Genomic DNA, 106,294 nt, shown 5'->3' on the forward strand with positions numbered 1-106,294 from the left:
ACACCACGGTGCTGTATCTGGTCACGCGCGGTCGCGGCCTGCCGCAGTCGCTGCTGCCGGCGGTCCACCGCTTCGATCCGACGGCGCTGCTGCCGCAGGCCGTCCCCGGTCACGACGACAAGGAGGCCGGCGATGCGCAGTAATGGCTTGCTCAAGTGGCTGGTATTGCCGGTCGCCTTGCTGGTGCTGTTCTTCGGCATCCGGCTGTTCTCCGGTGGCGGCGACCAGCCTCGCCCCATGGCCGATGCCGATCCACAGCTCACCGCCGAGGAAATGCAGGCGCTCGGCATCGAGGGCGACACGCCCCGCGACACCGTCGCCACCCTGGTGGCCCAAGTGCGGCAGTTGCGCACCGAACTGCAGACGGCGACGGCGGACAACCGCACCCAGCGCGAAGAGAACCAGCGCCTGCGCCAGCGCGAAAGCGCGATCGACCAGCGTATCGACACGGCCCTGGAAGCCGAACGCACCGCCTTGCGCCGCGACCAGGAGCGGCTGGTCGGCGAGCGCCGGCAGACCGAAGGCCTGTTGCAGGATCTGCAGCGCCGGCTGGAGAACATCGGCAGCACAGACCACTCCGACCTGCCCGTCGGGCTGGGTCTGCGCGAGGGCGACGGCGATGGCTTTGCCGGTGAGGGCGGCATCCGTTGGGTGGAGCCGGACGACGCGAGGCAGACCGATGGGCGCGCAGGCACGAGCCTGAGCTTCCCCACCAGCTTCGGGCCGGCGCAAAAGACGCTGGAGGCCACCGTCGAACAGGTGGCCGATGCCGGCGCCAGGGCAGCCGGCGTCCAGACGGCCCGGGCGGTCTACACCGTGCCGACGAACTCCACCCTGATGGGCTCGGTCGCGATGACCGCGCTGATTGGCCGCGTGCCGGTCGATGGCACCGTGAACGATCCGTTCCCGTTCAAAGTCCTCGTCGGGGAGGACAACCTGACCGCGAATGGCATTGATATCCCCGACGTCGCCGGCGCAGTGTTCAGCGGCACGGCCAGTGGCGACTGGACCCTGTCGTGCGTCAGGGGGCAGGTCCGTTCGATCACGTTCGTCTTTCATGATGGCACCGTGCGCACGATCCCCGAGGACAGCGAGCGCAGCAGCCAGCAGAACAACCAGCAGGATGGCCTGGGCTGGATCAGCGACCCGTATGGGATTCCCTGCGTCAGTGGCGCACGGCGCAGCAACGCACAGCAATACCTGGGCACCCAGGCATTGATCACCGCTGCCGGCGCGGGCGTCGCTTCACTGATCGATTCCGACAGCGGCCAGATGTCGTATGTCGGCGCCGATGGGTCGATCGGCACGGTTGGCATCAGCACCAACGAAGCGGTCGGACGCATCCTCGCCGGCGGCGTGCAGGACATGTCGCAGTGGGTGAACCGTCTTTACGGGCAGGCCTTCGCCGCAGTGTATGTCCAGCCCGGCGCCCAGGTTGCCATCCATCTCGAAAAGCCCCTTCACATCGACTACGAGCCCGAAGGCCGCCGCGTCGACCATCGAGCAGGAGAAGCGCATGCACTCGATCTGGATTAGGCCGCTGCTGCTGGTGGCGGTCGCGACGGTGCTGGCCGGCTGCGCCACCAGCAAGGAGGAGCTGATGCCGCACGGTGGCCGCACCATGCAGGACATCTGGCACCAGCAGGCCGGCGACGGCGGCAGCGGCCAGGTCGCCCGCCGTCAGTTGCTGGATGCGCGCCAGAGCCTGCGCCGGCCGCTGACGGATGCGGATGTGCAGGCCGCGCCCGCTGAGCAGATGCGCTACACGCGCACGGCGGCCAACGAGATCCACCACCAGTTTCCACGGCTTCCCAACCCGGATCTGGTCATGTATGTCTTCCCGCACCTTGCCGGCACCGATCCCGTGCCGGTGCCCGGTTACAGCACGGTGTTCCCCCTGTACCAGAGGGTGCAGTACGCCATGCCCGGCGAACGCACGGAGGCGTACTGATGGCCTTGTCGTTGCCCTGGCGCCGGCGTGCCGCCGACGATGCCACACCGACCGACGATCGGCAGGACGACTGGACGCGCCATGTGCGCGCACTGCGCGAAGCCGGCATTTCCGAACCCGGCGCGGCGGTCGCGCACGAGCGTCCGGCCACGGCCGCCGACGAGCAGGCGCTGTATGACGTGGCGCCGTCATTCGTCGCGCTGCTGCCGTGGGTCGAGTATCTGCCGGACTCGCAGTGCATGCTGCTTGAGGACGGCGTCTCGGTTGCCGCCTTCTTCGAGCTGACGCCGCTGGGCACCGAAGGCCGCGAGGCCGCCTGGCTGGCGCAAGCACGCGACGCATTGGAAAACGCTCTGCAGGACAGCTTCGACGAGCTCGATGCCAACCCGTGGGTGCTCCAGCTCTATGCCCAGGACGAAGCCAACTTCGACCAGTACCTGGACACGCTGCGTGGCTACGTCCAGCCGCGCGCCGAGGGCAGCCGTTTCACCGAGTTCTACCTGGCCTCGTTCGCCCACCACCTGCGCGCCGTCTCCAAATCCGGCGGCCTATTCAAGGACAGCGTGGTCACCCGCCTGCCGTGGCGCGGCCAGAACCGGCGCGTGCGCATGGTGGTCTATCGCCGCGCCGCAGGCCAGACCGGCCGCCGCGGCCAGACGCCCGAGCAGGCGCTGAATGTTGTGTGCGACCGCCTGATCGGCGGCCTGGCCAATGCCGGCATCCAGACGCGCAGGATGGGAGCGCCGCAGATCCACGACTGGCTGCTGCGCTGGTTCAACCCCAGGCCCACCATGCTCGGGCCGACGGCACAGGATCGCGAACGCTTCTACCGGCTGGCAGCCTATCCGGAGGCGTCGGAGCCCGACGAGATCGAGTTGGCCAGTGGCAGGGACTTTTCGCAGCGGCTGTTCTTCGGCCAGCCACGCTCGGATGCCGAGTCTGGGCTGTGGTACTTCGACGGCGTACCACACCGGGTCATGGTCACCGACCGCCTGCGCACGCCACCTTCCACAGGCCATCTCACCGGCGAAACGCGCAAGGGCGACGCGATCAACACGCTGTTCGATCAGTTGCCCGAGGGCACCGTGATGTGCCTGACGCTGGTCGCCACACCGCAGGACGTGCTTGAAGCGCACCTCAATCACCTGGCGAAGAAGGCTGTGGGCGAGACCCTGGCTTCGGAACAGGCGCTGCAGGACGTGCAGGAAGCACGTTCGCTGATCGGCAGCGCCCACAAGCTCTATCGCGGCTCGCTCGCGTTCTATCTGTCCGGCGACAACGAGGACGAGCTGGACCGGCGTGGCCTACAGCTTGCGAACGTGATGCTCAACGCCGGGCTGCAACCGGTTCGCGAAGAGGACGAAGTCGCCCCGCTCAACACCTATCTGCGCTGGCTGCCTTGCGTCTACAACCCCGGTGCCGACCGCAAGCAGTGGTACACGCAACTGATGTTCGCGCAGCACGCGGCGAACCTGTCGCCAGCCTGGGGGCGCAGTCGGGGTACGGGCCGGCCCGGCATCACGCTGTTCAACCGCGGGGGCGGCGTCATCACGTTCGACCCGTTCAACAGGCTGGACAGGCAGATGAATGCCCATCTGTTTCTGTTTGGCCCCACCGGCAGCGGCAAGTCGGCCACGTTGAACAACATTCTCAACCAGGTCGCCGCGATCTATCGCCCGAGGATGTTCATCGTCGAGGCCGGGAACTCGTTTGGTCTGCTGGCAGATTTCGCCGCACGGCTGGGCCTGACGGTGAATCGGGTCAAGCTCGCACCCGGCTCGGGGGTGAGCCTTGCCCCGTTCGCCGATGCGCGTCGGCTGATCGAAACGCCCAGCGACGTACAGACCTTGGACGCCGATGCGCTGGACGAAGAACAGCCAGACGATCCCGCCAATACCGATACAGACGAACAGCGCGACGTGCTGGGCGAGCTGGAGATTACCGCGCGCCTGATGATCACCGGAGGCGAGGATAAAGAAGAGGCGCGGATGACCCGCGCCGACCGCAGTTTGATCCGGCAGTGCATTCTCGATGCCGCCCGCCAGTGCGTCGCGGCAGATCGCGATGTGCTCACGCGCGATGTGCGCGATGCGTTGCGCGAGCGCGGCCACGATACGACGCTGCCCGATACCCGGCGCACGCGCTTGCTGGAGATGGCCGACGCCATGGACATCTTCACGCAGGGCTCGGACGGCGAGATGTTCGACCGCCCCGGCACGCCCTGGCCGGAAGTGGACATCACGGTCGTCGACCTCGCCACCTATGCCAGGGAGGGCTACAACGCCCAGCTCTCGATCGCCTATATCTCGCTGATCAACACCGTCAACAACATTGCCGAACGCGACCAGTTTCTTGGCAGGCCAATCCTCAACGTGACCGATGAAGGCCACATCATCACGCGCAATCCCTTGCTGTCGCCGTATGTGGTGAAGGTGACGAAGATGTGGAGAAAATTGGGCGCTTGGTACTGGTTGGCGACACAGAACATCGACGATCTGCCCAAGGCCGCAGAGCCGATGCTCAACATGATCGAGTGGTGGCTGTGTTTGTCGATGCCCCCGGACGAGGTGGAAAAAATCGCCCGGTTCCGCGAACTCTCGCCCGCGCAGAAGGCGCTGATGCTGTCGGCCAGGAAGGAGGCCGGCAAGTTCACCGAGGGGGTGATTTTGTCGAAGTCGATGGAGGTGCTGTTCAGGGCCGTACCACCGAGCCTGTACCTGGCGTTGGCCCAGACCGAGCCTGAAGAGAAAGCCGAGCGATACCGCCTCATGCAGCAGTTTGGCGTCAACGAGCTGGAGGCCGCGCTCAAGGTGTCCGAGGACATCGACCGCGCACGCGGCATCGAGCCATTGCCTTATGCCGATCTGCTTTCCTGACGGCCGGAGCCCGCCATGCCTGTCCATCGCTCAACGACCCCACCACTGTCCGTCCGCCGTCGCCGCTGTCTGCGCCTGTTGGCCTGCGCCGTCGGCATGTTGGCGCTGCTGCTGTTCGCGCTGCTCACCGTGGTGCAGCGCGAGGTGTCAGACGCCACACCGGCCCCGACCACCGAGCAGCACCCGGCCGGCCCGCCGTGGCGCCACGGCCAGCCCGATGCCCGTTTCGTGCTGACCTTCTACGCCGACCTGGAATGTCCGTTCTGCAAGGACTACTACCCGGGCCTGAAGAGCTGGATCGGCCAGCAGGCCGACGTCAGCCTGCAATGGCATCACCTGCCTCTGGCGGCGCACGAGCCGGTCGCCTCAGCGCTGGCCAGCATGGCCGAGTGCGCGGGCGAAACCGGCGGGCATGGTGCGTTCTTCGATGCCATCGGCTGGCTGTACCAGCACACACGCAGCGGCGGCCAGGGGCTCCCCGAGGGGCGTCGCTTTCCGGGGCTGACGCCGGCGTTGCGAGACTGCCTGGACAGCGAGCGCCCGCAGGCCGTCGTGCGCACCCAGGCCGAACAGGGCACGCACGCCGGCATCACCGCCACCCCCAGCCTGCGCCTGGAGGATCGCCAGAGCGGCCGGTCGTTGCTGCTGCAGGGGCCGGTCGAGGGCGATGCGCTACTGTCCGCGATGGATCTGCTGATGGGTGATGCACCGGATACCGCTCCGGCGCACGCCGCAGGTTTGTCCGCCATCGAAGATGGCGACATGCCCAGGTAGCCGAGGTCTTCGAGGCTACGGCGCAGCACTGCTGCGCTGACCGTCGTTCGCAACGCATCCCGAAGCGAACGGCCAGCGTCCGCGCTGGTGGATGTGTGGTTTTTTCATTTCGTCACGCCCATGGAGGTTCCGCCTCCGTGGGGGGCCTCCGTTCATCTACTGGAGGTTCCCATGACCGACGTACTGACCCTCGAAGACTCCCATACCGAGTTGGAACACGATCCCGTTGTCGTCGATACGCACGAAGACCGGATCGTTCAACAGGCCATCGCGCTGCTGGAGCGACGCATGTTCAAGGCGGGTACCGCCTTGCGGAATCCGAGCGAGGTGTGCGACTACCTGCGTTTGATGCTCGTCGGCGAGCCCAACGAAATCTTCGCCGTCCTGCTTCTCGACACGCGCCACAAGGTGCTGGCGTACGAGCCGCTGTTCCGCGGCACGATCGATGGCGCATCAGTCTATCCCCGGGTGGTCGTCCAGCGTGCGCTGGCAGCCAATGCCGCCGCCGTCATCTTCGCGCACCAGCATCCCTCGGGGAACTCGGAGCCCAGTGCAGCCGATCGCGCGATCACCCGCCGACTCAAGGACGCTCTGGATCTGATCGACATCCGGGTGCTGGATCACTTCATCATCGGCGAGGGCCGACCGTACTCTTTTGCCGAGAATGGCTTGCTGTAGCGGCGTAGAATCGCGTCCGCCAAGCCGCATCCCACGCATGGGCCTGTCCCCAGGTCCATGCGCTTTTTCGTTTCCCTCGCATCACCGGAAAACAGGGATTGCCACAGTGCGCATTGTTCGTGGTGCGCATCTGCCTCATGGGTTCGACTACCGGGGTCGATTCACCCCGAGACACGAAGCCATGCACGCCTTTCTTGCACACCTTGGCCAGACGCTGGCCCTCCCCGCGCTACTGCTTGCCGGCAACGTCATGGCTGCGGAGATCTGGATCGTGACGGACGCCCGCAACCCGGTGGCAGGTGCCCAGGCGGCGGATCGCGTCATCCAACTCGACGCGGCGCAGGCCATCGAGGCGGATCTGTCGGCCGGGTTGCCGAACGACCCGCAGCGGGCCGCGGCGTTCGTGCAGCGACGTTTGAACGATGGCGGACAGGCGCTGCAACAGCGCATCCGTGATGCCTACCAGGGCGTGACCGATGCCTGGAGCCTCGGCATCACCAGCATTCCGGCGGTGATCGTCGATCAGCGCTACGTCGTCTACGGGGTGAGCGACCTCGGCCAGGCGCTGGCCCGCATCGAGCGTTACCGGGAGGAGCAGCCATGATTCCCCGTCGCCTGCGGCTTGGAGCCGCCGCCGTGCTGCTGTGCAGCGCCACGTCGAGCTTCGCCCTCAACACCGCCACCATCATCTCCTCAACCCTGTCGCCGGACTGCCTCGAATATCGCGTCACCGGGATCTGCTACTGGCTGTACTGCTCTCTGTCGGGCTGCTCGGTGCGCACCTCCATCAAGGTCAGGCACTACGTTCCCGACGCCGTGGTATCGAGCTACTCGAATACTGGGCAGAACCCGTGGATCGAAGTGCGGCCGATGAGCCCGCCCACCCCCTCGGCTCAGGCCGGCGGTGACGGCACCACCAACGAGGATCACGAGAACAACCTGGCGAAATTCAAGAACGCCGACGTCATTGGCCATCCGGGCGGTCAGGTGTTCAGCCAGTTCGCCTCGGCGTCCGGCTACATCTGCCAGGGTGCTGGCACTGCGTTCATGCCGTACCTGCTCAGCACCTTCGACACGCTGGCCTGGCGCTACAACATGCCCGAAGCCGTGTATCCCGAGTCGCTGATTCCCGGCATGCGCGAGATCGGCACCCGCACCCGGCTGAACCTGTGGGGCAACGTCTATCCCAGGGGCGGCTTCCTGCATCAGGCCGACGACTACAAGGCTGGCGCGGTCGTCGCCCAGCGCGCCGGCGACGTCGTAACCCGGCGCGGCCAACTGCATGTGTACCAGCCGCTGATGGCCAACGCGCGAGACGGCTACTGGCCGGCCGGCGCGTTGATCGAAAGCGATGCCAGCACCGGCAAGTGGCAGCGGCTGACGCCGCGCCTTTCCAACACCTGCACCGTGTTTCCCCATGCCGGGCACTTGCCACAGGCGCAACAGGGTGACTACGCGTGGGCGCTGTGGCGCCCGTACAGCTGCTGCCAGCGTCGCGGACAGGTGTTCCTCGGCAGCGTGGATTTCAATTGAGGGTTCCGCCATGAAGCATTCCGAGCTGACGACGCCGCACGACCGCCCCTCACGTCTCTGGCGGCCTGGCGCGCTGGCCTGCGCACTGGCCGTTGCCAGCGGGCTGGCGCTCGCCCAGAGCGGCGGCTTCCAGACCAGCGGCAGCGTGATCGGCGACGAGGTCATGTACTCGATCGGCGGTGGCAACGCCGTCTCGATGAGCGGTGCGGCCGGCATGCGCTCCCTCGGTGTCGGGGTTGGGTGGAACAGCAATCTGGTGTGCGGCGACATGAGCATCAGCACCACGATCCAGAACCAGCTCAACGGCCTGACGAATGGGTTTCAGAACATCATGAGCAACGTGATCCAGAGCGCGACCAGCGCCGTGGCGTCGCTCCCCGCGCTGATCATCCAGAGAGCGGACCCCGGCCTCTACAACCTGCTGACCAATGGTGTGCTCCAGGCAAGGCTGGATTTCGATCGCTCCAAGTTGACCTGCCGGTCGATGGCCGAACGCATGGCGGACATGGCCGGTGGCCAGTTGGGCTGGAGCCAGATGGCCGAAGGCATGGCGCTGCGTGATGCCGTGTCGAGCACGGATGCGGTGTCAGCCGTCGAGCAGGCCGAGACGCGCCGGGGCAATGACGGTGTGCCGTGGGTCGGCGGCAGTAACGCCGGCGGCGCCGGTCAGCCGTCGATCAAGGTGATGGGCGACGTGACGCGCGCGGGCTACAACCTTGTGAACGGGCGCAACGCGACCGATACGTCGGCCATCGATCCGGCGAGCTGCAACAGCCTGGCCTGCCAGACTTGGGCCTCACCGCAGCAAGCGGTCGAATGGGCCACGCGGGTGCTGGGCGAACAGGAGCAACGTACCTGCGACGCCTGCACAAAGACTGAGACGATTCCCGGCGTGGGCCTGCCCCCCCTCATTCAGGAGGAGTACGACGCCAAGCTGCAAACGCTGCAGGAGTTGATCAGCGGTGCGCGCAACACCACCTTCGAGAACCTTGCCGAGGCAGGCAGCGTGTCGTTGCCGATTACCCGCGGCGTCATCGAGGCGCTGCGCGATGAGCCGGATCAGCACGTGCTGGCGCAACGCCTGGCTTCGGAAGTGGCCCTGGCGTCGGTGCTGGAGAAGGCTCTGCTGCTGCAGCGCACCTTGCTGACCGGGCGCAAGGAGCCGAACGTCGCCGCCAACCAGTTGGCGACCGCCGCCGTCGACCAGGAAAGCGACTCGCTGGATCGGGAGATCTCCAACCTCAAGACCGAACTCGAACTGCGCCGCACGCTTGCCAACAACTCGCCGATGGCGATCATCCAGCGCCATGGAACCAGGGCCGCGGGCTCCCGGGGTATCTACGAAGGTGACCCCGTGCCGGATCGCCTCGACCAGTTGCAGCGGGCCAATCCGGGGAGCACGCCATGAACCTGACCTGGGGGCCGCGCTGGCTGCTCATCCGCAGGGTGGCGAAGGTGCTGCTGTGGGCGATGCTGCTGCTCGCGGCAGCCGTGCTCATCAACATCGTGGGCATCCACTTCCTCGGCAGCGTAGTCGGCTGGGAGCGCTGGCTCGTCGAGACCTCCGGTTTCTTCCTGCTGTGGCGGCTGTGCCTGTACGGGGCGACGGTCTGCGGCTGGGTCTGGATGCGTCGGCGTCTGCTGGCGCGTGAATCCGGCATGGAAGCCAGGCGTCGCCTCCTGCGCGCCGAAGTCGCCGGCGTGGTGGGAATCGTCGCGCTCGAGGCCAGCCTGCTGATGCAGGCGACGTAGCGGGAGGATGGCACATGACGCTGTTCACCACGGACTACCTGGAGTACTACCTGACCCTGCTGAGCTGGGTCATCCACAACGGAATTTGGGCGGTGCTCGTTTCCAGCGGTGTGTTCGCCATACCCTTCGTGGCGATCATCATCCAGGAATGGCTGCGCGCGCGAGCCGAAGGTGCGGACGAAGGAAATAAAGGCGCGCTGTCCTCGCTGCGCATCGAGAACCGTGTCTGGGTGGCGATCGTCGTGGTGATGTTCGCGGGCATCCCCTTCATCGACGTTGACCTCAACACCATCAAGTACGACCAGGCGCGCTCGGCGCAATGCCAGGTGAGCGTGCCCGAACCTGGAGAGACCGGCTGGTCGCAGTCGTTCAGCACGCTCAACAACCAGAGCGCACGCGTGCCGGTGTGGTGGGCGTTCATGCACGCGCTGTCGCGCGCGATCACCGGGGCCTCGGTTGCTGCCATCCCATGTGGAACCGACCTGCGGCAGATCCGTATGGAGATCAATGCCACACGCATCGACGACCCGGTTTTGGCGCAGGAAGTCGCCGATTTCACCCACGACTGCTACGGCCCGGCGCGCGCCAAGTTGTTTATGAACCGTCCGAATCTCGATGAAGCACAGATGCACGACGTCACCTGGATCGGCTCGCGGTTCTACCTCGACAACGCCGGCTACTACGACACCTACCGCGCAAGGGCGCCGCGCGATGGATGGGCCTACGACAGCAACCGGGATGCCGGCCTGGCGCAGGTGCCGAGCGGTGCCGGCTATCCGACCTGCCGCCAGTGGTGGAACGACAGCGGCAACGGCCTGCGCGCACGTCTGCTGGATCAGGTCGATCCCAGCCTGCTCAACCGTCTGGCCGGCTGGGCCGGTTTCCTGAGCCGCACCGAAGTGGATGACTCGGTGATCCGCACCATTGCCTCACCGCGCCAGCAGAAACTCAACCAGGGCAGCGTCTACACGGATTACGGCGGGCAAATCGACAAAACGCTGCCCAACGTCATCAACCGCGCCGCCAGCGATGTCGGGATGGCGGTTGGCGGGCTTGCCTATTTCCCGGCGATGGACGTCGTGCGCCAGGCCCTGCCGATGGTGCTGGCGTTCCTGAAAATGGCGCTGGTGATCTGCATCCCGATCGTCTTGCTGATCGGCACCTACGACCTGAAGACCGTTATCACGCTCACCGTCGTCCAGTTTGCATTGTTCTTCACCGACTTTTGGCTGCAACTGGCTCGATGGATCGACAGCACGATCCTCGATGCACTCTACGGTTGGGGGTTCGGATGGAACCGCCCGCATACCAACTTCGATCCCCTGATCGGATTGAACAACACATTCGGCGACATGCTGCTCAATTTCGTCATGGGAGCCATGTTCCTGGTACTGCCTGGATTCTGGATCGCGTCGCTGGGATGGGTCGGCTTTCGCGCAGGTCAGGCCATTCAAGGTATGACCGAAGGCACGAAGGGAGGTGCGCAGGCTGGCGGTAAAGGCGCCGGAGCCATGTCAGGTGGGAAGCTCAAGTAGAGCCGAACCTCAATCGTCCTTGTAATCGACGTGGGTGTGGTCGTTGTAGAGGTTCGGGTCGTACCCCGGCGTGTTGCGAAGCTCGTCCATATCGGTGAAAGGCCAGGCGTCTTCGTCCGGGGAGTTTGCCGCCGAGGCCCAGGCAGCCGCGGTGACGAACACCAGCAGCAGCGCAAGCCAGAAGGCCGCATAGAGCAGCACCCCCAGCACGGCGAGCTTGACGATCCACACCAGCGCGGTCGCGGCGCCGCTCGGCACGCCGACGGAGGCCAGCCACGCGACCGCCCGCCGTTCGCGACGCACGTAGCCCCGCCAGCCACGGCCGAGCCAGCGGCCGAAGCGTTCTGCGGTACTGCTACGGGGTCTAGTGTTCATGATCGTCACCTGCTTGTCTGCGTTACATGGTTGCTCCAGTGTGCGCCGGTGGCCACCACGGTGCGGCCAGCAATGCGGCATGTCTGCTGCGGGATTTCGGCCATCCGAGGCCATCCATGATTAGATTTATACACCAAATTCAATCATGAGGCTAATTTTCAAGCATTGTTCTGTTTCTGAGTGGTGATTGATTAGATTGTGACGTATATTTAGCCTATGAGTGTAAATACGCGGCATCAAGTAATCAAGCGGCTGCTGACGGAGCTTCCTCGTGGAGCCCCGTTCGACCTCGCCATGCTCGAATCCTACGGCGTGTCGCCCCAACTGGCCGCCCGCTACGCGGAAAGCGGCTGGTTGGTGCGTCTGGCGCATGGCGTCTATGCCTTCCCGAATGACGACTTCGACGTCAGCGGCGCCCTGCGGTTCCTGCAGGAGAGGGTCGCCGGCCTGCATGTGGGGGGCAAGAGCGCCTTGGCACTGCAGGGGGTACGGCACAACCTGGCTTCCCGGGAGACCTTGGTGCTCTGGGGTGACGCCCGCTTTGCGCTGCCAGCCTGGTTCACCCAGCGGTTCCCGGCGCGGTACGTCAACGCCAAGCTGTTCGACTGGCCCGACGATACGCTCCCCGGCAAGACCCTGCACACGCCGCCGGGGCAGGCAGCAGGCCTGCGGGTGGCGGTGCCGGAGCGCGCGGTTCTGGAGTTGCTCTACGAGACCGGCCCGCGGGAAAGCCTCGAAGAGGCCCGTAATCTGTTCGACGGCCTGCGATCGCCACGCAAGGATGTACTCGGACGCCTGCTGGCCTGCTGTACCAGCGTCAAGGCCGTGCGCCTGTTCCTGACCTGGGCTCGGGAAACTGGCGTCGTCGACGTCGATGCGCTGCTGGAGCAGTACCCGGTACGTACCGGCAGCAACAAGCGCTGGATGAGCCGCCTCGATGACGGCACCTTGCTGAGCCTGAACCCGCATGGATAAACACTACGCCGACACCGTTCGCCTGTTGCTGAACATCGCTCCCGACGTGTTCGACAACGACATCTTCGCCATGAAGGGCGGCACCGCCATCAACCTGTTCCTGCGGGACATGCCCCGCCTGTCCGTGGACATCGACGTGGTCTACCTGCCTTGGCAGACGCCGCGAGACGAGGCCTTGCAGGCCATCAACCAGGAGCTGGCCGCCATCGCGCAGCGCGTCGAACCCCTCGGCGTGCAGACACGCCTGATCCGCAGCAAGGATCTCGGGGATACCAAGCTGATCGCGGAGAACGAGAGCAGCCAGGTGAAGGTCGAGGTCAATGTGGTGTTTCGCGGCACCGTGCTACCCGCCACACGCAGTCCGCTGAGCGCTCGCACCAGCGATCTGTTCGGCGTCGAGTTCGATGTGCCGACCCTGGTTCCGGACGAGCTTTATGCCAGCAAGCTGGTCGCCGCCCTGGATCGCCAGCACCCTCGGGATCTGTTCGACGTCTGGCAGTTGTTCGAGAGCGGTGGCCTGACCGATGCGATGGTCGAGTGTTTCGTGGTCTATCTGGCGGGACACAACCGACCGACCCACGAAGTGCTGTTCGGCAACGACAAGGACATCACCGGCGAGTATGAGCGCGCCTTCGTCGGCATGACCGAGGTGGCTTGTCCGCTGGACGTCCTGCTCGATACCCGTGCCCGGCTCCGCCATGAGCTACCGAGACGACTCAGCGATGCCCACCGGCAGTTCCTGAGCGGGCTGACCCGCGCGCAACCCGACTGGTCACTGCTGCAATGCCCGCATGCCGACCAGTTGCCCGCACTGCGCTGGAAGTTCGCCAACCTGAGCACATTCCAGAAGCGCCGCCCGAAAGACTTCATCGCGCAGGCCGATGCTCTTGACGCCGGCCTGGCCGTAACCGCCTCCGGCGGCTGAGCCACCTCACCTGGCTCCACCTGGAAAAGGGGACTGCCCCAACATCCGTTTCTTTGTCGTCTGGCACCTGGTTACCGCCTATATGTAAAGGCTTTGAACAAGGGTCAAGGGCGGAAAGGGCAAGGGAATGGGGCGCAAGGGGAAAGGCCCTATCTGGAAAAGGAAAAGGCCCTGTCCCGCTCTCATTTCAGGTCACGGCGATGCTCGCTCTGTTCCAACGAAAACGGCCGCCATTGCCGGAGCCGGCACCGGCGACACCACCGAAAGGGCTGACGCGGCCGGAATCGGCCGCGTCCTTGCTGGCGACGCCGCGTCGGCGAAAGCTGATGGAGCACATCTGGCAGCGCACCTCGCTTTCGCGCAAGCAGTTCACCTCCCTGTACCGTGTGCCACTGGAGCGCTATGCCGAACTGGTGCAGATGTTCCCGGCGTCGGAAAGCCACCACCATGCTTACCTCGGCGGCATGCTCGACCATGGGCTGGAGATCGTCGCCTTCGCGCTCAAGCTGCGGCAATCGCATCTGCTGCCGGCTGGCGCAACACCGGAAGACCAGGCCGCCCAGGCCGAGGCCTGGACGGCGGCCACGGCCTATGCTGCGTTACTCCACGACATCGGCAAGATCGCGGTAGATCTCCACGTCGAGTACGAGGACGGCCGCGTCTGGCACCCCTGGCACGGGCCGCTGCTGCACCCCTATCGCTTCCGCTACAGGGACGACCGAGAGTATCGCCTGCATGGCGCAGCCACCGGCTTGCTCTACCATCAGTTACTCGATGCCGGCATCCTCGACTGGCTCAGCAGCTACCCAGCGCTATGGGCACCGCTGCTCTATGTGCTGGCCGGTCAGTATGAGCATGCGGGCGTGCTGGGCGAGCTCGTCGTTCAGGCGGATCGTGCATCCGTGGCTCAGGAGCTGGGGGGCGATCCCAGCCGCGCCATGGCCGCGCCCAAGCATGCCCTGCAGCGCAAGCTCATCGATGGACTTCGGTATTTGCTGAAGGAGGAGTTGAAGCTGAACCAGCCCCAGGCATCGGACGGCTGGCTGACACAGGATGCCTTGTGGCTGGTGAGCAAGACCGTCTCGGACAAGCTGCGCGCACATCTACTGTCACAAGGCATCGATGGCATCCCCTCGAACAACACGGCCGTCTTCAACGTGTTGCAGGATCACGGCATGCTGCAGCCGGCCCCGGACGGCAAGGCCATTTGGCGTGCCACGGTCAACAGCGAGGCTGGCTGGTCGCACAGTTTTACGCTGCTACGGATGTCACCAGCATTGATCTGGCAGCCGGATGAGCGTCCCGCTCCCTTCGCCGGAACGGTGACGGTGGAAGCGACTTCTGAAACGGGAACCGCCGAACAGCCCGCAGGCAGTTCGGATGAAGCCACCGGCAGCATCGAAACCTGTGCCGACAACATGGCTCTTGCTGCCGGACAGTCGCCTCCCACACCTGCGTCAGCCAACACGACTTTGCCCCAGCCGGAAGGGGAACCTCCTGCGGACGCGGTGGACGATCTGTTGTCCCTGTTCGGACAACCCGCTCAGGAGACCGGCGTAGAGCCCGAGCCCGCTGCTCAGCGCAACAGTGGCCCGCCGACAACTTCTGCCGAGCTGCCCACGAATACCGAAATCAGGCCACCAAAGAACTTGCCTGAAGCTCCTGACTGCGCGGTGCCATCCGGCGAGCACTTCATCGTCTGGCTCCGCCAAGGCATCCAGTCCCGTCGCCTCATCATCAACGATGCGAAAGCACTCGTGCATACCGTGGCGGATACGGTTTATCTGGTCAGCCCTGGCCTGTTTCAGCGCTACGCCCAGGAGCATCCCAGCATCTCGGCGCTCGCCAAGCAGGACAAGGTGCAGGACTGGCAATGGATACAGAAGCGCTTTGAAAAACTCGGACTTCACAGGAAACAGCCGTCGGGTTTGAATATCTGGACATGCGAAGTCATGGGGCCGCGAAAATCCCGTCGATTGCATGGCTACTTGCTCGAAGATCCGTCGCACATATTTGATACCGTTCCCCCGAACAATCCATACCTGTCGCTCAAATAGCAGCCTTCCGAGGAAGAGCCAGAGAGGTAGTTGAAGATGCTGATCGCCTGAGGTTTCTTCTCGTGATGTCAACGACGGGGGGGGGGCGAAAGCGCGGAGCGTTCTCGGCTGAAGAATGATCCACGGTCGTTCCGGCGTGTCCGCAACAGCGCTTACAGGGTCCGACCGGAGTCCGAGCCGGCGGCTCCGCCCGTGACCACGGTCGTCCTTCAGCGGCTCACTGAAGGCCAAGCGCCTTCATCAACCCCGGTTTCTGGCTCGCGAAGGTGCCATAGAAGACCTCGTTGCCGATGATCGTGATCGGGGCCACGCGCACGCCGGTTCGTGACTTGGCCTCCGCGGAAATCTTCGGGTCGGTCAGGTCGCGCTCTTCAAACGCGATGCCCTGCTGGGACAACCACTCCTTTAGCGCCCGGCAGTCCGGGCAAGTTGGAGTGCTATAGATGAGGATGCGCGGGGTGTTGGCTTGGTTCATGGTCGTGCCTTCACTTGCCCCGAGCGACAAGCCAACTCTTCATCATGGCGATCTCGCCTTCCTGCGCGGAGATGACCTCCTGAGCCAACTTGCGGACCTCCGGATCCTTGCCGTACTGCAACACCACCTTGGCCATGTCGATCGCGCCCTGGTGGTGCGGGATCATGCCGCGCATGAAGTCCACATCGGCATCGCCGCTGAAATCAATCATCATGTCCGCGTGCATGCGGTCGTTGCCGGCACGGTAGGCGGCCGTCGAGGCATCGCCCGAGCTGCCGGCCGCCGCCTGCTGGCCGTTTTCGCCCAGCCACTTGTTCATCATGGCGATCTCGCCTTCCTGCACGGTGATGACCTCCTGGGCCAGCTTGTGAACCTCCGGGTCCTTGCCGTACTGCAGCGCCACCTTGGCCATGTCGATCGCGCCCTGGTGGTGCGGGATCATGCCACGCATGAAATCGACGTCGGCGTTGCCAGTGAACTGCGCTCCCATCCCGGCGTGCATCTGGTCGTTCACGGCGCGATACGCGGTCGTGGAAGGACTGTCATTGGCCGAGGCGCTGGAGGGCATCGCGTGCCCTTGGTGACCTCCGCCCGCACTGGCCTGCATCGCTTCACCCGACGGGACGACCACCTTCTTCTGGACGGCCATCAGGCCGACGGCGACCACGACGGCGCCCGCAATGAACAACAGGCTGAACTTGTTGACTCTCATGAAAAGCTCCTTGAATGAGGTTGATGGAGTCACTGTAGGGCTTCCCATTGTTGGAAGGTCAAGCCCCTCATTTCGCCGTTGATGCCGATGAAGACCCTCGGCGCAAGATCCAGTCCTTCACTTCCACCGCCTACGACGACGCGCTGTCGAAGCTGCAGCGGTGGAAGCAGGTGATCTAGCGCCTGAGGCGGCCGCTAGACGGAACGCCTCTCGCATCGGCCCGATCAGCCCGGACTTGGTCGCACCGGCTCTCGCGCGGCCTGCCACAGCAGCGGCACCAAGATCAACGCCAGGGCCGGGAAGATCATCCAGTTGACCGCCTGCCAGCCCGAGCTGTGCAGGATCGAGCCCGCGAGGAACGACACGGCGGCTGTGGCAGCGAAAACGAAGAAGTCGTTCATGCCCTGCGCCTTGCTGCGCTCGGCCGGAGTGTGGCAGTCGGTGACCATCGCCGTCGCGCCGATGAAACTGAAATTCCAGCCGATGCCCAGCAGCGCCAGCGAGCCCCAGAAGTGGGGCAGGCCGAGCCCGCCCAGGGCCACCACCCCGGAGGCGGCGAGCAGTACCATGCCGACGGCGGTCACGCGCTCCTTGCCGTAGCGCACCATCAGTCGTCCGGTGAAGAAGCTCGGCCCGAACATCGCCAGCAGGTGCCACTGGATGCCCAGGGCGGCGTTGTCCACCGAATGTCCATGGTTGACCATCGCTACAGGTGCGGCCGTCATCACGAACGCCATCACCCCATAGGACACCACGCCCGCAGCCACCGCCAGCAGATAGCGCGGCATCGCCAAGAGCTGCAGCACCGTCCGACCGCTATCGGCGACTGCTTCGGCCTGGGTCTGGCGCGGCGTGCGCAACATCAGCAGGATCGGCAAGGCGATCAGCGGCAGCAGCGCCTGGCTGAGGAAGCTGCCGACGTAGGGCGTGCCCGCTACCGCGTCGCGTGTGAAGATCACCAACTGCGGCCCGATGATGGCGCCCGCGAGGCCGCCCACCATGACCCAGGAAATGGCCTTGGCCTTGAGCGTGTCCTCGGCGGTGTCGGCGGCTGCGAAGCGGTAGCTCTGCACATACGCGCCGTAGAAGCCGGCCAGGAAGGTGCCGGCGCAGAAGATCCAGAACGAAGCCAGCATGATGCCCAGCGCGGCGATCAGGCCCGAGGCTACGCCGAAGCCGACCCCGACCACGTACCCGTTACGGCGGCCATGGCGTCGCATGATGAACGCTGCGGGCAAGGTGCCGATGGCAAGACCCAGGCCAAACAGGCTCACGGGCAACGTGATCCAGGCCGAATCGTTGGCAAGCTGCTGGCCGACCAGCCCACCCAGCGACATCACGATGGGCGCGCTGGCGCCGCCGAGCGCCTGCGCGGCGGTGAGAACGCCGATGTTTCGGCGTGTGATGCTCTGGTCGGTCATGGCGTCTTTCTTATTCGTTTTCTGGCCGGAAATATTACACACATGAATATATATTCAGTTATACGACCATGCGATGCTCACGAGCCATCGAGAGCCGGTCCATCCTCGGAAGCCGCACCGTGCAAGGCCAATCCGAGCAGGTGCTCTTTCACCTGGATCAGTTGCTCCATGCGTTCCTCGACACAGGCGAGATGGCCTTGGACAGCCTGCCTTAGCAGTTCGGGTTCCAGGAACCCCTCATGTGCCCAACCCAGCAGACGGCGCACGTCATCCAAGCCGATGCCCGACGCACGGTAGTTGCGAATCAGGTGAAGCCGTTCGACATGCGCCGGGCCATAGCGCCGATAGTTGTTGCGTGACCGCTCCGGGGCTTGCAACAGGCCCTCCCGCTCGTAGAACCGAATGTTCTCCGGGGGGGTGCCCGTCAAGCGCGCAAGTTCGCCGATCCTCATCCCGGCGACTTGGTGGACTGCTTAACGCCGATACCCGACTGCACCGAGTGCTCAGTCCAGCCGCCGCCCAGCGCCTTGTAGAGGTTGATGAGGTTATTCAGCCGCGCCAGACGCGTGCGCACCAAAGTCTGCTGCGTGCCGTACAGCGTGCGCTGCGCGTCGAGCAAGGTGAGATTGTCATCCATGCCTTCCTTGAAGCGCTGTTCGGCCAATTCGTAGGCGCTCTGGCTGGCTGCCACCAATAGCTGCTCCGAGCGGATCTGATCATCGAGCGTGCGCTTGCCCGCCAGCCCATCGGCGACCTCGCTGAAGGCCACCTGGATGGCCTTTTCGTAGTTGGCGATCTCGATGCGCTTTTGCACCTGCGCCACGTCCAGATTGGCGCGCAACGCGCCGCCGCGGAAGATGGGCAGCGTGATCTGCGGCAGGAAGCTCCAGGCCCGCGAGCCCGAATCGAACAGGCCATCGAGCGAAGCGCTGGCCGTGCCTGCCGAACCCGTGAGGCTAATTGTCGGAAAGAAAGCGGCTCGCGCCGCGCCGATATTGGCGTTGGCACCAAGCAGCATCTGCTCGACGGCGCGGATATCCGGTCGGCGCACGAGCAACTCCGAAGGCAGTCCGCTCGGCAGGCTGGTTGGCACGATGCCATCAGGCAGCGTTGTGGCCGCATCCAGTTGCTGCGACAGTTCCGCCGTCAGCGGTTGGCCTAACAGCAATACCAGGGCATTGCGGTCGCTGGCTGCCTGTCGGGTATAAACCGCATGGTTGGCCTCGGCGGTACGCAGTGAAATCTCCGCGAGGCGCAGGTCGAGTTGCGTGGCGCTGCCTGCTTCCACCAATTGAGCCGTCAGTTCGTATGAGCGCTTCTGTGTGGCCAGGGTATCGCTGGTCAGAGTCAGTAGCGCCTGATCCGCGCGCAACGTGAGATAGGCGATGGCTACCTCGGATACCAGGCTCATCTGTGCGGCGACGCGGGTTTCATCGAGAGCCAGATAGGATGCCAAGGCTCGGTCGCTGAGGTTGCGGATGCGGCCCCATAGATCCAGTTCCCACGCTGTCGCCACCCCGGCCACGTCGTAGCGGCGGTTGATTTGGGTGGTTCCTGTGGGACTGATGTCAGCGGGCAGCCGTTCGGCCACACTGCCGCCGGCGGCGTCCAGGCTTGGCAGTAGATCGGCGCGCTGTATGCGATACATTGCGCGCGCCGCCTCCACGTTCAGGGCGGCCTTTTGCAGATCCCTGTTGCTCTCCAGCGAGAGCGCTATCAGCTGCTGCAACAGCGGGTCACGAAAGAAGTCGCGCCAGCCGATATCTGCCGCGAGCACCTGATCGGCGTCGGCTGGCGTGGCCTGTTCGTAGGCTGATCCCGTGGGATAGCTGGCAGCGATCGGCGCCTGGGGACGTTCGTACCTGGGCGACAGGGAGCAGCCTGCTAGGGCTACGGCCAGTGCAATGAGCGACAGTTTCTTCAATGCGCCTGGGACTTCAATAGATGTTTTCATAGTGTTCTCCAGACTTTCACGCATGCGTCTCGATCGCTGCTTGTTGCCCCTTGCGCTTCTCTTTGCGCAAAACGAGCTTGCGCACGACGACATAGAACACTGGCGTCAGCACCAAGCCAAATAGCGTCACCCCCAGCATGCCGGCGAACACGGCGACGCCCATGGCGTGACGCATTTCCGCACCGGCACCGGAGGCCAGCACCAGGGGAACCACGCCGGCGATAAAGGCGAGCGATGTCATCAGGATCGGACGCAGACGCAGGCGTGCAGCTTCGAGCACAGCCGCCAGCGGATCGACGCCGTCATCCTCCTTGGAGCGGGCGAACTCGACGATTAGGATGGCGTTCTTGGCGGCCAGCCCCACCAGCACCACGAATCCGATTTGCGTGAAGATGTTGTTGTCCCCCCCCGAGAGCCACACGCCCACGATGGCGGACAGCAATGCCATCGGTGCGATCAGCAGCACCGCGAACGGCAGCGACCAACTGTTGTACTGCGCAGCCAGGGCCAGGAAGGCCAGCAGCACAGCCAGCGGGAAGACGTACATTGCCGTGTTGCCCGCCGCCTTTTCCTGGTAGGTCAGGTCGGTCCATTCATAGGTCATGCCTGGCGGCAGCGTGTCGCGCACGATCTGCTCGATGGCGTCGGAGGCCTGACCCGATGAGTAGCCGGGTGCCGGGCCGCCGCTGATGTCAGCCGATGGAAAGCTGTTGTAGTGCATCACCCGATCCGGGCCAGAGTCGCGCTTGATCTGGATCAGAGTGCTCAACGGAATCATCTCCCCCGCTGCATTGCGCACCTGGAGCTGACCGATATCCTCTGCTTGCATACGAAACGGTGCATCGGCCTGCGCCATGACACGATAGGAACGCCCAAAGCGGTTGAAGTCGTTCACGTAAAGGGAGCCGAGGTTCACCTGTAGCGTCTCGAAGATGTCGGTGAGCGCTACGCCCTGTGTCTTGGCCTTCACACGGTCGATGTCTACCTGCAACTGAGGCGCATTGGTCTGAAAGCTGGCCAGCATATGGGCCAGCTCCGGCGTCTGCATCGCTTTGCCCATGATTTCGCCCTGAACTTGTGCCAGCATGTCGGAGCCCAGGTTGGCGCGATCCTGAATTTGCAGCTTGAAACCACCCATTGCCCCCAGGCCTGGTACGGGAGGAGGTGGGAAAACGCCCACGAAACCGTCTGGAATCTGGCTGAATTGACCCATCAGCCGACCCTGAACGGCGTACACCGACATGGACGAATCTTGGCGCTCCTCGAAAGGCTTGAGCATGACAAACATCAGCGCCGAGTTTGGTACGCTGACGGGGCCGTTCACCGACAAGCCAGGAAAGGCCACCACGGTCTCTACGCCAGGATCATCCATGGCAATCCGCGACATTTCCTTGACCACGGCCTCGGTACGATCCAGCGAGGCACCGGTGGGCAATTGGGCAATGCCGACAAGGTAGTATTTATCCTGTGCGGGAACAAAGCCGTTGGGAACTTGCGTGAATCCCACCCAAGTCAGGCCCACCAAGCCGACATAGAGCAGCAGGACAATGCCGCTAAAGCGTATGCTGCGTCGCACCATTCCAGTGTAGGCATCCGAGGATCTGTCGAAAAAGCGATTGAAGCCTCGGAACAGCCAGCCGAACATGCCGTCGATGACACGAGTCAGCCAGTCGCGGCGTGTTTTGTCATCATGAGGTTTGAGCAGCACGGCGGACAGCGCTGGCGACAACGTCAAAGCGTTGACCGTTGACAGGATGGACGAGATAGCAATCGTCAGCGCGAACTGCCGGTAGAACTCGCCTTGGAGTCCAGACAGGAAGACAGAGGGGATGAAGACCGCCGCCAGTACCGCAGTGGTGGCCAGGATCGGACTGGTCACTTCGTCCATTGCTGCGTGTGCTGCTGCCCTGGGTGATTTGCCCATGCGGATGTGCCGTTCGACGTTCTCCACGACAACGATGGCATCATCCACGACGATGCCTATTGACAGCACCAGGCCGAACAACGAGAGGGTGTTCAGCGAGAAGCCGAACAGGTGCATGAGCGCGAATGTTCCCACAATGGAGACTGGCACAGCCACCAGCGGAACGATCGATGCACGCCAGGTTTGCAGGAACAATACGACCACGAGTACCACCAGCAGGGTGGCCTCAAGCAGCGTCATCGTCACGGACTTGAGTGAGGCGCGCACGAAGACGGTGGGATCGTAAGCAATGCGGTACTCCAGCCCTTGTGGAAAGTCCGCTTGCAAGCGCTCCATGGTGGCACGCACCGCGTCGGAAGTGTCCAGGGCGTTGGCACCGGGGCTTGTTAGAATTTGCAGGCCCACCGCGTTGTCGCCGTCGAGCAGGCCACGCATAGCATAGTTGTCAGCGCCCATCTGCAGTCGTGCTACGTCACGCAGCTTTGTCACCGCGCCTTGCTCACTGACATTGACAACGATGTCGCCGAATTGCTCTTCGGTGGTCAAGCGCCCCATCGCACTGACGCTGACCTGAAAGGCCGACGACGCATCGGGCTGCTGGCCCACTGAGCCGGCGACCACCTCCACGTTCTGCTCGCGGATGGCCGCGACCACATCGCCTGCCGTCAAGCCGCGTGAGGCTACTTTGGTCGGATCGAGCCAGACGCGCATGGCATATTCGCCCTCACCGCCGATGATTACGTTGGCAACCCCGGACAGTCGTGCGAGTTCGTCGCGCACATGCAGCATTGAGTAGTTGGAGACATAGAGCGGATCGTACTGATTGCCGGGCGAGAGCATATGCACGACCATCAGAATATCTGGCGACGTTTTTTCGGTGACTACACCGATGCGCTGCACCTCCTCGGGAAGGCGCGGCAGTGCTCGTGATACGCGGTTCTGTACCTGAATCTGGGCAAAGTCGGGGTCGATACCTTGCTGGAACGAAATGGTCAGCACCATTTGGCCGTCAGTCGCGGTCTGAGAGGCCATGTAGATCATGCCTTCGACGCCATTGACGGCCTGCTCCAGAGGCGCGGCCACCGTATCAGCGATCACCTGCGGATTTGCACCCGGGTAGCTGGCAGTTACTTGTACTGTGGGTGGGGTAACCGAGGGGTACTCGCTCAAGGGGAGTTGGAACACTGCCATCGCACCGGCAATCAGCATTAGCACCGAGAGCACAACGGCGAAGATTGGCCGGTTGATGAAGAAATGAGGGAATTTCATGAGCGGGACTCCTCCTCACCAGGACGGGTATCAGCCGCCGGACTGTCAGAGTGTTCCGTATCAGCCGCTGCGTCGCTTGAGTCGGCAGCGCCAGTGGACTGCTGCATCGGCACGACATTCGGCGTGATGGGCATGCCGGGGCGCACCAGCCCCTTGAGGACGATCTGTTCACCTTCATTCAGTCCGCCCTCGACGACACGCAGCCCGTCGCGTATCGGCCCGAGTTGGATAGGCCGGTATTGCGCCGTGCTTTCAGCATCGACCACCAGTACATAGTTGCGGTCCTGGTCACTGCCGACGGCCTGATCGTCAATCAGAATGGTCTGGCGCTCAGTGCCAGTAGCAAGTCTGGCTCGCGCAAACATGCCGGGCGTCAGATAACCGTCTGGATTGGGCATGACAGCCCTGGCGCGGACAGTGCCCGTGCCCCGATCAACCTGGTTACCGACAAAATCTAGCGTGCCCTGGAACGGAAAATTGTTGTCCTTGCCCAGGCCGACCTGGACGAGCAAGGCGCTGTTTTCTGGCCTGGAGGCGTCAGGGCGTGCATTGCCTATATGGTTGAGATAGGTGCCTTCGTCAATGTCGAAATAAACGTACATCGGATCGACCGAAACAATGGTCGTGAGCAGCGTTGCCGCGCCCGCGCCACCACCGCTGACCAGATTGCCCTCGGTCACCAGCATGCGATCCACCCGGCCTGCGATCGGTGCGGTCACCCGTGCATAGGACAGGTCGAGCCGGGCGGCAGCCACGCGGCTTTTGCCGCTTGAACCTGCGCCTGTCGTGCATTGCGTGCGGAGACAGCATCGTCATAGGTCTTGCGCGATACCGCACCGGTGGATACCAGCCGCTCGGCACGCTCGAAATCGCTTTGCGCCTGAGCGGTCAGCACTTCGGCCTGGTGCAGTTGTGCCTGAGCGGTGTCGAGAGCGACCTGGAAGGGGCGCGGATCAATCTGAAACAGCAACTGGCCCTTGCTGACCAGACTGCCTTCAGGGACGCTGACCGCGTCGATGGCGCCCCCGACGCGCGAACGTAGCTCCACCGTTTCAGGTGCGGCGAGGTAGCCCGTGAACTCGACCGTCGGTGTCATGGTGCGCACGATTACCTCGGCCACCGGCACCCGAGGCGCCATTGCGCCGGGAGGCCCGCCTGCAGCCGGCCCTTCATTGTTGGATGCGTTGCGGCTGACAACGGCAATGCCCACGCCAGCGACGATTGCCACCGCCAGCAGAACTACTCCAATTTTCTTTTTCATGATGAAAATGACCCTTGCTGTGTGCTCCGCCTCAAGACCACTGTGCGGCGTTGGTGAGGACTCTAGAGGTTTCAATAGTTGGAAGGTCAAGCTCCCGCGAGGAAAAAACTTCCCGGCTTCCCTGACCTCCGCCGTTGACCTTGTGATGGCGAAAGCCGGAGGCATCGAATCTCAACGTCACGAGAATCGGCACCTCCGGCGCACCTGCGGCACACTGGCTTAGCAATGCAGACCTATGTCCAGCCGCTGCCGTCAGTGCGCAGCCTGGGGCTGAGGCGAGCGCGTCGGATGGCCGGTGTCGCGGTCGTCGTCCACACTTTGGGCACCCTTGAACCTCAGCAGGCGCAGCGCATTGAGCGTGACCAGCGCTGTAGCGCCGGTATCGGCCAGAACCGCGACCCACAGGCCCGTCATGCCGAACACGGTGGTGACCAGAAACAAGCCCTTGAGGCCAAGTGCAAACACCACGTTTTGATGGATGTTCGCCATGGTGGCGCGTGACAGTGCTACCAAGTGCGCCACGTCCGTCACGCGGCTCTTGAGCAGCGCCGCATCTGCGGTTTCCAAGGCCACGTCCGTACCGCCACCCATGGCGATACCCACGTCGGCAGTCGCCAGAGCCGGCGCGTCATTGATGCCGTCGCCGACCATGGCCACCTTGGCATCACGCTTCATGTTGTTGACCAGATCCAGCTTGTCCTGCGGCAACAGTTCGGCCTTCCAGTCGATTCCCAAGCTGTCGGCAATGGCTTGTGCGGTACGCTGGTTGTCGCCCGTGAGCATCACGGAGCGAACGCCCATGGCCTTGAGCTGAGCGACACCTTCGCTTGCATCGCGGCGCGGCTCATCGCGCAACGCAAGCAGTCCCAGAGTCTCCTTGCTACGCTCGTCGAACAGAACCGCAACAGTCTTGCCGCTGTTCTCCAGCGCTTCGATTTCCTTACGCTGCTGGGCCGACAGCGTAGCTACCTGACCCGCGTGAGATGGGGAACCCACTGCCAGCATTTTGCCGCCCACAGTGGCTCGCACCGCTTTGCCGGCAATCGCCGATGCCTCCGATGCTTTGGGAATGGCCGTATCCGTGCTTTCTGCATGGACGACGATAGCCTTGGCCAGTGGGTGGTTCGACCCGGACTCGACGGCGGCGGCCAGCGCCAGCACCTGCTTTTGTCTGAGCTGACCAAAAGGAACTACCTCGGTCACGCGCGGCTTGCCCTCGGTCAGCGTGCCGGTTTTGTCGAAGGCGATGGAGCGGACACGGCCAATGGTTTCCAGCGCGTTGCCGCCTTTGATCAGCAGCCCTCGACGCGTCGCAACCGCAAGACCCGAGGCAATCGCCGCCGGAGTGGAGAGCACCAGTGCGCAGGGGCAGGCAATCAACAGAAGAGCCAGGCCACGGTACAGCCAGGTACTCCAGTCCCCCCCCATGGCCAACGGCGGCACCACCACGATCAGCGCGGCGATGGCCATTACGGCCGGGGTGTAGTAGCGGCTGAACTTCTCGATGAAGCGGGCCGTGGGCGCCTTGGAGGATTGCGCCTGTTCAACCAGTTGGATGATGCGCGAGATGGTGTTGTCCGACGCGGCCTTTTCCACCCGGACTTCCAGCACACCGTCGACGTTGATCGAGCCGGCGAAAACAGTGTTGCCAGCAGCCTTTTGACGCGGCACGGATTCTCCCGTGATCGGCGACTCATCGAGGCTGGATTCGCCACGCAGGATCTCTCCATCGGCAGGTACTCGGTCGCCTGGCCTGACCAATACAGTGTCATTGACCTTCAGCGAGGCAGCCGGGACGGTACGCTGACCTCCATTGGGATCGAGCAGCACCGCTGTCTTGGGAACCAGTGATGCCAGTGCCTTGATGCCAGCTCTGGCACGACCGGCGGCTACGCTTTCCAACAGCTCACCGACCGAGAACAGGAAGACCACTGCTGCTGCCTCTTCAGCCTCACCGATGAACAGCGCACCAATCGCAGCGACTGACATCAGGGTTTCAATGGAGAAAGGCGAACCGGATCTCGCCAGCGCGAACGCTTTGCGCGCAAATGGCGTGACACCCGCAATCACGGCAGCAGCGAATATCCATTCGCCGTAGAGCGGCAGCAGCAGGGTCATGGCATAGGCCGAAGCCATCAGCACACCCAATCCGATCACATGCTTGCCTTTTTTCGTCTGCCACCAGCGGCGGTTCTGAATGCTAGTGGCCGGGACAGAGACTGCGCCGGTATCAGAGCCGTCATGGCGGCGTACATCGGAGACTCCGAAACCCAGGCTCTTGATAGTCTTCTCGATGTCGCCGAGCTGCGTGGGAACGCCGGATGCGAGCGTCAGCTCCAGTGTCTCGGCGGTGAAGTTGATGCGTGCGTCGGACACGCCGACCATGCGCGCGAGGGCCGTTTCAATCTTGCCGACGCAACTGGCACAGTCCATGCCTTCGACGCGCATGGAGACGTTGGGTGGCGTGCTGGGTGCAGTACGGATGGCAGGAGCAGCCGCCGCGTGGTCATGCCCGCTGCAGGCTCCGTGCTCGTGGCCGTGGCCATGCTTGTGATCGTGTCCGTGGTCATCACCGCATGCCTTTCCGTGTGCATGATTGTGCCCGTGGTCGTGAGCATGCCCATGGTCATGGTGACCGCCGCAGCCGGCATGGCCATGCGCGTGGGCCGCCTGGCGCGGTACGGGCACCGGGGACACTTCGGACGTGGGCAGTTCCTGCACGTCGAAGCCCAGGGATCGGATTTTCTTGGCGATATCCCGCGTAGTCGCACGGCTGTGCGGTTCACGCCTCAAGATGAGCGTCTCGCTCGCAAAATTGACCTGCACGTCCGACAGGCCGTCGAGGCGGCCAAGGGCCGTCTCGATCTTGCCGACGCAGCTCGCGCAGTCCATCCCTTCAACGCGAAAGCCGAGGTGTTCCCCAGCTTCTTCGCTACGGTCTATTTTTTCCAAAGACATATCGATCTCCAATTTCTCCGAATACCTCACACGGTGGAATGCGCCGCAGACCGATCTGACCGCCTTATCAATAACAAACACATGGACATACGTTCATATGTTTGTTATGAAAAAAAGACATGTTCGTCCTTTTGGCTGCGATCCCCGATGGTTATGGTGTGCGGCGCACGTTCTCTCAGTTCTGGCGCTGTTGCAGGTAGTTCTGGAAGGCGACACGGTATGCAGGGCTGGATGTGTCGGGGGTTTGATCCCCAGCCCAGAACCGATCCAGCCCGGCGCGTTTCCATGCAGCCAGATCGGCTTGAACCTCGGCTCGCGTCAGCCCCACCTCCTGCTGATACTGCTCGCCGTCGCGCAGGTGACGATAGGTGTCGTATGTCGCGCGGTATTGCGAGCTGAACGTGTCGGTGCCGCCGTCGCCGCGTTCGAGTTTGTCTAAGCCGGCACGCTTCCACAGCGCCAGGTCGGCACGCACCTGATCTCTCGTCAAAGCGGTGGACTCACGGTAGTCGGCTCCCAGACGAAGTTGCAGGTAGTTTTTGTAAGCTTGGCGGTATTCCGAGCTGAAAGTGTCAGGCCCGGCGTCTCCCCCGGAAAGCTTATCCAGTCCGGCCTGCTTCCACGCCGCCAGGTCAGCGTTGACTTCCGCGCGCGAAACACCTGCGTCGAAGGGTTGGGCGCCTGCACCAGCCGCAACGAAGGCGGAAAGCAGAACTGCGACGTGAAATTTTTTGGACATCATCAATACTCCTTGACGTTACAAACAATGGCGTGGTGCTCACGCCTCCTTCAGTTGATTCATAGTCGAATAATAACACACATGAAGATATGTTCAATTGTTTATTTGAAGGTACGGATAGGCCTTTTCTGTTCCGGGGCAAGACCTCTGGTTTCAGGCAAAGCGACGAAGGGCTCTGGCCTCCACTCTGATATTGACCACCCAAAAAAAACGGCACGCCCCTTGCCAGAGCGTGCCGCACACATTTGCACACTCAGTCAATCGTCGGATCTATCCTCGGAAATGTGGGAAGCCATGTCCTGAAGCACCTGGCTGACGTGCTGATCCGCGATACCGTAAAAGATGTGCTTTGACTGGCGTTCGCCGCGCACGAGACGCGCGCCACGCAACAGCCGGAGGTGGTGGCTGACCAAGGACTGCGACAGATCGAGCGAGTCGGCGATATCTCCCACAGCGACCGATCCGCGCATGCAATGGAGCAAAATCTTCAACCGCGATTGGTCGCCCAGCAGACGGAAGGTTTCGGCCAGAACAGCGACGTCACTTTGCGACAGTGCAAGAACATCAGTAGCCGCGCCGTGGCTGGAGGTCGAACATTGCGCAATATCGGAGCTGATGGTTTTGCGGAACGTCATGGCTTCAAACCCTCAAGTGAACTGCGAGCCGGCTTGCACGGCCTCAATGCTTGTGACCAGAAGCGGAGTGGTCATGGTTGTGCCCACTGTGGTCATGGCCGCTGTGGGCATGACGGTCCGTCCTGGGTTGCAGGCTGCAGACGTTCTCGTCGGCTTCCGAGTTCCAGTCGATCCCGACCGTGGCGTGTTCGATGCTGAATTGCTCTCGAAGCACCGCCTCGACGCGCTTGACCACGGCTCGCGCTTCCTCGTCCACATTGGGTCGCACGTGTAGCGTGGCCATGGTGCGACCGGAGGTGAGTTGCCACACGTGAACATGGCTGACAGCCGCTAGGCCGGGAACGGCGCTCATCAGGCCTTGTTCCACCTTCTCCGGCGAAGCGTCCTCCGGCGCGCCCTCCAGCAGGATATGGATAGACTTGGCCAGGAGCTTCCAGGCGCTGCGCAGGATCAGCGCCGCCACCAGAACCGACAGGATGGGATCAATGGGCGTCCACCCCGTGAGATAGATGATGACCGCAGCGAGGATTGCTCCCACCGAGCCCAACAGGTCGCCTATCACATGCAGGATGGCACCTTTCACGTTGACGTGCTCGGTATCGCCGCGTGTCATGATCCACAGCACGAGCAGGTTTATCAGCAATCCCAACACGGCGACGATCATCATGGGGCCAGCCAGGATCACCGGCGGCGCTTGCAGCCGCCCCCATGCTTCATAGACGATCCAGGCGACGATGGCGAAGAGCGTGACGGCGTTGATGAAGCCGGCAAGTACCTCGAAGCGTAGATAGCCAAAGGTGCGCTTGCTGTCTGCGGCGCGGCTGCCGAACCGGAACGCCATATAGGCCAAGGCCAGCGCCATCGCATCGGTCAGCATGTGGCCCGCATCGGCCAGCAGCGCCAGCGAGCCGGAAATCACGCCGCCCACCGCCTCCACGATCATGAAGGTGAAGATCAGCACGAAGGAAATGAGAATCTTGCGCTGGTTGGCGCTGGTCACAGTTGGCACATGGCTGTGGTCGTGACCATGGTCATGTGAGTGAGAGTGGGACATGGGAGCCTCGGGCAAGTTAAATTTTGACTACGCGAGGAAATATAACACATAAACACATGTTCATGTGAAGTGTTTTATTTAGCCATACCAGTGTTCGTGGCGGATGCGTTGCAACGCCGCGGCAAGACAGCCCTGTGTGCTGCCATTGCCGAGAAGAGGCCTATCCTCTCGGCCAGATCCGGTGCAGATCGTCCACGATCAGCGAATGATGGTGTCTGCCCTGATCTGCGTGCGTTCGCAAATGAGGGTGATCCGCCGGTAGGTTTGGATGGTCATGGGTCAGATCGGACGGGGCGCTGGCCGGCCACAGCCGAAGCGCCAGCGCCACGCCACTTCGATTTCGCCCAGGCCGAAGCGCGCCTTCACGAGGACCACCGTGTTCACGATCACCATCGAGCCCGCGGCCGAGACGGCCAGGCTGATCGCCAGCAGGCCCGCAGGCGCGGCCGAAACGAGGAAGCAGAGCATCGTTCCCACGAACAGGTTGTGAAAGCTGATGACGGTCAGCAGCGCGGCGGCCAGCATTGGGGAAATCACGCTTTCCAGGTCGTAGGCCTGCGGGACAGCGACAGCGTCTTCTAGTGAGAATGCCTGCAGCAGCGGCCACCCACTGCTGCGCGTAATGGTAGGTTTTGCGATCCGCTCGGCTACTCGTCGTTGTGGTCTTCAGCAATGTGGATGGCCATGTCCAGCAGCACCTGGCTCACGTGCTGGTCGGCCACCTCATAGAAAATCTGCTTGGCCTGGCGCGCACCCTTGACCAGCCGAGCTCCACGCAGCAGCCGCAGATGGTGGCTGACCAGTGATTGCGAGAGGTCGAGGGTCTCCGCGATGTCCCCCACCGAAGTAGACCCCTTCATGCAGCACAGCATGATTTTCAGCCGCGAAGGATCGCCCAGGAGGCGGAAGGTTTCGGCCAGGATGGTTACATCATTGTGCGACAAGGATGTCAGATCGGCGCTTGCGCCGTGAGGTGTGCTTGCTGGTTTGCGTGAAGTCATTTGTCAAAAATTCCTGCTCTCGAACGGCTGTTCATGCCCTTCAGGATCAACGAGGCTGCGGCAGAGCGATCATGCGCAGCTAGGGATCTGGGAAAGCTTGGCAACCAGAACCCGCCGCACCTCTGTCGCCAGCGCTTTCCCAAACCAGACAGTACACATAAAAAAATATGCTTGACCTTCCCACGATGGTAAACCCTAAGCTTCCCTCATGTCGAATCTCAACTACGGGAAATAAACCATGAGCATGCCAATAATGAGTGATGCTCGCGCCACAGCAGCTGCGATCAGCCTGCCCATCGAGGGCATGACCTGCGCGAGCTGCGTCGGCCGAGTCGAGGCCGCCCTGGCCAAGGTCGAGGGCGTGGACACTGTGTCCGTCAATCTGGCTACCGAGCGGGCGGACATCCGCCTGGCTGGTCCTGTTGATCGCATGGCGCTGATTCAGGCGGTGGAGAAAGTGGGCTACGAGGTGCCGGCCGGCGTCACTGAACTGGCGATCGAGGGCATGACCTGCGCATCCTGCGTAGGCCGCGTCGAGAAGGCGCTCAAAGCCATACCAAGCGTCACGGAGGCCACGGTGAATCTGGCGACCGAGCGCGCCACCGTGCGCGGCTTGGCTGCCGTGGAAGATCTGATCGCGGCCGTAGACAAGGTTGGCTACGAAGCCCGCCTGGTCGATACCGGCGCACAGGCCGAAGATGAAGCAGCAGAAAAGAAGGACGCCGAGCGGGCCGAACTCAAGCGTGACCTGACCCTGGCCGGTCTGCTGACATTGCCGGTATTCGTGCTCGAAATGGGCTCGCACATGATTCCCGGCATGCACGAGTGGGTCATGAACACCATCGGCATGCAGCAGAATTGGTATATCCAGTTCGTACTGACCCTGCTGGTGCTGGCCATTCCGGGCCGGCGCTTCTATGAGAAGGGCTTTCCGGCCCTCGTGCGCCTGGGCCCGGACATGAACTCGCTCGTCGCGGTCGGCACGATGGCCGCGTTCGGCTTTTCGATGGTCGCCACCTTCGCGCCCGGCCTGCTGCCAGCAGGCACGGTGAACGTCTATTACGAGGCGGCTGCCGTCATCGTGACGCTGATCCTGCTCGGTCGCTTCCTGGAGGCGCGCGCGAAGGGTCGTACCTCCGAGGCCATCCAGCGGCTGGTCAAGCTGCAGGCCAAGGAGGCCCATGTGTTGCGTGACGGCCGTATGGTGGATATTCCCATCAACGACGTAGCCCTTGGCGACATCGTGGAAGTGCGTCCCGGCGAGCGCGTGCCGGTCGATGGCGAAATCACCGAGGGCCGCAGCTTCGTCGATGAGTCGATGATCACCGGCGAACCGATCCCGGTCGAAAAGGCTGCTGGCAGCACGGTGGTCGGTGGCACCGTCAACCAGAAAGGCGCGCTGACGCTGCGCGCCACCGCCGTGGGCGGGCAGACCATGCTGGCGCAGATCATCCGCATGGTCGAGCAGGCCCAGGGCTCGAAGCTGCCGATTCAGGCCGTGGTGGACAAGGTGACGTTGTGGTTCGTTCCGGCAGTGATGCTGGTCGCCTTGCTGACCTTTCTGGTCTGGCTCGTGTTTGGCCCGTCGCCCGCCCTGACTTTCGCCTTGGTCAACGCCGTAGCCGTGCTCATCATCGCCTGCCCGTGCGCTATGGGCTTGGCGACGCCGACCTCGATCATGGTCGGCACCGGCCGCGGCGCCGAGATGGGCGTGCTGTTCCGCAAGGGCGAGGCCTTGCAACTGCTCAAGGATGCCAAGGTGGTGGCCGTGGACAAGACCGGCACCCTGACAGAGGGTCGCCCGGTGCTGACCGACCTGGAAATCGCTGAAGGCTTCAGCCGCGACCCAGTGCTGGCGAAGGTCGCTGCCGTAGAATCTCGCTCGGAGCACCCGATTGCGCGCGCGATCGTCGAATCTGCGACAGAAGGTGGCATCGCGCTGCCGACCATGACCGATTTTGATTCGGTCACGGGCATGGGCGTGCGCGCAACCGTGGACGGTTCCCGTGTCGAGGTTGGCGCCGACCGCTACATGCGTTCGCTGGGCCTGGACGTCGGTGTATTCGCAGGCACTGCCGAGCGTCTGGGCAACGAGGGCAAATCACCGTTGTACGCCGCGATCGATGGCCGCCTGGCCGCCATCATCGCCGTGGCCGATCCGATCAAGGCTAGCACGCCCGCCGCCATCGCCGCGCTGCATCAGCTTGGCCTGAAAGTGGCAATGATCACCGGCGACAACGCGCGTACCGCACAGGCGATTGCCAAGCAACTGGGCATCGACGAGGTGGTGGCCGAAGTCCTGCCTGAAGGCAAGGTGGATGCGGTGCGCCGGCTGAAAGCCAGCCACGGCCAGATTGCTTACGTGGGTGACGGCATCAACGACGCCCCGGCGCTGGCCGAGGCCGACGTGGGCCTGGCAATCGGCACCGGCACTGACGTGGCAGTCGAGTCAGCCGACGTGGTGTTGATGTCCGGCGACCTGCGAGGCGTGCCCAACGCCATCGCGCTGTCGAAGGCTACGCTGGGCAATATCCGCCAAAACCTATTCTGGGCGTTTGGCTACAACACCGCGCTGATTCCGGTGGCCGCCGGGGCGCTGTACCCAGCATATGGGGTGTTGCTCTCGCCGATCTTCGCCGCCGGCGCGATGGCACTCTCCAGCGTGTTCGTGCTGGGCAACGCGCTACGCCTGCGCGGCTTTCGGCCGCCGCTGGCGGCGGATACCACTCATTGAGAAAGGGGAGGAAGACCATGAACATCGGTGAAGCATCCAAAGCATCCAAGGTCTCGGCCAAGATGATCCGCTACTACGAGCAGATCGGCCTGATTCCGCCAGCGGATCGTACCGAATCTGGCTATCGCACCTACACCCAGGCCGATATCCACCGGCTGCATTTCATCCGCCGCGCGCGCGATCTCGGCTTCTCGGTGGCCGAGATCACGAATCTGCTGGGCCTGTGGAACGACAAGTCGCGCCAGAGTGCCGACGTCAAGCGCCTGGCCCAACAGCACATCGCCGAACTGGACCGACGCATCGAGAGCATGCTGCAGATGACAGAAACGCTCAAGGCGTTGATTCATTGTTGCGCGGGTGATGAACGACCAGACTGCCCGATCCTTCAGACGCTGGAGCAACCCGACACCAGTGAAGACGAACCTGAAGAGCGCACTGGTGCCGTACCGCGCCGCTCGCACGGCACCAGAACAGCGAAACGCTCGCGCTGACGACCAGGAGAGACATGCCCAAAATCACTGTTCTTCCCCACTCAGAACTGGCACCTGAAGGCGCGGTGCTGAACGTGCCAGCAGGCACCTCGATTTGTGAGGCCCTGCTGGACAATGGCATCGAGATCGAGCATGCCTGCGACATGAGTTGCGCATGCACCACCTGCCATTGCATCGTGCGCAAGGGGTTCGACTCTCTAAACGAAGTCGAGGAGTGCGAGGACGACCTGCTCGACAGGGCCTGGGGACTGGAGGCGCAGTCGCGCCTGAGCTGCCAGGCCATCGTGTCGACAGAGGATCTGACCGTCGAAATCCCCAAGTACACGATTAACCACGCCAAGGAGAACCACTAGGGCCTGGCGTGCCGCCGCAGACACGCCGGCCTGTGGCCGGATTGTCCTGGCAGGTGGAGAACAGCCTGACGACCTACCCATGAGCCAGGCGCCTACACACTCTTGCGCCAGGGCGGGTTAGGGTAGAGAGGTAGTCTGAAGTCTTTTGCTCACGGTCGGCTCCGCCGACCTCCCTTAAGGAAGACCCCACAGGAGAAGTCCAGCATGTCTGCGCTCAAGCACGCCAAGCTCTACCGCATGGTCATGCCCGACCATACCTGCCCCTATGGGCTGAAGTCGCTCGATCTGCTCAAACGCAAGGGCTACAAGGTCGAGGACAAGCACTTGGCGAGCCGCGAGCAGACGGATGCGTTCAAGCAGGAACATGGAGTCGAAACCACGCCGCAGACGTTCATCGATGGGCGGCGCATAGGGGGCTACGACGAATTGCGTAAATTCTTCGACATGCCCGTGAAGGACAAGAACGCTGTGACCTATACCCCCGTGGTCGCGCTGTTCCTCATGGCCGCCGCGCTGGCGCTCGGGGCGAGTTGGGCCGCCTTCGGCCAGCTACCGGGCATTCAGACCGCAGAGTGGTTCGTGGCCTTTGCCATGTGCTTGCTGGCGTTGCAGAAACTCAAGAACGTGGACAGTTTCGCGACGATGTTCCTCAACTATGACCTGTTGGCCAAGCGCTGGGTGCGGTATGGCTATCTCTACCCGTTCGCAGAGGGTACCGCTGGCGTGTTGATGGTCGCGGGAGTGGGTATGTGGCTGTCGATTCCGCTGGCACTGTTCATCGGCACCGTCGGGGCCGTGTCGGTCTTCAAGGCGGTTTATGTCGATCGCCGGGAACTCAAGTGCGCCTGCGTGGGCGGGGACAGCAATGTACCGCTGGGCTTCGTATCCCTGACAGAGAACCTGATGATGGTGGCGATGGCCCTTTGGATGTGGGTCAAGGTCGCCTATTTCGGGATGCACTGAGCAACAACATGGCGCGTGCGCCAGCATCGCGGCCAACCTGCGTTCAGGTCGACCGCGATCGGATGTTACTGCGCGCGCGGCGGGAAACCAGCCTCGCGCAGGGCTGCGACGATCTGCCCTTCGGATGCCGACGTTTGCACCTCGACCCGGCGGGATGGCGGATCAGTGACGACACTGGCGTTGGGGTCGATCATCTGAATCGTCTTCGTCACGGTGCGGGCGCATCCACCGCAGGTCATGTCATCGAGATGGAATTGCATGGAAAACTCCTTTCGGGTTGGGGTGCTTGGCAGTTTGGTCCTTGCCACGGTTGGAAGGTCAAGTGGTAGTTGCATCGACGGGACGCAGCGGCTGCCAAGTTCCCTCACGCTGTCACTGACGCGCAACCTTATTGATTCGCGCCGATGGCATTTGCAACGAAGCCAAGCAGCACACCGTCATCAAGCCGGCTCCGATCCCTTATCAAGCTCCAGATCAGAGGCAGGAGGTCTTTTTTGATAAAATATATGAACATATGTATTATTGTTCAATCGAATCAATGGCCTTTTGCCCTGCCCTGAAGGGGAGCACCTGCTACTTCATCCACTGAGCACACTTCGGCATCAATGCGCCGTGGCCAATTGAATTGACCAAGATTGCTGAAGGACGCAACCATGGAACTTCGTCACCTGCGCTGCTTTGTGGCGGTCGCCGAAGAACTGCACTTCACACGAGCTGCCGAGCGCTTGCATATCGAACAATCCCCCCTGTCTCGAACGATCAAAGAGCTTGAGGATGAGCTAGGGGTAATACTTTTTGACCGAAACCGTCGAGGCACTGTGCTGACCCCCGCTGGAGCCGTGTTCTTGCAGGACGTCCGCAGACTGTTCACTGTTTTGGAGCATGCACGGGAGAACGTCCAGGCGGTCGCGGCGGGTCTGCGAGGGAGCCTGCGCATCGCTGTCTCCGATGGTGCAATCGATCCCAGGTTATCGGCGTTTCTGGCTCGTTGTCGCGCAGAAGAGCCGGAGGTCGAGATACGCCTATCCGAAGTACCTCTGGCCGAGCAACTGCGTGGTTTGCGATCAGGCGACTTCATGGCCGGATTCGCGCACACTGCCAACGTCGGTTACGGCATCGTCGCCGAACCGATCTGGCAAGACCCGCTGGTTATCGCGCTCCCCGCCCGCCACGAACTACTCGCTCACAAGAAGGTTCCGCTCCATACCCTCGGGGGGCATCCGCTCATCATGTGCGATCCCCAGGCGTGCGAAGGTTGCTGCCTCGAACTGGCTCGACTTCTTCGGCAACTGGAGCATGAACCGAACATCGTTGAGCACGCGTCCTCACTAGACATGATGCTCACCTTGGTCGGTGCAGGCTACGGCATCGGCTTCACGACGACGACCAGGATTACTGCTTACCAGCGCTCTGACGTTGTAATCCGCCCTCTGGCAGTGGAATCAGCGGTCATCACCACCTACTTGCTGTGGCCCGAAAACACCCGTTTGTCGGTTCCACTGGAGCAGTTCATTGCTCGGCTACGCGACCGATTGAGCGACTAACGAAGCTGGCCAAAGAAGGCAAGGCTCAAGAGCCGTTGCCAGAACCAAGGTTGTCCTCTGTTGCAGTCATCAATTCAGCCGAACTTATCCTGAGCGCCACGGCAATTTTCAGTATCAGAGCCAACGTGGCCATGTGCTGCCCGCGCTCAATCTTGCCCATGTGAGAACGTTCGATCCCGGCCAGTGCAGCCAGTTCTTCCTGAGAGATTCCTTGCGCCTTGCGGGCGGCACGCACTGCCTCCCCGAAGGCCTGTGCTGGCTCGGCTTCAAATGTGGTTGTACCTGGGGGACGGCCTCGTTGAACTATACGCTTCTGCATTGACAGAAGCGTCGGGCAGCCATGAGAATTTAACCACGTTAAATTTAACTCATTGCTATCATATTGGGTTGCTTTTTTGCGGCCAGATAGCTTCGCGGGGCTCTCATGCACCACGCCACCAGCCGATCTTTCAAACTCGCTATAGCGCCCGGCGTACCATCCTCTCGGCTATCAACGCTTCTTGCCCTTCAGCGTGCAGAGGAACCGGATATCGCCATCACGTTCTTCGAGGTCGCAGGCGACGACCTAGCTGTCGGCCTTCAAGAAGGTCGCTACGACGCTGGGATGTCACTTCAAGATACGAGCGCCCCGAGCCTGAGCAGCCAGCCCTTATGGTGTGAAAACATGGCCGTTGCTGTACCGCCACGGTTCCCCTTACCGAACCAGGCGATGCTCACGGTTGCTGAGTTGTTGAGCTATCCCGTTTTTCGCTGGCAGGCAGAGGCCTGCCCCCTGCTGGATCAACGGCTGTCTTCCTTGGCGCCGCCGGTGGATCAGCAGAGCATTCAGCACGTCACTTCGTTCAAGCTGTTGGCCCTATGGGTCGCGGCTGGCTATGGTCTTGGCATCTCTGCGCAACCGCGCATCGAGCGCGCCCATGAGTGGAGGATTACGATGAGGCTGCCCTCGGATGGCCCCTACGAAATCGTGACCCACCTGCAGCGCCCCCACCGGCCAACCAATGCTGTTACGGAGCGGTTCGCGCGCAGAGCGCTGCAGGTTGCCAGGGCCGGCGCACGGTAATGACAACCTATGGCCGGGGCCACTTCCCGGCCATAGGTTGCAGCGTGCAGGTTAGGCTTCCTCAAGAACCACCGCACTATCCATCAGCCGACGAACGCTCTGCCGCACGTCCTCGGGGATCGGCTGTGGGATGACCGTCTCAGGGGCATCCGCATGCTCCTGACCGTTCGTGATGATCCGGATGATTTTGGCCAGATTGGTCGGCGTGACGGTATCGATGGCCGTCCGATCGCCCAATTCCGGATGCGGCCGGGTCAACATGCGGTACAGATCCCACGAATCCGCGTCCGGACACCGCTTCATGAGGGTTTGGGCCAGCTTTTGCTTGAGTGGCACCAATTGCCAATCGGGAACGCGTTGTCCCCGGTTGCCCAAACCGATGGACAGCAATTTGCCGGCTTTCAGTTCGCGGTTGATCTGGTCTTTGGACTTCCCGGCCAACTTGCCGAACAACTGAACCGGCATGTTGCACGGCAATTCGTAGATCTCGAGCATTTCCTCGCGCTCACGCTGGATCGCGGACACTTCCGGCTCCGGAACTGGCTCAGGGGGCGGCGGCACCTGTGACAGCCGCTGAAAGGTGCCTCCCGAGGCGTTTGCCGTCACGACGATGGGAGTTGCCGCTACCGGTGGGATGGTGCCAATAAAAGACGCTTCCTCGGCAGAAACGGTATTTTCCGCCTCTACCATCGTTGGCACCCCATCGATACGGATGGTGAGATGCACGCTGGCGGCCTCCACCTGGCCCTGCTCCAGCAGGTCGAGGCGATCGGCCCAATCCTGCATCATCCTGCGGCGCGGCTCCACGTGTTTGGCGTGGTTATAGGCTGAGCTCACCTTGTTCGGGTCCGAGTGCGAGAGTTGCGCGTCCACCCAAATCTTGGGGTAGCCGATTTCATTGAGCGCCGTCGAGAGGGTTCCACGAATACCGTGGCCGGTCAGTTGATCGTCGTAGCCCATGCGCTTCAAAGCCTGATTGAGCGTGTTCTCACTGATGCGCTTCTTGAGGTCGCTGCGATGCGTCAGCAGGTATCGCTGGGCTGGCCGCATTTCTCCCAAGAGGTGGCGTACGATCTCGACGGCCTGGATGGACAGCGGCACGATATAAGGCGGGATGTCTTGCGCACGCTTGCCAGCCTTGCGCATCTCGTCCAGAAGTTGCTTGACGCTCTCTGGCGGGATGATCCACAGACCCCGGTCGAGGTCGAACTGGTCCGGGGTCGCCAGCCGCAGCTCGCCAGTGCGCACTCCGGTCAAAAACAACAGCCGAATGCCGAGCTGGGTCTGCCAACCACGAGTGTTGTAATGCCTGAGCTTCTGGAGAAACGCGGGAAGCTGGGGCAGAAGCAGGTACGGGTTGTGGTTCACCGGAGGTTTAGGCTCGGCTACGACATCAAGATCCGAGGCCGGATTGATCTCCAGTCCCTCAACGATCACCAGAGCGTAGCGGAACATCTGCCGGAACCAGGTACGAATTTTTTCGGCGGTGGTGTAAGCCTTGCGTCCCTCAACCCTTGCCAGCACACCCAGCAGTTGGGGACGACGGATATCGTAGATCGACATCCTCCCGAGGGTGGGCAGCACATCGTTGTCGAAGATACGGAGTATCTGGGACATCGTGCTTTGCCGGCCTTCCTTGAGCTCCTTGCGGCGATGCTCGACCCAGGCGTCGAAAACCGCCTTGAAGGTGTATTCGGACGCCAGCTTGATCGCGTGCCGCTTCTGCTTACGGTCGGTGTGAGGATTGATGCCCTTGGCCAGGAGCGCCCGGGCCTCGTCACGCAATGCGCGTGCTTCGCGCAGGCCGATCTCAGGGTAGTTGCCCAGCGAGATGCGCTTTTGTTTGCCGAGCCAGTAGTAGCGCAGGTGCCACGACTTGCCGCCAGTGGGAGCGACGACCAGGCCGAGGCCATCGGTGTCGGGGAGGTTGTAGGCTTTGTCAGCGGCCTTGGCTTGCCGCACAGTCAGATCAGAGAGAGTCATCTTTGAGCTCCTAAGTTAAGAACTTAGACTCAATGCTCGTCACGACTCCCGCCCAACCCCAGCAACAATCCGGAACCGGCACCACCCGCATTCTTTGGCCTCAATTTTGGCCTCAAAAACGCTGGCTGTCAGTGGATTTCCATGGCTTTTGCTGGAATGAAAAAAGGGCCTTTCGGCCCTCTTTTCAACGACTTACAGACGTCAGTGGAAGTCTGTAGATCATAAATTGGAGCGGGAAACGAGATTCGAACTCGCGACCCCAACCTTGGCAAGGTTGTGCTCTACCAACTGAGCTATTCCCGCTAAGCGCTGTGAGGTTGTTGCCTCTCAACGACGGCGTATTCTACTGATAACTCCGGGGGCGTCAACACTTTTTTTCAAAAAAAGAAAACTTTCTTTCCGGCACTATTGGCCAAACCTGGGGCCGCCCTTTAGATAGTCCTCCTCTTCCGGCGTCGATGCCCGTTTCAACGCAGCGTTCCTGTGAGGAAAGCGGCCAAAGCGCCGCACAATATCACGGTGGTCTTCTGCCGACTTCAGAAAGCTGCGGAGAAAGCCCCCCAGCACACCATCACTCACAGCCACCAGTTGATGATAACAATCCACCGCCAGGTTCTGATCCTCCAGCCTCTCCGAGTGCTGTAGGGGCATATAAAGAAAAGCCCTCTGTATCGGCGGCAATTCCAGATCCTGCCCCCGATTCATTGCGCCCCGACACAGGCTCCGGGCAAGCCGGTCGTGCTCAAACGCCAATGCCCCGCCCCGGAATATATTTCGGGTGAACTGATCCAGCAACAGAATTTCGGCGAGAGCACCGCCGGGGCTGGCCCGCCATTGATCCAGCCCTTCCTCGGAGGCAAACACCACCAGAGACAGAAAACGCCGGCGAACTTCCCGATCGAATGCCCGGTCGCTCCGAAACCACTTGTCACGATGAGCCTTGTCGGGCAACCCCCGTTCATCCAATTCGCCAAACCAGAAATCCAGAAGCTCTTTCCAATCGAACATCTGATAACTCCCTGATACAGTTAGTTTGCAACCACACACAGGCCTGCCGCTAACAAGATTACGACGCTGGCCAGCAAAGCGACCAACCCGGAGACTCCATGAGCATCAAGCACCACATTATTCTATTGGCCCACGGCAGCAGCGACAGCCGCTGGTGTGACACGTTTGAAACCTTGGCCGAGCCCACAACAACTGCCATCGAAAACGCCAGCATTGCTTACATGGAGCTGGCCGAACCATCACTTGACGCCATCGTTGCCGAGCATACCGCAAAGGGCGTGGATACCTTTACCGTGGTGCCTTTGTTTCTGGCCGCAGGCAGACACCTGCGTAAAGATGTACCGGCGATGATTGACCGGCTGGAAGCCGAGCACAATGTTCGGATCAGCCTGTCGGATCCCATCGGCATGAACCCGAAACTGGGGCTCGCCATACGGGACGTGGTTCAGGAAGAGCTCGACAGGGCCTGACAGGCAGCGTGCGCGGCGCCGGTTCAGTATATTCAGGAGGCAGCAATGAACAATAAAATTCTCATTACCGGAGCCACCGGCTTTATTGGCCAGGTGCTGTGTGCCCGACTGATCGAAAAAGGCTATCAGCTTACCGTGCTCAGTCGGCAACCCAGCCATGCCGTTCGCGCCATCTGCGGCCGGGTGGACGCAATTTCCAAACTCGACGAGGTTCGTGGAGCACAGGGCTTTTCCGCAATCATCAACCTGGCCGGTGAAGGCATTGCAGACCGCCGCTGGTCTGACAGCCGCAAGCAGGCTCTCAGAGACAGCCGGATCGGCCTGACAGAATCGCTGGTTCAGGTGGTGCGTACTTGGGGCGAACTGCCAGACGTGCTGGTATCCGGCTCCGCTGTCGGGTTCTACGGCGATCAGGGCGAGCGAAAAGTGACGGAACGAACGCCGCCAAACGACGAATTCACCCATCAACTTTGTCGTGACTGGGAAAACGCCGCGATGGAACTGGCAAGCGACGGAGTTCGCGTTTGCCTGTCGCGCACGGGAATAGTGACCGGCCGCAACGGCGGGTTCCTGCAACGCATGCTACTGCCGTTCAAGCTGGGGCTGGGCGGAAAGCTCGGCAACGGCAGGCAATTTATGCCCTGGGTGCACAGGGAGGATGTGGTAGCCGGTTTGCTCTGGATGCTGGAAACTGACGCCGCCGAAGGCCCCTACAACATGGTCAGCCCCAACCCTGTATCCAACGCCGAGTTCACCAGAACACTGGCGAGGGTTCTTCACCGGCCAGCGGTACTGCCAGCCCCCGCGCCAGCATTGAAGCTCGCGCTCGGTGAAATGTCGCTGCTATTGCTGACAGGGCAGCGCGCCATTCCGGAAAAACTGCTTGAGCAGGGGTTCCACTTTCACTATGCAGGTTTGGACGAGGCACTCGAACAAAGTGTGGGATAATTTTTTTGAAAAAAAACGTTGACAGCCCCGAGACCCTTACTTAGTATACGCACCACCTCGACGAGGCAAGCTTTTGAAAACGTTGCGTCCCCTTCGTCTAGTGGCCTAGGACTCCGCCCTTTCACGGCGGCAACAGGGGTTCGAACCCCCTAGGGGACGCCAATTTTCAATCTCCGTCGATACTATCCACCATTACCTTTATGGTGGATTTTGCCTTTTCCCCCGTGGGCTTTCTGGTCTTTCATTACGAAAATACCAACGCCGACAAAGAAACCGATCATTAGTAATACCGTTGCAACACCTGCGATAACCACAGCATCCATATACATGGCTCTTCTCCTGTGCCAGTCATAATTGATTAAACTCAGGTTACCTGCACGCCTCTGGCATTGTATTGATCTGCATCAAGCCCCCTCCTTGATTATGACCATCTCCTCATTCTCGACTTATTTCCGTCGATTTTTCCTGAGTTTGCAGGGCATTTGAAATCGACTACTGCTATAGTCGTAGGCAACGGATCCAAAGTGCTGGTCTCACGGAGCGAGCCCTTAAAGTCTATGCAAAATACCTATGTTTCAGCACAGCAAGCCGAATCTATGACCGTCAACGCGACACGCCCGAAACGACTGCGCTCTGCATCGCCTCTGTCGCTCCGGCTTGTGGCCTGGATTCTTCTGTTCAGTTCAGCCTTCAGCCTGCTCGCCTCCGGCGCCCAGATCTACATCGATTACCAGGAAGATCTGGACAAAATCAGAGAGCGCATGCGGGTTATAGAATCCGGTTACCGCTCAAGTCTTGCCCAGAGCCTCTGGGCCCTCGACCAGAAGCACCTGCAAACCCAGATGGAGGGCATCCTAAGCCTTCCTTACATTGACCATCTGCGATTGCGTATCGAACCCGGCTCAGAAGTGGTGATGGGCACTCTCCCCCGCGGAGCAGACGTACTCACCCACCACTTTGACCTTGTCCATGTAGACGGCAACGAATTCCGGCTGGGCGAACTCACCGTGACGGCCAACCTGCAAGGCCTCTACAGCGACCTGCGCCGGCGGGTAGGCCTCATTCTTGCCACCCAATTCTTTATCGTCTTCTTCGTATCGATCCTGGTGTTCTGGATTTTTCGCCATCTTGTCACCCGGCACCTTGCGGCCATGGCCGACTATACTCGTGACCTCTCGCTGGAAACCCTGTCGCGCCCCCTGATACTCCACCGCCCAGACACCGCCGCTTACCGCTCTGACGAACTGGGCATGGTAACCGACGCCATCAACCAGATGCGTGAGCGTCTGAACAACGACGTTGCACGGCGCGAGCGCGATGAGGCAGAAATCCGGAAATTCTCCGAAGCGATCGAACAGAGCCCTTCTTCTGTGCTGATTTGCGATCGGCAGTGGCACATCGAGTATGCCAATCATAAATTCAGCCAACTGACCGGGCACAAGCCCGAAGAAATCATAGGCAAGCATCCGTCGGCCCTGATTGCTCCAAATGTCGACCAGGTGGAAGCCGGCCAACTCTGGCAAGGCATCCGCCTGCAGGTAAAGCGGGTTGGCGTATGGCAGGGCGAAGTCAACAGCGTGCGCCGCAATGGCGACCGCTACTGGGAACAGATCGTTGTAACACCGATCAAGGACAAAGCTGGCGAGTCCAGCGGTTACCTGATCCTTGGTGAAGACATCAGCATTCGTAAACGCTATGAACAGCAACTCTTGCGGCAGGCCAACTACGACGTACTGACTGGCCTGCCTAACCGGATGCTGGCTTTGGACCGGCTAAAACTGGCACTGGCGCAGGCTCGCCGGGACGAAAGCCAGGTCGGCGTGATGTTTCTGGATCTGGACAACTTCAAACACATCAACGACACCCTGGGGCACGATGCTGGCGACACCCTGCTGGTAGAGGCAGCACGCCGGATATCCAGCTGCCTGCGGGGCGCAAGCACGGTTGCCCGGCTTGGCGGCGATGAGTTCCTGGTTATACTTCCGGGCCTGGCCGGGCCCGGCGACTCCAACCAAGTGGCTGAACGTATCCTGAAAACCTTTACGCCGCCCTTTATCCTCAATGGCCAGGAAGTATTCGTCAGTACCAGTATCGGTATCGCCATCTTCCCGACAGATTCCGACAACAGCAGCAACCTCCTGCAGCATGCCGATGCAGCTATGTACCAGGCGAAGCACCAGGGCAAGAGCTCTTACGCGCGCTTTGCCCCGGAAATGACCGAAGTGTCCCACGAGCGCCTGCAAATGGAATCCCATATGCGCAAGGCCCTCGAACTGGGAGAGCTCGAACTTCACTTCCAGCCCATTGTGGAAACCCGAAGCGGCAACCTGGTTGGTGCGGAAGCTCTGCTACGCTGGAACAACCCGGCATTAGGAATTGTTATGCCGGATCGCTTCATTCCGCTGGCTGAAGAAACCGGCCTGATCATCCCGATTGGGGAGTGGGTGATCAACGAGGCCTGCAAGGCCGCCCAAAGCTGGCAAGCATTGACCGGCCGGGACATCAGCATTGCCGTAAATGTATCACCCCGCCAGTTCCGGGATCCCAAGTTCATCGACATCGTGATGCATGCCCTTTGGAGCAGTGAGCTACGCCCGGAACTGCTGGAGCTGGAAATCACTGAACGACTTATTCTCGACAACTCCATCGAAACCGCCGAGATTCTAAAGCAACTGGATGCCGGGGGTATCCGTTTGTCCGTTGACGACTTCGGCACCGGCTACTCGGCACTCAGCTACCTGAAAAGCTACCCCTTCGATTCACTGAAGATTGATAAGTCCTTTGTCCAGGACGTGCTCAAAGAGGCAGAGGATGCCTCGCTGGTGCGCGCCATTATCCAGATGGCTCACAGCCTTGGCCTGGATGTCATTGCTGAAGGCGTCGAAAGTGAAGATCAGACTCACTTTCTGAAAACAGAAAATTGCGATTACTCCCAGGGCTACTTCTACAGTCGGCCCATGACCGAACAGGATTTCATTCACTGGCTCGAAACCAATGAACGAGCCTTCTCGTAAGCAACACGGCTGAACAATGGAAGACACCATACTGGTTGTGAATTGCGGCAGTTCGTCGCTGAAACTCGCTTTATTTGACCAGAACTACAACAAGATTGCTTCGGCCCTTGCCGAGCGCCTGAACAATACTGATGCTTTCGCCCGGATCAAAAACGTTGACGATCCGGTCGTGCTGTCGGCAAACGCAGATCATAAACAGGCACTGGCGGCACTGGTAAATGCCTTTCGGGAGCGCCAGTTGATGACCCGCGATCCGATCGCTATCGGGCACCGGGTGGTACATGGCGGCGAAACCTTCCGCGAGGCCTCGCCGATCGATGACGCAACCATCGCAGCCATCGAGTCCTGCAGTTCACTGGCCCCCCTTCACAACCCGGTAAATCTGGCTGGCATTCAGGCCATGCAGGCGTTATTTCCAACCATTACCCAGGTGGCCGTGTTCGACACCGCTTACCATCAAACATTGCCCGAACGCGCATTCCGCTATGCCCTGCCGGATCACTACTATCGGGACTGGGGTGTCCGGCGCTATGGATTCCATGGCACCAGCCACTACTACATGGCTCACGAAGCATCCCTCCTGCTCGACAAAACACCGGCCACCACGTCCATTATCTCCGCACACCTGGGCAACGGCTGCAGCATCACCGCGATTAGAGATGGGCTCAGCGTCGATACCAGCATGGGCCTGACGCCATTGGAGGGCCTGGTAATGGGCACGCGAAGCGGCGATGTTGACCCGGGATTGTTTGATTTTTTGGCGGCCCGGGGAATCAGTGCCCGCGAAGCACATCGGGTGTTGAACAATGAAAGCGGCCTTCTCGGCCTCTCCGGCCAGACCAACGACATGCGCAGCCTGTGTGATCTTGCAGACCACGGCCACGAACCTTCACAGCTGGCCATTGAGGTTTTCTGTTTTCGGCTTGCCCGCTACATAGGTGCCATGACGGCATCTCTGAGCCGCCTGGATGCGCTGGTATTTACCGGCGGAATAGGAGAAAACAGCGCGCGCATTCGCCGGGAGACCGCGAAGCACCTTTGCTTGCTTGGCATAGAGCTGGACTCGGACCTGAACCGCGACCACGGTCGTTGGAGCGATGGCCGGATCAATGCCGCGGATTCCCGCTACCCGGTGCTGGTTATTCCCACCAATGAAGAACTGGTGATTGCTCGGGAAGCTGCCCGCCTGGCAACCAACTGATTTATTTATCTGCAACGCACTTTGGAATACACATGGCTAAAAGTCTTTTTCTGGCTCCCACTTCCCTTGACTCCGGCCTGACCTCGGTCTGTCTGGGTCTGTTCCGGGCACTGGAACGGGAAGGCGTCAGCGTTGGTTTCTACAAGCCCTTCCGGCAATCGGTTCATCGTGGCGAAGCCCTGCACAACGACAACCGGGATTCCTCGGTTGAATTCCTCAAGGCACGCAGCCATTTCACGCCACCGGACCCCATTCCGCTAAAGCAGGCTCAACAGCTACTCAATCATGGCAAAGCCGATCTGCTGATGGAGACCATCGTTGGTGAATACCAGCAGGTTGCCCGCGACGTGGATGTCGTCATCATCGAAGGGTTAGTTCCCGATAGAAGCGAGGCTTACATTGCCCGCCTGAATGTCGAAGTTGCCCGCAACCTCGGTTCGGAAGTCATTCTGGTAAGCACGCCACAGAATTGCAGCCCGGCAGAGCTGGACGGCGAACTGGACTTTTCGGGGCGCTTATTTGCAGCCCCGAGCGACCCGGATGTCATTGCCGTTATCCTGAATAAGGTGGGTGAGCCCGAGGCCTCCGGGCTTGGTCTGGATCAGAAACCGCCGGAGTGCGCCGAGGTGCCCGACTACCACTCTGGCTGTAAGGTGTTTTCCAGTGGCCGCTTCCAGCTGCTCGGACAAGTGCCCTGGCAACCCCAACTGCTGGCGCCAAGAGTATCGGACGTAGCCCGGGAACTGGCCGTACCGGTATTGCATGAAGGGCAGATGCTCAGTCGTCGCGTACAGAGGGTGTCCGTATGCGCGCGCAGTATTCGCAATATGACAGATACCCTGAAACCCGGCACACTGATGGTGACACCCGGCGACCGGGAAGACATTGTCGTTGCTACAGCCGTGGCCGCCCTGACTGGCGTGCCTCTGGCAGGCCTGATGCTGACCGGCGGCCTCATGCCCGACGAACGGGTAATCGACCTCTGCCGGCGCGCACTCGACACCGGGCTTCCGGTACTCAGTGCGGAAACCAATACCTACGAAACCGCCCAGCGGCTGGCTAATCTGTCGTCGGCAATTCCAATCGACGATCCGGAGCGAATCGAAGAGGCTATGGAAACCGTCGCCCGGCAGCTCGATACCCAGTGGCTTCAGGAGCACCTGAAAGTGCAGCGGCAACGCCGCCTGTCACCTCCCGCCTTCCGGTATCAGCTCTCGGAACGGGCCCGGGCTGCGGCCAAACGCATTGTCCTCCCGGAAGGCTGTGAGCCGCGCACGATTCAGGCTGCGATTATCTGCCACCAGCGTCGGCTGGCGCACTGCGTTCTCATTGGTGAGCCCCACGAAATCCACTCGGTGGCCGCGTCTCTGGGTGTAGAGGTTCCGGGCGATCTTGAAATTATCGATCCGGCCGAGGTTCGCCAGCGCTACGTTGCCCCCATGGTCGAGCTGCGCAAGCACAAGGGCCTGACGCCCGACATGGCCGAGGCCATGCTTGAAGACAACGTTGTTCTGGGCACCATGATGGTTGCCATGGATCAGGCCGATGGCCTGGTATCCGGCGCCATTCACACGACCGCCAACACGGTGCGCCCTGCCCTGCAGCTGATCAAGACCCACGATAACGCCAAGGTGGTTTCCTCGGTCTTCTTCATGCTGTTGCCTCAGCAGGTTCTGGTATACGGCGACTGTGCCATCAATCCCGACCCCAACGCCGAAGAACTGGCGGATATCGCTATCCAAAGCGCCCAGTCTGCAGAGGCCTTTGGTATAGAACCGGTCGTCGCCATGATCAGCTACAGCACCGGCGAGTCAGGCTCCGGCGAAGATGTCGACAAGGTACGGGAAGCGACCCGCATTGCCCGGGAACGGCGGCCGGATTTGCTGATCGATGGGCCGCTTCAGTACGATGCCGCGGCGATTGAAAGCGTCGGAAAATCGAAGGCTCCGGGCAGCAAGGTGGCAGGTAAGGCAACAGTGTTTGTCTTTCCCGACCTCAACACCGGCAACACCACCTACAAAGCCGTACAACGCAGCGCCAATGTGGTCAGTGTCGGCCCTATGCTTCAGGGTCTTAGAAAACCGGTAAATGACTTATCCAGAGGCGCGTTGGTGGAAGACATTGTCTTTACCATCGCGCTGACGGCGGTGCAGGCCAAACAGGTAGAGGATGCAGGAACCGCCTGAGCGGTTCCCTGAGCAAGAACCGACCGCCAGATCAGCGCTTAACGCTCTTCTGGCGCGTCTTCTTGATCCGGCGGCCTTTTTTCAGGTCGTTGTCTTTTTTAACTTTCTGTCTCGGTGTAAGCCGATCCACTTTATCCGCATAGGGGTTTTCGCCCGCACGGAACTCAAAACGAATGGGGGCACCCACCACCTTAAGCACCTTACGGAATATGTTCTCGAGATAGCGCTTGTACGCACCCGGCAGCGAATCTACCTGATTACCGTGTACCACAACCACTGGCGGATTGGATCCCCCCTGGTGAGCATAACGAAGCTTGATCCTCCGGCCATGCACCATCGGTGGTTGGTGCTGGGCAACCGCATCCTGCAGTATTGCGGTTAGCCGGTTGGTCGGCCACTTGGCCATGGCCGAATCGTAGCAATCTTGAACAGACTCATACATGGTGCCCACACCGGTGCCGTGTAATGCCGAAATATAGTACTTGTCGGCGTAATCCAGAAAATCCAGGCGACGGGCTACCTGCTCCTTCACCCGCTCGCGATCCTCAGGATCCATGCCGTCCCATTTGTTCACGGCAATCACGAGAGAACGCCCGGCATCAAGCACAAAGCCGATCAGGTGAAGATCCTGATCCACCAGCCCTTCACGGGCGTCGATAACCAGAATCACTACATGAGCATCATCAATGGCCTGTAAGGTTTTGATGATAGAAAACTTTTCTACTGCCTCACGTACATTCTTACGGCGGCGGACACCCGCTGTGTCAATCAGCGTGTACTGGTGGCCATGGCGCTCATAGGGAATGTAAACACTGTCGCGGGTCGTGCCCGGCATGTCGTAAACCACGACCCGGTCTTCACCCAGCATTCGGTTAACCAGTGTCGACTTGCCAACATTGGGCCGCCCGACAATTCCGATACGAATACCGGGATAACGATCCGCGCGATCCTGCTCTTCGGGGTTTTCCGGCTCCGGAAGCAACACCTCCAACATAGATCGGATACCCCGGTTATGGGATGCGGCAACCAGAAAGGGCGAGTCGAAGCCCAGACGATAAAAATCAGACGCTGCAACGTCCGGATCCTGTCCGTCGGTTTTGTTGACCACCAGGTGAGCCTGCTTACCGGAACGCCGCAAGAAGTCGGCAATCAGCTCATCTCCGGCGGTCAGCCCGGCCCGGCCATCCACCAGAAACAAAACGATGTCTGCCTCTTCCACCGCCTGCATGGACTGGCGAGCCATTTCAGCATCAATGCCAGCTTCATCACCGGTCAGACCACCGGTATCGATGACAATAAACTTCTGCCCCTCGTAATGCCCCTCTCCGTATTTTCTGTCTCGGGTCAGACCGGGAAAGTCTGCCACGAGTGCATCCCGCGAACGGGTCATCTGATTGAACAGGGTGGACTTTCCCACATTCGGGCGGCCCACCAGGGCAATTACTGGAGTCATAATTTCAGCTACTCAAGAAACCGGAAACCCGGCCTCGCAGGCATATGCCTGGGCCGGGCGTAAAAATTACGGGCTACTTAGTCTTCTTCGACCAGGCCCAAGCGTGCGAGCTTTCCGCTATTACCAAATACCAGCAGGTTACCATCTTCAATAACCTGAACCGGTACGCGGATACCGTCACTATCAAATTCCATCTGACCTTTCAGCATGCCATCGCCAAGCGCAAGCACGTGAAGGTAACCCTCAAAGTCGCCAACAACCAGATACTCACCGGCAATCGCAGGCCGGGTCAGCTGACGCCACGCCAATTTGTCCTGCACCCAAAGTTCACGACGGTCATTGCCCCGCATCGCCACGACATCACCGTTCGCCAGGGCCAGGAAAATGTTGCCATTAGCAAGCCCCGGCGACTGAAAACTCGAGGCCCGACGGCTCCAGATCTCCTGCCCGGTGCGAATATCGATGAGTGCGAGCTTGCCCTGATATCCCACCACCATAAGTGCCGAATCGAGAACCAGCGGCTGATCGCCGATATCCACCAGTCGCTCCAGTTCTGTGCGCCCCTGAGGTTGCCCGACTTCGTACTGCCACACAGGCTGCCCGTCTCCGGCCGTTAGCGCGATAACGCGACCATTGGAGAAGGCTGCAATTACGACATCTGCACCAACCAGAGGCGCAGCCGCAACGCGCACGGTGAGCACTGGCACCTGGGCTTCATATTGCCATAGTGCCTCGCCAGTCGAAGTATTGTAAGCCAGAACGCGGCCGTCGGTGGTCTGGACTACCACCAGGTTGCCATTGGACTGGGGCGCCGCAAGCACCTCTGTTGGCAGTGAGGCGCGCCACACTTCAGCGCCACCTTCGGCCTGGTAGGCCACCAGGTCCGCGTTTCTCGTCACCATGTAAACATGCCGGGCATCGGCACCGGGCCCGGCAAGGAAACGCTCCCTGAACTTGCGCTTCCACACAGTGCGCCCCTTCTCCGGCCCGATCGCTGCAAGCACCCCGTCTGCAGATGCGGCGTAGATCACCTTGCCAGCATATAGTGGTGCCAGTTGCAGAAACTCTTCATCGTGGCCTTCTCCAACAGAAGTAGACCAACGGGTTTTCAACGTTACCTGACTGTTGATTTCGGGCAGAGGCGCAGGCTGCTCAAATGTGTCGGTTGTGCTGCACCCGGCCACCAGAGCCGTGACCAGTAAAACCAGAGCGGCAAGGCAAGGTTTGCCGGAAAGCCCGAACCGCATCAGGCTTCCTCCCCGATACCCAGATCGGAAAGCTTGAGCTCAAGAATACCGTTACGACCCTGTTGGCTGAGTTCCCGGGCAGCAAGATAGGCATCTTTGGCGGCGTCCCGATCACCCTGCTCCAACAGAATATCACCCCTCAGTTCGGCGAAAATCGAAGCGAAGGCATCAGGGTTTACAGCGCCGTCCAGCGTACTCAGCGCGGCATCATGGTCACCGGCAGCAAACTGGGCCCGGGCCAGCCGATTACGAATCACCAGTTCCAGCGCCGGATGCTCTGCGGCTTTGTCCAACGCCCACTGCAGAGACTCGATGGCCGAACCCGGCTCTTTGTTTTCGATCATTTGCTGGCGGGCCAGAACCAGGTTGCCGTATATAGCGTAGGCACTGTCGCTGTGCTCGGTGCGGAGGGTTTCCGCCACAAATCCGAGAGTCTCATTCGCAGACTCGTCGCCGGAAGAGAAGGCATTCAGCAAGTTTGCAAACTGGTTAGCGGCTTCGGCCCTCTGCTGGGCCTGGTGGTTCTGCCAGGCCTGCCAGCCGAACACGATGGCCAGTGCGGCACCAATGCCGATAAGAAGTGAACTTCCGTTGTTTTTCCACCAGTCTTTGATTGCCTGAACCTGTTCTTCTTCGGTGCGCAACTCGGCCATGAAAACTCCTGTTATTCGGTAAACTGCCTGTTATTAATAGATGTGATTACAGCAATTCGGCCAGGGTCCCGGCCAGATCCTGCTGGGAAACTTCCTGCTGTGGATCGTCACTACGCAGAGGCTTCAGCCCCGCCGTGCCCTGTGCCACTTCGTTTTCCCCGAGGATAACGGCATAGCTGGCGCCGCTGCGATCGGCCTTTTTCATCTGACTCTTGAAACTGCCGCCACCACAGTGGCTGACAACCGTGCGCCCCGGGAGCTGATCCCGAAGTGATTCGGCAAGGGCCATCGCTGGTGCTACGGCAGTGTCGCCCATGGCCGTTACATAAACGTCTGCCCTGTTGTGAACATGCCCGGGTACCAGACCCAGGGTTTCCAGAAGCAGGATCAGGCGTTCCAGCCCCATGGCAAAGCCAACAGCAACCGTGGGTTTTCCGCCCAACTGTTCGACCAGCCCATCGTAACGACCGCCGGCACAGATAGTCCCCTGCGCGCCCAGGCTGTCTGTAATCCACTCGAACACGGTTTTACCGTAGTAATCCAGCCCTCGAACAAGCGCCGGATTGACGGTGTAGGCAATGCCTGCCGCATCCAGCATGGCTCTGAGCTGGTCAAAGTGGTCACGGGATTCGTCATCCAGGTAATCGCCCAGGCCCGGTGCACCCTCAAGTATCTTGCGAGTGCCCGGATCCTTGCTATCGAGAATCCGGAGCGGGTTAGTTTCGAGACGACGCTTGCTGTCTTCATCCAGCTCGTCTTTAAACAGGGACAGATACTCGACCAGCGCTGCCCGATAGACTTTCCGGGACTCGCTGGTGCCTATGGAGTTGATCTCCAGGCGTGCATGGCCATAAAGGCCCAGCGCCTTCCACAATCGGGCAGTCAGAACCAGCAACTCGGCGTCGACATCAGGGCCTGCCATGCCAAAGCATTCGACCCCAATCTGATGAAACTGACGATAACGGCCTTTTTGCGGGCGTTCGTGACGAAACATTGGCCCCATGTACCAGAGCCGGCGGGTCTGGTTAAAAAGAAGCCCGTGCTCTTCGGCGGCGCGGACACAGCCAGCGGTACCCTCGGGGCGAAGGGTCAGACTATCGCCGTTCCGGTCGTCGAAGGTATACATTTCTTTCTCTACAATGTCGGTAACTTCGCCGATCGATCGCTTGAACAGTTCGGTCTGCTCCACCACCGGCATACGGATTTCCTGATATCCGTACTGCCCCAGTACCTCCCGGACACTGCGCTCAACATACTGCCATACCGGCGTCTGCTCCGGCAGAATGTCGTTCATTCCGCGAATTGCCTGAATCTTTGCCAAAATACAATCCTGATGTTTATCTGAATTCGTTGCTGCCTGCCGTTCAGTCCGAAGACTTCACAATCACGGCTTCTTCCTGTTCCTTGCGGCGGGCCACCTCGTCACGAATGAGGCGTTCGAGATCATCCACCAGATTGGCGTTGTCCAGTTTCTGGTTGGGCTTGCCCCCCATGTAGAACAGGTGCTTGGGAGAGCCCCCGGTCAACCCGATATCGGCTTCCCGGGCTTCGCCGGGGCCATTGACGATGCAGCCAATAATGGCAACATCCATGGCGGTATTAACATCCTCAAGGCGGGACTCCAGATCATTCATGGTCTGGATGACATCAAAGTTCTGGCGAGAGCAACTGGGGCAGGCGATAAAGTTAATACCCCGACTGCGCAACTTCAGGCTTTTGAGAATATCGTACCCGACTTTGATTTCCTGCACCGGGTCTGCCGCCAGAGACACCCGAATGGTATCTCCGATGCCGTCCATCAACAGCATACCCAGGCCAATAGAAGACTTGACTGTGCCCGAACGGAATCCGCCCGCTTCGGTGATCCCCAGATGTAAAGGTTGATCAATCTGGCTGGCTATCTGACGATACGCCGCCACCGTCATGAACACGTCGGAGGCCTTGAGGCTTACTTTGAAGTTCTGAAAATCGTGTTTGTCGAGAATATCGATGTGGCGCATGGCAGATTCCACCAGCGCTTCCGGTGTCGGTTCGCCGTACTTGCGCTGAAGCGCCTTTTCCAGAGAACCGGCATTGACACCGATACGAATGGGAATATCACGATCCCGGGCTGCGCTGATGACTGCATTGACACGGTCGTCCCGGCCAATGTTGCCCGGGTTGATTCTGAGACAGTCCACTCCAAGTTCGGCAACTCGAAGGGCGATCTTGTAATCGAAATGGATATCGGCCACCAATGGCAGCGACACTTGCTGGCGTATCCGGCCAAAAGCCTCCGCCGCTTCCATCGACGGTACCGATACCCGGACAATATCCGCACCGGCTTCCTGAATTGCCTTGATCTGGGCAACGGTTGCATCTATGTCGCAGGTGTTGGTGTTGGTCATGCTTTGAACGGCGATAGGCGCATCACCACCCACGGCTACATCACCCACCATAATCTTGCGGGATTGACGTCTTTTGATCGGGGACTCTTGCTTCATGAAACTCAACCAACACTCTGTTCGGGATAATGTGGATCAGGGCTCAAGGGTAAACTCGGAGCGATTATTAACCGTGCGAAAACTGGCAAGATCCAGACGCTCGCCCTGAAACTCGAGACTTTGTACAGCGCTCATTGCGCCAATAACCACACGAAGGGGTGGCTGCCCCGAAACATCCAGGGTATCGCCGCGGCGGCGCAAGGCACTGGCAAGGCGATTGCCCTCTCCGTCGGAAACCTGCACCCAGCAGTCATCGGCAAAAGCCATTTCAAGCCGCACTCCGGGCGCCACAGCCTCCGTGACGGTGGTCGCAGCTGGCTGCATTGCCGTAACCTCAGGCTCTGAAACCTCGACAACAGGCTGTGCACCGGCAGCGTCAGCAACGTTCTCCGGCGCGTCTTCGGCCACTCGATTCGATTCCTGCACGCCGGACGCATTGTCTGCTTCGACATCTGCCGTTTCAACAGGGGCGCCCGGCTGCTCTGCTTGTGCATCTGGCGCCGGATCAGGGCGCTCCGCATCGGGTTCAACGTCTTCGATAGACTCAGGGATATTGTCTTCGGCTGCCGCAGGCCTGTCGGCTCCAATTGAGTCACGGGCATCTGGATCTGGTGTGTCTTCGACGGATTCCGGAGCGTCCTTGCCGGTCAGCATCGATAAGTCTTTGTCTGCCGCATAGTTGAAGATCAAGCCGCCTGCTACCAGCAACAACAACATTACCATCACAAACTTGGCGATTTGGCGCTTGCGCTTCTTCTTGCGGGCTATATCGACCAGCGGGTTGGCTTTTTGCTGCTGTTCACGCTCCTGGCGCAGCGGTTCAAGCTCGGCGTCCAGAGCGCTTATGACAGCATCCGGATCCAGGCCCACTTGCCGGGCGTAGGCCCGAACATACCCTTTAAGAAACAACTCGGTGTCGATCTTGCTGTATTGCCCAGCCTCGATCGACTGGATGATTGAAGGCCGAAGGTGCTGCTGGTCCGCAATGGCTCCGACGCTCAGGCCCAGCGACTCCCGCGCACGCCGGAGCTGCTGGCCAACCGAACTTTCTGCTACTGGCTTTGCCTTTTCCTCACCGCTCATTGTCAATCAGTACCTTATACTGTTGATATTCGACCGAATCAGGATATTCGTTCCGCAGCATAAGCGCCAGACTGGCCTCCTGGTCGCGATCACTGAAATGCCTAGCAATTCGAATGCCGGTATACAGACTCTCGGGGGAGTGCGTCAAGCGGGTGTTGCGTGAAATCAAGGTCTGCAAGCGGCTGTAGTAACGGGAAGCATCTGTATAATCGCCCTGCTCTACCAGAATACGCGACAGCGACAGGAGCGTCCGGGCCTCCCCGCGGGTGAGTTCTACGGCACGACGATAGGCAGCCTCTGCGCCGGATACATCTCCCAGGCGCTCATTGGTCAGGCCGAGACTATAGAATACGCCGCCCCGATCCTTGTATGCGGTGTCTTTGGATGCCACCTCAAACTGTGTTCTGGCCTCTTCAAACCGGCCTTTACTGAACAGAAACGCACCATAGTAGACCCGGCCACGGGTGTAGCTACTATTTGCCGACAACGCAGAGCGAAAGCTTTTTTCCGCCAGATCTTCTTCGCTCTCGGCACTGTAGATCAGGCCCTGAGCAGCCAGCGCCGGAGCATAACGGCTCTCAATTTCAAGGGCCCGCTCAAGGTGGGTGCGGGCGCGGTCGAGATTGCCCTGCCCGATGTACGCGGTGGCCAGCTGGACGTAGTTTTCCAGCGCCTTCTGACGATCTGCTTCGCGGCTGAAACGGCTATCGGTGGTTGTAACGCAGCCGGACATCAAAAGAACAAGCCCCATTATCAGGGCCATTGTTCTGCTCTCGGATACCTTCTTTACCATCACTGGATACCTTCTCCTGCCCGGCATCACGTTTGGCTCAGGGGTTAACTTGCTGCACCGCAATATAGCGCTGGCTGCGGCGGGTTCTGTCCTCTACCCGGCCAACCAGTTGCCCGCAAGCTGCATCGATGTCGTCCCCGCGCGTGGTCCGGATGGTTGTAACGTAGCCCGCCTCGTTCAATACCGTCTGGAACCGCCGTGTGGCGTTCATGCTCGGGCGACTGAAGTCGCTTTCCGGGAACGGGTTAAACGGTATCAGGTTGATCTTGCAAGGCAAGCCTTTAAGGATGACTGCGAGTTCCCGGGCATGCTCCGGCTGATCGTTCACACCCTGAATAACGGTATATTCGATTGTTGCCTTTCGCTTGTCCGGTAAACGGGCAAGGTAACGCCGGGTTGCGGCGAGCAATTCGGAAATCGGATACTTCTTGTTCAGGGGAACAAGTTTATTCCGCAGCTCATCATTGGGGGCATGCAGCGAGATAGCCAGTGAAACATCGGTAACCTCACCCAGGCGATCAAGCGCCGGCACCACTCCCGAGGTACTGAGCGTCACCCGGCGCTTGGAAATGCCATAGGCCAGATCTTCCATCATGAGATTCATGGCATCGACCACGTTCTCGAAGTTCAGCAGCGGCTCTCCCATGCCCATCATCACCACATTGGTAATGGGCCGGTCGGTCGGGTCGAACGGCATGAATGCCCGGCGGGCAACCCATACCTGACCAATAATCTCGGCCGCCGTCAGGTTGCGATTGAAACCACGCTTACCGGTGGAGCAGAAGGTGCAGTCAAGACTGCAGCCAATCTGGGACGATACGCACAGCGTGCCTCGCTCGCCATCGGGTATCAGTACGGTTTCAACGCTGTTGCCGTTATCCATGCGCATCACCCACTTTCGGGTGCCGTCGCGGGATGTTTCGTCGTAAACCACTTCCGGGCCCCGCACTTCGGCCACTTCCTTGAGTTTGTCCCTGAGCACCTTGCTCATATTGGTCATTTGATCGAAGTCATCCACTCCGCGCTGGTGCATCCACTGGAGAATCTGCTGGGCACGGAATTTCTTCTCACCCAGAGTTTCAAAAAATGCCTCCAGTTTTGCCTTGGGCATTCCCAGAAGATTGACTTTGTCGGAAGGGGCAGACATTACATAACCTCGATCAGATACCCAATTCAGGGGCAGCAAATGCTACCCCTGAAACAACAACATCAGCCGCGCGGGCAGATTTCGTTGTCGTTGAAGAAATACGCCACTTCACGCTCTGCAGATGCAGCTGAGTCAGAACCGTGAACAGCGTTGGCGTCGATAGAAGACGCGAAATCAGCGCGAATGGTGCCGGCTTCGGCTTCTTTCGGGTTGGTGGCACCCATCAGGTCGCGGTTCTTCAGAATCGCGCCTTCACCTTCCAGAACCTGAACAACCACCGGGCCGGAGGTCATGAAGGCTACCAGATCGTTGAAGAACGGGCGCTCTTTGTGCTCGGCATAGAAGCCTTCAGCCTGCTCCTGGGTCAGGTGCATCATCTTGGCAGCAACGATTTTCAGATCCGCTTTTTCAAAACGGCTGTAGATTTCACCGATAACATTTTTTGCTACCGCGTCTGGCTTGATAATAGAGAGCGTGCGCTCGTTTGCCATGATCTTTCTCCAATCAGGTTAGGGTTAAAATTCAGCGGGCCGATTATACGCAGTCGAGGTGCAACTGCCTACCGTACCGCGCGAAGTCGCTCCACAACTTCCTTGATTTGCTCGCAAGCGAAGGCGATTTCCTGCTCATCGGTGAAGCGGCCGAAGGAAAACCGCAATGCCCGATGCGCTCTCTCGTCGCTGGCTCCGATGCCACGGAGCACATAAGACGGCTCCATGGTGGCCGAGGCGCAGGCAGAACCGGAAGATACCGCCAGATTACGCAACCCGAGCATCAGAGACTCGGCGTCGACGCCGTCAAACGAAAGATTGACAATGCCCGGCACGCGATCCGTCTCGCAACCGTTAAACTGCACGCCATCCAGCCCGGACAACCCTTCCAGAAATGCGAACCGCAACTGCTCCAAGCGCTCCATTTCCTGGCCCAGCCCTGCGGCAGCCAACTCAAACGCCTTGCCCATACCCACCAATTGATGCGTTGCCAGGGTACCGGAGCGCATACCACGTTCGTGACCACCGCCATGCATCTGGGCCACAACTTGAACGTCCGGGGCGCGGCGGACGTACAGCGCACCCACGCCTTTCGGGCCATAGACCTTGTGCCCGGACAACGAGAGCAGATCCACATTCAATTCAGCCACGTTGATTGGGAGCTTGCCCGCCGCCTGTGCCGCATCCACATGAAACAGCACGCCCCGCTCCCGAAGCCGCTGACCAATGGTGGCAATATCGGTCACCGTGCCCAGCTCGTTGTTCACCATCATCAGGCTAACCAGAACGGTGTTATCTTGCAGCGCATCACAGACCGCGCCCGGCGCAATCCGACCATCGGTTTCCGGCGTTAGCCAGGTAACAGGCACGCCCATCTGCTCCAACCACTTACAGGTATCCACCACCGCCTTATGCTCAATAATCGAGGTAACAATGTGCGGGCTGTCGTGCAGCTCAACCACACCCTTGATGGCGAGGTTGTCAGATTCAGTGGCGCCGGATGTCCAGACGATTTCCCGAGGGTCTGCATGGATCAGCTCAGCCACCTGACGGCGGGCGTTTTCTACCACTGCTTCGGCCTGCCAGCCGTAACCATGGGAGCGGGACGCTGGATTACCAAAGTTGCCATCCAGAGTCAGGCACTTGATCATTTCTTCATAAACAGCAGGATCAACGGGCGTCGTGGCCGCGTAATCCAGATATACGGGCTTTTTCATAATAGGCTAAGAAATGTTATTTCAGGCCGGAGCCTGGTCGGTGAGACGTTGGGTGTTGACCGCATCCGGGCCATCGCCGGACTGCTTTCGGTTCTGGCGATCGGCCACCTGGCGAATTTCACGCTTGCGCATCAAATCGCCCAGGCTGATTTCGCTCAGAAACTGATGGATCTGGTCACTCAGGTCAGACCATAGGTGATGAGTCAGGCATTTCTCGCCATTCTGACAATCGCCTTTGTTGCCACACCGGGTGGTATCCAGCGATTCGCTGACTGCATCCACAACCTGGGCAACATAGATGTCATCGGCAGAGCGACTCAGACGATAGCCACCACCGGGGCCGCGAACGCTACCCACCAGTTTATGGCGGCGCAGACGGGAGAAGAGCTGTTCCAGATAGGAAAGGGAAATCTCTTGCCGGGTCGAGATATCCGCCAGACTCACCGGCCCCTGCCCTGCATGCAGCGCCAGATCCAACATTGCCGTTACGGCATAGCGGCCTTTTGTGGTCAGCTTCATAGTCTCAACCCCAATGCGAGAACGAATCTCGATTTACAGCGGCGAGTATGAATTGACCGAGTAAAACAGTCAAGTATTCAGCCTTGACCTCGCTCATCCTGCACATCGGATTCTTCCTGCACACAGTCGAAATCGCTCTCGTCGATGGGTGGCAGATCTTTGTTCTGGTACTCGCTATTGACCTTGCGCAAAGCCTTGCACATAACCTCGATGCGGTCGTCGACGGCATGCATATGATCCAGCAAAGCACGCATGGATCTGGCCACAGGGTCGGGCATTTCTTCGGTCACACCATAGGCATCAAAGCCCATCCGCTCCTCCATTTGCTTGCGCCGAAGATCGTCTTCACCCTGCCGTTTAACGATGACCCGGCCAGGAATACCCACCACGGTGGCGCCTGCAGGTACAGCCTTGGTAACAACTGAGTTAGAGCCCACCTTGGCACCCTCACCCACCTCGAAGGGTCCGAGAATCTTCGCGCCCGCACCCACAACAACGCCATTGCCAATTGTCGGATGGCGCTTTCCCTTGTTCCAGCTGGTACCGCCCAGCGTAACACCCTGATAGAGGGTGACATCATCGCCAATAATGGCGGTTTCACCAATCACCACACCCATGCCGTGATCTATGAAAAACCGACGCCCAATGCTGGCACCCGGATGTATCTCAATGCCGGTAAACCAACGCGCCAGCGTAGAAATGGTTCTTGCCAGCCATTTCAGCCCCTGCCCCCACAGCCAGTGCGATAGCCGATGCAGTAGCAGGGCGTGCAGCCCCGGGTAATTGGTTAATACTTCAAAGGTGTTTCTGGCAGCAGGGTCCCGGTGAAAAACACTACCAACGTCTTCCCGAATTCGCTCGAACATACCGTTAATCCTGCTCTTTGTTTGTGGCTACTGTCGCTTTTTCTTCTGTACCGCTTTTGGCCTGGCCAGCGCTCTTTTGCACCGCACTCAGCACGCCCCGCAAAATGTTGACCTCCATCTGATCCAGCCGGGCCCGCTGAAACAGCCTGCGCAGACGGGTCATCAACTGCCTTGGCTTGTCTGTACGATGAAAATCAATCTCCACCAGAACCTGCTCCAGATGCGCAAAAAAGCCCTCTACATCGCTGACCGGTGCAGGCGGCACATCCCAGCCGCGGTCGCCCGGCGCCGCCATGGTTTCAAGGTAGGGGTTGCCTTCACTGTCTTCAAGCCCGCGCAGATAGTTCATCCGCAACTCGTAGCACACCACCTGCACTGCCATCGCCAGATTGAGTGAGCTGTAATCCGGGTTGGAAGGAATATGGATGTGGTGGTGGCAACGTTGCAACTCCTCATTGGAGAGGCCGTGATTCTCCCGGCCAAACACCAGCGCCACCTGCCCCTGGGCCGTGTACTGGCAGGCTTTTGAAGCAGCCTGAGGCGGAGCCATAACCGGCCAGGGAACTTTCCGGCCCCGGGCACTGGTGCCCATCACCAGCACACAATCGGCCAGCGCTTCATCGAGAGAAGATACCACCTGCGCCCGATCCAGCACATCCGACGCCCCGGACGAACGCGCATAGGAGGCCTCATCCGGAAACGACACCGGATTCACCAGCCAGAGGTTGCCCAACCCCATATTCTTCATGGCCCGAGCCACCGCACCAATATTGCCGGAGTGAGAGGTTTCAACGAGAACGATCCGGATCTGGTCGTTAAAGGTATCGGTACCCTCTAGAGGCAACGCGGGCTTGTGCATGGCATGAACCTGTTGATCGATGCAAAATTGAAAAGTCGGCCATGATAACAGAAATGTGGAATTTTCCGCGCTCGGGAAATGCCGAAATCCGGCAATTTGCAGCTGTCCTGCGTTAATATCCGTGCTTTTGCGGAGTCAAAAAACAGACAATAGCTGCCAGTTTTGCTATCCTTACCGGCCTTCACACACCCGGATAATGAACACTCAGATGCAACCAGCGATTAAAATGGCCCTGCGCGTTGCGCGACAGGGATCTGACTACCTGAAAGCCCACTTCGAACGCCAGGAGCCGAATAGCAAGGAAGAATCCGAGCGCTACCTGCAACTTGAGCGTGTAGAGAAATCAATTTACGACAATTTCTCCGAACAGCTGCAAAAGGCATACAAAGATCACGCTATTGCCGAACTAGGCGAGGCCGATGCTGGCAGTCATGAAAAAAGCTGGCATATCTTCCCGCTGCTGGGGCGCGAAAACTTTGTTCGGGGCATCCCCGAATTCGCGCTGGCACTGGCACAGAAGAAGAACAATCGCACCGAGAACCTGTTACTGGTAAACCCGGTGACTGGCGAAGAATACTCCGCCAGCCGCGGCCACGGCGCAGCGCTCAACAGCCGCCGCGTACGCACCTCCGACACCAAGCAACCCGCTCGCGCAGCCATTGCAAGCAATTTGCTTGATCAGAGCCGTCAGGGCGACGACCCGATGATCTGGGGTGAAATGGCCGCTGTTCTGGCAAGGGACACTGCCATGTTCCGAACCTCTGGCTGCCTGAGCCTCGACATGGCACGCGTCTCGGCTGGCCTGCTCGACGCCGCGGTTATCTTCCGCCCGGACGCCGCAGACCTTGACCTGGGCATCACCCTGGCGACAGAATCCGGCGCAATCGCTGGCGACTTCTCCGGCAATCCGTCCGTGGCCAGCGCCAAACAGGTGATTGTGGCAAACCCCAAACTGTTCCGGGAACTGCTGAAAACCTTGCACCCATTCCGGGGCCGCCTGCCGCGCTGATAGCGTTGCTGGCATAAAAAAACCGCCACTCCCTCGGGGCTGGCGGTTTTTTTGTGCCGGGTAAACGGCGATCGCCGTTTACATCCGATTCAGCCACTCTGGCGGCTGCTCTTCCTCTTCGCCACCAGCACCCTCTTTCGCTGGTACCATCAGGTCTTCCCTGGTAACGCCCGTCGCCATCAGCATGTTGGCCGAGACGTAAATCGACGAGTAAGTACCCACCACAACACCGATAATCAACGCCAGCGCAAAGTTATTGATGGCCTCACCACCCAGAAAATACAACGCCAGCAATACCACCAGCGTGGTGCCTGAGGTATTGATCGTACGAGTGATGGTTTCGTGGATGGACTGGTTGATAATGTCCCAGGCCTCGCCCTCGCGCATCTTGCGGAAGTTTTCCCGAATACGGTCGGCTACCACAATGGTGTCATTCAGGGAGTACCCGATAACCGCCAACAGAGCCGCCAGCACCGTCAGGTCAAACGTCCACTGGAACAGGGCGAACGCCCCCAGCACAATGATCACATCGTGAGCCAGTGGGATCACCGATGCGATACCAAACTTGAACTGGAAGCGCATACCTACGTAAATCAGCACCACCGCCAGGGCAAGCAACAAACCAAGGCCACTACTTTCCTTGAGCTCTTCGCCTACCTGCGAGCCGACAAACTCCGTGCTCACCAACTCCAGACGATCACCATCCGCACCCAGCACACCAGAAACCTCACGGGCCAACTCATCGTTGCCAGCTTCGGCCATGCGAATCAGGACCGTGGTATCTGCACCGAAGTTCTGCACCGAAAATTGCTCGTAACCCGCGCCGGTCAGTGTATTTCGGACATCATCCAGGCTCGGTGCCACTTCGTATTCCAACTCCACCGAGGTACCACCGGTAAAGTCCATTCCAAGGTTCAGCCCACGCACCGCCAGCAACGCAATAGAGGCGATCACCAGCACCAGCGAAAGAACCGAGGCCGCTTTCCGCAGCCCCATAAAGTCAAATGGCTGCTTTTGCTTATCCGGCATTGTTCAGCCTCCCGCCAATGGAAAGTGTCTCGACTCTGCGGCCGCCATAAACCAGGTTAACCATACTACGGCTGATCATCAGGCCAGAGAACATAGAGGTAAGAATGCCCACACACAGGGTAACGGCAAAACCTTTTACCGGGCCAGAGCCCATGGCAAACAGGATGACCGCAACCAGAAGTGTGGTTACGTTGGCATCGAAGATAGACACGAAGGCCCGGCCATAGCCCGCATTAATAGCGGTCTGCGGCGGCGCTCCCGCCCTTAACTCTTCTTTTATCCGCTCGAAAATCAGCACATTGGCATCAACAGCCATACCCACTGTCAGAACGATACCGGCAATACCGGGCAGCGTCAGGGTTGCCGACAGGATCGACATGCACGCCACCAGCAGCATCAGGTTGAGGGTCAGCGCAATACTGGCCACCACCCCGAAGCCACGGTAGAACACCAGCATATACAGCAACACCAGCCCGAAACCGAGCATGACCGAGGTCATACCTGCATCGATGTTCTTCTGGCCAAGGCTGGGGCCGATGGTACGCTCCTGAACAAAATACATGGGCGCTGCCAGAGCCCCGGCCCGCAACAACAGGGCCAGTTCCGACGCCTCCGGAATGGAGTCCAGACCGGTAATACGGAAACTGCTGCCAAGAGCGGATTGCACGGTCGCCAGGCTGATAATGCCCTTTTCGACCACACGCTTTTCAACTTCCTGCAGCTCACCGTTCACTTCACGGGATTCTGTTTCAGTTCGGTATTCAATAAAGAGTACCGCCATGCGCCGGCCAATGTTGTTGCGGGTGGCCCGGTTCATCAGGTCACCGCCCACAGAGTCCATGGTGATATTTACCTGTGGCTGGCCATTCTCGTCGAACGCCTGCTGGGCATTGGCTACATTATTGCCGGTAGCAATGACATCACGCTCCAGGCGCGCGGTGCGCTGGGCATTGTCGCGGAACGGGAATTGCTCGGTCTCAGCAGAAGGCGCATCCTGACGGGCCTCCATACGGAATTCCAGGTTTGCAGTGGCACCAAGCACCCGCTTCGCCTGTGCGGTATCTTGCACCCCCGGCAACTCAACAATAATCCGGTCGGCACCCTGGCGCTGTACCAGAGGCTCGGCCACGCCAAGCTCATTCACCCGGTTACGAATGGTGGTCAGGTTCTGCTCAAGGGCGTACTCGCGAATATTCTTGATTTCGGTTTCAGACAGCCTCAGTGTCAGCAGAAACTCGCTGCCATTACTGCTTTCATCAAGCAGAAACTCGTTGTACTGATCGCGAACCAGCTTGAAGGCCTCGGCGCGGGCGGCTTCGTCCCGGAAGCTGAGCACAATGTTGGTGCGATTCTCGATATCGCCACCGCGATAACGGATACGCTCTTCACGAAGCTCACGCTTGATCTGGCCAGACAGGGCTTCGAGGCGCTGATTCAGCGCCGTATCCATATCCACTTCCAGCAGAAAGTGGACACCGCCACGCAAATCAAGACCAAGTTTCATAGGGCCTGCGCCCAGGCTACGCAACCAGCCCGGGGTAGACGGCGCCATGTTCAGGGCGACCAGGTACTCGTTACCCAGGGCCGCCTGAACGGCAGGCCGGGCGCGCAACTGATCGTCTGAGCTGGTTAGCCGAATAAGCGCGTCACGCTCTTCCAGAAGGCTGGACTTAACCTCAATGCCCTCTTCCTCAAGCTTGGCGAGCGCACGATCAAGAATGCGTTGTTCAACTTCGGTACTGCCCCGGGCACCGGTAATCTGGATGGCATAATCATCCGGGAAAAAGTTCGGGAGGGCGTATATAAACCCGATCACCAGTGCGAACACGATGACCAGATTTTTCCATAGCGGATACTTGTTCAGCATGAGAATCCTTCAAGCCGGCTGCGGTGCCAGCCTCGGTGTTTCTGCCAGTCAATAAATGAAAAGGCGCATCATGGATGCGCCCGGGTGCCGGCTCAGATGTCCTTGAGAGTGCCTTTTGGCAGGGCTGCGCCCACGGCCACTTTCTGAATCTTGATTTCAACGTTGTCGGCTACTTCCAGAACGATGAAGTCGTCCGTTACTTTGGTAATGCGACCAGCAACACCACCGGAGGTAACCACCTCATCACCCTTGTTCAGGCCAGACATCAGCGCCTTATGCTCTTTCGCACGCTTGGACTGGGGGCGCCAGATCAGGAAGTAGAAGATCAGGATGAAACCGGCGAAGAAAATAACCTGCCCCATCACGCTCATTCCCTGTGCACCAGGATCTTGGGCCAGAGCCAGTCCAGGCAACAACGTCAGCAAGCTGGCAATGAGCAGTTTGATTGATTTCATTCAGATTCTCCGTTTATTGACTTATGTAATACAAAGATTGTTCAGGAATCGCCCAAAGGCGGCACTGCTTCGCCTCGTAAGGCATAGAATTCGCTAACAAAGTCGGACAATGTACCTGCTTCAATGGCCCCACGCAATCCACTCATCAGGTTCTGATAAAAGCGCAGATTATGAATGGTGTTGAGTTGGGAACCGAGCATTTCGCCGCACTTGTCGAGATGGTGCAGGTAACTCTTTGAAAAGTGCTTACAGGTGTAGCAATCACAGCGCTCATCAAGGGGCCCGGTGTCGTGCCGGTTCTTGGCGTTGCGGATTTTTACAATGCCGGTGGATGTGAACAGATAGCCGTTTCTGGCGTTGCGGGTAGGCATCACACAGTCGAACATATCAACACCGCGACGCACCCCCTCAACGAGGTCTTCCGGGCGCCCTACCCCCATCAGATAGCGCGGCTTGTCCTCCGGCATTTTTGGTGGCAGATAGTCCAGAATCCGGATCATGTCTTCCTTTGGCTCACCCACCGACAGACCACCGATTGCGTAGCCGTCAAACCCAATACTGGTCAAGCCTTCCAGCGATTGATCCCGCAGGGATTCGTACATGCCGCCCTGAACGATACCAAACAGCGCCGACGGGCTACCCTGATGCGCGTCTTTGCTGCGCTGAGCCCAACGCAGCGACAACTCCATGGAGTCTTTGGCCTGCTTTTCGGTGGCCGGATAAGGCGTACACTCATCGAAAATCATAACAATGTCGGAACCCAGGTCACGCTGCACCTGAATGGCAATCTCCGGAGACAACTCTACCTTTGAGCCGTCGACCGGTGAGCGGAAGGTCACGCCCTTTTCGGTGATCTTGCGCATTTCGCCCAGGCTGAACACCTGGAAACCGCCGGAATCGGTCAGGATCGGGCCCTGCCACTGGGTGAAATCGTGCAGATCGCCATGCGCCTTGACCACCTCAGTGCCCGGGCGAAGCATAAGGTGGAAGGTATTGCCGAGAATAATATGGGCTCCGATTTCCTCGATATCCCGTGGCAGCATGCCTTTAACCGTGCCATAGGTGCCCACGGGCATAAACGCGGGTGTTTCCACCACACCACGGGGAAAAGTCAGGCGACCACGGCGGGCCTTGCCATCTTCACCGAGCTTTTCAAAAGACATGAAGCATTCAGTACTCACAGGATATCTCCAGAGGAATCTGTATCAGGTTTGCCAGCAGCCGCCACACTGCCAGAGCTCGGCTCACGGGAGCTAATGAACATGGCGTCGCCATAACTGAAAAAACGGTAGCGCTGCTCAACCGCCTCGGCATAGGCCGCCATCACATTCTCGAAGCCCGCAAAGGCGCTCACCAGCATGATCAATGTCGATTCCGGCAAATGAAAGTTGGTGATCATGGCATCCACGGTCTGGAACTGGTAACCGGGATAGATAAAGATATTCGTGTCGCCCCGAAATTCTTCCAGGCGGCCCGCCTGGCTCGCGGATTCGAGGGAGCGCACAGAGGTTGTGCCTACCGCAACAACACGACCACCTCTTGCCCGGGTACGGGCCACAGCAGCAACAGTTTCCGCAGGAACATGGGCGATTTCACTGTGCATTTCATGATCTTCAATGCGATCCACCCGCACTGGCTGAAAGGTGCCAGCACCCACGTGCAGGGTAACGTAGGCGAATTCAACGCCGCCCCGCTCCAGCTCTGCAAGAATGTCATCGTCGAAGTGCAGCCCGGCAGTCGGCGCCGCCACTGCTCCAGCCTCACGGGCATAAACGGTCTGGTAGCGCTCACGATCCGACAATTCATCGTCCCGCTCCATATAGGGCGGCAATGGCATGTGCCCCACCCGCTCCAGCAAATCCAATACCGACTCATCAGCCCGATACTCGAATTGGAAAAGCGCGCCTTCTCGGCCAGTCATTTCCAGCTCACTGCCGTCTTCCAGAACCAGTTTCTGGCCCGGCTTGGGAGACTTGGACGACCGCGTGTGTGCGATAATCGAAGAATCGCTCAACACCCGCTCCACCAGCACCTCCACCTTGCCGCCGGTTTCTTTGAGGGCGAACAGGCGGGCCGGAATCACCCGGGTATTATTGAACACCAGCAGGTCGCCGGGCTGTAACAGGCCAGGAAGATCAGTAAAATTCAGATGCGAGGTTTGGCCGGATGGCCCGTCAAGCTTGAATAAACGGGAAGCACTGCGCTGTTCTAGCGGGTAGCGAGCAATAAGCTCGTCCGGCAGATCAAAATGAAAATCGGAGACGTTCATGGGCCGGGCTGTTTACGACGCCGCAGATTGCGGCCGAATAAGTGGTAGCGGCGGGCGGACTCGAACCGCCACGGGTTTTACCCCAACGGATTTTGAATCCGTCGTGTCTACCAATTTCACCACGCCGCCATCGGAGAGTGCGAGGGATTATACTGAGCCCGAGCCTGAAATCAACAGGTCTGGCCGCAAAAATTTCACGCAGCCTCAACTGATTACAAACGATCAAACAGCGAAAGCTGGGAAACCCGGGCGAACGACTGCTGCGCCGCCTGCAGCACAAAGCTCTGAAAGGTCAGGTTACTGATCGCTTCCGCATAGTCCACATCCTGCAATTGCGAACGGATTTCTTTGGTGTAGAGGCCGGAATCCTCCAGAAACGCGGTGGTGGACTCTACCGCGTTCAGACGGCCACCCAACTCGGTTTGCTTGAGGATGATAGACTCCTGAGCATTGTCGAGATTGGCCAGGGTTTCTGCGATCAGGGCATCGTATTCTGCCGTCGACTTCGGGCTTGTTTTGGAAATACTCTCCAAACCATCAATCATCGTCTCAATGGTGCCGAAAATCGACTGCTTTTCGCTCACACCCACGGTAAAGGAATCCCCAGGGCCCGGTGGTGTGAACACGGCATCATTCACGGTTAGCTTCACGCCCGCTACCACAAACTCCTCTCCGACAACCGGGGGCGGTGCTGGCGTCAGATCCAGGGCGCCACCATTTGCAGTAATCGACAACTCACCGGCCGCGTTGGCGACAGTAATGGTTAAGTCATCAGGCACACCGGGGCTGAACGCATTGCTCAGGTCTGTTGGTGCAATCAGCTCAAGCCCGGAAACATAGCCGTCTGCGGACGAGCTGCTTTTCACCGACAGGGCCTTGGCAATATCTACGAAAATACCTTTGCCATGGTCACTGATGGGCACTGTGACGCCGTCATCGATTTCCAGCACGCGCTGGCCTTCATCACCCTGGTAGACATAGTTGCCTGCGCCATCCTTGGCAAAAGCCGGGGTGCTGCCCTGAAACCCGCTGAAGATATATTCACCCGAAGCATCCTGGGTATTTGCCAGGTTCGCCAACTGGCCAAGCCGCTCTTTCAATTCTGCCGAGATAGACTGGCGATCGTTGGCGGAGAGTGAACCGTTACCGGCCTGCACTGTGAGTTCCCGCACCCGCTGGATAATATCCACGGCCCCCGCCAGGGTGCTTTCCTCCTGCTTCAACCGGTTTTCTGCCAGGCTGGCGTTGCGGCCATAGGTTTCTATGCGCTGCAGCGACTGATCCAGCTTGAGAATTCGCGCGGCGGCCACCGGGTCATCAGACGGCTTGTTCACTTTCTTTCCGGTGGAGATCTGCTGCTGGGTGTCTACCAGGTTACTGTTGATGCCCTGCAGACGATTGATGCCGCCGGAAAAGATCTGTTGGGATGAAATACGAATCATGGGGTATCACCTCGCCTTAGCGAAAACTCTGCAAGAGTGTATTGAACAGATCCTGCGCCACCGACATCACCTGGGCAGACGCATTGTACGCCGCCTGGTATTGAATCAACCGGCCCGCCTCTTCATCCAGGTTAACGCCAGATACCGACTCCCTCTGGTTTGTAGACTGCTCCAGCAGCGTTGCACTGGCATCCTTGTCAAGCTGGCTTTGGCGAGTCTTTACACCGATATCCTCAACCAGCCCGGCGTAGCCTTCCGTGAAGTTCTGCGAGCCGCCATTCAGAGTGTTTTTGGTACCGAGCGCCGCCAGCAGCTCGGCGTTACGGTTGTCTGAAACGCCATTGCTATTGAAATCAATAGTAAACACGTCGCCGTCAGCAGGCTCTCCTGTCATCTCGAACTGATAGCCCTGATAGAGATCACCGGCAAGCGGTGAGTCTGAGAAGAGAACATTGACTTTATCAGGGTCGTAGGGCTGGTTTGCCGGGCCAATTGGAACCGGGTTACCCGCGCTGTCTCTGCCGGTGATTGTGTAGGTTACCGTGGTGCCATCGTTGTCAAAGCTGATCTCTATCGGGCCATTTGCCAACTCTCCGTCGTTCACAAACCCCGGCAACAATGCATTGGTATTCGGATTTCTTACGTTGAGCATCTTCCCCTGACTAATCTGCCCGGTGCCCAGATTGTCCGCGCCGGACTCCGCACGTATCGGACTCCCAAACGCCAGGTCTTCCTCACGCCGGACATTCAGCTTGATATTCTGCGCGGCATTTCTGCTGGGCTGGATCAGATACTTGTCTCCGGCGTTGAACTCACCGCCTTCAATCCGGATGTTGAACCCGGGCATTGTGATCTCAGATTGCACCGGATCCGGCAACCGCCCCTGATTGACCGTTTCTCCGGTTGCGGTATCAATCAGCTCAAAATTACGACCGTCGCCACTGAACTGGAGTGACCAGGTTCCGGCGGGCAGCTTGCTACTGTCGGTAATCTCGACCGCCAAACGGCCATTCTGAGGTTCTGCGTTATTGGCATTGGGAACGACCCGGCTGCGCTGCAGCTCCAGCGCGTTTACATCGGTAAAGAAGTTGCTCCCTAACTCCCCTTCCAGATCCAGTCCAATCTCATGCTGATGGTTTATCGACGCGGAAATTGCAATGGCCAGCCGACCCAGCTCGTCAAAGGCAGGCTTCAGCCCCGTTTCATCAAATGCCCGCAACCCTCCGAGTTTTCCCCCCTGAATCTGCTCATCAATCTGCAGTGTTCTGCCACCGGTGCTCAAAATAAACTCAAGCCGGGTGGGGTCTTCGGCACTGGCGCGGGTTCCAAGTTGTGCGGCGTTCGTTCCGGTAACTAGGGAAAGACCATTGGCAAGGGCCACATTTACCTGACTGCCCTCAAGCTCAGTTACACGGATGCTGATCAGGCCGGACAGCTCGCGGAGCTTTTCATCCCGCTGATCCATCAGTTCCAGGGGCATTTTGCCTTGCGCCAGGCCTGGAGATTCGGAAATGGCCAGATTCAGTTCAGCAATGCTCTTAAGCAGCGTATTGGCGTCTTTCGTCCCTTGTTGTAACTGGGTTTTTACCGATTCACGCTGCTGGATAAACTCCTGATTCAACCCCTGAAACCGGTTAATCAGCTGTTGCGCTTCACTCAGCACCAGTTGGCGTTGGGGCAAGGAGGTTGGGTCTTCGGCGGCATTCTGCATCGCCGAGAAAAAATTATTCAGCGCCTTGTTCAGGCCGGTGTCTTCACCACCCAACAGGTTATCAAGACGCGTCAACTCCGCGTTGTAGGCGTTCTGCTCACCGTATAGCGTACTGTCTTCGCGCAACTGTTGGTTGAGGTAGGCGTCTGCCAGCCTGCGGATATTGGCAATCGACACACCACTGCCAATGGTGCCAGCGCCTGTTCGGCGGCCGGTCTGGGTTTCGAACTCAACTTCCTGGCGGCTGTAGCCCGGAGTATTCGCATTGGTAATGTTGTTTGCCGTGGTATTCAAAGCCGCCTGATGGCCCAGCACGCCGCTCAGACCAATGCCGATCAATCCAGCCATGACCTGTTACTCCTTTGTCTCTTTGCCGTGCATAGACAGCGTCATCAGGGAATCCCGGTTCATGATCCGCCGAATCTTGCTGCCGTATTCGGGGTCTGTGGCATAACCCGCCTGCTGCAATTTATCGGCAAACACATCTGGCTGATGCGCCGATGCCAGAACATCTTTGTAACGGGGATTGGCCTCAAGAAACGCCACGTAGTCACGGAAGCTGGCTTCATAGTCCGGGTAAGCCCTGAATGCAGCCTGCTCCTTCATAGCCACGCCATCGCGAAATTCAGTAGTGGTAATAGTGACCGCCTCACCCGCCCAGCGGCTATCGGCTTTGATACCGAACAGATTGAAACTCGGCTGCTGCGCATCCCCGGTAATCATGTGGCGCCCCCAACCCGTTTCCAGCGCCGCCTGGGCAATCATCAGCCCCGGATCAATACCCGACTCGTCCGCAATCCTTTTGGCAAACGGCATCAATTCACGAACAAAATGCTCCGGCGAGTCGAATGTCTCCGGCAGACTCTGCGCGCCCCCAAGTACCTTGTGAGAAGGTGCCTTGTCAGAACCGGCCTCCGGCACGCTGCCAGCAAGACTGGCAACCTGATTCATATGTTCTGGCAGTTCACGGGATATCGCCGGAAGCGTGCGATCATAATCAGCAACGGTTGCCCTGTGGCTGGCGCTGCGCGCACCCTCTGAATCCATTCCCGGAACCTGCCGGCTCAGTTGCCGAACCAGAGCCTGGGCCAGGCCGGTACCGGTTCCGCCCGCCATACTGAGACTGATCTGACTATCGAACATATCCCGGTACATCTCGCTTTCATTGCTGTTGAGGTAGTTGCCTTCAGCAAATACCTCACCGGCCTTGCGCATGGATTTCAGCATTTCAGACAGGAAGAGGCTTTCAAACTGCTTTGCCACCTGCTCCAGAGCGGCCTGTTTATCTGACCGAGCCTGGGTTTTCAGGGCGTTCAAGCCACTGAAATCGGTATATACCTGAGCATGCTGCACGCGTGGATCCTGCATGGCACCACCTAAATAACAATCAGCTCGGCGCGCAACGCACCTGCCTGTTTAAGAGCTTCCAACACGGCCATAACATCACCCGGTGCCGCACCAACCTGGTTGACCGCCTGGACAATCTCATTAAGCGTAGTGGCGGGGCCAAACTGGAACATCCTGGCCGGATCTTCAGTAACGGCTATCTGAGTATTTGGCTGTACCGCGGTCTGCCCTTGTGCCAACGGGTTGGGTTGAACCACTTCCGGGTTCTCCTGGATTGTCACGGTCAGATTACCGTGAGTGATGGCCGCGGGGCTTACCTTCACGTTCTGGCCCACCACAATCGTTCCTGTGCGGCTGTTGATAACCACCCGTGCGGCTTCTTCCGCCGGATCAACTTCGATGTTTTCCAGAATCGACAGAAAGCTGACACGTTGCGACGGATCCCGCGGGGCGCGCACCGAGATTGATGTGGCGTCGTGGGCATAGGCCATATCCGGGCCAAGCATGCCGTTGATTGCCTCAACAACCCGTCGTGCTGTGGTGAAATCGGATCGCAGCAGATTGAAAGTGATGGTGTCACCCCGCGAGAAAGGCGACTCCACCTCTCGCTCGATGGTTGCACCATTGGGGATTCGGCCGACACTGGGAACGTTCACGGTGATACGTGAGCCGTCCTGGCCACCTGCACCAAACCCACCCACTACCAGGCTGCCCTGGGCCATGGCATACACCTGACCATCTGCACCTTTCAACGGTGTCATTAACAGGGTGCCGCCGCGCAGGCTATCGGCGTTACCGATCGACGACACAGTAATGTCCATCTCCTGGCCTGCCTTGGCAAACGCAGGCAAGGTGGCACTCACGGTAACGGCAGCCACATTGGCCAGGTTCGGGTTAACACCATCCGGCAAAATAATGCCGAACTGATTCATCATGTTTCGGAAGGTCTGGTTAGTGAATGGCGCTTTATCACCGGTGCCGTCCAGGCCAACCACCAGACCATAGCCGATCAACTGGTTGCTCCGTACACCCTTCACCTTGGCCATGTCTTTCAGACGGTCCGCCATCGCGGGCGCTGCGCACAGAGCCGTCAAAGCAATCACTGCAAGCCATCTGCGGATCATAACGGCCACCATTCGCTGTTAAAGAAGCGCGCAAGCCAGCCCATCTGATTGGCCTGATCAAAATCACCGGTGCCACCGTAGGCGAACCGGGCATCCGCTACACGGTTAGATGCCACGGTATTGTCCGGCTGGATATCCTGAGGTCGAACCAGCCCTGTCATGCGGATGTATTCATCGCCATTGGTCAGGGACAGCCATTTTTCGCCGCGAACTCTTAGCACACCGTTAGGAAGCACCTCGGTGACGGTCACGGTAATGCTGCCAGCCAGGCTGTTGCTCTGGTCTGCTTCAGCGGAGCCTTTGAAGTCCCGCTCGAAATTGGCAGAGGCACTCAGGCCAATGTTGTTCTTGCCAAAGATGTTGGGCTCCGGAATGCTCAACTCCTGATCTTTGGTAATGGAGGTTTCAGCGTTCTTACTGGCGCGGGTGCTTTCCTGCAATTGCACGGTAAGCACATCGCCTACGTTCAGTGCTTTGGTATCGCCGAAAAGGTTGTAATTGCGGGAAACCTGAAAAATGGCACCGGAATCCGGATCCCGCTGAATCATGGCCTGGGCTCGCACAGGTGCATAGGCCGGATCATCCGGAATCGCCCGGGGCCGATTCATGGCCGTGCATCCCTGCAGCAGAATCAGCACAGCCAGGATTGCCAGAGTGGCCGCCCGTTCAATGTCATATCTGCGTTGAATGCGTGTCATGGCATTAACCAATGTTGTTAGTGATAAACTGCAGCATCTGATCGGTGGTCGAAACCACCTTGGAGTTCATTTCATAGGCCCTCTGGGTGGTGATCATATTGACCAGCTCTTCCACCACTTCCACGTTTGAGGACTCAACACTGCCCTGCTCAATCGAGCCCAGGCCAGCCAGCCCGGGCTCACCCTCAGCTGGATCGCCACTGGCGTTGGTTTGCTTGAACAGGTTATTGCCAATAGCCTGCAGCCCCTGCGGGTTAATAAAGTCCACCAGGGTGATCTGGCCCAGGTTAATAGGCGCCGCCTGATCGTCGGTAATCGCGGTAACCGTGCCGTCCTTACCGATACTCACATTGGTGGCATTTTCGGGTACGTTGATATTTGGCTGCAGCGCGAAGCCATCCGGTGTAACAACATCCCCGTCGGCGTTCAGCTGGAACTGGCCGTCACGGGTATAGGCAACCTGGCCATCCGGCAATGCCACCTGGAAGAACCCGCGGCCGTTGACGGCCATATCCAGCGGCTGCTCGGTAATCTGCAGGTTACCCTGGCTGAACTGCTTGGCAGTGCCCACAATCCGCACACCAGTTCCAAGCTGAAGCCCTGAAGGCAGCTGGGTATTTTCCGTGCTCTGCCCGCCCGGCTGCCGATTGATCTGGTAAAGCAAGTCCTGAAACACAGCACGGTCGCGCTTGAAACCGGTGGTATTCACGTTGGCCAGGTTATTAGAAATCGTGGACATGTTGGTGTCCTGAGCGCTTAACCCGGTTTTACTTACCCATAGTGCTGGATGCATAACATCGCTCCTTAGCTACTGTTCGGCAATGCGGCGAGTTTTTGCCGCCCAACGCCGAACAACGGCGTTTAATCATTACTGTCAGAGGTTCTGCAACAGCCGTGCCGTCGCCTGGGAGTTCTCATTGGCGGTCGACATCACCTTTACCTGCATCTCGTACTGTCGCGACAACTGCAGATTCGCAATCATCTCTTCCACCGCATTTACGTTCGAGCTTTCGAGAAAACCGGTAGCCACTCGCATAGCCGCATCCGGCGGCTCAGGCCCGTCAAGCGCCTGATCAGGTTTGCGCCGGATAAACCCATCCAAGCCCTTCTCCAGGGCCTCTTGCGGCGGGTTAACCAGTTTCAGCCGATCTACCTCCACCAACTGATCGGGCGGCCCGCCAATCGGAACAATCGACAGAGTGCCGTCGACACCCACTTGAAGGTTGTCGAACGGCGGAAGCGCAACCGGCCCACCGTTGCCAAGCACCAGTTCGCCACTGGCCAGGCGCACCAGGCCGTTCACATCCACCTGAAGGCTACCGCTGCGGGTGAATACTTCCTCGCCAAGATTGTTTTGAACCGCCAGCCAGCCGTTGCCATCCACGGCGACATCCAGCTTGCGGCCGGTATCCATCAGAGCTCCGGCAGACAGATCCGTGCCCGGGCGCTCGGTCATGGCGTAGGCGCGAGTAGGATGATGCTCGCCGAACACAGGCATGCTGCGGGCCTGAGCAAAATCTTTTTTGAAACCGGTGGTGTTTACGTTTGCCAGGTTATTGGCATGGGCACGCTGGCCTAGCATGTTCTGCTTTGCACCAGACATTCCAATATAGAGGGCTTTATCCATGGGCAAACTCCTGCCGGAATTTTGACTGTTGTCAGTCTTCCTGCAGAAGTCATGCCATGTTCACTATAGCGGATTAACGAAGGTTGATGATGGTCTGGGTAACTGCATCGGAGGTTTCAATGGTTTTGGCGTTTGCCTGATAGTTGCGTTGGGCAATAATCAGATTTACCAGTTCCGCCGACAAGTCGACATTGGATTCCTCGACCGAACTGGCCTCGATAGAACCCAAGGTGCCCGTCGCCGGAGAACCGATCACCGGTTGGCCAGACTCGAACGTTTCCACCCAGGTAGTGTCACCTACCGGCGAGAGCCCGCCGGTATTGTTAAAGGCAGCCAGGGCGACCTGCCCCAGTGACTTGGACTGGCCATTGGTATAACGGGCAAAGATTACCCCCTCGCCCGACACGTCCAGCCCGGACAATCGACCCGTGGTATAACCATTCTGCCGCTGGTCATTCACCCCGAACGACGCCCCGTACTGGGTAGTATCCGAGAGCGTCAGCACAAATGCGGAACTGGTCGGCGGCTCCGGAATCGGGCTGACAACAGATTGCGGGTCTGCCGGTGGGCCATCAGCACCATTAGGCTCGCCTGCAGGGTCTTTTGGCGTCCAGTCAGTAATGAGTATCTCGCCGTTTGCATCCCCGTTTATCGACTGCAGCGTGCCATCTTCAGTGAACCGCGCGGTGTAGGGCGAACTCGCCGTGCCACCCACTAGCTCTCCGTCAATCTGCAGGTAGATAGACCACTCACTAACGCCAACACCATTACCCGGGGCGGGGTTTTTCACGAAAAACTGGGTAAGTTCGTGGGGGTTGCCCAGGCTATCGAAAATAGTGGTCGAGGTTGCATGGTTGTAAGTACGCTGATCGAGCGGATTAAAAGCATTGGTAATCGCCAGTTCACCGGCGGCATACCCATCCGCTATAAGGCTGGTAACAGAGGGGTCAGTGGGGTCTGTCGTTAGAATGTCCTGTACGGTTCGATCCGTAGAAACACTGGCCTCACCTACCTTGTCATAAGGCGTGGTCGAGCCACCTGAACCATACTCCACCGTCAGATCAGAGCCCCGGTTATCAATTATCCTGATATCCTGCACCTGCTCACCCGTACCATCGAGTATGGGGTTGCCACTGGCGTCCACCGCGCCGACTAAAGAGGCCGAGAGCGAGCTTGCACTCGATGAGTTGATCGCGCTTACCAGGCCTTCCTTGGTGGTTACACCCGATGTGGATATAGGGATATTCTGCCCGTCGATGGCAACCGAAAAACTGAAATCCGGTGCCAGCAGGTCCGTTTCCAAACCACTGAGGCCACCACCATCGCCCTCAAACCTGAACGAGGTTGTCGCCGATGCGGAAATACCGGGTATATCATTAAGTTGCCCCGCTATTTCCCGCGCAGTAATCGGCCTGGAAACACCGTCTTTGGTGATCTGATCCGGAATATCAACCTGCAATTTCGGGCGGCCGTCCGCATACTGCACAACAAAGCTGTCGCCGGTATTGGTGATGATGTCTGTTGCAGAAATCGGCGCGAAACGATTCACCCTTGCTTCCAGTACAGACTCTCTTGAATCCAGGTTAAGATCCGACTTCAGGTTGGTTGTCCGACGCGGAGCCAGATTGTCCGTCTCAACCTGCAGATCCCCCCGGATGCCCGACAGGTTACCATCATCATCGGCGGTGTAACCCTGCACCTTCATGTTCTGGTTATTGATAACAAAACCGTTCTTATCAATCGTAAACTGACCGGCACGTGAGTAGCGGACTTCGCCGCCATTGTTGAGGATAAAAAAGCCATCACCGCTGATCGCCATATCCAGCCCGTTATCGGTAAAGCTGATATTGCCCTGGCCAAACGACTGGGCCACATCCTGCACCCGAACCCCGTCGCCGATCGGGTTGGTCCCGGCACTCAGAAATCCACTGGCGTACAAGTCGCCAAACTGTACCCGGCTGCTCTTGAAACCTACCGTGCTTGCGTTGGCAATGTTGTTGCCGGTTACTTCGAGATCGACCGATGCCGCCCGAAGGCCACTCAAACCTGTATTAAACGCCATGACTCATACCTCCTGGTCTGACACCGGATCAGTTAACCTGTTGAACTTCAGACAGCGGAATGGAGCCCATACCCGCCAAATTCAATGTAATGGAGCCGTTCTTACCGAGCGATACGCTATCAACATTGGCGCTCACCATGGTTGGCAGCTGCTCCATCCCGCTGGGGTAAGAACCGTTGGCAACAATGGTGTAGGGCCCGGGTGGCAAATTATTGCCGTTGCCGTCCTGACCATCCCACTGGAACGACACCACACCGGCCTGGCTATTACCCATGTCGATCTGCCGCACCAACTCGCCACTCTGATTCATTACCGACAGGCTAAGGCCACCGGTTGATGCGGGCACCTGAATCGTGCCCGTCACCTCACCCTCCGCCCCCAGAATACCCACCTGAGACGGCGCCAGCACCGACTTGCCCACCATCGCAGAGGCCTGCAAGGCCTGGCTGGAGCGGAACTGCCCCACAACGTCGTCTACCCGCCCGGACAGGTTTTGCATTTCTTCAAGAGAACTGAACTGGGCCAACTGGGCGATAAAGTCGCCGTTATCTTGTGGCTCCAGCGGGTTCTGGTTCTTCAGCTGGGCGAGCATCAACTCCATAAAGGCGTCTTTACCCAGTTCATTGCTCTTGCCGGCGCGGTCGTCCGACTGGGCCCGGTACTGGCTCAGGACATCAGAGGCGGCTGCGGAATTCACTGCACTCATGGCTTACTCCCCCGTTCTCTTACTGCTGACCGAGCGTCAGGATTCGTTGCATCATGGACTTCGCGGTATTCATAACATCCACATTCATTTGGAAACTGCGGGAGGACGACATCATATCGGCCATTTCTTCCACCACATTCACGTTCGGGTAGTACACATACCCGTCTTCGTTGGCAGCGGGGTGATTCGGCTCGTAGCGCATCTGCAGCTCAGCATCGCTTTCCACAATACCCTCAACCCGGACTCCCGCCCCGGGCCCCTCCTCGGGCCGCACACCAAGCGCCTGCTGATCCGGATTCAGCAGGGCCTGCTGAATGGCTGCAAATACCGGCTTGCGGGCACGATAGGTTGTCTCGGTGCTGGAACTGGCGGTCTCGGCGTTAGCAATGTTCGAGGCCGTTGTATTCAATCGCAATGACTGCGCGGTCATACCGGACCCGGCAATATCGAATATGTTACCCAGTGACATGACTGTCTCCTTCAACCTGGTAAGGACCGCGGCTCATTCGCCCTTCAGCGCTTTGGTCAGTCCGGAAAATTTGCTGCTTAGAAACTGGAAACTTGCCTGGTAATCCATGGCATTACGCATGAAACGGCTTTGCTCGGCCTGGGCGTCTACCGTATTGCCATCAATCGATGGCTGATGGGGTGTGCGATACAGCAACTCGCCATCGGCACCAGGAGTTGACGTGTCCATGTGGCCAGCATGGGTTTTCGCCATGCCCAGGCCGGTCATTGAATCCTGGGCATTCTGCAGCATGGCCCGGAAATCCAGGTCACGGGCCTTGTAGCCCGGGGTATCAGCATTGGCGAGGTTATTCGCCAACACTTCGGCCCGTTTCACACGAGTTTGCAGCGCCTGCTCGTGAATACCCAATGCACTGTCAAACGAAATAGCCATGACTGCCTCCAGATTTCTGTACCGGCAGTCTGTGTTTAGCCTGCTTGCCGGTTTTGCGTTCTGAGAGACTTAAAGCAAGGGAAGTGCCAAAAAAAGAAAAGCCCGCTACAGTGCGGGCTTGGGAGGCATTAGAACAGAATTTAACCGGCAATTTCAGGGCCTGTTCAGCGAAGGCGGCAAGCTGTTTCCCCACACGCCAACCACCCCCAGGGTGGCACCTTCAATCGCCAAAGGGCTCAACATGTCCGGGTGCAACCCAGCGCTGTACGAATTCTGGCGTTGTCAGGCGCGGCACCTCGGGTTTGGCGCGCTCTACGGTTCCGGTGTACAGAAAGCCTGTCACCATCTCTTCTTCCGACAATCCCAGCGCTTCCTGAACCACCGGCTCATAGGCCATCGGGCCGGTTCGCCACATGGCACCAAACCCCGCGTCGTTCAGCGCAAGAGACATCAACATCATGCCGCTGGCCGCCGACATAACCTGCTCTATCTCAGGCACTTTTGGGTGATGTTTCGGCGATGCAACGCCAACAATCACCATAGGCGCACGCCTGGGCGCATTCCGGGCCTTTTCCCTGTCCTGGTCGCTGACATCGGATGAGCAGCAGGCAGCAAACAGTTCGCCCAGTGTATCCAGACCCTCACCCTCTACAACCAGGTAACGCCAGGGCCTCAGCAAAGCGTGATCCGGAGCCCTGGCTGCGGCCTGGAACGCCAATTCCAGATCTGATGCAGCAGGTGCCGGTGACACCAAACGGGTTTCTGATGACCGATCAAGAAGAAAACGGGTAATTGAACTCATAGCCTCTCGTTCTCAATTAGCGGAAGTAAAGCGCACCCCGGAGGGGCCACACCACCCAATTGTGGGTTTCGGTTAATACTGATAACCTTTAGTCGTAGAGCAAACCTGCAAATACAATTGGTTGGGCCTACACCATGAGCGACAGGCCGGTATTTGGCAACCCCGGGCAAATCGTTATGCGGTTGGCTGGCCGCGATGCACGGTGGCGCGTCGCTCCATTAAGCCCGCCTGAATGATGGCTGTTTTTTTCACCACCTGTTCATCGGTAAGGATCCGGTTACGAAATGATGCGGGCACCGGCGGAAGTACGTAACGCGACCATTAACACTAACTCCGGCAACAGCCAGGTATACGACCACACCACCGGCATCCCCCCTATGCCGGACTACAACGGTCGGGTACTGGCCTACACGGCAACGGCGGCAATCGTCGCATCCGGGGTATTGCAGGGCGTGTTTCAGGACTGGCTGCTCTGGGCGGCGGCCTGTGCCCTTCTTTGGCCCCACATTGCCCACGTAATCAGTCGTCGGACATTCCTGCATCGTGTTGCCCGGATTCGCCAGAAAATGCTGTTCTTCGATTGCCTGATCGGCGGCACCTTTATGGGGTTGATTGGCCTGGTAGCGATTCCTTCGGTTTCTGTTGCTGTAATGCTGATGTTCAGCTGCCTGATTGTGGGCGGCGTGAGGCAATGGTTGCTCGGCAGTACACTGATGCTGGCCACGCTCGCCGCAACGGTTGCGCTGTTTGGCACGGCCTCCAGCCTGGAAGTACCTACCATTACCGCCATTGTCTCGTTGCTGGCAACCGGCACCTACATTTGCGTGAGCGCCTTTTACTCGCATCAGCAGGCGCGCGCCCTGCTACTGGCTAAAACCCAGATCCAGAACCAGCGGGAACAATCCATCGCACTGTCGCACAAGCTATCAAAATATCTTTCGCCCCAGGTATGGCAGTCTATTTTCACCGGTGAGCGGGACGTACGGCTGGAAACACAGCGCAAAAAGCTTGCGGTATTCTTCTCAGACATCATCGGCTTTACCGATCTGTCTGAAGAAATGGAGCCAGAGGCCCTGACCGAACTGCTGAACCACTACTTCAATGAAATGTCCGAAGTGGCATTGAAGTACGGCGGGACCATCGACAAGTTCGTGGGCGATTCAATCATGGTTTTTTTTGGTGACCCCACAAGCCGTGGTCAAAGGGAAGATGCGTTCGCTTGTGTATCCATGGCCATCGATATGCGCAAACACATGAAGATCATGCGCCAGAAATGGCGCAGCCAGGGGATCAAGACACCGCTGGAAATCCGCATGGGCATCAGCACCGGCTACACCACTGTGGGCAATTTCGGGGCGGAAAACCGGATGGATTACACCATCATCGGCAAAGAAGTAAACCTGGCCAGCCGACTGGAATCCCTGGCCGAGCCGGGCGAAATTCTAATTTCCTATGAAACCTTTTCGCTGATCAAAGACCGCATCATGTGCCGTGATAAAGGAGAAATTACGGTAAAGGGCTTTGCCAAACCGGTACCGATTTATGAAGTGGTCGATTTCCGCCGGGACATGGGCCCCAACCGCAGCTTTCTGGAGCACGAACACTCCGGCTTCGCCATGTACCTGGATTCCGACAAGATCAGCGAGCGCGAACGCAAAGCCATTCTGCTGGCACTGGAAGACGCAGCTGATCGGCTGCGTCTCGAGGAAGACCTGCGCTAAGGCGAAACGTTACTGGCGTACCAGCCTGGGCCCGGGGCCATCTTCAGCACTGGTGCTGCGCCAGGGGTTGATATCAAGACCGCCCCGGCGGGTGTATCGGGCACACACCATCAAAGACTCCGGCCTGCAACGGGCCATAATGTCGGTGAACACCGTCTCGACACAATGCTCGTGGAAATCCTGTTCCTGGCGGAAACTCACGATGTACCTCAGCAGACCGGCCCGGTCGATTTTCGGGCCGGTATAGCGAATAAACAGGGTGGCCCAGTCGGGCTGCCCGGTTACCGGGCAATTGCTTTTCAGAAGATGTGAACACAGGCTTTCAGATACCTGCTCTTCCCCCGCCACCAAAGACCCCGGCGCATAGCTGTAGATCACGTCATCCAAAGGCTCGTCGTCAATCAACTCGAAACCATCGGGCCGCCCGATCGCAGGCGCAGCCTCATCAACACTCAGCATCCGGACATCCACGGTCGCACCGCATGCGCTCGACAGGTCTCGGGCAATAACTCCAGCCACCTGATCCGGAGACGAAAAAACCAGCTGATTCAATGAGTTCAAATAAAGCTTCAAGGATTTACTTTCAATGATCGCTGGTGAGGCAGCAGGGAAACGGATTTCTGCCCACGCTACCGCTGGCACCCCACCTGCACGCAGCCAGGACAATTCCCAGGCCTGCCACATGTCTTCCCCAAACCACGGCCAGCGGCCATCGTCCAAACCAATACGATGCCGGTTTTGATCCCGCGAGACGGGGAATAACAAAGATGGATCATACTGATCCGGGTATTCACTGGATTTGCCCAGCGGGGCGTTATCAAGAGCCATAGTTTTTCCGAAAAATGTTCAATGCCGAATGCCTTTACCACGGGACAGCAGGTGCAGGGCAACCGCTGCCAGCAAGACAATGAAAACCGCAATCATACCAAGAGACACAAACGGATTAACGTCTGACACACCCAGGATGCCGTAACGGAACCCGTTAACCATATAAAGAATCGGGTTGGCCATAGACACGCCCTGCCAGAAGCCTGGTAGCATATCAATGCTGTAAAAGACGCCACCCAGATAGGTAAGAGGTGTCAGCACAAACGTGGGCACAATGGAGATATCATCAAACTTGGTGGCCAGCATGGCATTGATGAAGCCGCCCAGAGAAAACAGTGCCGAGGTAAGAAACACCGTGACAACCACCATGGCAAGGTTATGAATACTCAGCTGGGTAAACGCCAGAGACAGCAACGTAACGATCACTCCGATACTCAGGCCCCGGGCCATACCTCCCGCCACGTAGCCCGCCAGAATCGCCCAGTTTGGCACCGGTGATACCAGCAATTCTTCAATACTGCGCTGGAATTTCATTGAGAAAAACGACGACACGACATTCGAGTATGAATTGGTAATTACCGCCATCATAATCAGGCCGGGCACAATGAACTGCATATAGTCGAAACCGCCCATCTCACCGATCCGCGAGCCGATCAAACTCCCGAAAATAATGAAATAGAGTGTCATGGTAACGGCTGGCGGCAACAGTGTTTGCGGCCAGATTCGGGTAAACCGACGAATTTCGCGAGTCAAAATGGTATAGAAGGCTGTCCATAAAGCACTAAATGTCATGAACTTACCTCCACAACTTTATGTGCTTGCTTAGCATTTTCCTCAACCATCCGTACAAACAGTTCCTCCAGCCGGTTGGCCTTGGTTCTCATGCTCAGCACCCGGATACCCTGTTTTTCCAATTCTATAAAGAGCGCATTCAGGCTAGTGCCTTTTGACACTTCAACCTCCAGGGCGCCATCGTCGTCCAGCTTTACCTCAAAGCCGGGAAGATCCGGTGGCCCGGCAAGTGTATTTTCGGTATCCAGCAAAAACGTTTCCACACTTAACTGCTGCAACAAATCGCGCTTGCTGGTGTTACGAATAATCTCACCCCGGTCGATGATCGCGATGTTGCGACAAAGCGCTTCGGCTTCTTCCAGATAATGAGTGGTCAAAATAATGGTGGTGCCCTGACGGTTGATATCTTCCAGGAACTGCCACATGGATCGGCGCAGTTCGATATCCACGCCTGCTGTCGGCTCGTCCAGAATCAGCAGTTTCGGCTCGTGCACCAGAGCCCTCGCAATCATAAGCCGGCGCTTCATACCGCCGGAGAGCATGCGGGCTGGCGTATCCCGCTTGTCCCAAAGCCCCAGCTTTTTCAGATACTTTTCAGCCGACGCTTTGGCTTGCCGGAGCGGAATGCCGTAGTAACCCGCCTGTGTGGTCACCACATCGAAGGCTTTTTCAAACTGGTTGAAGTTGAATTCCTGCGGCACCACGCCGAGGGACAGCTTCGCCCGTGACAAATCCGTGTCCATGTCATGACCAAACACCCGCACCTTTCCGGCGGTTTTGTTAACCAGCGAAGACACAATGCCCAGCGTTGTCGATTTTCCTGCGCCGTTCGGGCCCAACAAGGCGAAAAAATCACCCTCTGCCACCCGAAGGTCGATGCCTTTCAGTGCCTGGAAGCCATCGCCATAATTTTTAAGTAGCCCTTCAATTTCAAGTGCGTAGGTCATTTAACCAACCGTTGTATGGTACCAAGGCAAGATGCCCGAAGAAGATAGAGAGCTATCAAGATTGTGGCGCCAGGCAGAATTTCAAGGTGTCTGCACAAGCAACGCTGCCGGTACGCATCCATCAAACTGCGACAGATATCCCGATAACCCGCCTGGATCGCCCCTATAATGCGGTTACAACAACTTACAAAGACGACGCCAGGTGCGACGCGCTCCGGCTCCGTGCGAAGGGATTGTACGACACACCATGAAACTCGTTCACCTCACCCGCCTCGCTTTTGCCTTTTCTGCCACACTCACACTGAACGGATGTCTGGACAGCGGCAACAGTTCCGGGCCAGACGATACGCTCACAGGGCAGATACATTTCAACGGCTTGAGTGGCATTCGCTATCAAACCAGCAGCCAGAGTGGAACCACCAACCAGGACGGGCAGTTTCACTACTACCCGGGCGAAACCCTGACACTTCAGGTGGGCAACCTTGTGGTGGCCGAAGGCGTACCGGCAAGACCCTACATCAGCTTTCTGGAATTCATGGAAGAACCCAGGGCAAAGCTTCAGAAACCGGGGGTTGATGAACGCCAGCTCAGCAACCATGCCGTTACAGAGAGTGAACTCCGGCAACGCGACGACATCACCAACCTGACCCGTTTTTTGATGGCGCTCACCTGGTCCGACGCGCTTGAAGAGAATCAGGGGCTCGAGATTCGCGGCCGCGTTGTCAGCCAACTTGATGCAGCCCTTGCTGACCCACAGCTACCCGACACCATTGACTTCAGCCTGCCCACTGCCGAGTTCACCGCACAAGACTCTGCCGCCAATCGCCTGCTGGCCCAAATCTGCTTTTTCCCGGAAGGTGATGAGCTGTGCCAAAAACCACCAACGCTGGCAGAAATCGGATCAGCCCCGCCCCGCCCCACTGCTGGCGAACCTGACCCGGACATCGACTACCGGGAAGATTTGCTGGCTCTTAGGGAACGAATTCTCGGGGGAGCACGCACCCTGGACATATTCGACAACGAGCGCGCGGACATCTATCTGAAGCAGGAACTGGACGCCATCACTCGTGCGCTCTCGCGGCAATACTATTTGTCGCCGGAGCAGGCCAAGCATCCTGCCACTGATACGTCCATTCAGAGCGTTCAAATAAGGAAAGTGGGCGGCGAGCCCTCGCTGGCACGTATGGAGGCCCAAAGCACCCGCCCGAACGATGTCTATATTCACGCCCACGACTGGCAGAGCGCGTCTGCCGATTACGTGGTAACCGGTGAGGCAGGCGGTGAATCCGAATTGCTGATCAATTTTCAGCCCGATGATAACTACCGGTGGGTTCGCAAAGAGATTCGAGTGCTTATCGACTGATCAGCCGGGTCACAGACCAGCGCGACTCGGCGCCGGTTGTGTCGAAGCGGGAAGCTTCGAGGCCCTCAGTACCATGGGGAAGACACTGGTCAATGAACAGGTGATCGGCAGGTGCCCGGGATTCATTGTGGCGCGCCAGATCAATGATAGTGGCACTCTTTAAAGGCTGGCAGGCTGCATCCTGCATCACCATCACGCTCGGCCAAAGGCGCTTCTCCACTGCGTGCGATACCACCATACCCCGGCGGCCGTCCGACAAAGCCACCAGGGTGCCGGTGGGATACACACCCACCGACTGGATAAACGCCTCGACCAGATCTTCCTGAAACTCAATGTTGCGCATGTCGTAAAGCAGGGTCACTGCTCTGGCCGGTGTCATCGGCTGCTGTTCGCCACGGGGCGCAATCATGGATTCAAAAAATTCTGCCAGCCCTGCAATTTTCGCCAGCAGCGGAATCCGGTCTCCCTTGATTGCCCGCGGAAAGCCGGAGCCGTTATGGCGCTCGCGGTGATTCTGCACCACGCTCATGACGGCCCGTGACAACCCTGCGTGTTCCAGCATATCGCAGCCGCGCTGAACATAGCTTCGGTAGCTCTCGTACTCCTCTGCCGACAGTTGATGCTCCCGCAACAGCAAATCCCTGGGCAGTGCGGTTTTCCCGACCTGGGACAACAAACAACCAATACCCAGGTGGTTCAGCAAGCCCTCGTTCAGCCCAAGCTGCCGCCCGCATACCAGCGCCCACACAGCGGTATTCAGCGCGTGGCGATACACAAAGTCATCGTGTTGGCGGGTACGACTTAACCAGAGCAGTGCGTGTGGCTGGCGCGCGACACTGTCGACCATCTTGCGGGTAACATCCACCGCAGGCCGAAGATCCGGCGCATGGCCAGCCTCAATCGCAGAGAACACCCGTGCCAGTGCCGCTTCTGCATCTATCAGCAGTTTTCTGGAGGCTTTGACCTCTTTTTTCAGTGGTGTACGGGCCTCATAAGATACCGGCTCCCGGATGCTCAGAGGCGGCAGTTGCAACGCTTCGCGCCCCGCTCCCCGGTCTGCACCCCGGCGATGGAACAGGCGCACCGATCCCTGCTCGTTATCCAGCGCTTCGCGGGTTTCGGCAACATCGATCATCACCCATCGGCAGTGGGAGCTGACAGCCTTGAGGTCGTCCTCGGAACGAAGATAGAAGCCCTGAATGGGGAATGGCGTCTGGTGCCACGGGCGATCGAGATCGGACACAAACATACCGATTTCCAGATCATGCACCGCAATCCTTTTCTGACGAACGCCCACCATACACCTCGGCAACAACAGTTATCTGATAATGGCCAGTTTGCCACGCTGAGCACCAGACACCATTACGTTTGCGTAGATAAAGGTCACCATAGAGCAACACTTGGTAACGAATAGCATCAACAAGCAACGAAATGTAGCAATGAGACCTGGCTCACAAGAACGCAAGTCAATCCCTGCAGGGCGCCTGCTCGAATTCGGGAAGGCGGGCAGCAAGCGAACCCCGGGGCACCTTGCGGGCGTAAACGGTATAAGCCACAGGCGAAGCGCGCAGGTAGTCCATGTTCACGGTCTCGCCGCCCTGGCTGATTTCCGCCCGGGCGGGGCGGCACGACACCAGCAGATCAAACTGGCCGCCGAGATCCGCCACTCGATTGCCCGCACCGGCGGCTGGAATAACAAGGCAGGCATCACGCTCCGTGGCCTCACGCCCGCTATCGGCAGCTACATCCAGGCCGGTGCCGCCGCATGCAGCAGGTCCGCTGGCACAGTTGCCAAAGCTGTCGTGGGTGCTGTCAGAAATGCGCCACACCCGATCACTGCACTGGGTTTCCAGCTTGATCGTTGTGGCCTTGTTGCTCACGGGCCACCAGGCCGGGTACTCGGCGCTCTGCCAGTGTAAACGAACCTTGCGTTGCTCCCCCGCGGAGTTCTCCGCAGGAAACATGGCGTAATGGGTATAGTAGCTGGCACAGCCAGACAGCGAAAACGCGACGGCTGATACCAGTGCGGATGTGTACAAGAATCTGATCATTGAAACTGCTAACCCTTCCCTGATCTTCGGCTCCATTATCCCTATGCCGTCACTAATTTCTGCAGACTGATCGCCACTCTGGCGCTCTCGATTTTCGGAATCCTCAACCTTGAGCACCGAGCAGAGCAATATACGGGATGCTTTAATCCGAGTCGTGGTCAAATTGCAGCCCGAAACCTTCGGGCGCCTTGCGAACCACAATCATGCTCAGCACTGGCGCCGGAATCGGCAACCCCTGAACCTGCACCTTTACCTTGTCACCGATTGCTGGCGCAAATGACTGCTCACCTACAACGACAAACACTCCACCATCTGAAATATCCCGGGTATCAAAAACAAATTCCCCAAGCTGATCGTGAGCCAGTTTGACCCTGGCGTTCATGGCGGTGCGAATGTGCTCTCTGCGATTGCTGTCTGGCATGCACGGACATCCTGCTGATCTTTGGCGTTATTTTAGCAGTAGAGAATAGCACTTTTTCTGCAGGAATATCTCGAAGTGAATATTGACACGCCCACTCAATGCAATGAGAATGGTTGTCGTTTTTAGATGATCACAATACTGATTGTGAGTAACCATTGCATAAAGCTTCAGTTAGAAGGATCGGAACCATGCGAATGAAACTTGCCGCAACCGCAGCGATGGCGCTTGCAGCCCTGCCTCTGAGCGCCAATGCCGACGGCGAAGTTAATATTTATTCCTATCGCCAGGCTTATCTACTCGAGCCACTACTGAACGCGTTCACCGAAGAAACCGGTATCGACACCAACGTTGTGTTTGCCAAGCAGGGCCTGGCCGAACGTCTGGAGCGCGAGGGTCGCAACAGCCCCGCAGACGTTGTGATGACCGTAGACATCTCCCGCATCAACGAGCTGGTCGAAAAAGACCTGGTTGCCAGCGTAGATACAGACACGCTGCACAAGAATATCCCCGAAAACCTTCGCCATCCGGAAGGCAAGTGGTACGCCCTGACCACCCGTGGCCGCCTGATTTTCGCCTCGAAAGAGCGGGTAAAAGAAGGTGAAATCACCAGCTACGAGCAACTGGCAGACGACAAATGGGAAGGCCGCATCTGCACGCGCAGTGGCAAGCACCCTTACAACATCGCCCTCTTCTCCTCGATGATTGCCCATCATGGCGAAGCAGAAACGGCCAAGTGGCTGGAAGGCCTGAAGGACAACCTGGCCCGCAAGCCCCAGGGCGGCGACCGTGACCAGATCAAAGCCATCGCCGAAGGCGTGTGCGACCTGTCCATCGGTAACAGCTACTACTACGGCAACATGCTGAAAGACGACAAACAGCGCCCGATTGCCGAGCAGGTGAACCTGGTCTTCCCGAACGCCGATGGTCGCGGTACTCACGTGAACATCAGCGGTATTTCGCTGACCAAGAGCGCTCCGAACAAAGACAACGCCATTAAACTGATGGAATTCCTGTCCTCGCCAGAAGCCCAGCGCATCTACGCGGAAGCCAACACCGAATACCCGGCCAACCCGGACGTAAAACCGTCTGGTCTGGTTGCCGAATGGGGTGACATCCACCCGGATGACCTGTCTTTGCAGGAAATCGCCAATAACCGCGAAGCAGCGGTAAAGCTGGTCGACCGTGTTGACTACGACGGCTAACCAAACGCCATCGTCAGAAAAAGGGTGCCTTCGCGGGCACCCTTTTTTCGTTTAAAACCGCAAAGATGACGCCAATCATTGCAGAGAACCTACGCACTATCTAAAATCGCAACACTTCTCATCATTACTACGCAAACAGGATCAGCATGACCGAGGCCGTTTCCAGTGCCAACCCAGGGTTAACACAACCACTTCTGGCCAAGCGAACCTCCAAACGCTGGCTGATCAGCGCCATTGCCACCACAGCCATCGTTGCACTCCCGGTTCTTTCGGTGCTGTTTCTGGCATTCTTTCCCGAGGAGAACATCTGGCCGCACCTGATTGACACCACCCTGCCCCGTTACCTGATCACTACCATCCAATTAATGGTCGGCGTTGGCATACTCACTCTGGTGATCGGTTTGGCCACTGCCTGGGCCGTGACCATGTGTGAATTTCCCGGGCGGAAGTTTTTCGAATGGGGCTTACTACTCCCCTTCGCCATCCCTGCCTACGTAATTGCGTATGTTTACACCAGCCTGCTGGACTACGCAGGGCCTGTGCAAGTCGCCATGCGAGACTGGTTTGGCTGGAAAAACGCCACCGAGTACTGGTTTCCGGAGATCCGCAGCCTCGAAGGCGCCACCCTGATGATCGGCCTGGTGCTCTATCCTTATGTGTACCTGCTGGCTCGCGCCGCGTTTCTCGAGCAGTCCCCGTCTTTGTTTGCTGTCAGCCGCAGCCTTGGTCATTCCGCTCTCAGCACTTTTTTCAAGGTAGTTCTGCCCATTGCCCGGCCAGCCATTGCCGTTGGCCTGTCACTGGTACTGATGGAAACCCTGAACGATTTCGGCACCGTGGATTTCTTTGCTGTGCAAACCCTGACCAGAGGCCTGTTCGACACCTGGATGAACCTGGGCAATCTGGGAGGTGCCGCACAGATCGCAACCACCATGCTCATGTTCGTGGTCATCCTGGTAACCCTGGAGCGCTACTCGCGCCGCAGGCAGCAACAGTATGCAGCCAGGGATAACCGCGATCCCATCCGCCGATTCACCATGTCTTTCCCGCGTCAGATGATCTGCGTGGCCGTTTGCGCCTTCCCCCTGGTGTTCGGCTTTATCGTCCCCGCAGCCGCTCTGGGCTATTACGCCTGGGACTACTTTGACGAAAGCTGGAACCCGGTTTTCATTCGTAACACGTTCAACAGCCTGTTTTTGTCCAGCGCGGCGGCACTCACCACCCTGGTGATCGGCGTAACCCTCGCGTATAGCCGCAGGCTGCACAATACTCGTGGAATGCAGGTACTAATGCGGCTCTCCAGCCTCGGCTACGCCATGCCAGGGGCCGTGCTGGCCGTTGGTGTGATTGTGCCACTGGCCGGGTTCGACAACTGGCTCGACAGCCTGATGCGGGACTACTTCAATGTCAGTACCGGTCTATTGCTCAGCGGCACTGCCTTTGCCATGATTTTCGCTTATACAGTGCGCTTTCTGGCGGTCTCTGCAGGCAGCGTGGAAAGCGCCTTGCAAAAAATTACACCCAGCATGGATATGGCCTCACGCTCACTGGGCCATACCCCGGGCAAAACGCTGATCAACGTACACTTGCCCATGCTGCGCGGCACCCTGCTAACCGCGGCATTGGTGGTGTTCGTGGACTGCATGAAAGAACTACCGGCAACACTGATATTACGCCCGTTCAACTTCGACACCCTGGCAACCTATGTTTACCAGTTCGCGTCCGACGAACAGCTCTATCACAGCGCCCTGCCCGCACTGATCATCGTCATTGCCGGGATTATCCCGATCATCCTGATGAACCGCTCCATTTCCAACTCCCGCGCCATGGCATAAACACCACAAAAAAAGACCCGGCATCCTGGCCGGGTCTTTTTGCATTGCGAACACTGTCAAAGGACTATTGCCAGATCACCGGCTGCTTTTTGGCATACCAGCTGTCCACCCGGGCCTGGTAGGCGTCCTCAACCACATTGCGCTTGAGCTTCAGCGTGGGAGTCAGGAAGCTGTTTTCAATAGACCACTCATCACTTACCACGGTAATGAAGGCCAGTTGCTCGTGGGGGTCTACCGTCTTATTGATGTCTTTGATCAGCGACTTGAAGCTCTCCTCAAGCTCTTTTCGGAAAGCCTCGTCTGCGGCTTTCGGGCGAATTTCCTCACCCAACACTACCAGAGCGTGGGGTTGTGTCTGGTTTGCACCCGACACGCATACCATTTCGATGGCTGCATGCGACATCAGCTTGTTTTCGATGGGTGCAGGCGCAATGTATTTGCCTTTGCTGGTCTTGAAGATTTCCTTGATGCGCCCTGTCAGTTTCAGCCGACCCATCTCGTCGATTTCGCCCTTATCGCCCGTCTTCAGAAAGCCGTCTTCGGTAAAGGCCTCTCTGGATTTTTCGTCGTCTTTGTAATAGCCCATCATGCTGGCCGGGCTCTTCACCAGCACCTCGCCCTGCTCGCTGATTTTCGTCTCAACACCCGGCAGGGACTCACCCACATAGCCGGTGCGCGTGCGCCCCGGCTTGTTCATGTGGGAGTAGGCGAAGTTCTCAGACATGCCATAGCCTTCGAGCAACTCAAGGCCCAGGTTGCGATACCAGTCGAGCACATCGTTAGATAGTGGCGCTGAACCCGAGCCCGCCAGTTTCACTTTGTCCAGACCCAAGCCTTTGAGCACCTTCTTCTTGATAACCTTGTTCAGGACCGGAATCTTCAGCAAACGTTCCAGCTTCTCTTTTGGCAATTTTTGCAGCACCCCATGCTGGAACTTCACCCACAGCCGCGGCACCGACAGGAACAGCGTTGGCCGCGCCCGCTGCAAGTCCTGAACAAAGGTATCGAGGGATTCGGCAAAATACAGCTGGAAACCGGAATACAGAGAACCCAGTTCAACAAACGTCCGCTCGAACACGTGTGCCAGTGGCAGGTACGACAACATCCGCTCGCTGGGGCCAACGCCAAGCGTTTCGATACCGCCCGCCGCCGCAAAGGCCATATTGTTGAAGCTGAGCATTACGCCCTTGGGCCGACCGGTGCTACCGGAGGTATACACAATAGTGGCCATTTCGTCGGGATCGCGTTCGACCCGGCCTTCCAGAGGTGGATACTTGGCAACGATATCGTCCCAGGTCTCGAAATTGTTGGACGGGCTGAGCGGATAGGAAATACAACGCACTGACTCCGGCACACCCGGCTTCATCATGTCCCAGTCATCCAACTTGCCTACAAACAGCACATCGCACTCGGCGTGGTTCAGGATGTAATTCACGGTATCGGCATTCAGGGTGGGATACAGCGGCACGGATACATGCCCCGCCATCCAGATAGCCCAGTCGGTCATGATCCAGTGGGCACAGTTTTTCGAAATAAGACCGATGCGGCTTTTTTCAGGCAGATTCAGGGATTTCAGATAAGCAGCCATGCGGCGCGCTTCGTTAACGGCGCGCCCCCAGGTGTACTCAACCACTTTGCCGTGGCCAATCGGCTGCGTCATGTACAGAGAATCCGGGCTGCTGGATTCCCAGTGGTAAACCATCTCCAGCGGTAGCTTTTTAGTTGTATCCATGGACCTTCCTGTTTTGTCGTTATAGTTTGAGCTTTACTGTTCAGCCTTCGGGCATTATTAGACTTTGGTAGAGTATTTCAACACATTCCAGTCAATCAAAACGTGACGAGGACAGAATAATCAAAAACTTCACATTTTCATGACATCAGCCGCCGAAAACTGCATTGCGGCTACCCCGTATAAGGCAAGCCTGTGTTAGACTTGCGAACTTTGAATTTTGATCCTCCGGCCCTGCCGGAACACTATTAACCGACTCGGAGTTGGATACATGGCCAAGAAGTCCCTGCGCACCCTGATTGGCGCATCGTTGCTGGCAGCGGCCAGCCTGGTTCAGGCTGACGAGCCCCGCGTTGTTGCCATTACACAGATTGTAGAGCATCCCGCACTGGACGCTGTCCACCAGGGCGTAAAGGATGAACTGGCCGAACGCGGCTACCGTGATGGTGAAAACCTTCGCCTGATGCACGAAAGCGCACAGGGCAACTCCGCCATTGCGTCACAGATTGCCCGCAAATTTGTGGGTGAGAGCCCGGATGTGATCGTGGCGATTGCCACGCCGTCGGCACAAACGGTTGCTGCTGCAGCCCGTAAGACTCCGGTGGTCTTTGCAGCGGTAACCGACCCGGTCGCTGCCAAGCTGGTGAAAAGCTGGGAAGCCCCCGGTGCCAACATCACTGGCGTGAGCGACATGCTGCCAATCGAAAAGCACCTGGACATGCTTCAGCGCGCGGTGCCCGATGCCAAGCGTATCGGCACGGTATACAACCCGGGCGAAGCCAATGCCGCAGCCCTGATTGAACTGCTGGAAGAGCGCCTGCAGGCTCGCGGCCTGGAACTGGTGAAGGGTGCAGCCACCAAGACCTCTGAAGTGCTGGGCGCCGCCCGCTCGCTGGTGGGCAAGGCAGACGCCATCTACCTGACCACCGACAACACAGTGGTCAGCGCTGCAGAAGCCGTAGTTTCTGTGGGTGAACGCGCCAAGATTCCGGTATTCGCCGCAGATACGGCAACCGTAGAGCGCGGCGCCGTTGCCGCTCTGGGCTTCAACTACTACAACCACGGCCGCCAGGCTGGTGCCATGGTTGCCCGGGTACTTGAAGGCGCAGGCACCTCAGACATGCCGGTTGAAACCATGGAAGAACTGGATCTGTTTGTAAACCCGGCTGCTGGCGAGCGCATGGGCACCACCCTGCCCCAGGCCCTCATCGACGACGCCAAGGAAGTCATCGACAGCAACAAGTAACGCCTTACCTACACGGGCGGACCCCACAAGGGCCCGCCCGTTTCCTTTCACGGTGACACATTACCCATGCTCAGCGAAATCGCATTTTATGGTGCCCTCGAAACCGGCCTGATTTACGGCCTTGTTGCATTTGGCATCTACCTCTCTTTTCGAGTTCTCGACTTCCCGGACCTGACCGTTGACGGCAGCTTCCCACTAGGCGCCGCTGTTGCGGCCGTACTGATTATTGAAGGCTGGAATCCCTGGCTGGCTACCGGCTGCGCCGTTCTGGCAGGCATGGCCGCAGGGGCGGTAACCGCCATCCTGAACGTAAAACTGAATATCCTGAACCTGCTGGCGTCAATCCTGACCATGATCGCCCTCTATTCAGTCAACCTCCGGATTATGGGCGTGCCCAACGTGGCCCTGCTAACCGAAGAAACCGTGCTCACCCCCTGGTACGACCTGGGGCTCGAGTTCCACCAGGTGCCGGTCATTCTGTTCACACTGGTTACGCTGGTTTCGCTGGTTCTACTTTGGCGCTTCATGAAGTCCGAAACCGGCCTGGCCATGCGCGCGACCGGTGCCAACCCACGTATGGCGCGGGCTCAGGGCATTGCGACCGGCGGCATGATTATCCTGGGCGTTGCGGTTTCTAACGGCTTGGTGGGCCTGGCGGGTGCACTGTTTGCACAGAGTCAGGGCGCAGCCGATGTAACCATGGGGGTCGGGGTTATCGTGATTGGCCTGGCCTCTCTGATTGGCGGTGAAGCCGTGATCACGCCTTCTACCGTTGTGCGGGCTCTTCTCGCTTGTGTGGTGGGCGCAATCATCTACCGACTGGCCATTGCCTTCGCCCTGAATGCCGATGTGCTGGGGCTGCAGGCTCAGGATTTGAACCTGATTACCGCCGTGCTGGTTACTCTGGCCATTGTTTTGCCGGGCGTGCGCAGCAAGCTCGCCAGCCGTTTTACCCGCAAAGCCGCCTGAGGAGGCCATATGATCAGTGCATCCGATCTGAGACTCACCTTCGGCAAGGGAACACCGCTGGAAAACCCCGCCCTCAGGGGTATGAGCCTGACTGTAAACCAGGGCGAGTTCGTAACCGTTATAGGCAGTAACGGCGCGGGCAAGTCTACATTTCTGAACGCCCTGGCCGGTGAAGTATTGGTAGACAGCGGCCAGATTATCGTCGACAACCTCGACGTTACCCGCCTGCCAACCCACAAGCGGGCCGCACGGGTAGCCCGGGTATTCCAGGATCCGCTTGCCGGCACCTGCGAGAACCTGTCGATTGAAGAAAACCTGGCTTTGGCGATCAAGCGGGGTCAGCGCCGTGGCCTGACCACCGCCGTGAAGCGCCAGTACCTGGGACAATTCCGCGAAAGTTTGTCGACGCTGAAGCTCGGGCTAGAAAACCGCCTGGGCGACAAAATGGGCCTGCTTTCCGGCGGCCAGCGCCAGGCGGTAAGCCTGCTGATGGCCAGCCTTACACCTTCCAGCATATTGCTGCTGGACGAACACACGGCTGCACTGGACCCGAAAACGGCCAACTTCGTGCTGGACTTGACCGAACAGATTATCGAAGAGCAGAAGCTCACGGCCCTGATGGTCACCCACAGCATGAAGCAGGCGCTGGAGGTCGGCAGCCGCACGGTAATGCTGCACCAGGGCCAGGTAGTGTTCGACATTGAAGGCAAGGACCGTGACGGCCTGGAGGTAAAAGACCTGCTTGGCCTGTTCGAGAAACAGCGCGGCCTGCAGGTAGACGACGACAGCCTGCTGCTGGGCTGATGCGGTACCTTGTATTGTGATCTGAAAAGCGGGGGCGCCAAGCTCCCGCTTTTTTGGTTACAGACACCACACCCGTAATGTTCCGACCAATTATTAACCACAAGATATAGTGAACCAGCCTGGAATTGCGTGCTGGCGGGGCCTCCCGGCTTTGCAAGGCTATTTCCATTGATTTTCTTAGCCGCGAACTCCACTTCAATAGTTGCTCTCTTATTCACAGAACACTATATCCTGTTATACTTCACGGAAATTAAGCCCACATATAGGGCCGATAGCCAACATCTACCAGATGTCAATCGGTAGAAAAGCGGGCTACACCAAGGCCTGAAACACGTATCAGCAACAAATTCCGGCCATGAGCAGCAGTATTCCAACGAAGACCTACCACAACATATAGTGGCAGGCATCGGCTGATGGCCAACACAGTACCCAAACGCAGAACGACACAGCGCCAGAGACGGCGCTTTCGAACCGAGACAGACTGAAAACCGAGGGTGGCAATGAACGCTAAGGCACAGGCAGTGATCAACACGATTCCCATGCAGGAAGCTTCGCTGGATATCTGGAACAGCAAATACCAGCTGAAAACCAAAACCGGCGACGCCGTCGACAAGGACATCAACGCCACCTACGAGCGCGTGGCCAAAGCCCTTGCTGAAGTAGAAAAGAAAAACGTACGCGACAAGTACATGAAGGAATTCCTGTGGGCCCTGCAGAACGGCGCCATCCCCGCCGGCCGCATTACTTCCAACGCCGGTGCCGAAGCCCACAAGCCGGCCACCTCCACCATTAACTGCACGGTGTCTGGCACCATCGACGACTCGATGAACGACATTCTGGAGAAAAACCACGAAGCTGGCCTCACCCTCAAAGCCGGCTGTGGTATCGGTTACGAATTCTCTACCCTGCGCCCCCGGGGTGCCTACGTGGCTGGCGCCGGTGCCACCACCTCTGGCCCGTTGTCGTTCATGGACATCTTCGACCGCATGTGTTTCACCGTATCCTCTGCCGGTGGCCGTCGCGGTGCCCAGATGGCCACCTTCGACGTACACCATCCAGACGTCATCGAATTCATCCAGGCCAAGCGCGAAGACGGCCGCCTGCGCCAGTTCAACCTGTCTCTGCTGATCACCGAAGATTTCATTGAAGCCGTACGCAACGGCGACGACTGGCACCTGTCCTTCCCCGTTACCCAGAAAGAAGCCGATGACGAAGGCCTCAACCTAGCCGACGCCAACCAGTTCGTGTACCGCGATTTTCCGGTACAGGAAGGCTACGTGGTGAATGCCGAAGGCAAAGTCGCCTGTCGCATCTACAAAACGGTGAAAGCCCAGTTTATCTGGGACACCATCATGACTAGCACCTACGACTACGCCGAACCGGGCTTCATCCTGATCGACAAGGTCAACCAGATGAACAACAACTGGTTCTGCGAAGACATCCGCGCCACCAACCCCTGTGGCGAGCAGCCCCTGCCCCCGTACGGCAGCTGCCTGCTGGGCTCGGTAAACCTGACCAAATTCGTGGACTACCCGTTCACCGAAAAAGCCAGCTTCAACTACGAGAAGTACCGCAAAGTCGTCGGCACTTTCACCCGCATGCTGGACAACGTAGTTGAAATCAACGGCCTGCCGCTGGCCGAGCAGCGCCACGAGATCACCTACAAGCGCCGCCACGGCATGGGCATTCTGGGCCTGGGTTCCACCCTGGCCATGCTGCGCATGCCCTACGGTTCAGACGAATCGGTGAAGTTCACCGAAGAAGTGGTTCGGGAAATGGCGGTAGAAGGCTGGCGCCAGTCCCTGGCCCTGGCCGAAGAAAAAGGCCCGGCGCCAATCATGGAAGACGACTTTGAAGTAACGCCGAAAATGCTGAACAAGTGCCCGCAACTGGCCGAAGACGGCATCAAGGTGGGCGACAAGGTTAAAGGCAAGGTACTGCACGCCAAATACAGCGCCTACATGAACCGCATTGCCGACGTGGAGCCGGAGCTGGTGGCCAAGCTGGCCGAGAAAGGTGGCCGCTTTACCCACCACACCTCCATTGCCCCCACCGGCACCATCAGCCTGTCGTTGGCCAACAACGCCAGTAACGGCATTGAGCCGAGCTTCTCGCATCACTACGCCCGCAACATCATCCGTGAAGGCCGTAAAACCAAAGAGAAGGTCGACGTATTCAGCTTCGAGCTGCTGGCCTACCGCCACCTGGTCAACCCGGGCGCCATGCCGTTCTCCGACGAGGAAGACAAGAAGCTCCCGAGCTACTTCACCACCTCCGACGACGTAACGCCCACCCAGCACGTGGACATTCAGGCAGCGGCCCAGAAGTGGGTAGATTCCTCCATTTCCAAAACCGCCAACGTTCCGACAGAATTCCCCTACCAGGACTTCAAGGACATCTACCTGTACGCCTACGACAAAGGCCTGAAAGGCTGCACCACCTTCCGCTTCAACCCGGAAGCCTTCCAGGGCGTACTGGTAAAAGAGAAAGACCTTGAGAACACCTTGTACGAGTTCACCCTGGACGATGGCAGCAAAGTGACCCTGCGCGGTAACGAACAGGTAGAATACGACGGTGAAACCCACACCGCCGCCAACCTGTTCGATGCGCTGAAAGAAGGCACTTACGGAAAGTACTAAACCGGGAACCGACAAGCAGGACTATTAAAATGACCGTAAAAATCAGTAATCAGATCGTCGGCTACCGGGTGAAGAAAGCCGACACCGAAAATACCGAGCAGCAGGCACCGGCCAGCACCGATGCCAAGCCGGTACAGATGAATGAAAACATCGAACGCCCGGACTTTTTACTGGGCACCACCTACAAGATCAAACCGCCGGTGGCGGAGCACGCGATGTACATTACCATCAATGACATCCTGCTGAACGAAGGCACCGACCACGAAAGCCGGCAGCCGTACGAAGTGTTCATCAATTCAAAGTCGATGGAACACTTCCAGTGGGTAATCGCTCTCACCCGCGTAATCTCTGCGGTATTCCGCAAAGGCGGCGACGTAACCTTCCTGGTGGAAGAGCTGCGCAGCGTATACGACCCCAACGGCGGCTACTTCAAGAAAGGCGGCGTGTTCATGCCCTCCCTGGTGGCCGAAATCGGCGCCGTGATCGAGAAGCACCTGAAAGCCATCGGCCTGCTGGAAAGCGACGAACTGAGCGAAACCACCAAGCGCATCCTGGCGGAAAAACGCGCCGAGTTCGAAGCCACCCAGAACAAGGCCACCAACGACGACACCAGCAGCGACTACCCTGCCAACGCCACCATGTGCGGCAAGTGCAGCACCAAGGCGGTAATCGTAATGGACGGCTGCGCCACCTGCTTGTCTTGTGGCGACAGCAAATGCGGTTAAGGTGATCGACCGCTGAGTAACAAAAGGCCTGGTTGCGGAAGCTGCCGGGCCTTTTTTTCGGCCCTTCGGCGATGCGACGCTTCGTTATTGACGGAAATGAGACTGCGTTGATATTACTAATCGGAATCTGACTTGCTTCTTTTTTTCGATTGTAGTTACATGATATTTCGGACTTTTTGAGCATCGATGGTAAGTTGGCGTGTAATATCGATGCGTAATATTGAAGTGGTCAGAAAGACGTAATCGTGAAGGCTTCTATCTAATCAACTGTTATGTGTTTTGGTGAAAGTCTGATTACGATCCAAGGCAAGCATTAATATCAAATTTTTCATTTAATTCATCATAAATGGGAATTATAGAATAGCTGGATATAAAACTGTTATATAAATCTAGGTGCACTTAATGAGCCAGAATATTGCAATCCTCATAGGAAACACAAAATATGATGAGTTATCGACGTTAGACTGCTGCGCGAATGATGTTCATCAAATGCGCGAGTTGCTATTGGCAACTAAAAAATTCAGTAGAATATTGGATTATGTAGATAAGCCAGTTGACTTAGTTAAGGATGAACTCAGAGAGTTGGCGGAATCTGGTGATGGATTTGAAGAGGTTTTTTTGTACTTCTCTGGCCACGGCCTCTCAAACTCCGATGACTTTTTCATGTGCTTTTCAAATTTTAAAGAGTCTTCACCCAATACCACTGGTCTCTCAAGAAACGATGCATTTGAATTGATTCGCCAGTTCCAGGCAGAGTTATCAGTGGTTGTTATAGATGCATGTGAGGCTGGTCGTAATTTAATCAAAAATCATGTAACTCCCCTGTCATACGCTCTGAAGAATAAGTTTTCCAACTTCGTTCAGATCTCCTCTTGCACAGAAATTCAGTTTTCACTTGCGGGGGACAGAATCAGCCTTTTTACCGATGAATTTATCAAAGCCTGTTTGAATAAAGAGAAAGGTCCCGTTTATTATTCCGATGTTGAGAGCGCTCTTCGAGATGCTTTTTTAAGCCACTCCAGTCAAACACCGCATTTTATACGGCAGGGCACTTCGCAAGAAAAATTTTGCACCGATGCCACACACCTAAAAGGTTTTCGAGAGGCTTTTTTGGTGGTACCCGGTACCGACAGTAACCAAGCAGTGGCACCACCAGCTACAGAATTTGCTTTAGCAAAAGAGGCTATTGAAAAGATGGAATCATTGATTCCAACGATGGCTGAAGCGCAGGAATTTATCAATGGCGTTTTCGAGTACACTCTAAGCGCCTCAGGGACAACACCGGAAATCAATGATTTTTTTGATATTCGAACTGTACAATACGATGACTTTGAACTAGTCCAAAATAAGCGTTCAGTGATTGATCTTCTGACGCGTCGAGGTGGATCGGATTCATTTGTCGAGAGCGACGTTGAGAAAACGAAACGGCGGCATCCATTTGGTATTAGCGCAGCAATAGCTGCATTAACATCCGAAGATGAATATGATACGACTTATAATATTTGGAATCATAGCAAGTTGAAATCCGTTCATGTCGGTATTTATTTTGAGCCAAAATCTATGGCTCTAAATCGGATTTTTTCCGAGATAGTTTTTCTGCCACGCTTAACTGAGTGCTTGATCTTGACGTGCAACTCTTATGAGAAGAGATCCAGTTGGGATTCATTCAACGAATTCGATGGGACAAAAAAATGGAAATGGTCTCACCACTCTTGGTTTGATGATCCTTCCGAAGTTGCGGAAGCCTATGTATCAGACCCCTATAACTTCACAAAAAGATATGTGTTTTCATTTAGTGAGGGCAACACATAACAATGCCAGTCACGGCGACGTCTACTACATTGCGGCTTCGCCTTCATTTCGTAGCCGCGCATGCTGGCTAGCGTTATGTGAATGGATAGTATGAAGCTCGAACCAATCAAATATGAAGATCTCAATGCAAAGGCGAAGGAAACTTACAATTTCCACAAAATTGCTGCGATACTGGCCGATTATGGGTACAACAGTATTTGGTTAAGTAACGACTGGAATGGAGCCGATTTCATCGCTGTTCATATTGATGGAGTTTCCGACATCAAAATACAGCTAAAGGGGGGCGTCTCGTTTGCCCAAAAGTATAGAGGTAAAAACCTATACATTGGCTTTATCGAGCAAGGTGATTTATATCTCTATCCACATGATGATGTGCTAGAGCAAGTAGAGCCAGTCATCTCTGATAAAAAGTGGATTGAAAAAGGAACATACTTCCAAACTAAAATCACAAGTAGGTTTATTGATGTCTTGGCACCATACAAAATACGCAAAATCACATAACAATCCAATGCACGCGGAGCCAGCTACGTTGCGCAATTATTTGTGGTGTCGCTACGCTCCTTTATACCACAAAAATTGCTCCACTCCGCTGGCCCGGTGATTAGGGCGTTATTGGTCCTGGCTTTCTTCATTTTTGGCTGGGTTAGTGCCAAGGCCTTGGCATCGGGTTTGGCTGTAAAGCCGCATACGTGGGTGATGGCCAAGGCCGGAAAAGTCGCTGTCGGGTTTGGGAGCAAAACTCATCCGAAGTTTTGTTATTCATGGCGTGCCCCAGTTTTGGGGCCGTTCGATTTAAACGGTAATCGGGCTGGCACTGTTTGCGCTTTGGTTCCTTTCGCCATCCGTCGGGTTGGTGCAAGCTGTTCGGGAGAGGGCGTGCAGCGTTGGGTGTCATGTGAGACCTTGGTGGTGACCGGCCACTAACCAGCCGGTCAACCGGACGCCAAAAGCTAGTAGCTTTTGGTTCCCTCCGCTTGCGCTCCGGCGCCGGTTACCATCAGCGTTAGGCGAAACCAATACATCATGATGAGCAATCAATGAATAGAATATTTATTTCGAGCACCTACAGCGAGAGGGAATTTGCTGATAATTTGGCAGAAAGGCTCCGTGGTCATGGGCTGAACCCTGTATATGATGTTTTTGAAGCAGAGCTTGCCGAAGAATGGTTGCACCATGTTCTTTATAATGTGGAATCCTCGGATGTTGTATTGTTGTTAATGCCTGAGCATGATTATGAGAGCAAGTGGATTCATCGTGAGATAAATAAAAATATAAGATATAAACTGAAAAGCCGGAATATTCTTGTGATTCCTGTTTATCTAGGCAGGCGAAAGTTCTTGCCTTCCTTGAGTGATCAGGTTTCATTCTTCATTGAAAATCAAAGTTATAGCAGCTCCACCAAAGAATATTCAGAAAAATCCATTGAGAAGCTTGTTACCTATCTCTCAAACCTGCCAAAAGTAAACTTCGAGCTTTTAGATCCAATGGATTTCGAGCTCTTAATAGTAGAGCTACTAAAAAAGTTAAGATTTTTCGATATCGAAAACCAGCATATTGGTCGAGATATGGGTTTTGATATTTCAGCAAAAACCAAAACAAGAAACCCTTTCGGTGGCGTCAGCTATATCTATTGGGCGATAGAAATAAAGTACAACAAAAACTCGCGCGCCGACATCAGTTCTCTTAAAAAACTAAGCTACTATCTTGAGGATAGAAGCTTGGATGTAAATGGCGTATTGATTACCAATGGCCAGTTGACGTCTACAGCTCGCGAATGGCTGGAATTTAACGAAAAAGAAAAGAGAACTTCTATAACCGTTGTTGATGGGGTTAAGTTAAAGCAGCTTATATTGAAATATCCCCAATTAGTCGAAAGATTTTTCGGTGGTAGAGGTGATCAATGACACAGATCACCGACATGGTAACGAGATTGAATGCCGTTCCTCCAGGGAGAGCTGGCTGGGCAGAGTTCGAGGAAATATGCACTGAAATACTGACTTTTCTTTTTGTGCCGCCTTTGTCACAACCAAAAATACAACCAAGATCTTATTCGGGGATCGACAGGAGGGACGCTGTTTTCCCAAATAGACAGGATCTGGGAGACAACGTTTGGGCAAAAATATATCGTGAACTTGACGCCAGGTTAGTACTCTTCGAGTTTAAGAACTACGACAAAACAGAAATCGGAAAGGAAGAAGTAAATCAGACTAGGAATTATCTCAATAAGGCTATGGGTCGCCTCGGAATAATTTGCTCGAACAAGGATCCTGAAAATCAGGCACATATCAAGAGAAATACTATTTATTCTGAAGAAGGCAAAGTGATTCTTTTCATTGCAAAAGATAAACTGGAAGAGATGCTTTATATCAAAGAAAGGGGCGATGATCCGGGCGATCTAATAATGGACGAAATAGAATGGTTCTATTTGCAACACGAATAGCGCCTAACAAACGCAGGCACAAAGACAAAAATTCCGCTGCGCTACATTTTTTCCTGTGCTGCGGACGTTAGACGGCAGATCTTTTTTTAGGGGGTATTTGTGGAAATAGACCATAACTCTTTCCTTGAACAATCTTTCTCCGCCTTGAAGGATGGAGATGTTCAATTATCACATAACACTCTGATGCAGCTAGCAGAACAGTTGTCGGCGTCATCTTCAGATAAAGACAAAATACTTTCTGATTATTTGGCTTGGCGCTCGCTGCGGGTCTTTGACTTCAGGAAAATAGATGAGCCTTTGAACAAATTAAAGGCGAAAGAAGAGGGTGATCTGGCCGAGTTGAATCGGATTTTTGAAGATCTGAGAGAGAAATATAGTGACTTATTCCTATATTTTAGCGAGATAGAAGAAATTACCGACCTTGGGCCGATCTTTAGGTCAATAAAGCGCCACGGGCCTGAGGAATTTTACTTCGAGCTAAAGAAAATATACGACAATTGGGACTTTGGTGACACCGAGCTAAAGGATTCTCTCACGGATTTCGCCGCGAAATTAGAGAAACAGCTGTTTTATTATGATGGCCTGAGGCCAGACGGCGGTCGTAATCTGTATAAAATGAGCGCACGAGTCGGTTCTGTCAACCTCGGTGAGTACTGGAAGTATGTTGTGCTTATGAGACGCCGGCCGCAAATGTTAGATACTTTGAAGGCTATCAAGTCTTACTGTGTAAAAATCCCCAAGCTAGCTGAAGGTCTTAGAGAGGTCGGAGGAACGGCCTATTTAATAAAGGCTGAGCATGCCCGAGCTTGTTCGGATTTTATTAGTGCAACTTATGATGATGTGAATAAGATCGTATCTGGTGAAGTCAGTGATCGCTCTCAGATTGGTAATTCCAGGCAATAGTAGCTGCTCCACAAATTTTCCGGTATATATGAATGCGAGGAGTCTAACAAATAAGGATAGGTCGCGCACCGCCGCGACCTGATCCGGTGTTGGACGAGCCCGGTGCTTCATTATTAAGGAAATAGCGGCGGAGAACTCAGAGGTGCTTTGGCCCTGGCTTTGGGCGGCCTCTTTTGTCAGGCCAGAGTTACCCGGGGCCGCCGGTGAAGCTGGCAGCCGGTGTGCCCTGGTCGTGGTGTCATAAGGTGCGTTGGCTCCTCCCGCTTGAGTACGTGTCGGATGGTCGGTAATTTATGCTGGCCATCGTCGCCGAATGACTGGCCACCGGCAGGGTTGGCGCCAGACCGTGAGGCTCATGGGCTGGCCACAACAGGGGCAAGCGCGTTGCTTGCGGGGTTGGCTTACGGTTGCCATCGACGGTAGCGTCACGCGGAGAAGCAACTGCAACCGGTGTAGCGTCTTGCGTGCCCCGCTGTGCAGAAAACCGTATTCCCGCACCCGTCGCAGCCCCTTTGGCAAGACGTGCTGCAAGACTCGCCAGAGGAATCGATCCGCCGGTTCCGTCAGGGTCTGCCAACACTGGGTCTGGCTGTCCCGGTAGCGGAAGGTCACCTGTTCGCTATCGTAGGCCACGATATTCGGCTCCCGCAGCACCCCGCGATAGAGGTAACGGGCCAGATAAGTCAGCGCGTGATCTCCGCGCCCGACCTGCTCACACTGGGCGATCCAGTCCCGGGGAATGGCGTCCGGCAAGGCAAAGCCCTGCTTGCGCATTCGGTCGAGGAACTTGGCGCGGAACACCCGGGCCAGAGCCCGGCCATTGAACAGGTACTTTCCGGCCCGGCGTTGCCAGCGAGATCCGGTCAGCCCGCCGCCGGGGATCACGATGTGGACATGGGGGTGGAAGGCCAAGCGCCGGGAGTGGGTGTGCAACACCCCCACCAGCCCGAGTTGGTTGCCCAGGCGTTGATCGTTGCGGGCAAACTGGTTCAGGGTCTCCCGGGCAACCTGGAACAGGGTGTGACAGGTCCACCGAAGATGATGCCAGGCAAAGCCCCGCAACTGGACTGGCAGGGTGAAGGTCACCAGGAAATAGTCCACCGGCAGCAATTTCTGTCGTTGCCGCTCCAGCCACTGGCGGTTGGTGCCGTGCTGACAGGCCGGGCAACTGCGATGGCCGCAGGACGGATAGGCCTGTTGTCGCTGCTGACAGGG

General features: G+C 58.2%; 95 protein-coding genes, 3 tRNA genes and 4 pseudogenes (1 of these 102 only partly in view). 43 read left to right on the top strand and 59 right to left on the bottom strand.

Translation table 11 applies throughout. The features are described 5' to 3' along the window. From C7H09_RS13595 to C7H09_RS13645, 11 genes are all read left to right on the top strand, one after another. Nucleotides 1-143 carry the final stretch of a TIGR03749 family integrating conjugative element protein gene (locus C7H09_RS13595; RefSeq protein WP_106763518.1) on the top strand. It extends 760 nt beyond the left edge of the window, so only the last 143 of its 903 coding nucleotides appear in the window; its start codon lies beyond the left edge, outside the window; its stop codon occupies nucleotides 141-143. Further along, the gene (locus tag C7H09_RS13600) at nucleotides 133-1,536 is read left to right on the top strand and encodes a TIGR03752 family integrating conjugative element protein (RefSeq protein WP_106763520.1); all 1,404 of its coding nucleotides are present in this window, start codon (nucleotides 133-135) and stop codon (nucleotides 1,534-1,536) included. Before C7H09_RS13595 ends, C7H09_RS13600 begins: the two co-directional genes overlap by 11 nt. Continuing rightward, the gene (locus C7H09_RS13605) at nucleotides 1,517-1,951 is read left to right on the top strand and encodes a TIGR03751 family conjugal transfer lipoprotein (RefSeq protein WP_106763523.1); all 435 of its coding nucleotides are present in this window, start codon (nucleotides 1,517-1,519) and stop codon (nucleotides 1,949-1,951) included. The genes C7H09_RS13600 and C7H09_RS13605 overlap by 20 nt, the downstream gene beginning before the upstream one ends. Next, a complete protein-coding gene (locus tag C7H09_RS13610; RefSeq protein ID WP_106763525.1) occupies nucleotides 1,951-4,827 on the top strand; it encodes a conjugative transfer ATPase in 2,877 nt (958 codons plus the stop codon). Before C7H09_RS13605 ends, C7H09_RS13610 begins: the two co-directional genes overlap by 1 nt. 15 nt (nucleotides 4,828-4,842) lie before the next feature. Beyond that, nucleotides 4,843-5,601, top strand: a complete 759-nt coding sequence (locus C7H09_RS13615; protein WP_106763528.1) for a DsbA family protein — start codon at nucleotides 4,843-4,845, stop codon at nucleotides 5,599-5,601. A gap of 171 nt (nucleotides 5,602-5,772) precedes the next feature. Further along, nucleotides 5,773-6,279 (top strand): RadC family protein, encoded by a 507-nt coding sequence (gene radC, locus C7H09_RS13620; protein WP_106763531.1) that lies wholly within the window; start codon nucleotides 5,773-5,775, stop codon nucleotides 6,277-6,279. 181 nt (nucleotides 6,280-6,460) lie between these two features. After that, on the top strand, nucleotides 6,461-6,883 hold the full coding sequence (locus C7H09_RS13625) for a TIGR03757 family integrating conjugative element protein (protein WP_106763757.1): 423 nt from the start codon (nucleotides 6,461-6,463) through the stop codon (nucleotides 6,881-6,883). Beyond that, nucleotides 6,880-7,812, top strand: a complete 933-nt coding sequence (locus C7H09_RS13630; RefSeq protein ID WP_106763534.1) for a TIGR03756 family integrating conjugative element protein — start codon at nucleotides 6,880-6,882, stop codon at nucleotides 7,810-7,812. Before C7H09_RS13625 ends, C7H09_RS13630 begins: the two co-directional genes overlap by 4 nt. Nucleotides 7,813-7,822: 10 nt before the next feature. Further along, nucleotides 7,823-9,220: an integrating conjugative element protein gene (locus tag C7H09_RS13635; RefSeq protein WP_106763536.1), complete on the top strand. Its 1,398-nt coding sequence runs from the start codon at nucleotides 7,823-7,825 to the stop codon at nucleotides 9,218-9,220. Next, complete coding sequence (locus C7H09_RS13640) at nucleotides 9,217-9,564, top strand: hypothetical protein (RefSeq protein WP_106763539.1); 348 nt, start codon at nucleotides 9,217-9,219, stop codon at nucleotides 9,562-9,564. The genes C7H09_RS13635 and C7H09_RS13640 overlap by 4 nt, the downstream gene beginning before the upstream one ends. A 14-nt stretch (nucleotides 9,565-9,578) precedes the next feature. After that, nucleotides 9,579-11,099 carry a conjugal transfer protein TraG N-terminal domain-containing protein gene (locus C7H09_RS13645; RefSeq protein WP_106763541.1) on the top strand — a complete coding sequence of 507 codons (1,521 nt, stop codon included), beginning with the start codon at nucleotides 9,579-9,581 and terminating at the stop codon, nucleotides 11,097-11,099. A 9-nt stretch (nucleotides 11,100-11,108) separates the two neighbouring features. Here C7H09_RS13645 and C7H09_RS13650 read toward each other — a convergent pair whose 3' ends face one another. Beyond that, the gene (locus C7H09_RS13650) at nucleotides 11,109-11,474 is read right to left on the bottom strand and encodes a DUF3742 family protein (protein ID WP_106763544.1); all 366 of its coding nucleotides are present in this window, start codon (nucleotides 11,472-11,474) and stop codon (nucleotides 11,109-11,111) included. A 216-nt stretch (nucleotides 11,475-11,690) separates the two neighbouring features. Between C7H09_RS13650 and C7H09_RS13655 the strand changes: the two genes are divergently transcribed. From C7H09_RS13655 to C7H09_RS20600, 4 genes and pseudogenes are all read left to right on the top strand, one after another. Next, nucleotides 11,691-12,449, top strand: a complete 759-nt coding sequence (locus C7H09_RS13655; protein ID WP_106763547.1) for a type IV toxin-antitoxin system AbiEi family antitoxin domain-containing protein — start codon at nucleotides 11,691-11,693, stop codon at nucleotides 12,447-12,449. After that, entirely contained in the window at nucleotides 12,442-13,374 is a 933-nt protein-coding gene (locus tag C7H09_RS13660; protein WP_106763550.1) for a nucleotidyl transferase AbiEii/AbiGii toxin family protein, read from the top strand. The genes C7H09_RS13655 and C7H09_RS13660 overlap by 8 nt, the downstream gene beginning before the upstream one ends. A 200-nt stretch (nucleotides 13,375-13,574) precedes the next feature. Then, nucleotides 13,575-14,709 (top strand): annotated as a pseudogene (mobH, locus tag C7H09_RS20595) (MobH family relaxase); the annotation flags it as partial. A 338-nt stretch (nucleotides 14,710-15,047) separates the two neighbouring features. After that, nucleotides 15,048-15,431 (top strand): annotated as a pseudogene (locus tag C7H09_RS20600) (conjugal transfer nickase/helicase domain-containing protein); the annotation flags it as partial. A gap of 217 nt (nucleotides 15,432-15,648) precedes the next feature. Here the strand turns inward: C7H09_RS20600 and C7H09_RS13670 are convergent. Together C7H09_RS13670 and copM are read right to left on the bottom strand one after the other, a co-directional pair. Further along, nucleotides 15,649-15,906, bottom strand: a complete 258-nt coding sequence (locus C7H09_RS13670) for a glutaredoxin family protein (RefSeq protein WP_106763555.1) — start codon at nucleotides 15,904-15,906, stop codon at nucleotides 15,649-15,651. A 10-nt stretch (nucleotides 15,907-15,916) separates the two neighbouring features. After that, nucleotides 15,917-16,618 (bottom strand): CopM family metallochaperone, encoded by a 702-nt coding sequence (copM, locus tag C7H09_RS20430; RefSeq protein ID WP_106763558.1) that lies wholly within the window; start codon nucleotides 16,616-16,618, stop codon nucleotides 15,917-15,919. Nucleotides 16,619-16,665: 47 nt separating this feature from the next. Between copM and C7H09_RS20435 the strand changes: the two genes are divergently transcribed. Then, entirely contained in the window at nucleotides 16,666-16,797 is a 132-nt protein-coding gene (locus C7H09_RS20435; protein WP_256357486.1) for a hypothetical protein, read from the top strand. Between the two features lie 45 nt (nucleotides 16,798-16,842). On the opposite strand, the gene C7H09_RS13680 is transcribed toward C7H09_RS20435, so the two are convergent. The 11 genes and pseudogenes from C7H09_RS13680 to C7H09_RS13730 all read right to left on the bottom strand — a co-directional run bounded on the left by C7H09_RS13680 (nucleotide 16,843) and on the right by C7H09_RS13730 (nucleotide 30,834). Next, the gene (locus C7H09_RS13680) at nucleotides 16,843-18,039 is read right to left on the bottom strand and encodes an MFS transporter (RefSeq protein ID WP_106763560.1); all 1,197 of its coding nucleotides are present in this window, start codon (nucleotides 18,037-18,039) and stop codon (nucleotides 16,843-16,845) included. Nucleotides 18,040-18,116: 77 nt separating this feature from the next. Further along, nucleotides 18,117-18,491: a MerR family transcriptional regulator gene (locus C7H09_RS13685; RefSeq protein ID WP_106763563.1), complete on the bottom strand. Its 375-nt coding sequence runs from the start codon at nucleotides 18,489-18,491 to the stop codon at nucleotides 18,117-18,119. Continuing rightward, nucleotides 18,488-19,993 (bottom strand): efflux transporter outer membrane subunit, encoded by a 1,506-nt coding sequence (locus tag C7H09_RS13690; RefSeq protein ID WP_106763566.1) that lies wholly within the window; start codon nucleotides 19,991-19,993, stop codon nucleotides 18,488-18,490. The genes C7H09_RS13685 and C7H09_RS13690 overlap by 4 nt, the downstream gene beginning before the upstream one ends. Before the next feature lie 16 nt (nucleotides 19,994-20,009). Next, nucleotides 20,010-23,186 carry an efflux RND transporter permease subunit gene (locus tag C7H09_RS13695; protein WP_106763569.1) on the bottom strand — a complete coding sequence of 1,059 codons (3,177 nt, stop codon included), beginning with the start codon at nucleotides 23,184-23,186 and terminating at the stop codon, nucleotides 20,010-20,012. After that, a pseudogene (locus C7H09_RS20565) lies at nucleotides 23,183-24,612 on the bottom strand (efflux RND transporter periplasmic adaptor subunit). The gene C7H09_RS13695 and the pseudogene C7H09_RS20565 overlap by 4 nt, the downstream one beginning before the upstream one ends. An 87-nt stretch (nucleotides 24,613-24,699) precedes the next feature. Further along, on the bottom strand, nucleotides 24,700-27,405 hold the full coding sequence (locus C7H09_RS13705) for a heavy metal translocating P-type ATPase (RefSeq protein ID WP_106763571.1): 2,706 nt from the start codon (nucleotides 27,403-27,405) through the stop codon (nucleotides 24,700-24,702). A gap of 175 nt (nucleotides 27,406-27,580) precedes the next feature. After that, nucleotides 27,581-28,147 (bottom strand): DUF4148 domain-containing protein, encoded by a 567-nt coding sequence (locus C7H09_RS13710; RefSeq protein ID WP_228247428.1) that lies wholly within the window; start codon nucleotides 28,145-28,147, stop codon nucleotides 27,581-27,583. Nucleotides 28,148-28,401: 254 nt separating this feature from the next. After that, nucleotides 28,402-28,779, bottom strand: coding sequence for an ArsR/SmtB family transcription factor (locus tag C7H09_RS13715; RefSeq protein WP_106763572.1), 378 nt, complete (start codon nucleotides 28,777-28,779; stop codon nucleotides 28,402-28,404). Nucleotides 28,780-28,822: 43 nt separating this feature from the next. Beyond that, nucleotides 28,823-29,779, bottom strand: a complete 957-nt coding sequence (locus C7H09_RS13720; protein WP_431021671.1) for a cation diffusion facilitator family transporter — start codon at nucleotides 29,777-29,779, stop codon at nucleotides 28,823-28,825. A gap of 381 nt (nucleotides 29,780-30,160) precedes the next feature. Next, a pseudogene (locus C7H09_RS20320) lies at nucleotides 30,161-30,388 on the bottom strand (MFS transporter); the annotation flags it as partial. 92 nt (nucleotides 30,389-30,480) lie between these two features. Further along, entirely contained in the window at nucleotides 30,481-30,834 is a 354-nt protein-coding gene (locus tag C7H09_RS13730; RefSeq protein ID WP_106763577.1) for an ArsR/SmtB family transcription factor, read from the bottom strand. 238 nt (nucleotides 30,835-31,072) lie between these two features. Between C7H09_RS13730 and C7H09_RS13735 the strand changes: the two genes are divergently transcribed. The 4 genes from C7H09_RS13735 to C7H09_RS13750 all read left to right on the top strand — a co-directional run bounded on the left by C7H09_RS13735 (nucleotide 31,073) and on the right by C7H09_RS13750 (nucleotide 35,375). Next, the gene (locus tag C7H09_RS13735; RefSeq protein ID WP_106763579.1) at nucleotides 31,073-33,568 is read left to right on the top strand and encodes a heavy metal translocating P-type ATPase; all 2,496 of its coding nucleotides are present in this window, start codon (nucleotides 31,073-31,075) and stop codon (nucleotides 33,566-33,568) included. Nucleotides 33,569-33,585: 17 nt separating this feature from the next. Then, nucleotides 33,586-34,059 carry a Cu(I)-responsive transcriptional regulator gene (cueR, locus tag C7H09_RS13740; RefSeq protein ID WP_106763581.1) on the top strand — a complete coding sequence of 158 codons (474 nt, stop codon included), beginning with the start codon at nucleotides 33,586-33,588 and terminating at the stop codon, nucleotides 34,057-34,059. Nucleotides 34,060-34,073: 14 nt separating this feature from the next. Further along, nucleotides 34,074-34,412, top strand: coding sequence for an ISC system 2Fe-2S type ferredoxin (gene fdx, locus C7H09_RS13745; protein ID WP_106763583.1), 339 nt, complete (start codon nucleotides 34,074-34,076; stop codon nucleotides 34,410-34,412). A gap of 204 nt (nucleotides 34,413-34,616) precedes the next feature. Next, entirely contained in the window at nucleotides 34,617-35,375 is a 759-nt protein-coding gene (locus tag C7H09_RS13750; protein WP_106763585.1) for a MauE/DoxX family redox-associated membrane protein, read from the top strand. A 65-nt stretch (nucleotides 35,376-35,440) separates the two neighbouring features. Here C7H09_RS13750 and C7H09_RS13755 read toward each other — a convergent pair whose 3' ends face one another. Next, the gene (locus C7H09_RS13755) at nucleotides 35,441-35,635 is read right to left on the bottom strand and encodes a heavy-metal-associated domain-containing protein (RefSeq protein ID WP_106763588.1); all 195 of its coding nucleotides are present in this window, start codon (nucleotides 35,633-35,635) and stop codon (nucleotides 35,441-35,443) included. A 393-nt stretch (nucleotides 35,636-36,028) separates the two neighbouring features. Here C7H09_RS13755 and C7H09_RS13760 point away from each other — a divergent pair, with 393 nt between their 5' ends. Continuing rightward, entirely contained in the window at nucleotides 36,029-36,919 is an 891-nt protein-coding gene (locus tag C7H09_RS13760; protein WP_106763590.1) for a LysR family transcriptional regulator, read from the top strand. A gap of 25 nt (nucleotides 36,920-36,944) precedes the next feature. Here the strand turns inward: C7H09_RS13760 and C7H09_RS13765 are convergent, their stop codons facing one another. After that, on the bottom strand, nucleotides 36,945-37,238 hold the full coding sequence (locus C7H09_RS13765) for a helix-turn-helix domain-containing protein (RefSeq protein WP_106763593.1): 294 nt from the start codon (nucleotides 37,236-37,238) through the stop codon (nucleotides 36,945-36,947). 105 nt (nucleotides 37,239-37,343) lie between these two features. Between C7H09_RS13765 and C7H09_RS13770 the strand changes: the two genes are divergently transcribed. Further along, entirely contained in the window at nucleotides 37,344-37,982 is a 639-nt protein-coding gene (locus C7H09_RS13770) for a substrate-binding domain-containing protein (RefSeq protein WP_106763595.1), read from the top strand. 51 nt (nucleotides 37,983-38,033) lie between these two features. Here the strand turns inward: C7H09_RS13770 and C7H09_RS13775 are convergent, their stop codons facing one another. The 3 genes from C7H09_RS13775 to C7H09_RS13785 all read right to left on the bottom strand — a co-directional run bounded on the left by C7H09_RS13775 (nucleotide 38,034) and on the right by C7H09_RS13785 (nucleotide 40,973). After that, nucleotides 38,034-39,965: a tyrosine-type recombinase/integrase gene (locus tag C7H09_RS13775; protein ID WP_106763598.1), complete on the bottom strand. Its 1,932-nt coding sequence runs from the start codon at nucleotides 39,963-39,965 to the stop codon at nucleotides 38,034-38,036. Nucleotides 39,966-40,192: 227 nt separating this feature from the next. Next, a tRNA-Gly gene (locus tag C7H09_RS13780) sits at nucleotides 40,193-40,268 on the bottom strand. Between the two features lie 102 nt (nucleotides 40,269-40,370). Continuing rightward, nucleotides 40,371-40,973, bottom strand: a complete 603-nt coding sequence (locus C7H09_RS13785; protein WP_106763601.1) for a DUF924 family protein — start codon at nucleotides 40,971-40,973, stop codon at nucleotides 40,371-40,373. Nucleotides 40,974-41,071: 98 nt separating this feature from the next. Between C7H09_RS13785 and C7H09_RS13790 the strand changes: the two genes are divergently transcribed. The 3 genes from C7H09_RS13790 to C7H09_RS13800 all read left to right on the top strand — a co-directional run bounded on the left by C7H09_RS13790 (nucleotide 41,072) and on the right by C7H09_RS13800 (nucleotide 42,553). After that, entirely contained in the window at nucleotides 41,072-41,443 is a 372-nt protein-coding gene (locus C7H09_RS13790) for a sirohydrochlorin chelatase (protein WP_106763604.1), read from the top strand. Between the two features lie 45 nt (nucleotides 41,444-41,488). Next, the gene (locus C7H09_RS13795) at nucleotides 41,489-42,391 is read left to right on the top strand and encodes a TIGR01777 family oxidoreductase (protein ID WP_106763607.1); all 903 of its coding nucleotides are present in this window, start codon (nucleotides 41,489-41,491) and stop codon (nucleotides 42,389-42,391) included. A gap of 86 nt (nucleotides 42,392-42,477) precedes the next feature. Then, nucleotides 42,478-42,553: transfer RNA gene (locus C7H09_RS13800), tRNA-Glu, on the top strand. A gap of 20 nt (nucleotides 42,554-42,573) precedes the next feature. Here C7H09_RS13800 and ccoM read toward each other — a convergent pair. After that, the gene (gene ccoM / locus C7H09_RS19895) at nucleotides 42,574-42,720 is read right to left on the bottom strand and encodes a cytochrome c oxidase subunit CcoM (protein ID WP_165794831.1); all 147 of its coding nucleotides are present in this window, start codon (nucleotides 42,718-42,720) and stop codon (nucleotides 42,574-42,576) included. Nucleotides 42,721-42,987: 267 nt separating this feature from the next. Here ccoM and C7H09_RS13805 point away from each other — a divergent pair, with 267 nt between their 5' ends. Genes C7H09_RS13805 through pta form a run of 3 tightly spaced genes read left to right on the top strand, consistent with a single transcriptional unit; the run spans nucleotide 42,988 to nucleotide 48,792 of the window. Beyond that, nucleotides 42,988-45,405: a bifunctional diguanylate cyclase/phosphodiesterase gene (locus C7H09_RS13805; RefSeq protein WP_240616590.1), complete on the top strand. Its 2,418-nt coding sequence runs from the start codon at nucleotides 42,988-42,990 to the stop codon at nucleotides 45,403-45,405. 16 nt (nucleotides 45,406-45,421) lie between these two features. After that, nucleotides 45,422-46,606 carry an acetate/propionate family kinase gene (locus C7H09_RS13810; RefSeq protein WP_106763613.1) on the top strand — a complete coding sequence of 395 codons (1,185 nt, stop codon included), beginning with the start codon at nucleotides 45,422-45,424 and terminating at the stop codon, nucleotides 46,604-46,606. A gap of 32 nt (nucleotides 46,607-46,638) precedes the next feature. After that, nucleotides 46,639-48,792, top strand: a complete 2,154-nt coding sequence (gene pta / locus C7H09_RS13815) for a phosphate acetyltransferase (protein WP_106763615.1) — start codon at nucleotides 46,639-46,641, stop codon at nucleotides 48,790-48,792. Nucleotides 48,793-48,823: 31 nt separating this feature from the next. On the opposite strand, the gene der is transcribed toward pta, so the two are convergent. The 13 genes from der to trmJ all read right to left on the bottom strand — a co-directional run bounded on the left by der (nucleotide 48,824) and on the right by trmJ (nucleotide 61,603). Next, entirely contained in the window at nucleotides 48,824-50,245 is a 1,422-nt protein-coding gene (gene der, locus C7H09_RS13820; RefSeq protein ID WP_106763618.1) for a ribosome biogenesis GTPase Der, read from the bottom strand. A gap of 77 nt (nucleotides 50,246-50,322) precedes the next feature. Beyond that, the gene (gene bamB / locus C7H09_RS13825; RefSeq protein WP_106763621.1) at nucleotides 50,323-51,492 is read right to left on the bottom strand and encodes an outer membrane protein assembly factor BamB; all 1,170 of its coding nucleotides are present in this window, start codon (nucleotides 51,490-51,492) and stop codon (nucleotides 50,323-50,325) included. Beyond that, entirely contained in the window at nucleotides 51,492-52,145 is a 654-nt protein-coding gene (locus tag C7H09_RS13830; RefSeq protein ID WP_106763624.1) for a YfgM family protein, read from the bottom strand. The genes bamB and C7H09_RS13830 overlap by 1 nt, the downstream gene beginning before the upstream one ends. A gap of 46 nt (nucleotides 52,146-52,191) precedes the next feature. Continuing rightward, the gene (hisS, locus tag C7H09_RS13835) at nucleotides 52,192-53,469 is read right to left on the bottom strand and encodes a histidine--tRNA ligase (RefSeq protein WP_206074333.1); all 1,278 of its coding nucleotides are present in this window, start codon (nucleotides 53,467-53,469) and stop codon (nucleotides 52,192-52,194) included. A gap of 40 nt (nucleotides 53,470-53,509) precedes the next feature. Beyond that, nucleotides 53,510-54,628, bottom strand: a complete 1,119-nt coding sequence (gene ispG / locus C7H09_RS13840; protein WP_106763629.1) for a flavodoxin-dependent (E)-4-hydroxy-3-methylbut-2-enyl-diphosphate synthase — start codon at nucleotides 54,626-54,628, stop codon at nucleotides 53,510-53,512. A gap of 36 nt (nucleotides 54,629-54,664) precedes the next feature. Further along, nucleotides 54,665-55,711, bottom strand: a complete 1,047-nt coding sequence (locus C7H09_RS13845; protein WP_106763631.1) for a RodZ domain-containing protein — start codon at nucleotides 55,709-55,711, stop codon at nucleotides 54,665-54,667. After that, on the bottom strand, nucleotides 55,701-56,504 hold the full coding sequence (gene pilW / locus C7H09_RS13850) for a type IV pilus biogenesis/stability protein PilW (protein ID WP_240616596.1): 804 nt from the start codon (nucleotides 56,502-56,504) through the stop codon (nucleotides 55,701-55,703). The genes C7H09_RS13845 and pilW overlap by 11 nt, the downstream gene beginning before the upstream one ends. A gap of 37 nt (nucleotides 56,505-56,541) precedes the next feature. Further along, on the bottom strand, nucleotides 56,542-57,651 hold the full coding sequence (gene rlmN, locus C7H09_RS13855; RefSeq protein ID WP_106763765.1) for a dual-specificity RNA methyltransferase RlmN: 1,110 nt from the start codon (nucleotides 57,649-57,651) through the stop codon (nucleotides 56,542-56,544). A 62-nt stretch (nucleotides 57,652-57,713) separates the two neighbouring features. Continuing rightward, complete coding sequence (ndk, locus tag C7H09_RS13860) at nucleotides 57,714-58,142, bottom strand: nucleoside-diphosphate kinase (protein ID WP_106763633.1); 429 nt, start codon at nucleotides 58,140-58,142, stop codon at nucleotides 57,714-57,716. A 68-nt stretch (nucleotides 58,143-58,210) separates the two neighbouring features. Continuing rightward, on the bottom strand, nucleotides 58,211-59,359 hold the full coding sequence (locus C7H09_RS13865; RefSeq protein WP_106763635.1) for an IscS subfamily cysteine desulfurase: 1,149 nt from the start codon (nucleotides 59,357-59,359) through the stop codon (nucleotides 58,211-58,213). A gap of 21 nt (nucleotides 59,360-59,380) precedes the next feature. Next, nucleotides 59,381-59,878 carry a Fe-S cluster assembly transcriptional regulator IscR gene (iscR, locus tag C7H09_RS13870; protein WP_106763638.1) on the bottom strand — a complete coding sequence of 166 codons (498 nt, stop codon included), beginning with the start codon at nucleotides 59,876-59,878 and terminating at the stop codon, nucleotides 59,381-59,383. Between the two features lie 77 nt (nucleotides 59,879-59,955). Continuing rightward, nucleotides 59,956-60,744, bottom strand: coding sequence for a serine O-acetyltransferase (gene cysE / locus C7H09_RS13875; protein ID WP_106763640.1), 789 nt, complete (start codon nucleotides 60,742-60,744; stop codon nucleotides 59,956-59,958). 4 nt (nucleotides 60,745-60,748) lie between these two features. After that, nucleotides 60,749-61,603, bottom strand: a complete 855-nt coding sequence (trmJ, locus tag C7H09_RS13880) for a tRNA (cytosine(32)/uridine(32)-2'-O)-methyltransferase TrmJ (RefSeq protein ID WP_106763642.1) — start codon at nucleotides 61,601-61,603, stop codon at nucleotides 60,749-60,751. Between the two features lie 208 nt (nucleotides 61,604-61,811). On the opposite strand from trmJ, the gene C7H09_RS13885 reads away from it, so the two are divergent. Next, the gene (locus C7H09_RS13885) at nucleotides 61,812-62,612 is read left to right on the top strand and encodes an inositol monophosphatase family protein (RefSeq protein WP_106763644.1); all 801 of its coding nucleotides are present in this window, start codon (nucleotides 61,812-61,814) and stop codon (nucleotides 62,610-62,612) included. 78 nt (nucleotides 62,613-62,690) lie between these two features. On the opposite strand, the gene secF is transcribed toward C7H09_RS13885, so the two are convergent. From secF to C7H09_RS13975, 18 genes are all read right to left on the bottom strand, one after another. Beyond that, entirely contained in the window at nucleotides 62,691-63,641 is a 951-nt protein-coding gene (gene secF, locus C7H09_RS13890; RefSeq protein WP_106763646.1) for a protein translocase subunit SecF, read from the bottom strand. Beyond that, a complete protein-coding gene (secD, locus tag C7H09_RS13895; protein WP_106763648.1) occupies nucleotides 63,631-65,508 on the bottom strand; it encodes a protein translocase subunit SecD in 1,878 nt (625 codons plus the stop codon). The genes secF and secD overlap by 11 nt, the downstream gene beginning before the upstream one ends. Nucleotides 65,509-65,600: 92 nt before the next feature. Then, nucleotides 65,601-65,963 carry a preprotein translocase subunit YajC gene (yajC, locus tag C7H09_RS13900; protein WP_106763650.1) on the bottom strand — a complete coding sequence of 121 codons (363 nt, stop codon included), beginning with the start codon at nucleotides 65,961-65,963 and terminating at the stop codon, nucleotides 65,601-65,603. Nucleotides 65,964-66,004: 41 nt separating this feature from the next. Continuing rightward, nucleotides 66,005-67,126, bottom strand: a complete 1,122-nt coding sequence (gene tgt / locus C7H09_RS13905) for a tRNA guanosine(34) transglycosylase Tgt (RefSeq protein ID WP_106763653.1) — start codon at nucleotides 67,124-67,126, stop codon at nucleotides 66,005-66,007. A gap of 14 nt (nucleotides 67,127-67,140) precedes the next feature. Further along, on the bottom strand, nucleotides 67,141-68,232 hold the full coding sequence (queA, locus tag C7H09_RS13910) for a tRNA preQ1(34) S-adenosylmethionine ribosyltransferase-isomerase QueA (RefSeq protein ID WP_106763655.1): 1,092 nt from the start codon (nucleotides 68,230-68,232) through the stop codon (nucleotides 67,141-67,143). Nucleotides 68,233-68,274: 42 nt separating this feature from the next. Further along, nucleotides 68,275-68,361: transfer RNA gene (locus C7H09_RS13915), tRNA-Leu, on the bottom strand. 83 nt (nucleotides 68,362-68,444) lie between these two features. Next, a complete protein-coding gene (flgL, locus tag C7H09_RS13920) occupies nucleotides 68,445-69,674 on the bottom strand; it encodes a flagellar hook-associated protein FlgL (protein WP_106763658.1) in 1,230 nt (409 codons plus the stop codon). A 16-nt stretch (nucleotides 69,675-69,690) separates the two neighbouring features. Beyond that, nucleotides 69,691-71,733, bottom strand: a complete 2,043-nt coding sequence (gene flgK / locus C7H09_RS13925; protein WP_106763661.1) for a flagellar hook-associated protein FlgK — start codon at nucleotides 71,731-71,733, stop codon at nucleotides 69,691-69,693. 6 nt (nucleotides 71,734-71,739) lie between these two features. After that, nucleotides 71,740-72,753 carry a flagellar assembly peptidoglycan hydrolase FlgJ gene (flgJ, locus tag C7H09_RS13930; RefSeq protein WP_106763664.1) on the bottom strand — a complete coding sequence of 338 codons (1,014 nt, stop codon included), beginning with the start codon at nucleotides 72,751-72,753 and terminating at the stop codon, nucleotides 71,740-71,742. A gap of 8 nt (nucleotides 72,754-72,761) precedes the next feature. After that, the gene (locus C7H09_RS13935; protein ID WP_106763668.1) at nucleotides 72,762-73,856 is read right to left on the bottom strand and encodes a flagellar basal body P-ring protein FlgI; all 1,095 of its coding nucleotides are present in this window, start codon (nucleotides 73,854-73,856) and stop codon (nucleotides 72,762-72,764) included. Then, a complete protein-coding gene (flgH, locus tag C7H09_RS13940) occupies nucleotides 73,853-74,554 on the bottom strand; it encodes a flagellar basal body L-ring protein FlgH (RefSeq protein ID WP_106763671.1) in 702 nt (233 codons plus the stop codon). Before flgH ends, C7H09_RS13935 begins: the two co-directional genes overlap by 4 nt. Before the next feature lie 4 nt (nucleotides 74,555-74,558). Continuing rightward, nucleotides 74,559-75,347 (bottom strand): flagellar basal-body rod protein FlgG, encoded by a 789-nt coding sequence (gene flgG, locus C7H09_RS13945; RefSeq protein WP_106763673.1) that lies wholly within the window; start codon nucleotides 75,345-75,347, stop codon nucleotides 74,559-74,561. Between the two features lie 81 nt (nucleotides 75,348-75,428). Next, the gene (locus C7H09_RS13950; protein ID WP_106763675.1) at nucleotides 75,429-76,181 is read right to left on the bottom strand and encodes a flagellar basal body rod protein FlgF; all 753 of its coding nucleotides are present in this window, start codon (nucleotides 76,179-76,181) and stop codon (nucleotides 75,429-75,431) included. A gap of 73 nt (nucleotides 76,182-76,254) precedes the next feature. After that, the gene (locus tag C7H09_RS13955; RefSeq protein ID WP_106763678.1) at nucleotides 76,255-78,243 is read right to left on the bottom strand and encodes a flagellar hook protein FlgE; all 1,989 of its coding nucleotides are present in this window, start codon (nucleotides 78,241-78,243) and stop codon (nucleotides 76,255-76,257) included. Nucleotides 78,244-78,271: 28 nt separating this feature from the next. Further along, nucleotides 78,272-78,949, bottom strand: a complete 678-nt coding sequence (locus C7H09_RS13960) for a flagellar hook assembly protein FlgD (protein ID WP_106763680.1) — start codon at nucleotides 78,947-78,949, stop codon at nucleotides 78,272-78,274. Nucleotides 78,950-78,968: 19 nt separating this feature from the next. Then, nucleotides 78,969-79,418, bottom strand: coding sequence for a flagellar basal body rod protein FlgC (gene flgC, locus C7H09_RS13965; protein WP_106763682.1), 450 nt, complete (start codon nucleotides 79,416-79,418; stop codon nucleotides 78,969-78,971). Between the two features lie 33 nt (nucleotides 79,419-79,451). Then, nucleotides 79,452-79,850 carry a flagellar basal body rod protein FlgB gene (flgB, locus tag C7H09_RS13970; RefSeq protein WP_106763685.1) on the bottom strand — a complete coding sequence of 133 codons (399 nt, stop codon included), beginning with the start codon at nucleotides 79,848-79,850 and terminating at the stop codon, nucleotides 79,452-79,454. Nucleotides 79,851-80,070: 220 nt separating this feature from the next. Further along, on the bottom strand, nucleotides 80,071-80,652 hold the full coding sequence (locus C7H09_RS13975) for a nitroreductase family protein (RefSeq protein WP_106763688.1): 582 nt from the start codon (nucleotides 80,650-80,652) through the stop codon (nucleotides 80,071-80,073). Nucleotides 80,653-80,936: 284 nt separating this feature from the next. On the opposite strand from C7H09_RS13975, the gene C7H09_RS13980 reads away from it, so the two are divergent. Next, nucleotides 80,937-82,373: an adenylate/guanylate cyclase domain-containing protein gene (locus C7H09_RS13980; protein WP_106763690.1), complete on the top strand. Its 1,437-nt coding sequence runs from the start codon at nucleotides 80,937-80,939 to the stop codon at nucleotides 82,371-82,373. A gap of 9 nt (nucleotides 82,374-82,382) precedes the next feature. Here the strand turns inward: C7H09_RS13980 and queF are convergent, their stop codons facing one another. From queF to C7H09_RS13995, 3 genes are read right to left on the bottom strand one after another with little or no spacing between them, the layout of a single operon-like run. Next, nucleotides 82,383-83,201 (bottom strand): NADPH-dependent 7-cyano-7-deazaguanine reductase QueF, encoded by an 819-nt coding sequence (gene queF / locus C7H09_RS13985; RefSeq protein ID WP_106763693.1) that lies wholly within the window; start codon nucleotides 83,199-83,201, stop codon nucleotides 82,383-82,385. An 18-nt stretch (nucleotides 83,202-83,219) separates the two neighbouring features. Continuing rightward, the gene (locus C7H09_RS13990; RefSeq protein WP_106763695.1) at nucleotides 83,220-83,993 is read right to left on the bottom strand and encodes an ABC transporter permease; all 774 of its coding nucleotides are present in this window, start codon (nucleotides 83,991-83,993) and stop codon (nucleotides 83,220-83,222) included. Next, nucleotides 83,990-84,940, bottom strand: a complete 951-nt coding sequence (locus C7H09_RS13995; RefSeq protein WP_106763698.1) for an ABC transporter ATP-binding protein — start codon at nucleotides 84,938-84,940, stop codon at nucleotides 83,990-83,992. The genes C7H09_RS13990 and C7H09_RS13995 overlap by 4 nt, the downstream gene beginning before the upstream one ends. A 247-nt stretch (nucleotides 84,941-85,187) precedes the next feature. Here C7H09_RS13995 and C7H09_RS14000 point away from each other — a divergent pair, with 247 nt between their 5' ends. Then, a complete protein-coding gene (locus C7H09_RS14000; RefSeq protein ID WP_106763701.1) occupies nucleotides 85,188-86,303 on the top strand; it encodes an organic solvent ABC transporter permease in 1,116 nt (371 codons plus the stop codon). Here the strand turns inward: C7H09_RS14000 and C7H09_RS14005 are convergent. From C7H09_RS14005 to C7H09_RS14015, 3 genes are all read right to left on the bottom strand, one after another. Beyond that, on the bottom strand, nucleotides 86,293-87,603 hold the full coding sequence (locus C7H09_RS14005; protein ID WP_276309324.1) for an HD-GYP domain-containing protein: 1,311 nt from the start codon (nucleotides 87,601-87,603) through the stop codon (nucleotides 86,293-86,295). The two genes, C7H09_RS14000 and C7H09_RS14005, sit on opposite strands and share 11 nt — an antisense overlap. Before the next feature lie 166 nt (nucleotides 87,604-87,769). Continuing rightward, the gene (locus tag C7H09_RS14010; RefSeq protein ID WP_106763703.1) at nucleotides 87,770-88,354 is read right to left on the bottom strand and encodes a hypothetical protein; all 585 of its coding nucleotides are present in this window, start codon (nucleotides 88,352-88,354) and stop codon (nucleotides 87,770-87,772) included. A 142-nt stretch (nucleotides 88,355-88,496) separates the two neighbouring features. Further along, nucleotides 88,497-88,775: a PilZ domain-containing protein gene (locus C7H09_RS14015; protein ID WP_106763706.1), complete on the bottom strand. Its 279-nt coding sequence runs from the start codon at nucleotides 88,773-88,775 to the stop codon at nucleotides 88,497-88,499. Between the two features lie 188 nt (nucleotides 88,776-88,963). On the opposite strand from C7H09_RS14015, the gene C7H09_RS14020 reads away from it, so the two are divergent. After that, on the top strand, nucleotides 88,964-89,977 hold the full coding sequence (locus C7H09_RS14020; protein WP_106763709.1) for a Fe(3+) ABC transporter substrate-binding protein: 1,014 nt from the start codon (nucleotides 88,964-88,966) through the stop codon (nucleotides 89,975-89,977). Between the two features lie 146 nt (nucleotides 89,978-90,123). After that, the gene (locus C7H09_RS14025; protein WP_106763711.1) at nucleotides 90,124-91,812 is read left to right on the top strand and encodes an ABC transporter permease; all 1,689 of its coding nucleotides are present in this window, start codon (nucleotides 90,124-90,126) and stop codon (nucleotides 91,810-91,812) included. 64 nt (nucleotides 91,813-91,876) lie between these two features. On the opposite strand, the gene C7H09_RS14030 is transcribed toward C7H09_RS14025, so the two are convergent. After that, on the bottom strand, nucleotides 91,877-93,544 hold the full coding sequence (locus C7H09_RS14030; protein WP_106763713.1) for an AMP-binding protein: 1,668 nt from the start codon (nucleotides 93,542-93,544) through the stop codon (nucleotides 91,877-91,879). Between the two features lie 268 nt (nucleotides 93,545-93,812). Between C7H09_RS14030 and C7H09_RS14035 the strand changes: the two genes are divergently transcribed. The 10 genes from C7H09_RS14035 to C7H09_RS14080 all read left to right on the top strand — a co-directional run bounded on the left by C7H09_RS14035 (nucleotide 93,813) and on the right by C7H09_RS14080 (nucleotide 105,079). Continuing rightward, nucleotides 93,813-94,787, top strand: a complete 975-nt coding sequence (locus C7H09_RS14035; protein ID WP_106763715.1) for an ABC transporter substrate-binding protein — start codon at nucleotides 93,813-93,815, stop codon at nucleotides 94,785-94,787. A 66-nt stretch (nucleotides 94,788-94,853) separates the two neighbouring features. Then, on the top strand, nucleotides 94,854-95,756 hold the full coding sequence (locus C7H09_RS14040) for an ABC transporter permease (RefSeq protein ID WP_106763717.1): 903 nt from the start codon (nucleotides 94,854-94,856) through the stop codon (nucleotides 95,754-95,756). Between the two features lie 9 nt (nucleotides 95,757-95,765). Then, nucleotides 95,766-96,560: an ABC transporter ATP-binding protein gene (locus tag C7H09_RS14045; protein WP_106763720.1), complete on the top strand. Its 795-nt coding sequence runs from the start codon at nucleotides 95,766-95,768 to the stop codon at nucleotides 96,558-96,560. A gap of 500 nt (nucleotides 96,561-97,060) precedes the next feature. Then, complete coding sequence (locus C7H09_RS14050; protein ID WP_106763722.1) at nucleotides 97,061-99,199, top strand: adenosylcobalamin-dependent ribonucleoside-diphosphate reductase; 2,139 nt, start codon at nucleotides 97,061-97,063, stop codon at nucleotides 99,197-99,199. A gap of 29 nt (nucleotides 99,200-99,228) precedes the next feature. Continuing rightward, a complete protein-coding gene (locus tag C7H09_RS14055) occupies nucleotides 99,229-99,924 on the top strand; it encodes a TSCPD domain-containing protein (RefSeq protein ID WP_106763724.1) in 696 nt (231 codons plus the stop codon). 402 nt (nucleotides 99,925-100,326) lie between these two features. Next, entirely contained in the window at nucleotides 100,327-101,736 is a 1,410-nt protein-coding gene (locus C7H09_RS14060) for a caspase family protein (RefSeq protein ID WP_106763726.1), read from the top strand. Between the two features lie 90 nt (nucleotides 101,737-101,826). Then, complete coding sequence (locus tag C7H09_RS14065; RefSeq protein ID WP_206074332.1) at nucleotides 101,827-102,237, top strand: hypothetical protein; 411 nt, start codon at nucleotides 101,827-101,829, stop codon at nucleotides 102,235-102,237. 536 nt (nucleotides 102,238-102,773) lie between these two features. After that, on the top strand, nucleotides 102,774-103,640 hold the full coding sequence (locus C7H09_RS14070) for a TIR domain-containing protein (RefSeq protein WP_106763730.1): 867 nt from the start codon (nucleotides 102,774-102,776) through the stop codon (nucleotides 103,638-103,640). Continuing rightward, nucleotides 103,637-104,176, top strand: a complete 540-nt coding sequence (locus tag C7H09_RS14075; protein ID WP_106763732.1) for a hypothetical protein — start codon at nucleotides 103,637-103,639, stop codon at nucleotides 104,174-104,176. Before C7H09_RS14070 ends, C7H09_RS14075 begins: the two co-directional genes overlap by 4 nt. A 99-nt stretch (nucleotides 104,177-104,275) precedes the next feature. Beyond that, nucleotides 104,276-105,079, top strand: a complete 804-nt coding sequence (locus C7H09_RS14080; protein WP_133166238.1) for a hypothetical protein — start codon at nucleotides 104,276-104,278, stop codon at nucleotides 105,077-105,079. A 291-nt stretch (nucleotides 105,080-105,370) separates the two neighbouring features. Here the strand turns inward: C7H09_RS14080 and C7H09_RS14085 are convergent. Then, nucleotides 105,371-106,294 (bottom strand): IS91 family transposase (locus tag C7H09_RS14085; RefSeq protein ID WP_106761970.1); only part of this gene is annotated, 924 nt, incomplete at its 5' end.

This window comes from Marinobacter fuscus, from assembly GCF_003007675.1.
Taxonomy (GTDB): domain Bacteria; phylum Pseudomonadota; class Gammaproteobacteria; order Pseudomonadales; family Oleiphilaceae; genus Marinobacter; species Marinobacter fuscus.

Bases quoted from the DNA above. Each gene is read 5' to 3' on its own strand.
- C7H09_RS13600 (WP_106763520.1), top strand. From the start codon at position 133: ATGCGCAGTAATGGCTTGCTCAAGTGGCTGGTATTGCCGGTCGCCTTG.
- C7H09_RS13605 (WP_106763523.1), top strand. From the start codon at position 1,517: ATGCACTCGATCTGGATTAGGCCGCTGCTGCTGGTGGCGGTCGCGACG.
- C7H09_RS13610 (WP_106763525.1), top strand. From the start codon at position 1,951: ATGGCCTTGTCGTTGCCCTGGCGCCGGCGTGCCGCCGACGATGCCACA.
- C7H09_RS13615 (WP_106763528.1), top strand. From the start codon at position 4,843: ATGCCTGTCCATCGCTCAACGACCCCACCACTGTCCGTCCGCCGTCGC.
- radC (WP_106763531.1), top strand. From the start codon at position 5,773: ATGACCGACGTACTGACCCTCGAAGACTCCCATACCGAGTTGGAACAC.
- C7H09_RS13625 (WP_106763757.1), top strand. From the start codon at position 6,461: ATGCACGCCTTTCTTGCACACCTTGGCCAGACGCTGGCCCTCCCCGCG.
- C7H09_RS13630 (WP_106763534.1), top strand. From the start codon at position 6,880: ATGATTCCCCGTCGCCTGCGGCTTGGAGCCGCCGCCGTGCTGCTGTGC.
- C7H09_RS13635 (WP_106763536.1), top strand. From the start codon at position 7,823: ATGAAGCATTCCGAGCTGACGACGCCGCACGACCGCCCCTCACGTCTC.
- C7H09_RS13640 (WP_106763539.1), top strand. From the start codon at position 9,217: ATGAACCTGACCTGGGGGCCGCGCTGGCTGCTCATCCGCAGGGTGGCG.
- C7H09_RS13645 (WP_106763541.1), top strand. From the start codon at position 9,579: ATGACGCTGTTCACCACGGACTACCTGGAGTACTACCTGACCCTGCTG.
- C7H09_RS13650 (WP_106763544.1), bottom strand. From the start codon at position 11,474: ATGAACACTAGACCCCGTAGCAGTACCGCAGAACGCTTCGGCCGCTGG.
- C7H09_RS13655 (WP_106763547.1), top strand. From the start codon at position 11,691: ATGAGTGTAAATACGCGGCATCAAGTAATCAAGCGGCTGCTGACGGAG.
- C7H09_RS13660 (WP_106763550.1), top strand. From the start codon at position 12,442: ATGGATAAACACTACGCCGACACCGTTCGCCTGTTGCTGAACATCGCT.
- C7H09_RS13670 (WP_106763555.1), bottom strand. From the start codon at position 15,906: ATGAACCAAGCCAACACCCCGCGCATCCTCATCTATAGCACTCCAACT.
- copM (WP_106763558.1), bottom strand. From the start codon at position 16,618: ATGAGAGTCAACAAGTTCAGCCTGTTGTTCATTGCGGGCGCCGTCGTG.
- C7H09_RS13680 (WP_106763560.1), bottom strand. From the start codon at position 18,039: ATGACCGACCAGAGCATCACACGCCGAAACATCGGCGTTCTCACCGCC.
- C7H09_RS13685 (WP_106763563.1), bottom strand. From the start codon at position 18,491: ATGAGGATCGGCGAACTTGCGCGCTTGACGGGCACCCCCCCGGAGAAC.
- C7H09_RS13690 (WP_106763566.1), bottom strand. From the start codon at position 19,993: ATGAAAACATCTATTGAAGTCCCAGGCGCATTGAAGAAACTGTCGCTC.
- C7H09_RS13695 (WP_106763569.1), bottom strand. From the start codon at position 23,186: ATGAAATTCCCTCATTTCTTCATCAACCGGCCAATCTTCGCCGTTGTG.
- C7H09_RS13705 (WP_106763571.1), bottom strand. From the start codon at position 27,405: ATGTCTTTGGAAAAAATAGACCGTAGCGAAGAAGCTGGGGAACACCTC.
- C7H09_RS13710 (WP_228247428.1), bottom strand. From the start codon at position 28,147: ATGATGTCCAAAAAATTTCACGTCGCAGTTCTGCTTTCCGCCTTCGTT.
- C7H09_RS13715 (WP_106763572.1), bottom strand. From the start codon at position 28,779: ATGACGTTCCGCAAAACCATCAGCTCCGATATTGCGCAATGTTCGACC.
- C7H09_RS13730 (WP_106763577.1), bottom strand. From the start codon at position 30,834: ATGACTTCACGCAAACCAGCAAGCACACCTCACGGCGCAAGCGCCGAT.
- C7H09_RS13735 (WP_106763579.1), top strand. From the start codon at position 31,073: ATGAGCATGCCAATAATGAGTGATGCTCGCGCCACAGCAGCTGCGATC.
- cueR (WP_106763581.1), top strand. From the start codon at position 33,586: ATGAACATCGGTGAAGCATCCAAAGCATCCAAGGTCTCGGCCAAGATG.
- fdx (WP_106763583.1), top strand. From the start codon at position 34,074: ATGCCCAAAATCACTGTTCTTCCCCACTCAGAACTGGCACCTGAAGGC.
- C7H09_RS13750 (WP_106763585.1), top strand. From the start codon at position 34,617: ATGTCTGCGCTCAAGCACGCCAAGCTCTACCGCATGGTCATGCCCGAC.
- C7H09_RS13755 (WP_106763588.1), bottom strand. From the start codon at position 35,635: ATGCAATTCCATCTCGATGACATGACCTGCGGTGGATGCGCCCGCACC.
- C7H09_RS13760 (WP_106763590.1), top strand. From the start codon at position 36,029: ATGGAACTTCGTCACCTGCGCTGCTTTGTGGCGGTCGCCGAAGAACTG.
- C7H09_RS13765 (WP_106763593.1), bottom strand. From the start codon at position 37,238: ATGCAGAAGCGTATAGTTCAACGAGGCCGTCCCCCAGGTACAACCACA.
- C7H09_RS13770 (WP_106763595.1), top strand. From the start codon at position 37,344: ATGCACCACGCCACCAGCCGATCTTTCAAACTCGCTATAGCGCCCGGC.
- C7H09_RS13775 (WP_106763598.1), bottom strand. From the start codon at position 39,965: ATGACTCTCTCTGATCTGACTGTGCGGCAAGCCAAGGCCGCTGACAAA.
- C7H09_RS13785 (WP_106763601.1), bottom strand. From the start codon at position 40,973: ATGTTCGATTGGAAAGAGCTTCTGGATTTCTGGTTTGGCGAATTGGAT.
- C7H09_RS13790 (WP_106763604.1), top strand. From the start codon at position 41,072: ATGAGCATCAAGCACCACATTATTCTATTGGCCCACGGCAGCAGCGAC.
- C7H09_RS13795 (WP_106763607.1), top strand. From the start codon at position 41,489: ATGAACAATAAAATTCTCATTACCGGAGCCACCGGCTTTATTGGCCAG.
- ccoM (WP_165794831.1), bottom strand. From the start codon at position 42,720: ATGTATATGGATGCTGTGGTTATCGCAGGTGTTGCAACGGTATTACTA.
- C7H09_RS13805 (WP_240616590.1), top strand. From the start codon at position 42,988: ATGACCGTCAACGCGACACGCCCGAAACGACTGCGCTCTGCATCGCCT.
- C7H09_RS13810 (WP_106763613.1), top strand. From the start codon at position 45,422: ATGGAAGACACCATACTGGTTGTGAATTGCGGCAGTTCGTCGCTGAAA.
- pta (WP_106763615.1), top strand. From the start codon at position 46,639: ATGGCTAAAAGTCTTTTTCTGGCTCCCACTTCCCTTGACTCCGGCCTG.
- der (WP_106763618.1), bottom strand. From the start codon at position 50,245: ATGACTCCAGTAATTGCCCTGGTGGGCCGCCCGAATGTGGGAAAGTCC.
- bamB (WP_106763621.1), bottom strand. From the start codon at position 51,492: ATGCGGTTCGGGCTTTCCGGCAAACCTTGCCTTGCCGCTCTGGTTTTA.
- C7H09_RS13830 (WP_106763624.1), bottom strand. From the start codon at position 52,145: ATGGCCGAGTTGCGCACCGAAGAAGAACAGGTTCAGGCAATCAAAGAC.
- ispG (WP_106763629.1), bottom strand. From the start codon at position 54,628: ATGAAGCAAGAGTCCCCGATCAAAAGACGTCAATCCCGCAAGATTATG.
- C7H09_RS13845 (WP_106763631.1), bottom strand. From the start codon at position 55,711: ATGAGCGGTGAGGAAAAGGCAAAGCCAGTAGCAGAAAGTTCGGTTGGC.
- pilW (WP_240616596.1), bottom strand. From the start codon at position 56,504: ATGGTAAAGAAGGTATCCGAGAGCAGAACAATGGCCCTGATAATGGGG.
- rlmN (WP_106763765.1), bottom strand. From the start codon at position 57,651: ATGTCTGCCCCTTCCGACAAAGTCAATCTTCTGGGAATGCCCAAGGCA.
- ndk (WP_106763633.1), bottom strand. From the start codon at position 58,142: ATGGCAAACGAGCGCACGCTCTCTATTATCAAGCCAGACGCGGTAGCA.
- C7H09_RS13865 (WP_106763635.1), bottom strand. From the start codon at position 59,359: ATGAAAAAGCCCGTATATCTGGATTACGCGGCCACGACGCCCGTTGAT.
- iscR (WP_106763638.1), bottom strand. From the start codon at position 59,878: ATGAAGCTGACCACAAAAGGCCGCTATGCCGTAACGGCAATGTTGGAT.
- cysE (WP_106763640.1), bottom strand. From the start codon at position 60,744: ATGTTCGAGCGAATTCGGGAAGACGTTGGTAGTGTTTTTCACCGGGAC.
- trmJ (WP_106763642.1), bottom strand. From the start codon at position 61,603: ATGCACAAGCCCGCGTTGCCTCTAGAGGGTACCGATACCTTTAACGAC.
- C7H09_RS13885 (WP_106763644.1), top strand. From the start codon at position 61,812: ATGCAACCAGCGATTAAAATGGCCCTGCGCGTTGCGCGACAGGGATCT.
- secF (WP_106763646.1), bottom strand. From the start codon at position 63,641: ATGCCGGATAAGCAAAAGCAGCCATTTGACTTTATGGGGCTGCGGAAA.
- secD (WP_106763648.1), bottom strand. From the start codon at position 65,508: ATGCTGAACAAGTATCCGCTATGGAAAAATCTGGTCATCGTGTTCGCA.
- yajC (WP_106763650.1), bottom strand. From the start codon at position 65,963: ATGAAATCAATCAAACTGCTCATTGCCAGCTTGCTGACGTTGTTGCCT.
- tgt (WP_106763653.1), bottom strand. From the start codon at position 67,126: ATGTCTTTTGAAAAGCTCGGTGAAGATGGCAAGGCCCGCCGTGGTCGC.
- queA (WP_106763655.1), bottom strand. From the start codon at position 68,232: ATGAACGTCTCCGATTTTCATTTTGATCTGCCGGACGAGCTTATTGCT.
- flgL (WP_106763658.1), bottom strand. From the start codon at position 69,674: ATGATTCGTATTTCATCCCAACAGATCTTTTCCGGCGGCATCAATCGT.
- flgK (WP_106763661.1), bottom strand. From the start codon at position 71,733: ATGGCTGGATTGATCGGCATTGGTCTGAGCGGCGTGCTGGGCCATCAG.
- flgJ (WP_106763664.1), bottom strand. From the start codon at position 72,753: ATGCAGGATCCACGCGTGCAGCATGCTCAGGTATATACCGATTTCAGT.
- C7H09_RS13935 (WP_106763668.1), bottom strand. From the start codon at position 73,856: ATGATCCGCAGATGGCTTGCAGTGATTGCTTTGACGGCTCTGTGCGCA.
- flgH (WP_106763671.1), bottom strand. From the start codon at position 74,554: ATGACACGCATTCAACGCAGATATGACATTGAACGGGCGGCCACTCTG.
- flgG (WP_106763673.1), bottom strand. From the start codon at position 75,347: ATGCATCCAGCACTATGGGTAAGTAAAACCGGGTTAAGCGCTCAGGAC.
- C7H09_RS13950 (WP_106763675.1), bottom strand. From the start codon at position 76,181: ATGGATAAAGCCCTCTATATTGGAATGTCTGGTGCAAAGCAGAACATG.
- C7H09_RS13955 (WP_106763678.1), bottom strand. From the start codon at position 78,243: ATGGCGTTTAATACAGGTTTGAGTGGCCTTCGGGCGGCATCGGTCGAT.
- C7H09_RS13960 (WP_106763680.1), bottom strand. From the start codon at position 78,949: ATGAGTGCAGTGAATTCCGCAGCCGCCTCTGATGTCCTGAGCCAGTAC.
- flgC (WP_106763682.1), bottom strand. From the start codon at position 79,418: ATGTCACTGGGTAACATATTCGATATTGCCGGGTCCGGTATGACCGCG.
- flgB (WP_106763685.1), bottom strand. From the start codon at position 79,850: ATGGCTATTTCGTTTGACAGTGCATTGGGTATTCACGAGCAGGCGCTG.
- C7H09_RS13975 (WP_106763688.1), bottom strand. From the start codon at position 80,652: ATGAGTTCAATTACCCGTTTTCTTCTTGATCGGTCATCAGAAACCCGT.
- C7H09_RS13980 (WP_106763690.1), top strand. From the start codon at position 80,937: ATGATGCGGGCACCGGCGGAAGTACGTAACGCGACCATTAACACTAAC.
- queF (WP_106763693.1), bottom strand. From the start codon at position 83,201: ATGGCTCTTGATAACGCCCCGCTGGGCAAATCCAGTGAATACCCGGAT.
- C7H09_RS13990 (WP_106763695.1), bottom strand. From the start codon at position 83,993: ATGACATTTAGTGCTTTATGGACAGCCTTCTATACCATTTTGACTCGC.
- C7H09_RS13995 (WP_106763698.1), bottom strand. From the start codon at position 84,940: ATGACCTACGCACTTGAAATTGAAGGGCTACTTAAAAATTATGGCGAT.
- C7H09_RS14000 (WP_106763701.1), top strand. From the start codon at position 85,188: ATGAAACTCGTTCACCTCACCCGCCTCGCTTTTGCCTTTTCTGCCACA.
- C7H09_RS14005 (WP_276309324.1), bottom strand. From the start codon at position 87,603: ATGGTGGGCGTTCGTCAGAAAAGGATTGCGGTGCATGATCTGGAAATC.
- C7H09_RS14010 (WP_106763703.1), bottom strand. From the start codon at position 88,354: ATGATCAGATTCTTGTACACATCCGCACTGGTATCAGCCGTCGCGTTT.
- C7H09_RS14015 (WP_106763706.1), bottom strand. From the start codon at position 88,775: ATGCCAGACAGCAATCGCAGAGAGCACATTCGCACCGCCATGAACGCC.
- C7H09_RS14020 (WP_106763709.1), top strand. From the start codon at position 88,964: ATGCGAATGAAACTTGCCGCAACCGCAGCGATGGCGCTTGCAGCCCTG.
- C7H09_RS14025 (WP_106763711.1), top strand. From the start codon at position 90,124: ATGACCGAGGCCGTTTCCAGTGCCAACCCAGGGTTAACACAACCACTT.
- C7H09_RS14030 (WP_106763713.1), bottom strand. From the start codon at position 93,544: ATGGATACAACTAAAAAGCTACCGCTGGAGATGGTTTACCACTGGGAA.
- C7H09_RS14035 (WP_106763715.1), top strand. From the start codon at position 93,813: ATGGCCAAGAAGTCCCTGCGCACCCTGATTGGCGCATCGTTGCTGGCA.
- C7H09_RS14040 (WP_106763717.1), top strand. From the start codon at position 94,854: ATGCTCAGCGAAATCGCATTTTATGGTGCCCTCGAAACCGGCCTGATT.
- C7H09_RS14045 (WP_106763720.1), top strand. From the start codon at position 95,766: ATGATCAGTGCATCCGATCTGAGACTCACCTTCGGCAAGGGAACACCG.
- C7H09_RS14050 (WP_106763722.1), top strand. From the start codon at position 97,061: ATGAACGCTAAGGCACAGGCAGTGATCAACACGATTCCCATGCAGGAA.
- C7H09_RS14055 (WP_106763724.1), top strand. From the start codon at position 99,229: ATGACCGTAAAAATCAGTAATCAGATCGTCGGCTACCGGGTGAAGAAA.
- C7H09_RS14060 (WP_106763726.1), top strand. From the start codon at position 100,327: ATGAGCCAGAATATTGCAATCCTCATAGGAAACACAAAATATGATGAG.
- C7H09_RS14065 (WP_206074332.1), top strand. From the start codon at position 101,827: ATGAAGCTCGAACCAATCAAATATGAAGATCTCAATGCAAAGGCGAAG.
- C7H09_RS14070 (WP_106763730.1), top strand. From the start codon at position 102,774: ATGAATAGAATATTTATTTCGAGCACCTACAGCGAGAGGGAATTTGCT.
- C7H09_RS14075 (WP_106763732.1), top strand. From the start codon at position 103,637: ATGACACAGATCACCGACATGGTAACGAGATTGAATGCCGTTCCTCCA.